Annotated in this window: 92 protein-coding genes and 2 tRNA genes (1 of these 94 cut by a window edge); 54 read left to right on the plus strand and 40 right to left on the minus strand. The window is 51.6% G+C overall.

Annotated features, from left to right (window positions below):
• The 8 genes from LX98_RS08245 to LX98_RS08280 all read right to left on the minus strand — a co-directional run.
• On the minus strand, positions 1-772 hold the 5' portion of the coding sequence (locus LX98_RS08245; RefSeq protein WP_496428446.1) for a DEAD/DEAH box helicase family protein. 869 nt of this gene lie to the left of the window's left edge; 772 of the gene's 1,641 nt are visible here — the first part of the coding sequence; the start codon lies at positions 770-772; its stop codon lies beyond the left edge, outside the window.
• A gap of 363 nt (positions 773-1,135) precedes the next feature.
• A complete protein-coding gene (locus LX98_RS08250; RefSeq protein ID WP_496428447.1) occupies positions 1,136-2,314 on the minus strand; it encodes a hypothetical protein in 1,179 nt (392 codons plus the stop codon).
• 13 nt (positions 2,315-2,327) lie between these two features.
• Positions 2,328-3,137: a phosphoadenosine phosphosulfate reductase domain-containing protein gene (locus tag LX98_RS08255; RefSeq protein ID WP_496428448.1), complete on the minus strand. Its 810-nt coding sequence runs from the start codon at positions 3,135-3,137 to the stop codon at positions 2,328-2,330.
• On the minus strand, positions 3,134-6,598 hold the full coding sequence (locus tag LX98_RS08260; protein WP_496428449.1) for a hypothetical protein: 3,465 nt from the start codon (positions 6,596-6,598) through the stop codon (positions 3,134-3,136). Before LX98_RS08260 ends, LX98_RS08255 begins: the two co-directional genes overlap by 4 nt.
• A complete protein-coding gene (locus LX98_RS08265) occupies positions 6,591-7,562 on the minus strand; it encodes a DUF4007 family protein (RefSeq protein ID WP_496428450.1) in 972 nt (323 codons plus the stop codon). Before LX98_RS08265 ends, LX98_RS08260 begins: the two co-directional genes overlap by 8 nt.
• Before the next feature lie 1,328 nt (positions 7,563-8,890).
• Entirely contained in the window at positions 8,891-9,109 is a 219-nt protein-coding gene (locus LX98_RS08270) for a DUF2283 domain-containing protein (RefSeq protein ID WP_312641648.1), read from the minus strand.
• 764 nt (positions 9,110-9,873) lie between these two features.
• Positions 9,874-10,230, minus strand: a complete 357-nt coding sequence (locus LX98_RS08275) for a HepT-like ribonuclease domain-containing protein (RefSeq protein WP_496428451.1) — start codon at positions 10,228-10,230, stop codon at positions 9,874-9,876.
• Entirely contained in the window at positions 10,227-10,538 is a 312-nt protein-coding gene (locus LX98_RS08280; RefSeq protein WP_312641661.1) for a nucleotidyltransferase family protein, read from the minus strand. The genes LX98_RS08275 and LX98_RS08280 overlap by 4 nt, the downstream gene beginning before the upstream one ends.
• Positions 10,539-11,191: 653 nt before the next feature.
• On the opposite strand from LX98_RS08280, the gene LX98_RS08285 reads away from it, so the two are divergent.
• On the plus strand, positions 11,192-11,467 hold the full coding sequence (locus LX98_RS08285) for a type II toxin-antitoxin system Phd/YefM family antitoxin (protein ID WP_312641660.1): 276 nt from the start codon (positions 11,192-11,194) through the stop codon (positions 11,465-11,467).
• Entirely contained in the window at positions 11,464-11,793 is a 330-nt protein-coding gene (locus tag LX98_RS08290) for a type II toxin-antitoxin system RelE/ParE family toxin (protein WP_496428452.1), read from the plus strand. Before LX98_RS08285 ends, LX98_RS08290 begins: the two co-directional genes overlap by 4 nt.
• A gap of 491 nt (positions 11,794-12,284) precedes the next feature.
• Here LX98_RS08290 and LX98_RS08295 read toward each other — a convergent pair whose 3' ends face one another.
• Positions 12,285-12,527 carry a type II toxin-antitoxin system HicA family toxin gene (locus LX98_RS08295; protein WP_496428453.1) on the minus strand — a complete coding sequence of 81 codons (243 nt, stop codon included), beginning with the start codon at positions 12,525-12,527 and terminating at the stop codon, positions 12,285-12,287.
• Positions 12,524-12,730 (minus strand): 2-oxoisovalerate dehydrogenase, encoded by a 207-nt coding sequence (locus LX98_RS08300; protein ID WP_496428454.1) that lies wholly within the window; start codon positions 12,728-12,730, stop codon positions 12,524-12,526. Before LX98_RS08300 ends, LX98_RS08295 begins: the two co-directional genes overlap by 4 nt.
• Positions 12,731-13,533: 803 nt before the next feature.
• Between LX98_RS08300 and LX98_RS08305 the strand changes: the two genes are divergently transcribed.
• The gene (locus LX98_RS08305) at positions 13,534-14,412 is read left to right on the plus strand and encodes a YfdX family protein (RefSeq protein ID WP_496428455.1); all 879 of its coding nucleotides are present in this window, start codon (positions 13,534-13,536) and stop codon (positions 14,410-14,412) included.
• Between the two features lie 893 nt (positions 14,413-15,305).
• Here the strand turns inward: LX98_RS08305 and pepN are convergent.
• Positions 15,306-17,987 (minus strand): aminopeptidase N, encoded by a 2,682-nt coding sequence (pepN, locus tag LX98_RS08310; RefSeq protein WP_496428456.1) that lies wholly within the window; start codon positions 17,985-17,987, stop codon positions 15,306-15,308.
• A 791-nt stretch (positions 17,988-18,778) separates the two neighbouring features.
• Between pepN and LX98_RS08315 the strand changes: the two genes are divergently transcribed.
• Positions 18,779-19,093 carry a hypothetical protein gene (locus LX98_RS08315; RefSeq protein ID WP_496428457.1) on the plus strand — a complete coding sequence of 105 codons (315 nt, stop codon included), beginning with the start codon at positions 18,779-18,781 and terminating at the stop codon, positions 19,091-19,093.
• Positions 19,094-19,265: 172 nt separating this feature from the next.
• Here LX98_RS08315 and LX98_RS08320 read toward each other — a convergent pair whose 3' ends face one another.
• From LX98_RS08320 to LX98_RS08340, 5 genes are all read right to left on the minus strand, one after another.
• A complete protein-coding gene (locus LX98_RS08320; protein ID WP_496428458.1) occupies positions 19,266-19,601 on the minus strand; it encodes a type II toxin-antitoxin system PemK/MazF family toxin in 336 nt (111 codons plus the stop codon).
• Positions 19,591-19,791 (minus strand): DUF2281 domain-containing protein, encoded by a 201-nt coding sequence (locus LX98_RS08325; protein WP_496428459.1) that lies wholly within the window; start codon positions 19,789-19,791, stop codon positions 19,591-19,593. The genes LX98_RS08320 and LX98_RS08325 overlap by 11 nt, the downstream gene beginning before the upstream one ends.
• Before the next feature lie 652 nt (positions 19,792-20,443).
• Positions 20,444-21,631 carry a trypsin-like peptidase domain-containing protein gene (locus tag LX98_RS08330; protein WP_496428460.1) on the minus strand — a complete coding sequence of 396 codons (1,188 nt, stop codon included), beginning with the start codon at positions 21,629-21,631 and terminating at the stop codon, positions 20,444-20,446.
• A gap of 19 nt (positions 21,632-21,650) precedes the next feature.
• A complete protein-coding gene (locus tag LX98_RS08335) occupies positions 21,651-22,073 on the minus strand; it encodes a secondary thiamine-phosphate synthase enzyme YjbQ (protein ID WP_496428461.1) in 423 nt (140 codons plus the stop codon).
• Positions 22,074-22,081: 8 nt separating this feature from the next.
• Entirely contained in the window at positions 22,082-22,951 is an 870-nt protein-coding gene (locus tag LX98_RS08340; RefSeq protein WP_496428462.1) for a hypothetical protein, read from the minus strand.
• A 297-nt stretch (positions 22,952-23,248) separates the two neighbouring features.
• On the opposite strand from LX98_RS08340, the gene LX98_RS08345 reads away from it, so the two are divergent.
• Positions 23,249-26,608, plus strand: coding sequence for a YhdP family protein (locus LX98_RS08345; RefSeq protein ID WP_496428463.1), 3,360 nt, complete (start codon positions 23,249-23,251; stop codon positions 26,606-26,608).
• A gap of 108 nt (positions 26,609-26,716) precedes the next feature.
• Complete coding sequence (gene mtnA, locus LX98_RS08350) at positions 26,717-27,757, plus strand: S-methyl-5-thioribose-1-phosphate isomerase (RefSeq protein WP_496428464.1); 1,041 nt, start codon at positions 26,717-26,719, stop codon at positions 27,755-27,757.
• A gap of 9 nt (positions 27,758-27,766) precedes the next feature.
• Here mtnA and LX98_RS08355 read toward each other — a convergent pair whose 3' ends face one another.
• The 3 genes from LX98_RS08355 to LX98_RS08365 all read right to left on the minus strand — a co-directional run bounded on the left by LX98_RS08355 (position 27,767) and on the right by LX98_RS08365 (position 32,086).
• Complete coding sequence (locus tag LX98_RS08355; protein ID WP_496428465.1) at positions 27,767-30,148, minus strand: PAS domain S-box protein; 2,382 nt, start codon at positions 30,146-30,148, stop codon at positions 27,767-27,769.
• A gap of 56 nt (positions 30,149-30,204) precedes the next feature.
• Positions 30,205-31,206, minus strand: coding sequence for an HD domain-containing phosphohydrolase (locus LX98_RS08360; protein ID WP_496428466.1), 1,002 nt, complete (start codon positions 31,204-31,206; stop codon positions 30,205-30,207).
• A 226-nt stretch (positions 31,207-31,432) separates the two neighbouring features.
• Entirely contained in the window at positions 31,433-32,086 is a 654-nt protein-coding gene (locus LX98_RS08365) for a YajG family lipoprotein (protein ID WP_496428467.1), read from the minus strand.
• 303 nt (positions 32,087-32,389) lie between these two features.
• On the opposite strand from LX98_RS08365, the gene LX98_RS08370 reads away from it, so the two are divergent.
• The 4 genes from LX98_RS08370 (at position 32,390) to LX98_RS08385 (ending at position 35,712) form a co-directional block, all read left to right on the plus strand.
• Positions 32,390-32,767: a hypothetical protein gene (locus LX98_RS08370; protein WP_442433425.1), complete on the plus strand. Its 378-nt coding sequence runs from the start codon at positions 32,390-32,392 to the stop codon at positions 32,765-32,767.
• A gap of 116 nt (positions 32,768-32,883) precedes the next feature.
• Positions 32,884-34,158 carry an FAD-dependent monooxygenase gene (locus LX98_RS08375; protein ID WP_496428468.1) on the plus strand — a complete coding sequence of 425 codons (1,275 nt, stop codon included), beginning with the start codon at positions 32,884-32,886 and terminating at the stop codon, positions 34,156-34,158.
• A 58-nt stretch (positions 34,159-34,216) separates the two neighbouring features.
• Complete coding sequence (locus LX98_RS08380; RefSeq protein ID WP_496428469.1) at positions 34,217-34,981, plus strand: hypothetical protein; 765 nt, start codon at positions 34,217-34,219, stop codon at positions 34,979-34,981.
• Positions 34,978-35,712 carry a TPM domain-containing protein gene (locus LX98_RS08385; protein ID WP_496428470.1) on the plus strand — a complete coding sequence of 245 codons (735 nt, stop codon included), beginning with the start codon at positions 34,978-34,980 and terminating at the stop codon, positions 35,710-35,712. Before LX98_RS08380 ends, LX98_RS08385 begins: the two co-directional genes overlap by 4 nt.
• Positions 35,713-35,860: 148 nt before the next feature.
• Here the strand turns inward: LX98_RS08385 and LX98_RS08390 are convergent, their stop codons facing one another.
• Positions 35,861-36,538 carry a DUF3386 family protein gene (locus LX98_RS08390; protein ID WP_496428471.1) on the minus strand — a complete coding sequence of 226 codons (678 nt, stop codon included), beginning with the start codon at positions 36,536-36,538 and terminating at the stop codon, positions 35,861-35,863.
• Positions 36,539-36,954: 416 nt separating this feature from the next.
• On the opposite strand from LX98_RS08390, the gene LX98_RS08395 reads away from it, so the two are divergent.
• The 4 genes from LX98_RS08395 (at position 36,955) to LX98_RS08410 (ending at position 52,211) form a co-directional block, all read left to right on the plus strand.
• A complete protein-coding gene (locus LX98_RS08395; RefSeq protein WP_496428472.1) occupies positions 36,955-41,811 on the plus strand; it encodes a PASTA domain-containing protein in 4,857 nt (1,618 codons plus the stop codon).
• Between the two features lie 111 nt (positions 41,812-41,922).
• The gene (locus LX98_RS08400; RefSeq protein WP_496428473.1) at positions 41,923-45,732 is read left to right on the plus strand and encodes a PASTA domain-containing protein; all 3,810 of its coding nucleotides are present in this window, start codon (positions 41,923-41,925) and stop codon (positions 45,730-45,732) included.
• Positions 45,733-46,032: 300 nt separating this feature from the next.
• Positions 46,033-49,254 (plus strand): PASTA domain-containing protein, encoded by a 3,222-nt coding sequence (locus tag LX98_RS08405; RefSeq protein WP_496428474.1) that lies wholly within the window; start codon positions 46,033-46,035, stop codon positions 49,252-49,254.
• Between the two features lie 143 nt (positions 49,255-49,397).
• Positions 49,398-52,211: a PASTA domain-containing protein gene (locus LX98_RS08410; protein ID WP_496428475.1), complete on the plus strand. Its 2,814-nt coding sequence runs from the start codon at positions 49,398-49,400 to the stop codon at positions 52,209-52,211.
• 98 nt (positions 52,212-52,309) lie between these two features.
• On the opposite strand, the gene LX98_RS08415 is transcribed toward LX98_RS08410, so the two are convergent.
• On the minus strand, positions 52,310-56,065 hold the full coding sequence (locus LX98_RS08415; protein WP_496428476.1) for an SUMF1/EgtB/PvdO family nonheme iron enzyme: 3,756 nt from the start codon (positions 56,063-56,065) through the stop codon (positions 52,310-52,312).
• A gap of 627 nt (positions 56,066-56,692) precedes the next feature.
• Between LX98_RS08415 and LX98_RS08420 the strand changes: the two genes are divergently transcribed.
• A complete protein-coding gene (locus tag LX98_RS08420; protein WP_496428477.1) occupies positions 56,693-57,967 on the plus strand; it encodes a transporter in 1,275 nt (424 codons plus the stop codon).
• 99 nt (positions 57,968-58,066) lie between these two features.
• On the opposite strand, the gene LX98_RS08425 is transcribed toward LX98_RS08420, so the two are convergent.
• From LX98_RS08425 to LX98_RS08435, 3 genes are all read right to left on the minus strand, one after another.
• Positions 58,067-58,942 (minus strand): SUMF1/EgtB/PvdO family nonheme iron enzyme, encoded by an 876-nt coding sequence (locus tag LX98_RS08425; RefSeq protein ID WP_496428478.1) that lies wholly within the window; start codon positions 58,940-58,942, stop codon positions 58,067-58,069.
• Between the two features lie 676 nt (positions 58,943-59,618).
• A tRNA-Thr gene (locus LX98_RS08430) sits at positions 59,619-59,694 on the minus strand.
• 89 nt (positions 59,695-59,783) lie between these two features.
• The gene (locus tag LX98_RS08435; protein WP_496428479.1) at positions 59,784-60,737 is read right to left on the minus strand and encodes an alcohol dehydrogenase catalytic domain-containing protein; all 954 of its coding nucleotides are present in this window, start codon (positions 60,735-60,737) and stop codon (positions 59,784-59,786) included.
• Positions 60,738-60,974: 237 nt separating this feature from the next.
• Between LX98_RS08435 and LX98_RS08440 the strand changes: the two genes are divergently transcribed.
• From LX98_RS08440 to LX98_RS08485, 10 genes are all read left to right on the plus strand, one after another.
• On the plus strand, positions 60,975-61,331 hold the full coding sequence (locus tag LX98_RS08440; RefSeq protein WP_496428480.1) for a hypothetical protein: 357 nt from the start codon (positions 60,975-60,977) through the stop codon (positions 61,329-61,331).
• 424 nt (positions 61,332-61,755) lie between these two features.
• The gene (locus LX98_RS08445) at positions 61,756-63,288 is read left to right on the plus strand and encodes a Do family serine endopeptidase (RefSeq protein WP_496428481.1); all 1,533 of its coding nucleotides are present in this window, start codon (positions 61,756-61,758) and stop codon (positions 63,286-63,288) included.
• Positions 63,289-63,350: 62 nt separating this feature from the next.
• Positions 63,351-64,307 carry a twin-arginine translocase subunit TatC gene (gene tatC / locus LX98_RS08450; RefSeq protein WP_496428482.1) on the plus strand — a complete coding sequence of 319 codons (957 nt, stop codon included), beginning with the start codon at positions 63,351-63,353 and terminating at the stop codon, positions 64,305-64,307.
• A gap of 25 nt (positions 64,308-64,332) precedes the next feature.
• The gene (locus LX98_RS08455) at positions 64,333-64,812 is read left to right on the plus strand and encodes a molybdenum cofactor synthesis domain-containing protein (protein WP_496428483.1); all 480 of its coding nucleotides are present in this window, start codon (positions 64,333-64,335) and stop codon (positions 64,810-64,812) included.
• A 66-nt stretch (positions 64,813-64,878) separates the two neighbouring features.
• Entirely contained in the window at positions 64,879-65,844 is a 966-nt protein-coding gene (locus tag LX98_RS08460; RefSeq protein WP_312747828.1) for an Mrp/NBP35 family ATP-binding protein, read from the plus strand.
• A gap of 216 nt (positions 65,845-66,060) precedes the next feature.
• On the plus strand, positions 66,061-67,290 hold the full coding sequence (locus LX98_RS08465; RefSeq protein ID WP_496428484.1) for a molybdenum cofactor synthesis domain-containing protein: 1,230 nt from the start codon (positions 66,061-66,063) through the stop codon (positions 67,288-67,290).
• 80 nt (positions 67,291-67,370) lie between these two features.
• Positions 67,371-67,874 (plus strand): molybdopterin-guanine dinucleotide biosynthesis protein B, encoded by a 504-nt coding sequence (gene mobB, locus LX98_RS08470; RefSeq protein WP_496428485.1) that lies wholly within the window; start codon positions 67,371-67,373, stop codon positions 67,872-67,874.
• A gap of 5 nt (positions 67,875-67,879) precedes the next feature.
• Entirely contained in the window at positions 67,880-68,578 is a 699-nt protein-coding gene (locus LX98_RS08475; protein WP_496428486.1) for a NapC/NirT family cytochrome c, read from the plus strand.
• Positions 68,578-69,333, plus strand: coding sequence for an ATP-binding cassette domain-containing protein (locus tag LX98_RS08480; protein WP_496428487.1), 756 nt, complete (start codon positions 68,578-68,580; stop codon positions 69,331-69,333). Before LX98_RS08475 ends, LX98_RS08480 begins: the two co-directional genes overlap by 1 nt.
• Positions 69,330-70,121: an ABC transporter permease gene (locus tag LX98_RS08485; RefSeq protein WP_496428488.1), complete on the plus strand. Its 792-nt coding sequence runs from the start codon at positions 69,330-69,332 to the stop codon at positions 70,119-70,121. The genes LX98_RS08480 and LX98_RS08485 overlap by 4 nt, the downstream gene beginning before the upstream one ends.
• Before the next feature lie 287 nt (positions 70,122-70,408).
• On the opposite strand, the gene LX98_RS08490 is transcribed toward LX98_RS08485, so the two are convergent.
• Positions 70,409-70,876 (minus strand): hypothetical protein, encoded by a 468-nt coding sequence (locus LX98_RS08490; RefSeq protein WP_496428489.1) that lies wholly within the window; start codon positions 70,874-70,876, stop codon positions 70,409-70,411.
• A gap of 351 nt (positions 70,877-71,227) precedes the next feature.
• On the opposite strand from LX98_RS08490, the gene LX98_RS08495 reads away from it, so the two are divergent.
• Together LX98_RS08495 and LX98_RS08500 are read left to right on the plus strand one after the other, a co-directional pair.
• A tRNA-Arg gene (locus tag LX98_RS08495) sits at positions 71,228-71,304 on the plus strand.
• A 1,034-nt stretch (positions 71,305-72,338) separates the two neighbouring features.
• On the plus strand, positions 72,339-72,680 hold the full coding sequence (locus LX98_RS08500; protein ID WP_496428490.1) for an STAS domain-containing protein: 342 nt from the start codon (positions 72,339-72,341) through the stop codon (positions 72,678-72,680).
• 370 nt (positions 72,681-73,050) lie between these two features.
• On the opposite strand, the gene LX98_RS08505 is transcribed toward LX98_RS08500, so the two are convergent.
• The 5 genes from LX98_RS08505 to rsmD form a co-directional block, all read right to left on the minus strand.
• Positions 73,051-73,632: an OmpH family outer membrane protein gene (locus LX98_RS08505; protein WP_496428491.1), complete on the minus strand. Its 582-nt coding sequence runs from the start codon at positions 73,630-73,632 to the stop codon at positions 73,051-73,053.
• A 377-nt stretch (positions 73,633-74,009) separates the two neighbouring features.
• On the minus strand, positions 74,010-74,453 hold the full coding sequence (locus tag LX98_RS08510) for an FmdB family zinc ribbon protein (RefSeq protein ID WP_496428492.1): 444 nt from the start codon (positions 74,451-74,453) through the stop codon (positions 74,010-74,012).
• Between the two features lie 141 nt (positions 74,454-74,594).
• Positions 74,595-75,788: an aminotransferase class I/II-fold pyridoxal phosphate-dependent enzyme gene (locus LX98_RS08515; protein WP_496428493.1), complete on the minus strand. Its 1,194-nt coding sequence runs from the start codon at positions 75,786-75,788 to the stop codon at positions 74,595-74,597.
• Positions 75,785-76,273: a pantetheine-phosphate adenylyltransferase gene (gene coaD, locus LX98_RS08520; protein ID WP_496428494.1), complete on the minus strand. Its 489-nt coding sequence runs from the start codon at positions 76,271-76,273 to the stop codon at positions 75,785-75,787. Before coaD ends, LX98_RS08515 begins: the two co-directional genes overlap by 4 nt.
• Positions 76,270-76,866, minus strand: coding sequence for a 16S rRNA (guanine(966)-N(2))-methyltransferase RsmD (gene rsmD, locus LX98_RS08525; protein ID WP_496428495.1), 597 nt, complete (start codon positions 76,864-76,866; stop codon positions 76,270-76,272). Before rsmD ends, coaD begins: the two co-directional genes overlap by 4 nt.
• Before the next feature lie 138 nt (positions 76,867-77,004).
• Between rsmD and radC the strand changes: the two genes are divergently transcribed.
• From radC to LX98_RS08585, 12 genes are all read left to right on the plus strand, one after another.
• Positions 77,005-77,727: a RadC family protein gene (gene radC, locus LX98_RS08530; RefSeq protein WP_496428496.1), complete on the plus strand. Its 723-nt coding sequence runs from the start codon at positions 77,005-77,007 to the stop codon at positions 77,725-77,727.
• 176 nt (positions 77,728-77,903) lie between these two features.
• Entirely contained in the window at positions 77,904-78,197 is a 294-nt protein-coding gene (gatC, locus tag LX98_RS08535; RefSeq protein ID WP_496428497.1) for an Asp-tRNA(Asn)/Glu-tRNA(Gln) amidotransferase subunit GatC, read from the plus strand.
• A gap of 61 nt (positions 78,198-78,258) precedes the next feature.
• Positions 78,259-78,606 (plus strand): aspartate 1-decarboxylase, encoded by a 348-nt coding sequence (gene panD / locus LX98_RS08540; RefSeq protein ID WP_496428498.1) that lies wholly within the window; start codon positions 78,259-78,261, stop codon positions 78,604-78,606.
• 87 nt (positions 78,607-78,693) lie between these two features.
• Positions 78,694-80,166, plus strand: a complete 1,473-nt coding sequence (gene gatA, locus LX98_RS08545) for an Asp-tRNA(Asn)/Glu-tRNA(Gln) amidotransferase subunit GatA (protein WP_496428499.1) — start codon at positions 78,694-78,696, stop codon at positions 80,164-80,166.
• 14 nt (positions 80,167-80,180) lie between these two features.
• Entirely contained in the window at positions 80,181-80,588 is a 408-nt protein-coding gene (locus LX98_RS08550; RefSeq protein WP_496428500.1) for a DUF948 domain-containing protein, read from the plus strand.
• On the plus strand, positions 80,578-80,892 hold the full coding sequence (locus LX98_RS08555; protein ID WP_312641549.1) for a YtxH domain-containing protein: 315 nt from the start codon (positions 80,578-80,580) through the stop codon (positions 80,890-80,892). The genes LX98_RS08550 and LX98_RS08555 overlap by 11 nt, the downstream gene beginning before the upstream one ends.
• 44 nt (positions 80,893-80,936) lie before the next feature.
• Entirely contained in the window at positions 80,937-82,367 is a 1,431-nt protein-coding gene (gene gatB / locus LX98_RS08560) for an Asp-tRNA(Asn)/Glu-tRNA(Gln) amidotransferase subunit GatB (RefSeq protein WP_496428501.1), read from the plus strand.
• 72 nt (positions 82,368-82,439) lie between these two features.
• Complete coding sequence (eno, locus tag LX98_RS08565) at positions 82,440-83,726, plus strand: phosphopyruvate hydratase (RefSeq protein ID WP_496428502.1); 1,287 nt, start codon at positions 82,440-82,442, stop codon at positions 83,724-83,726.
• Positions 83,727-83,735: 9 nt separating this feature from the next.
• On the plus strand, positions 83,736-84,089 hold the full coding sequence (locus LX98_RS08570; RefSeq protein ID WP_496428503.1) for a septum formation initiator family protein: 354 nt from the start codon (positions 83,736-83,738) through the stop codon (positions 84,087-84,089).
• 88 nt (positions 84,090-84,177) lie between these two features.
• Complete coding sequence (era, locus tag LX98_RS08575) at positions 84,178-85,071, plus strand: GTPase Era (RefSeq protein WP_496428504.1); 894 nt, start codon at positions 84,178-84,180, stop codon at positions 85,069-85,071.
• 63 nt (positions 85,072-85,134) lie between these two features.
• Positions 85,135-85,884 carry a DNA repair protein RecO gene (recO, locus tag LX98_RS08580; RefSeq protein ID WP_496428505.1) on the plus strand — a complete coding sequence of 250 codons (750 nt, stop codon included), beginning with the start codon at positions 85,135-85,137 and terminating at the stop codon, positions 85,882-85,884.
• Positions 85,885-85,910: 26 nt separating this feature from the next.
• Positions 85,911-86,261, plus strand: coding sequence for a gamma-butyrobetaine hydroxylase-like domain-containing protein (locus LX98_RS08585; RefSeq protein ID WP_496428506.1), 351 nt, complete (start codon positions 85,911-85,913; stop codon positions 86,259-86,261).
• A gap of 139 nt (positions 86,262-86,400) precedes the next feature.
• Here the strand turns inward: LX98_RS08585 and LX98_RS08590 are convergent, their stop codons facing one another.
• The 3 genes from LX98_RS08590 to LX98_RS08600 all read right to left on the minus strand — a co-directional run bounded on the left by LX98_RS08590 (position 86,401) and on the right by LX98_RS08600 (position 90,137).
• Positions 86,401-86,928, minus strand: a complete 528-nt coding sequence (locus tag LX98_RS08590) for a hypothetical protein (protein WP_496428507.1) — start codon at positions 86,926-86,928, stop codon at positions 86,401-86,403.
• A 271-nt stretch (positions 86,929-87,199) separates the two neighbouring features.
• Positions 87,200-88,255: a DEAD/DEAH box helicase gene (locus LX98_RS08595; RefSeq protein WP_496428508.1), complete on the minus strand. Its 1,056-nt coding sequence runs from the start codon at positions 88,253-88,255 to the stop codon at positions 87,200-87,202.
• Between the two features lie 22 nt (positions 88,256-88,277).
• Positions 88,278-90,137 (minus strand): DEAD/DEAH box helicase, encoded by a 1,860-nt coding sequence (locus LX98_RS08600; RefSeq protein WP_496428509.1) that lies wholly within the window; start codon positions 90,135-90,137, stop codon positions 88,278-88,280.
• 172 nt (positions 90,138-90,309) lie between these two features.
• Between LX98_RS08600 and LX98_RS08605 the strand changes: the two genes are divergently transcribed.
• The 11 genes from LX98_RS08605 to LX98_RS08655 all read left to right on the plus strand — a co-directional run bounded on the left by LX98_RS08605 (position 90,310) and on the right by LX98_RS08655 (position 102,958).
• Positions 90,310-90,657 (plus strand): STAS domain-containing protein, encoded by a 348-nt coding sequence (locus LX98_RS08605; protein ID WP_496428510.1) that lies wholly within the window; start codon positions 90,310-90,312, stop codon positions 90,655-90,657.
• Between the two features lie 679 nt (positions 90,658-91,336).
• Positions 91,337-92,140: a peptidase associated/transthyretin-like domain-containing protein gene (locus LX98_RS08610; protein WP_496428511.1), complete on the plus strand. Its 804-nt coding sequence runs from the start codon at positions 91,337-91,339 to the stop codon at positions 92,138-92,140.
• A gap of 153 nt (positions 92,141-92,293) precedes the next feature.
• Positions 92,294-93,481: an MFS transporter gene (locus LX98_RS08615; RefSeq protein ID WP_496428512.1), complete on the plus strand. Its 1,188-nt coding sequence runs from the start codon at positions 92,294-92,296 to the stop codon at positions 93,479-93,481.
• Between the two features lie 40 nt (positions 93,482-93,521).
• On the plus strand, positions 93,522-93,653 hold the full coding sequence (locus LX98_RS08620) for a hypothetical protein (protein ID WP_312641523.1): 132 nt from the start codon (positions 93,522-93,524) through the stop codon (positions 93,651-93,653).
• Between the two features lie 15 nt (positions 93,654-93,668).
• Positions 93,669-94,325 carry a riboflavin synthase gene (locus LX98_RS08625; RefSeq protein WP_496428513.1) on the plus strand — a complete coding sequence of 219 codons (657 nt, stop codon included), beginning with the start codon at positions 93,669-93,671 and terminating at the stop codon, positions 94,323-94,325.
• Between the two features lie 248 nt (positions 94,326-94,573).
• A complete protein-coding gene (locus tag LX98_RS08630) occupies positions 94,574-96,472 on the plus strand; it encodes an ATP-binding protein (protein WP_496428514.1) in 1,899 nt (632 codons plus the stop codon).
• A complete protein-coding gene (locus LX98_RS08635) occupies positions 96,469-97,158 on the plus strand; it encodes a LuxR C-terminal-related transcriptional regulator (RefSeq protein WP_496428515.1) in 690 nt (229 codons plus the stop codon). The genes LX98_RS08630 and LX98_RS08635 overlap by 4 nt, the downstream gene beginning before the upstream one ends.
• Before the next feature lie 310 nt (positions 97,159-97,468).
• Positions 97,469-99,139: a SulP family inorganic anion transporter gene (locus LX98_RS08640; protein WP_496428516.1), complete on the plus strand. Its 1,671-nt coding sequence runs from the start codon at positions 97,469-97,471 to the stop codon at positions 99,137-99,139.
• 503 nt (positions 99,140-99,642) lie between these two features.
• Positions 99,643-101,340: a CHASE2 domain-containing protein gene (locus LX98_RS08645; protein WP_496428517.1), complete on the plus strand. Its 1,698-nt coding sequence runs from the start codon at positions 99,643-99,645 to the stop codon at positions 101,338-101,340.
• An 82-nt stretch (positions 101,341-101,422) separates the two neighbouring features.
• On the plus strand, positions 101,423-101,938 hold the full coding sequence (locus tag LX98_RS08650) for an SH3 domain-containing protein (RefSeq protein ID WP_496428518.1): 516 nt from the start codon (positions 101,423-101,425) through the stop codon (positions 101,936-101,938).
• A gap of 3 nt (positions 101,939-101,941) precedes the next feature.
• Positions 101,942-102,958 (plus strand): M48 family metalloprotease, encoded by a 1,017-nt coding sequence (locus LX98_RS08655; protein WP_496428519.1) that lies wholly within the window; start codon positions 101,942-101,944, stop codon positions 102,956-102,958.
• 268 nt (positions 102,959-103,226) lie between these two features.
• Here the strand turns inward: LX98_RS08655 and LX98_RS08660 are convergent, their stop codons facing one another.
• On the minus strand, positions 103,227-104,288 hold the full coding sequence (locus LX98_RS08660) for an iron-containing redox enzyme family protein (protein ID WP_496428520.1): 1,062 nt from the start codon (positions 104,286-104,288) through the stop codon (positions 103,227-103,229).
• Between the two features lie 112 nt (positions 104,289-104,400).
• Between LX98_RS08660 and LX98_RS08665 the strand changes: the two genes are divergently transcribed.
• A complete protein-coding gene (locus tag LX98_RS08665) occupies positions 104,401-105,399 on the plus strand; it encodes an L-histidine N(alpha)-methyltransferase (protein ID WP_496428521.1) in 999 nt (332 codons plus the stop codon).
• Positions 105,400-105,693: 294 nt separating this feature from the next.
• On the opposite strand, the gene LX98_RS08670 is transcribed toward LX98_RS08665, so the two are convergent.
• Positions 105,694-106,257 (minus strand): lipocalin family protein, encoded by a 564-nt coding sequence (locus tag LX98_RS08670; RefSeq protein WP_496428522.1) that lies wholly within the window; start codon positions 106,255-106,257, stop codon positions 105,694-105,696.
• Positions 106,258-107,010: 753 nt separating this feature from the next.
• Here LX98_RS08670 and LX98_RS08675 point away from each other — a divergent pair.
• Complete coding sequence (locus LX98_RS08675) at positions 107,011-108,387, plus strand: metallophosphoesterase (protein ID WP_496428523.1); 1,377 nt, start codon at positions 107,011-107,013, stop codon at positions 108,385-108,387.
• A gap of 46 nt (positions 108,388-108,433) precedes the next feature.
• On the opposite strand, the gene LX98_RS08680 is transcribed toward LX98_RS08675, so the two are convergent.
• On the minus strand, positions 108,434-108,598 hold the full coding sequence (locus tag LX98_RS08680) for an AMP-binding enzyme (RefSeq protein WP_496428524.1): 165 nt from the start codon (positions 108,596-108,598) through the stop codon (positions 108,434-108,436).
• Positions 108,599-109,094: 496 nt separating this feature from the next.
• Between LX98_RS08680 and LX98_RS08685 the strand changes: the two genes are divergently transcribed.
• Positions 109,095-109,547 carry a hypothetical protein gene (locus LX98_RS08685; RefSeq protein ID WP_496428525.1) on the plus strand — a complete coding sequence of 151 codons (453 nt, stop codon included), beginning with the start codon at positions 109,095-109,097 and terminating at the stop codon, positions 109,545-109,547.
• A 53-nt stretch (positions 109,548-109,600) separates the two neighbouring features.
• Here the strand turns inward: LX98_RS08685 and acs are convergent, their stop codons facing one another.
• The 3 genes from acs to LX98_RS08700 all read right to left on the minus strand — a co-directional run bounded on the left by acs (position 109,601) and on the right by LX98_RS08700 (position 114,166).
• A complete protein-coding gene (gene acs / locus LX98_RS08690) occupies positions 109,601-111,487 on the minus strand; it encodes an acetate--CoA ligase (protein WP_496428526.1) in 1,887 nt (628 codons plus the stop codon).
• A gap of 258 nt (positions 111,488-111,745) precedes the next feature.
• The gene (locus LX98_RS08695) at positions 111,746-112,435 is read right to left on the minus strand and encodes an inorganic pyrophosphatase (RefSeq protein ID WP_496428527.1); all 690 of its coding nucleotides are present in this window, start codon (positions 112,433-112,435) and stop codon (positions 111,746-111,748) included.
• Between the two features lie 174 nt (positions 112,436-112,609).
• Entirely contained in the window at positions 112,610-114,166 is a 1,557-nt protein-coding gene (locus tag LX98_RS08700) for a DUF4301 family protein (protein WP_496428528.1), read from the minus strand.
• Positions 114,167-114,341: 175 nt separating this feature from the next.
• Here LX98_RS08700 and LX98_RS08705 point away from each other — a divergent pair, with 175 nt between their 5' ends.
• Positions 114,342-114,779 (plus strand): DUF3015 family protein, encoded by a 438-nt coding sequence (locus LX98_RS08705; RefSeq protein WP_496428529.1) that lies wholly within the window; start codon positions 114,342-114,344, stop codon positions 114,777-114,779.
• Positions 114,780-114,878: 99 nt separating this feature from the next.
• On the opposite strand, the gene LX98_RS08710 is transcribed toward LX98_RS08705, so the two are convergent.
• Positions 114,879-115,049 carry a hypothetical protein gene (locus LX98_RS08710; RefSeq protein WP_496428530.1) on the minus strand — a complete coding sequence of 57 codons (171 nt, stop codon included), beginning with the start codon at positions 115,047-115,049 and terminating at the stop codon, positions 114,879-114,881.
• Positions 115,050-115,343 lie beyond the last annotated feature (294 nt).

Consider the following 115,343-nt stretch of genomic DNA (forward strand, 5'->3'; position numbering starts at 1 on the left):
TCGCGTCGCGCTTCGAGAGGGCATGAAGTTTTCCAAATCCAGCCACAAGAAACCCCGTTCTTGCCTCGGCAATTTCGAGATCATACGGACCCCAGAAACGATATACCGAAGACGGAAGTGAGCCGAGAGATGACCATGCCACTTCAAATTCATCTGCAGCTTGCTCCAGGAGTTCGCCGCTTTGTGCCAGCCAAATGACCAATCGGGTAGGGTTCCGGTTGATGGTATCTGCCACGATGTGCATCGCCGTTCGCGTTTTTCCTGCACCTGTTGGCATATGGATCACAGTTTTATGGGGGTGCTCCCGTAGTGCAGCAAGAGTTTGATCAGCAACCCGCCGTTGATGTGGGAAAAGGCCATATGTTGGAACGATTTCCTTCTCGGGCACATCGGCGGCACCAGGTGCCCGATCCAGAAAAACAACCCCGAAAAAACTTAGAAGTGCAGATTCTGTGCGTCGATCATTCGTCTCAGCGATCAATCGATCATAAAGTGACTTCCCGCGTTTGTCGACACCGAGCTTTTCTGCAAGCTCTTGCGCCTTTTCCAACGGCAATAGACTGATGATTTGGTCACGTAGCTCCTTGCGTCGCAATATTTCAATCGGCTCAGCGGATTGGTTTGCAAGCTCGACCAGATTGTCGCGCGTGACTAGCTCGGGGGCTAATGCTGACAGCACATTGACCGTGGCAAATCCCACGAAGTCCTGCAGCGCCGACTCCGGAGCGGCACTCAAGACCAATCGGATCGAGATTCCTGGTGCCTCAACCATGCCCCTCCTCTCCTCGGCGACTTGTTCCAGTCCAAACACGGCTCTCAGTCCTTTGGATAGTGAAACATGAAGCTGAGGTACGCGTTAGTAAATGCCTAATCGATCTCATTTTTATTGAGTGCCTTCCACACTCGTTACAAAAATAAGTCTACCAACAGCCAGTTGCGCCGGTAAGAATTATTGGCACAGGGTTAGCTGTGGTTCGGTCAAGACACTGGACGACGCGGGTATAAGACCGATGTTTAAATTCAATGGGGGCAATTCCCTGCCGCCGAGCCCAACGCTGAATCGTCTCGTCGTACATATTGTCATTCCTGGGCACAGGCCCATAATGACGCAAGAATTCAATCCATTTTTGGTTCTTTATGCCAATGCTCTATATTGCCCCAACATTTTGATGCCCTCTTGGAGCGTTTTGTACACAACATCAGATGTCTCAGCCAACATTTCTAGGTGCCGAGCGATTTGCTCATCGGTTGACGATTTCTCATCGACAAGAATGACAAACTTGCCGAGTGCCTTTGCAAATCCGACCTCCAACGCTAAAGCGTAACCACCTGGATTGGTTGCTTCCAAATATGCGAAGACACAATCGCTCCGCCTAACAGCCTCTAAGTCCAACGCAGTGTATTCATTTTTTGATTTAAGTCCATGCGAGCTTGGGTCGAAATAATCAAGGGAAGGAACCGCGCGCATAACCCTGTCCTGCCAGCCTGACTGGAATCCCCCCGCTAAGTAAACTGTGGGCCGCTTCCGATCCGCTAAAGGCGTGGCTGACGACAACTTCTCGTTGCTCGATGACTTGCTTGGGGCGTTTGGTGTTTGGAGGTTTAGCTTAGCAATGGCCATTGAAATGGGTAGTTGAAATGCAATTCTCGCAAAGGTGTAATATCTTTCAAAAAACAGCGGGGCCGCAATGAGCATGATAGGAAGCCAGAAGTTGAAGCCAATTACCTCAACCGACGCTCCTAAGGCTTTTGCAAGCAACAGTCCTAGCCACGCGAGGTTGATTGAAATCAGGACAGTTGCGATACCAAGGTTCAGAAGGGACAGGAATGTAAATCTATACACAAGATGACTATCTTCTTGAGCGACGCTAAGCGCTAAATTTCTCCAAGTTCTGTAATTCGAAACCTGATTGGCATCAGCGGCCAAAGATGGAATGCGATTAAACAATGAGCCGCGAAATGCTTTGAAGATGGGGTCTCGCGTGAGCTTGTCCGACAGCTCTTTCTCAGGCATGACGAAGGTAAGCAGCCAATTTTTATTCTTGGTAACCAGCTTGCTGCGCCAAACCTTTTCCAACCTTTTTCGAATGCGGCCACCGAGGCTGCTCACTCCATGACCAAGTATGTATGAAAATCCAAGCAGCAGTATCCACTCGTATTCACTGTTCCTATTCAGAAGGACTTTGGAAAAACTAATAAACGGTTTTCCTGTGACGTAACAAATGCCCACCATCATCGCTAGGCCTGGTACAACCGTCCCAACAATGTCGATGAAGAATCTTTCTAAAGCCTCAACGAAGTCTCCCGCTTTCATTGTTCAGAACTTCCTAGAGTTGACAGATTAGACAGGCTTTAGGTTCATCGTCGTCTTCTTCCATTCCCCCTAAGACTTCGATGAGCCTCTTATTCCCTCGGCTGGCCTTTCTCCGCTCCTCTGCTTCGGCGTAGCGCCGTTTGATCAGGGCAATGTTTTCAGGTTTCCGTAATTCACTCAGCGGCATGCGCTCATTCCAGGTAAAAGACTTGCCAGGGGTGTCTGTGATTTTCTCGTATTTCTGAGCCTCTTCAAATTGCTCAGGATGATTCTCAAGGAGGCGTACCCATTCAATGGGACGCTGAAAAAAGCAGAAATAGCAGCCTGAGTGGGTCCTGCCCCATTTGAGATAGGGGGGCATTCCAATACCACTGTCTTCGAGAATCTTCATCACCCCTGCGTAATCTATGCCATCTTCTTTAAAAGGAAATACGGCCTTAATGTTTGGCTTTGTGCTGATGTAACCCACCCTGTCTTCATCAGCGCGAATGCCAACGTAGCTGACTACAGGTTCCTCACCGACGTACTCTTCAAACGGTTTGAGTTTTAGCAGCTTGGTGCACCATCGCATATTTGGTGACGGAAGGTAGCCTCCGAAAACATCAAGCCAATGGTCGAATCCGGCTTTTGCGTTCAGACGTACTATTTTCTTCCCCAAAAAGGCCTCGACGCAATTCAGGTACTCGTACGTCTCCGTCAACTCCTTGTCAGTATCGCAAAAGACATATTCCATATCTTGGACACGGTCGCGCATGTATAGCGCCAGTGCGGTACTGTCCTTACCGCCGGACATGCAAAGAATGTGTCTGGTCCGTTTGTTCATGCTTTTGCTTTGCTCCCTTTCTCCAAGTTGGTCCAAATGGCCCGTGAGGCTGCTACCAACCCCAGGCGTTTGTCTTTGGTTAAAAGGGCCTCAAACTGTGTTTGTAGACCACGCAATTGCTGCTCTTCGTCTGCGGTGAAATGTACCACCTGCTCGTGCTCGATGCCGTTTGCCTGGGTGACAGCTAATCGTATGCCAATAGCATTCGTGGGAGTTTTGTTACCTGTAAATACGATGCTTTCGACCCGATGAAATCTTGTCGCAAGTTGGACGAGTTCATTGTGGAAGGCCTCTTCTTCCGCGTCGTGCCATTTGGAGGGCGGCTTGAGTGCCAGATAGCTACCGAGCGATTCCAGCCAGTCAGACTCCGGAAGGTTGCAGTCCATTACACGGAGGCAAAATGCACGAAGTTTCGGTTCCTTAACAGTAAGCACGATCTGTTCAGCACGTGCTGCCAGTGTAGTCCGAAACTTCTCAAAGGTCCCAGGCAAATCGAATGCCACACGGAGCTCTTTTCGTAGACGTTCCTGTAATTCAGGAAAGGCGGTTCTTAAATCGTCAAGCGCAGTCTTCAACGTTTTCACAAAAGCCTGAACCGGTTTGCCAAGTGTCGAATCGGGCAGAATCGGCTCGAAGCCGCATGCCTCAGGTAAGTCGGTGAATAGGAGCTTTGCGGGTTCGCGAGCATTCAGAATGCGGTCCCGAACGGCCAGTGCCGGGGTGGGAAGTTTCTTTGTGTTGAGGACGTATGCTGGAAGCTGTGCCGCAAATACGCACAACTTCTTCACGACATCGAGTAATTCAACCTCTCGCTCTTGCGAGCTCTTGACTTCCAACACGATCAACAACTTTTGAAAGAGTTCGGCTCTGACACCTTCAATCTTGCAGTATTGGATGTCAAAGCGCTCAGGCGCTTTGGTGAGGACCAGCATCGCCTCTGCGTTGAGTTCTCGAAGGAATGTGCCATCCTTATAAAAGGCGACATCCTTTTCGTGCGCAATAGCGAACACTGTTAATAGCAGCGGGATGAGCCCGTCGCGGACCCCGTAGGGTGGCATTCTCAGTTCTGCAAACAGCCCGGCAACGTTGACACGCCGGTCCGGTTCTTTCTGCAAGATTTCCCGAATCAATCGCAATGCGGGAAGCAGCCCGCATTTCTCATCAATTTTATGGTGCGGCTCGGCGATACGCCATGTGTCACCATGTTTTTGGTGCAGCCCGGTGTTCTTAAGCACCGAGAGGTACATACTCATCTCCGGTGGCTTCTTGGCGGAATTCATGCCTAACAATTCAATGTTTGCGTTTGTAAACATACGTTCAATGAGCCGCATACGAGCTGCTGCTGCTGCTGAACTGAGGTTGCGACGGTTGACGAGTTCGTTGTGGATGCGGGGAGCAAGTTTGTAGGTTTTGTCAAAGATTTGAGATAACTCGGAAAGAAGGTGGCGGCCATCTCTAATTTTGAGTGGACGCCCTTCTTGAAACCATTCCAGCATCATTTGCCCTGTGAATTGCTTGAAGCCGATGTAACTTTGAATTCGCTTTTCTAGCTGGAACTTGGCTGCGGCTTTTTGGCGGGAAACTTCCTCGCGGGCAAACTTGTCGGCGTTCAATTCAAGCGTGTTCGTGGAAACCCATTCCCATCGCTGTACTTCCTGAACAAGGCTTGCCAGGCTGTGCAGTGGTTGGGAAATGGCTATCAGCCAGTTTGGCCGCTGTTTTAATATAGGCTGCTTTGCGAATTCCAGAGCTGTGGTACGCTCGGTTGGTGTCTCGCACAACGGAACGATAATCAATCCATCTGCGTCATGCGCCTCTTGTTCCCCCAACCCAGTCAATTCCATTACTGAACAGTAACGGACGTCAAAGTGCCGCAGGTTTCCGGTCTCGATGTAATGCCGGCGAGCTACCATAGGGTGGGACTCGAGAAAATCTTTGATAACACTGGAGACCCGTTCCGGGGTATCTATGCCCCGGCGTGCATCGTCGTAGGCTTTTTCGAGGTCAACTGAGGTGTGGGGCCACAAACATAGCCCACGGGCCCGGCCACGATCGTAAAGAACTCGCTTGCCCTTATGTAACTTCTCCAACGTTGAGTGAACTTGCTTCCTAGCTGTTTTATCAATCCCAGTTAGGGCACACACAACCGCTTCTTCAGTGGGTAGGAGATCGCCGTCGTTAATAAGATTGAGTATACCGACGGTTTTCAGGGTTTTTATTTGTATTTCGTCTTCAGTCGCGAAGCTCTCAACTACGGAGTCAATCAGATTCCAGTGGCTACGATAGCTTTGGACAGCTAGACGATGGCCGAAGTTAGTTCGTACATAGTCGTAGAAGTTGTGCAACCGATAGGGCTCACCTTCGTAAAGGTTCTTCTCGGAAAATGCTTGCAATCCAAACGGTTCGTTGGAGAGAAGAAAGCTGAACAACGAACGCTCGTTTTGGCCGAACCGTCGGAAGGTGCGAATGAGAATAGGTAACACCGTTGGGTGCAGGGGATAAAGCTTAATTGCCAGGCTTTGGAGAGATTTAAACGGTGCCGAACCGAACCACCCTAGGGCGACAGTTTGCTCCATTGCTTGGCTTAGCTCTTGAGTTTGAAGCTTAGGAATTTCCTGAGTTCGAACGTTGATTGCAGAGGCAATGACATTGGCGACTTGTTCAATTGGTTGATTGAAGACAATTTCTTCGAAACGCCCTGCAACCTTCTCCCATTCTCGTTGCGAAGACTGATTGAGCTGGTTTGCATAGGCGTTGAACCCTTGATGGAGCAAACTAATGACAAACAATGGTTGCTCACCGCTGCGAGAGGCTGCTTCGGCCAATCGTTGCAAGAGGAATACGTCCTGTCGTTGTGGGTGAAGGGCTGCGAACTCTAAGAATTTCCCAAGCTCATCGAGAATTAATAATAGGCCTTTGCCCTTTGATTCCATGATGATTCGAGCATTAATTTCGAGGATGAGATTAAAGATTTGGTCTTCCGTTGGCTCACAACTTGCCTCAAGGAAATGTTTTACTTTTTGAACGATTTTCGCTTTGGGCCCACGGCCGTAAATTTGGCTGAGCGTAAGGTGTAGCGAGTTAAGTATAGAAATTCCCAATGCCTGGCGAGAACAAGTTACCAACACAGGAACAAAATGTGGGCGCGGTACTCCAAATTGGTGAAAGTCAACGGCCTTGCGAATCTGCGAAGGGAATGCCTTGTCCCGCCCAGCGAACCAGTTTGCGAGCAATAGCGCGAAACTCGATTTTCCGCAACCGTAGTCGCCTGTCATTCGCCAGGCTCGCTGGCCTGAATGTGCCTTCAAGCCATTGGCCACACGTCCCAAACATGATCGGGTGAAATCCGTTACGACGTAACCAGACAAAACCCCTGGATCTTCAAAATCTCTTTCAAGGTGTGCGGACCGCAGGAAACGGCTTTTAACTTGAAATAGATCGCCAATTCTTTTCTTAGACATTAATGGCTTCCCTTGAATAGATCTTCTTAAGCAACCCGATATGATCCCCGTCGCCGGATTTTTGAATTTGCTGCTGGCTTGCTGTTTCCTGATAAACAAACCAACCGTTCGTCTGCCGTGCCAAAGCGTCCACTCGTGTTCGAATGTCTTCTTCGGGAAGCTTGAAGATCTGGCCGGGACTACCGTGCCCATGTGCAACTTCTCGCAGGGCCAGGGTTGCTTCTACTGCATGGTGCTTTTGCCAAAATGCGTTCAAGCAGTAAACGAAAAGTTCGGGCGTGATATCAGGCTTCTCTTCACGACGAAAACTGTAAACTGTTTCGCGTTTGCCTGAAGTGGGGTCAAGTTGACGCTCTCCTACCGTGATAATGAGTTCGAGTTCGACTAGGGGGCAATCGAGATTGTCTTCTTGAACCTTTCCTTTGTGGCCACGGGTTGGAACGTAGGTGTGCAGGAACGCATCGAAGTGCTGCTCTAAAGTGACCAACGAAAGCCGGTCATTCTCCCTTTCTGCTTCCTTTTGTAGCGCCTTGAGAACAGAACTTGGGACGATTTCAGGTTCCTGCCAGCGGTTCAAAAGATAATCCCACGCTAGCAGTGGATTCTCGGTGTCGGTTGACAGATTCCAGTGGATTAACCAAAGCGTTCGAATGTCTTCGAGAAATGGATCGAACCCTTTTTCACCAAGCAACATACTGCCCAGCTGTGTAGGGACATGACCTTCGCCCTTCCCTCTCAGCGTAGTCATGCCTGCTGCTTGCGCCCAAAATCGAATGGAACGGACCATGTTTTTGCCAACGCCCATGGTGACCATAGCTTCTTCTTCGCTCGAGAAAATTTGGGGGTTCTCCTTTAGGCACCGCACCGCTTTGGGTAGCCAAGTATAGCGGCACGGAAACGACTCGTGACCAGAAATACGATAGGTCTTTTCAATTGGTATCGTTGGCTTGTAAATCTTAGGCATCTTGGAAGAATGATGACATCATTACTTGATTGTAATGTATGAATTATTTAGGCAATCCTACCGGACCCTTAGAACAATGTACAGAATTATTGTTGATGAAATTTTGGCGGTGGGGTGTGGTGCGTTTTGAAATTTGTTGGAAGATATTTAGCATAAAAATTGGGGACCGATCTCAAGAAAAAACCCTCCACTTGCGAGGAGCTGCTCTATTAGATCCAAGGGATAATTTTCAGAAGATGGCATAAACCTGTTGGGGGTAGTGCAGGTAATATCCAAAAGATTTGGCATGCTGAAGCAAGGTTGATTTCTGAAAATGTACCTCAGACATTCATTTAAGTACAGAAAAAACTTTCGAATTGAAGGCATTAGATTTGTTTTACAAAAAATTGGGGGAATCTTTTTGGATTCAATTCAGAGAAAAATTTTTTCTCCCAAGATTCTTCGGAGATTCGAAAATGAAATTTAAAAAAATTGTGGGGGTGAAGCTTCCGGATTCCAGCCGCGAAATTTCGAGGGTGAATTTTCGAAATGCTGATAACTGAAATTGGGGAAATTTCCCAGCTAAATATCTATTTTTTGGATTGCTGCAGTAGGAGGGCGCGAGGGGGGCATTGAGATTTCAAGAGCGGGGGGACGGGGTTTCGCCCCCGGACGGCGAGGTCCTTTTGTTTCGGCAAAAGGACCCAAAACCATTGACGCCCCGTCTGGCTTTATTGGAGGGGAGGGACGCCAAAGATACAAAGAGCGGCCCAACTCGCCAGGCTCAAACAAGGGCCGCTAGATGCGAAGAGCGTCTCTTCCTGGGGCCAGCCGGCAGGCGTCGGAACATAGGAGAAGGAATTCTTAGGGAGCGTAATGATAGATGCCGGGGGTCGGCCCGGCGGCCGAGGTCTCCTTCGACCGGGCTCAGGACAGGCTTTTTGTTTCGGCAAAAGGACCAAACAAGGGTCGCGCTCTTCGAGACGCACCTTGCAAGTTTTGACCGTGGCATGGCCCTTCGGGTGTCCTCCGCGGTTCACCGGTCCCGGCGGCGGGCAAACTCGCTGCGCTCAAACACTGCCCGCCTTTTTCCGGAACCGGTTGCACTGCTCGGCCATGCCACCAGGTCAGGGAGGATTAGAGGGGCATGGTGAAGCAGGGCTTAAACAGGGTCCGCTAGCGGTTAAGAGCGTCCCTCCCTGGGGCCAGCCGGCAGGCGTGGAACATAGGGGGAGCGATTTTCAGAGATGCATATGAAAGAAGGGGGAGCGCTGTGATAGAGATATGGCTTGAAGGGCGAAGTGCGGGAAAGTAGATTCCTGCCACATTTGAGGAAGCCCAAGGGGGTGTTATTCGGCTATGGAATGAACAGAAGCTGGCAGTTTGTTTAAGGTTAATTCCTTGAGATGTACCTTGGAACTCGCATTATCAATATCAATGCCTACTAGATTGCCTGCAGCGTCATAATCCAGGACAATTCCCTCCGATACTTCCCGGCTTTCTACGCTGGGGTGTTCGGTCAGATCGATGTAGAGTGAATCTGTGTCTGGGTAATAGTTCAATTTCATGGTCTGAATCCTCGATCAGGAAAGGCATTGTGAATTGTCTTTTTATCGGCAAGTGTGATGACACGTAACATCCGGCCATCAAGTTCAGCTATTGGTCCCCAAAATCGAAAACGATTTCCTTCTTGAGGTTCGCTCTTAGATGGATTTTCTACCACTTGAATGCACCAGTCTTTTTTGAGATATGGACGTTTACGCAATACTTCTTTTTCAAAATATTCTGTGAATGTGTAACTCTCCACGATGCTAACATACTTGGTTTTCCAATGAATGGCTAGTCTGCAGTTGTCTCAGTAAGGGAAAAGGTTTTGAGGGTGGATTTTGGCTGATGAGGCGGGAAAAGCGGGATTCCGGAGGTCCCTTTTATTTATGAGAAAGTGGAGGAGAGTGGCATGGGGGCGAAACGTCCGATACTCTGGAATGTACCCAACCTCTTGCATAAAGTACAGAATTTGGTAGGGGCGGGGTTTCGCCCCCGTACGGCGAGGTCCTTTTGTTTCGGCAAAAGGACCCAAAACCATTGACGCCCCAACTGGCCTCATGGGAGGGGAGGGACGCTAACCCTGAGAAGAGCGGCCCAACTCGCGGAGTTTATCCTGAGCGAAGCCGAAGGGCTCAGACACGGTCCGCAACGGATAAGAGCGTCCCTCCCTGGGGCCAGCCGGCAGGCGTCGGGGCATAGGGGAAGAATTTGTTCGGGAATCCTAAGGGAGAGGGGAGAGTGGAGGAAGGACGGAGGAAAAATGTTTTACTTTTGTGTGGGTTGCTTATGAATTGGGTTCGGTCGGTTTGTCTGGATGGCCGAGAATTTGGTTAGTTTTGCGCTCAAGTTGGGGTAGTTCGCTGGCCACGACATCCCAGACAAGATTGAGGTCGACGCCAAAATAATCGTGAATGAGTCTGTCTCGCATGCCGGCTATTTGTTTCCAAGCGATGGTGTTGTGTGTGGCTTTCAGTGACGCGGACATATGCTTGACCGCTTCGCCGATGATTTCTAAATTGCGTATGACTGCGTCCTGAGTTTTCCGGTCGTTAAAGAACGCCTCACGCCCGGGTGTCGTATACTCTCGAATATTGCCAAGAGCATCCCGGATGTGGAGGAGATACATACGATCATCTTTCATAGGGGAGCGGCTTCGGCAGTAATGCGTTCCTTGAGGTATGGACTGATCCCGCGGTCGGTTACCACATCGACCTTGCAATGAAGAAGTTCTTCCAGATCTTGGGACAGCCCTATCAAATCTAACAGGGTGCGTCCCTCATCCATCTGTACGAGAAAATCGACGTCGCTTCGGCCAGTGGCTTCCCCTCTGAGGACGGAGCCGAATAGACGAATGTTGTGGGCTCCATGCGAGGCCGCTAGAGCGAGAATGTTGTCGCGCTTCGCTTCGATTTGTTCGCGTATGGTTTGCATAATGGGTTGCCCGGTCATGTGCGGAGCCTCCTGACACGATACCGTTTCCCCCTTCTTCGATCAAGACCAGTCAAGCGAAAACGGGCTGGCGCTGGGTCGGCTCGAAGTCGAGGGTAAGGAATTCGGGGTTTCGTCCCCGGACGACGAGGTTTCGCCTGGTGCGTCTCGAAGAGCGCGACCTTTGTGGTGGAGGCAAAAGTGGCCAAACCCATTGACGCCCCGTTCAGCCATATTACAAGAGGCAAACACCGGGTGTAGGAAGGCGGGCCAACTCGCGATGCTCAAACAAGGCCCGCCCATTTGTGCGGATGTTTGCCTCTGAGGCTGCCCGGAAGGCGTCGGACAAAGTAGGAAAGAAATCTTTATGGGATTCCCATAAGGGTGGGAGTCAAACTCGCGGAGTTTATCCTGAGCCAACGGCGAAGGGCTCAAACACGGTCCACCTAACAAATTAAGCCGCAGCCCTGGTGGTCGACCTGCAGGTGGTGATTTGGGAAGAAACAAGGTGAATGCCCGAGGTCAGGAGGAATGCACGGGGTCAAGTTAAAGAAAATGGGTGCCCCCACTTTATTGAACAGTCACCCGGTGTGAACTCATGTGGTATTGGGATAGTTTTTCCCTGTAAGTGCCAGACTGAATATGGTACGATTTAAGGACCGAGGAGGCCTTGTATGAAAATTACGTCAGACATCAAACCGATTACTTATCTCAAAGCGAATGCGGCCGCGTTATTAGATCAAGTAAACCATACCCATCGCCCCGTCGTGATTACACAAAATGGTGAACCCAAGGCCGTCCTTCAGGATCCCCAAAGTTATGAGGATATGAGAAATGCCCTTGGCCTGTTAAAGCTGATTTCACAAGGAGAAGAAGATATTAAGCGGGGCAAGACTCGAACACAAGCTGAGGTATTCAAGAAATTAGCGTCTCGATTGCAGGGACGATGAAACAGGTTTGTGAGGTCATTTGGGCGGAAATTGGGGAAAATGACTTGCAGGCGATTGTTTCTTACATCACAGAGGACAGCGTTCCCCGGGCCTTGCAGATTCTCCGAAAACTTACCAAATCTGCTTCAAGACTCTATCAGGCGCCAATGCGAGGCCGAATTATCCCAGAACTCCATGCCCAAGGGGTGATGCAATATCGTGAACTGATCGTGTCTCCATGGAGAATCATCTATCGAATTTCAGGGCACAAGGTTTTTGTTCTCTCTGTCCTTGACTCACACCAGAATATCGAAGACATCCTGCTCAAGCGGCTCCTTTCTATATGATGGCGCCAGATCAGGCCATTTGCCCATTATTGGGCTCTTTCCCCATTCTTAAGACCAGTTCCCCAAAATAGCAAAGTTCAACTGAGGGATAAGTTGGGGATGGCTGCCGGCTCAAGGTGGAGATGGGAAAGTTTTATAGATGCCGGGGGTCGGCCCGGCAGCCGAGGTCTCCTTCGACCGGGCTCAGGACAGGCTTTTTGTTTCGGCAAAAGTGACCAAACAAGGGTCGCGCTCTTCGAGACGCACCTTGCAAAACGACGCACCCTCTGGCCTGATTGGAGGGGCGCTAACTTTTTGAAGAGCGGACCAACTCGCGGAGTTTATCCTGAGCGAAGCCGAAGGGCTCAGACAAGGTCCGCAACGGATAAGAGCGGCCCTCCCTGTGAGCCAGCCGGCAGGCGTCGGGTATCCAGGAGACACAACATTTAGAAATTTTTATGAAAGAGAGAAAACCGTTGTAATGAGGGAGGAGAGAAGCGAGATTGGGGGTATTATGGAAACAATTTTTGTATGCACTCTTCACGGGTCATTGAGAAATGTTCCCCGATGTCTGCCAAGATTGCTGAAAGAGTTCCCACGCGAAGTGGATTATGGTTGGGGATGGTGATGTGGTGTTCCCCTTTTTGTGTGCTGGTCAACCGAATGTGGCTGCCGGTTTGTCGTGAAACCCGGTAGCCTAAATGCTTCAGCTTTTGAACGAGATCTTCTGCCGATAGGTCGCGCGGCAATTTCATACCGCGATGACTTCTTCTCGTACGTGATGTAGCCGAATTAATTTTGGGACTTTGCCTTCGTCAAAGTGGCATTTGACCGCATCACGAACCTTGGTGTGCAGTTCAGCCATATCGTCCGCTTCGGTGAAGATTGATTCTCCCAAGGCCCGTGCTGTGACTCCTCCTTCGGGTGCATCTTCTACCAAAAATATGATTTCCGACATAAGAACTCCTTTTGAGTAGGGTCATAGGGATTGTGATGTGTTTTTATGCTACCCAACCTTTTAGGGAAAGTACAGGTGGAATAAGGAGATTACTGGCAGAAACTAGGAGGAATTACAAGGCTGAAAGATAGATCTTCGTATACGAATGTCGTGCATGATAAGAAGGTTTGAACGATTCCGGGGTTTCGCCCCCGAACGACGAGGTCTCCTTCGACCGGGCTCAGGACAGGCTTTTTGTTTCGGCAAAAGGACCCAAAACCATTTACGCCCCGTCTGGCCTTATTGGAGGGGAGGGACCCCAAAGATACAAAGAGCGGCCCAACTCGCAGGGCTCACACAAGGTCCGCAACGGATAGGAGCGTCCCTCCTGGGGCCAGCCGGCAGGCGTCGGATCATTCAGGAGATCCAGCATTCAGAAGTTTTCAAGAAAGAGAGAGAACTAGAGTAATGATGGGGGAGCGAATGTTGGGGCCGGTTGCATTGCTCGGCTATGCCAACAGATCAGGGGATTATTTAGGGGAAGGGCAAGGGTTCTTGCTAGTAGTGGGAGGTTAGGCTGTCCAGTAGGGTTGGTTTAAGGGATCGCGGTTCCCCTTGTTGGTTTCGGACACACCGCTCCCGGATTTTATCGCCCATTCTTTTGCACCAGTAGTCATTGTCTCTTCACGATACGGCTTACGATTGGAATATGGAAGGCGTGCCCTTCGCCCTGCTAGGCGTTATCGGCTGCCTAGAGAATCGCTTGTGAAGGCTTTACGGTAGTAGCGGCAGGGGTAATCTTTATCCTCAACGAACGTTTTTTTATGATAAAGAAATCATTTCTTATGGTTGCGTTGGGCTTTCTCATCTGTGGGCCACCCGCCTATGGATATACACCAGGTTCCCAACATCCTGTGGAACCGGCGGCGGGGTCACCCTTGGCACCGAACAGGTCCGCTACGGGTTTGGAAGTCCATAACATGATGGGCCATATTAATATTGCGTATTTGGCACTGGATATCGATCTGCCGGACGACGCCCTCCACCATATCGAACAGGCCGAAGCGCTGGTTGGTCAGCTCACACGTGACCTGCCTTCGATGAAGGTTGACTCCACACTCAAGTATGGAAAGGTGACCTTTACCTCCCGGAACGCGAACAAAAATTATTATGTGCCGGTGTTGGATGACCTCTTTCTTCTGAGCGAGTATGACACCGTGTACCGCCACCTGCAGTCATTTGACATTAAACAGACCTATGCCGGCGTCGTGAAACTTGATTTTTCCGTTGACCTCCGAACCCTGGCGGCGGCCCTCAAGACCGCGAAACAGGACCTTACCAATCAACACTATGAGAAGACTCAAGACGCCTTAGGAGAAATCTTTCGAGGGGCCATTGTGGACGAAAGCGTCAACACTGACCCGCGCCTGATTATCTATGACAACCTAGCCTTGGCCAAAAATTTTATTCAAAACGGACTGTATCCCAGCGCCCGTCTGACTGTCGTTAATGTCAAACATGGATTAGCCCGGTGGGAAAACGATCCGAGGGCCGCACCTCACGCTCAAGGGGTACACACACTCCAACGAGAAATGACCCGCCTGGATACGGCGCTGGAAAACAAAGACCCCACATTGATGCAGGGAGTGGGTCGGCAATTTCTGGCCTGGAGGGAAATCGTGGAGTCGTGGTTTGAATTTTGACGCGGTTGTTTTGCCGTTTTTTGCAGTGGTGCGTCTTTTCCTATTTCAAAGCCTCCGGGGTTTCGTCCCCGGACGACGAGCCACTTTGGTTTCGGTCAAAGTGGCCAAACCCATTGCCGCCCCGTCTGGCCGCATTAGAGGGAAGGGCCGCTAACTTTTTGAAGCGCGGACCAACTCGCGGGGCTCAGACACGGTCCGCTAAATGCTAGGAGCGTCCCTCCCTGGGGCCAGCCGGCAGGCGTCGGAAGTCATACACGAAAGCTTCACGGGCATTGGGGACAGGGTTTCGCCCCCGGACGACGAGGTTTCGCCTGGTGCGTCTCGAAGAGCGCGACCTTTGTTGTGGAGGCAAAAGTGGCCAAAACCATTGACGCCCCGTTCAGCCATATTACAAGAGGCAAACACCGAGTGTAAGAAGGCGGACCAACTCGCGTTGCTCAAACAAGCCCGCCAATTTGTGCGGATGTTTGCCTCTGAGGCTGCCCGGAAGGCGTCGGAAGTAAAACACGAAAGCTTCAGGGGCATTGGGGACGGGGTTTCGTCCCCGGACGACGAGCCACTTTTGTTTCGGCAAAAGTTACCAAACAAGGGTCGCGCTCTTCGAGACGCACCTTGCAAAACGACGCCCCGTCTGGCCTTATTGGAGGGGAGAGACGCTAACTTTTTGAAGAGCGGCCCAACTCGCGGAGTTTATCCTGAGCGAAGCCGAAGGGCTCAGACAAGGGCCGCTAGATGCTAAGAGCGTCCCTCCCTGGGGCCAGCCAGCAGGCGTCGGATCAAAATTTAAGCCTACCGAGGCAAATTCACGGATGGTGGACCAACTTGCAATGGGCTAGGTGACAGTGCGGGTTTGGTCGCTCACCTTTGAGTCTTGTCTGGCCTTAAGGCGGCTTTTATGATTGTGACGGCGTTGGTGTTTGCGCATCCCCTTTTCCAGCCCTGAGCTGGCTATATGTTTCCTTTCCTAAATACCGCTCCAGCTTTTCACTGAGATCGGTTGACAGACTGTCCATGGCGGCTATTCGACGGAGTTGTGCCTCCATGTGGGTTTGTAGATCCTTTCGGTGCTGCCTGAATTTTTCGAATGCCCCGATCATTCTTGAGGCCACTTGGGGGTTTTTGGCATCCAGTTCCATGAGGAAGTCCGCGACAAAGGCATATCCTGATCCGTCTTCCGCATGAAAGCCTTTGGGGTTGGCCTGTGAGAAGGTCCCATATAACGCTCGCATTCTGTTCGGGGTGGGATGTGTGAAGGCTTGATGTTGTGTGAGGGATTTCACGATCGGTAACACATCATCCGCCTGGGATCTTGCGAAGGCTCCGACCCATTTATCCACGACTAACGCATCATGTTCGAATTGATAGTAGAAATGTTGGGCCACGCCATCCCGATAGGGTTGCGCCTCATCCATATTGATGATGATATTCAGCGCGGCATAGCGGTCCGTCATATTGTTGGCCTGGCTATATTGCCTGACGGCCAGCTTGGCCACTTCCGCATCTCCTGAATGCGATAAATACCCGAGCGCGATATTTTGTAGACTGCGGCGACCGGCATCTGCACGATCATACGGCTTGCCGGGATGATACGTGGAGTTGTACATCTCGAGAAATTCATCGTGCAGTTGACGGCCAAGCGTTTCTAAGAAGGCCTTCCGAACCGCGATGATGGCATGCGGATCAATCACCTCTCGCTGCGGCGCGATTTCCTGGTAGACGGGCAGACTTAAGGCCAGGCTCTTGAGTTCCTGGTCCATGTCCGCGCGTTGCAAAATCCGACGAAACGAATCCAGGACATCGTCGCCCACGAGGATGTCTTGTCCATGTTCATAGCGATCCACCTGCGCCATGAGATTCGTGGTCAGGAACCGGTTTCCTGCCTCCCACTGATTGAATCCGTCCCGGTCATGGACCATCAGGTGTCGCAATTGGTCGTCGGTATACGGAGCCTCCAGATTGACCGGGGCGGAAAAATGACGGAACAGCGAAGGGACCGCGTGAGGCGGGACTTGCTCAAAGGTAAAGGTGTGCGTCGCCTGGGTGAGCTCAAGGACACCCTGAGCCACATCCTGCCCATCAGGACCCACCAACCCGAATTTCACCGGAATGTGTCTGGGTTGCCCGTTGGACTGATTGGTAATCGTGGGAATCTGCTGCTCGAGCGTGAGTGTGAATTGTTTGGTCGCCTGATCATGGGACCAATGCGCTGTGATCTTGGGCGTCCCCGCTTGCGTATACCACAGCATGAACTGGGTGAGGTCCCGACCGGACGCCTCTTCCATGCAGCGCACCCAGTCTTCAACGGTGACGGCTTGCCCGTCGAACCGTTCAAAATATGTATCCGACGCTTTGCGAAAATCTTCCTTTCCCAATAAGGCATGCAACATCCTATTGAGCTCAGCCCCCTTACTGTAGACGGTGGCGGTGTAAAAGTTATTGATTGTGACAAACTGATTCGGTCTCGGTGGGTGTGCCATCGGCCCCGCATCTTCGGGGAATTGACTCATGCGCAAGGTTCTGACGTTGGCGATGCGATTGACCGCTTGTGACCCCATGTCCCCGGAAAATTCCTGGTCCCTAAAGACAGTCAACCCTTCTTTCAAACACAGCTGAAACCAGTCCCGGCAGGTTACCCGGTTGCCGGTCCAGTTGTGAAAGTATTCATGCGCCACCACCCCTTCCACGCCTTCATAGTCGGCATCGGTGGCTGTATCGGGATGCGCCAACACATACTTCGTGTTGAAGATATTCAGCGATTTGTTTTCCATGGCCCCCATATTAAAATCGTCCACGGCGACAATATTGAACAAGTCGAGATCATATTCACGACCATACACGTCTTCGTCCCATTTCATGGCTTTTTTCAGCGAGGCCATGGCGTGCCCGAGTTTATCGAGGTCTTTGGCTGCCGCATAAATACACAACATGACCTGACGACCGCTTGCGGTCACGTAGGTGTCATCCAGGCAGGCTAAATCCCCTGCGACCAGGGCAAACAAATAACTGGGCTTGGGGAAGGGATCTTCCCACACCGTATAATGACGCCCATTTTCGAGTTGCCCCTGATCGATGAGGTTGCCGTTAGAAAGCAGGACCGGGGCGGCTATTTGATCCGCAATAATCCTGGTGCTGTAGGTCGCCATATTGTCCGGGCGGTCAGGGAAAAAGGTAATCCGCCGAAACCCTTCCGCTTCGCATTGCGTGCACCAGTTGCCTCCTGATTTATACAGGCCTTCAAGTGCCGTGTTCTGTTCAGGATGAATTCTGACCAGCGTGTCTACCGTAAAGGCATCCTGCGTGGGCTGGAGCGAGAGGGATGTGCGATCCACCACGTAGCCGTCTGCCGGACTGCCCCCCTTCGCGACAGGCAGATTATTCTGCTTGACCTCCAGCAATTCGAGTTCTTCGCCATCGAGAACCAGCGGGTTGTTATGATTCCCGTTTTTTTTCACCTGTAAGACGGCGCGGACCAACGTCTCTCCCTCGCGTAAATCCACAGTCAGGTCCACATGGGTCACCCAGTAATCCGGTTGCTGATAATCTTTTAGGTATGTCACGGAATTTATTTCAGACACGGCATCATCTCCATTGGGTTTTGAACAAAAAAATTACGATAGCTTTCCGCTACCATTCGTCGGGAATGACAGAGGGGAGGAACGAAAAACCCTCATTGACCATTCACGCATTTTCCCGGCCTCATTTAGATTATACCCCCAAGGGTCTCCATCTCGCGCGGACCGACTGAAGCATCACTGCATCCAGAAATTTTGAGGCCATGGGATGGTGGGATGTGTGGCTTTCAGTGACGCGGACATTTGCTTGGCCGCTTCGCCGATGATTCCTCACTCACGATACCGTGTCCCTTTTCTTCAATCAAGGCCAAAACAAGGGACAATGGGCCGTCGCACTCTGCAGTATAACCCCACATCCATCACAATAGTTGATAACGGAAGGAGAGCTTGGGGGGTGAGGCGTAGACGCGTGTGAATAGGCTTTTTGCTGGAAGGTTGGTTTGAGCCGGGGGTCGGCCTGGGAGCGGAGCGTTGGCTTGGTGCGTCTCTCAGAGCTTCCGGGGTTTCGCCCCCGGACGGCGAGGTCCTTTTGTTTCGGCAAAAGGACCCAAAACCATTGACGCCCCGTCTGGCCTCATTGAAGAGGAGGGCCGCTAACTTTTTGAAGAGCGGACCAACTCGCTCCGCTCGGACAAGGTCCGCTAAATGCGCAGAGCGCCCCTCCTGGGGCCAGCCGGCAGGCGTCCCATGAACAGTCCGCCTGTTGAGTTGTGCGTCGGTCCGGGTGGCGGACTTGCAGGTGATAGGAAAAATGGGAAGATGGATGCTCGATTACGAATGTCGTGCATGCATGAATGATAAGAGAGTTTGATGGATGCCGGGTGGCGGTTCGGGAGCGGAGCGCTGGCTTGGTGCGTCTTTCCCTATTTCAGAGCTTCCGGGGTTTCGTCCCCGGACGACGAGCCACTTTGGTTTCGGCAAAAGTGGCCAAACAAGGGTCGCGCTCTTCGAGACGCACCTTGCAAGTTTTGGCCGTGGATGGCCCTTCGGGTGCCCTCCGCAGTTCACCGGCCCCGGCGGCGGGCAAACTCGCTGCGCTCAAACACTGCCCGCCTTTTTCCCGGGACCGGATGCACTGCTCGGCCATGCCACCAGGCCAGGAAAGCTAAAGGGCAAAGCTGAATGACCCCATCGGGCTCATTCATTGGCCGCCAGCTGCGAAGAGCGTCCCTCCTGTGGGCCAGCCGGCAGGCGTCGGTTGAAGAGAAAAGGAGGGTTTGCATAAAAGGAAGGAAGGCTCAGGGTGAAGGATGGAGTGAGAAGAAGTTTGCGGGTAGGGAGTCATTTCGCATAACCGACAATACTGCATAGACTTTTTAGGACCTTTTCCATGCATACCGTTTTGATTTTTCCGATATGCTTGACGATGTTTTGGTCTGAGAGGGTAAATACCTTATCCACTCGTATCCAACTGGGTTTGGGCAGAGTACCATCCACGATATCCATTGCAGTTAATGGGATGGCAGGTTCTTCTTGAGGGACAGTGGTAACGGCCAAGGCAATAAAATCCCCATGGCGATCGGGTGCTGTCAGGACGAGGACCGGACGCTTTTTTGAAGAACTTAAATCAGCATAAGGAAAGGGAATCAGAACAAGGTCGTAGGCGCTACACGTCATTCCAAACCTCATCCTCAGAATTGTCCCAGACATGTTTCATGACCGGAGTCTGGGCGAGCTTGAGTTCCTCAGCTTGTCTGTCTTTGAGCCCATGTTTCAACTCAATGTACCCGATGAAATCTAAGACTTCCTTTGCCAAAGGTTCTGGAAGCTTTTGAATTTCTCGCATGATTTGTTCTGCCGTTGACATGGCGTGCTCCTCATTTGCTCTGTAAGGGATACGTTGTATGACAAATGTACCCAACCCATTGACTAAAGTACAGAATTTTATAAAGCCGGGGTTTCGTCCCCGGACGACGAGGTCCTTTTCTTTCGGGAAAAGGACCCAAAACCATTGACGCCCCGTTCAGCCATATTACAAGAGGCAAACACCGGGTGTAGGAAGGCGGGCCAACTCGCGTTGCTCAAACAAGGCCCGCCCATTTGTGCGGATGGTTGCCTCTGAGGCTGCCCGGAAGGCGTCGGAAAAAGTAGCAAAGGAATAAATGAAGAAAAGTGAAGAGAAGATAGGTCCCGGGGTTTCGGCTCGGGGGCAGACCAGCGCGCGCGGCTCAGACACGGGCCGCAAAATGCGAAGAGCGTCCCTCCTTGGGCCAGCCGGCAGGCGTCGGAAAGATGGTGAGAGTGAAAGGTGATGAATTTTTGTCTCCGAACGACATGGAGGGGTCCAACTCGCAAGGCTCAAACAAGGTCCGCCTCACGAATCTAACCTCAGCCCGGTTAGCCGACCTGAAGGTGCTAGATGGCGAAAACCAAAATAAATGTCGGAGATGCGGGAGACGAGAAGATGGATAGTGGATTAGGGCTGGGTGATTGGACGCAGGATGATCTAGATTGATGGCTTATTGGACGGCTTGGAGTTGGAGGGAGAGGGTTTGTTCTTTGCCGCTGCGGCGAATGCCGAGTTTGATGCGATCTCCGACATTATGCCGGTCTAATAGTCGGGCGAGGTCGTCATAGGTGCGTATCGCTTCTCCATTAATATTCGTAATGACATCACCCAAGCGAATTCGTCCGGTTTTGGTTTCTTCTAAGCCTTGCAGGCCTGCCTTGTCGGCCATACTTCCCGGCAGGACTTTGGCGATCACCAGGCCTTTGATCCCCCAGCGGGCGGCGATGGAATCCGGGATGAGGGAGATGCCCAGACCGGGGCGAATGACTTTTCCATATTGAATGAGCTGGGGGACGACACGTTTGACAATGTCGACCGGCACCGCAAAGCCGATGCCCGCGTAGGCTCCACTGGGACTGACTATCTGGGTGTTGACGCCAATGAGTTCTCCTGCGCTGTTGAGGAGCGGTCCACCGGAATTGCCGGGGTTGATGGCCGCATCGGTTTGGATGGCGTTCTCAATTGTGCGGTCGTTCACCGATTTGATTGAACGACCCAGCGCACTGACGACACCGGTGGTGAGGGTGTGATCCAGCCCGAAGGGATTGCCGATGGCCAACACGCGCTGACCGACGCGAAGGTCCTGGGAGGTGCCGATCTCCAAGGGCATAAGTGACTCGGCCTTGCCGGTGATCTGGAGCACGGCAAGATCATGATCAGGGTCCACGCCAACGATGCGCGCGTCAGTTGTGGATTGATCGTCCAACACCACTTGTATGGAATCCGCGCCATAGATGACGTGGTAATTGGTGACGATATGCCCTTGGCGGTTCCAGATGAATCCGGATCCCGACCCTTGCGGCACTTCGAAGGTATTAAGCGACCAGATATCCCGGCGCACTGCCGTATTGGTGATGTAGACCACTGACTGCGCGGCTTTTTCAAAGACGGCGATGGTATTGAGTTCTTCCGCACCGAGAGGTTTCTGAGCGACGAGGTGCAGATACGAGGGTGAGACGGGAACCGATCGCCCCTGGTTCGGGACGGATTGCTCTCCCATGGTGATATTCGGCAGAAGCCCTGTGGCGACCGCGACGAGAAGGAGAAGCTTCTGCCATTTTCCAAACCGTCTGTGTGGTCGAACGCGGACTTTGGCCCCGTCTGAAGGGAAAGTCTGTGGTGTAGGGTGCAGCAGCATAGGAAGATTGTTTCCGGGCTTATTCTCCCAGGAGCTGGACAACCAGGTTTCGGGTTCGTGGTCTGGTATCAAAATCGATGAGGACGAGTTGTTGCCAGGTGCCAAGGGTTAAGGCGCCATTTACGAACGGAATTGTGAGCGAGGGTCCCTGTAACTGACCGCGAAGATGGGAGTGGCCGTTATCTTCGCCGGCATTCCGCGTATTATGTTCTAACAGCGGATCGGCGGGTATCGTTCGGTCCCAGAAGGTTTTGGTATCGGCACGAATTCCCGGCTCATCTTCGATGATCATGACCGAGGCCGTCGTATGTTGCACAAAGAGCGTCAGCATCCCACCCTGTAGGCCTGATTCCGCGAGCAGGCGGTGAATCGGCTTTGTGAGATTTTCGATGGTCGAATTGCCGGTCATGGAAATGTTGAGGTAGTGGGTGATGACGGCCATGAGTCTCCTCAGCACGAGACGGTTTGTAAAAATTGTTGATCGGCGGCTGATAGAGTGCCCCCTCGGGCCTGCCGTAAAATAGTGGTAAAACGGCCTTCCCTGGTGAGCCGGCAGATGACATCCATAACCTGGTGACTGACGATTCGCTGAGCGGTGAGTTGACGAAGATAGGCGAAGGCGGCGGCAAAACTCTCTTCTGCGCGCGCGTAATAATCTTTTCCTCGCCGGTGATTGCTATAGGCTTCCAGTTGCTCGCAGGCGACGAGGATCTCCGCGAGTTGTTGCGTCCAGGCGGGGGCGCGTTCGAGTTTTTCCGGATAGTAATAGTACAACATGATGCGTTCCATCCAAGGTGACCAGGGGATGTCTATGGTGGCGATTGCGGTTTTTACCGGACGGAGGTAGGCGTGGAGGCGCCGGGCAAAGCCTAATCGCATATCGATGTGATCCTTGACCGTAGGGGTCAGCGGCAGGCCTCGAGCTTGTAAGGCGGCTCCATATTGTGCGATGAAGGCGTGAGATTCACGGCCATAGGGGGTGTGGGGATAGCGGGTCCGCCATTCCCGTGGCCTGGTCGGGATCTTTTGTTTCTTCGCCCACGACCAGATCCGGCCGAACAATAGGGGATCAAGTCCGGCCCGCCCCATATCATGCAGCAGACAGGCGGCTTCAAATTGACGAAGGCGGGAGAGTGGATGGCCTAGGGCTGCGGCGACGGCCACACAGAGGCGTGCCGTGCGCAACGCATGCGCCTTGTCATATCCGGGAATCGTGCGATCGGGCCTGGCGGGATGCGGCTGGTCGTACCATTTCAGCAGCGAGGCCACTTGCGTACGGGTGAGAACGGTGTGGGTGGACTTCAATGGTGGCCGGGACACGACGGCTAGAATGGTACAATCCTCATAAACGAAAAGCGCAAGGATTATGGAGTGTTGAACAGTGGGGCAGGATATCCCAGGCCTGGGGAGGTGTCAAGAAATCGATGGCGTTCTCCACACAGGGGACGTGTGGCCAATGACGGACCGCCCGCAAGGGGCTCTGTCCCTGGCGTATCGGCATCATTCTTACATTTCCCACGGATTTCGGTATGATGCAGGACAAGTTTTCATGGCTCCTATCCCTGACATCACACACACAACGGTTTGGGATTCTGGTGATCCGAAGAGGGTAATCTAGTGCGATGGTCCGGCAAACAGATGTTCTGGTGGGGTGCACTCGGTGCCGTGGTCCTGACCATTGCCCTGATTGTGCTTCCCTTGTTTTTGAATCCGGATTATCTGAAGACTCTGGCGCTGCAACAAATTCAACGGACGTTTGGTTCGCACGTGACCGTGGGGCACACGTCCTTTGCCTTATTTCCCTCTCCGCATTTCTTGGTATTGGATATTGTGGTTCAGGAACAGCCTGAGTCGCATGCGGTGTTTCGGGCGAAATCCATGAGTTTGGACCTGGGAATCGGGCAGTTGCTCATGAAAAAAATTGTGGTGCGTGAATTCCTGGTGGAGTCTCCCGAGATTGAATTGCGACGTGAGGCCGACGGGGAATGGCGTTTTTTGAGCTATGCCAGCAACGACTCTCCCATTGTGTCGGCGACGAAATTTCTCGTGCTGGGAAAGGTTGTGGTGACGGACGGTAAAATCATCGTCATTGATGAGTCGCCGCGTGAAGCTGTTCGGGGATTTGTCATTGAAGATGTGGCCTTTGTCTCTGACACCACCCATGACGGGCCTTCTATGGCGTCATCCTTCGAATTGTCTGGGAAAATCCGGCAGACGCAAGAGCTGGCGCCGTTTCGTATCCAGGGAGAACTCGAAGCCCGTTGGGCGTCCCCGGTGCTTTCCATTGCCAGCGAGCCGGTTGGTTTCGACCAAATCAGATTTTCCGGCAAGGTGAAGGCCGATCATCTGGAGATCAATCAACTGGGAGAATATCTGCCCAATGGCCAATCGCTTATGGCAGTGCCCGGCACACTGTCGGTCAAATCTCAGGTAACCTGGGTTCAAAACGCGAAAACGTCCCGACTCTCTCTCTCTCATATCAACGTATCCAGTTCATTTATTGATCTGGATGGTTCGGCCAATACGGAAATGTTGGAAGACGGACATCAGATGATGGGGTTTTCCATGCGCTCCTCGAATGTTGACCTCGCCATGATTCGACAATATCTGCCCAAGACGTGGATTCCGGATGACCTCCTTCCGGTGTGGGAGAAAGGCGAATGGGGAGGCCGGTTGAACATTGCCGAGGCTCGTGTGACCGGGTCCACACGTGAGGATGTGCAGACGTCGGTCACCGGCACATTTCATTTAACCGATGGATATGTTCGTATTCCCGATTGGCCCACCACCGATCATATACAGGGGACGGTGGTGGTGGAACCGGATCGCATGCAATTGTCCGGGGTGCAGGGCATCTATGATGGTATTCCCGTTGAGGTAACGGAAGGCGTCTTTCTGTTAAAAGAGTCAGGTCCGTGGGGGGATGTGGGCCTTCAAGGGCCTGTGCCCGCGGAGAAGGTTCACCGGGTGGTGACGCAGCTGGGAGCGCCATCCGACTTTGGACCGTTGAATGCCTGGAAGGTCTCGGATGGCAGTGGCCTGCTGCGTCTCCGATTTGCAGGAAATCTGTTGGAATCACCTGGATTGAAATTTCAGTTCGGGGAGTTTAAACCTGAAGGGTTGGTGATTCAGATTCCCGGGCTACCTCAGCCTTTTACGCAAGGGCACGGGACCATTACCTTTTCGCGCGAGAGTACGGTGTTAGAAGGTCTACAAGGATACGTGGGCACCTATCCATTGGCGTTGAATGGGACCATTACCTACAAGGGGGCTTCTCGCTTTGAGCCGCTCACCATCCAGGGCGGGTTTTCCGGCGAAGATCTTTTTCCCGTTTCCCGGGAACGGGCAGCATCACCAGGGATGCAGATCACCGGTCCGCTTCATGCCTCGGCCACTCTCACGGGACCGACCCGTCATCCCAAACTGAAAGGATGGATTGATGGGCGAGAGGCCTTCATGGATGTGCCCTCTCTTTTACAGAAGCAGGCCGGTCAGGATGGACGCCTTGAGTTTGATGGACAGTTTCATCCCGGAAACCGTGTGCATTTTGAACGCGTGGAACTAATCATGCTCCCGCTTCGTCTTCGCGGACAGGGGACCATCCGGTATCGCTCGGGGGTTACATGGGAGGCGCGGGTTGATTCCGGTCCGGTGTATTTAGGCGTGCTGCCGGAAGGTATTCGTGTCTTGGGAGATTTCGTCCAGTCGGGCATTCTCGAGGTGCAATTGAAAGGCAGTGGACGCGGCACCGATTGGACCCGGTGGAATACCAAAGGTTGGGTGGCGTTGACCGAAGGCGTGGTGGCGCTCCGCGGGGTCAGCGATCCCATTTCGAATCTCTTTATTCGCTTGAAAGTGGATGAGGATCAGCTTGATTTGAAACGCATGGAGTTTCGCCTGAAGAATAGTGAAGCCGTCATCACCGGTTTTATGAAAAATTGGAAGACCACACCGATTGCCAGTGTGATGTTTGACTCGCCGCAATTCGATATTGATTTGCTGATTCCTAAAGAGGGACGTTCGGCTATCCGGGATGGAATCGAGTGGCTAGCGGCACATGGTTCCCTGGAGGGTTCGGTGCATATCGAACGTCCGAGCTATAAGACGCTTTCCGGCAAAAAATTATCGGCTGTGCTGAAAATTCATGACAACCTGGTCTCGGTGGATAAAGTTCAATCGATGGTGGCGGAACACGGCACTGTCGGGGGACGGTTCTTTGTCCATCTCCCGGAAGGGCGGCCGGCTGCCATGCGTGCGTCATTTAAGGCGAAGGATTTGCCATTTGAGCATGTCTTGAGTCTGTTTGGCGAGGAGCGTCGGTTGATTACCGGCAGCATGTCGGTACGTGGCATGCTCCAGGGCCATGGCCGGGATGACCGGGGAATCATTCCCACTCTCAACGGGAGTGTCAAAATTTCTCTTGGCGAGGGCTATATCCGCAAAGGGACGATATTTCCACGCATTCTCGCGCTCTTGAATCTACCCCAGGTCCTTCAAGGAAAAGTTGATCTTGAAGAGACCGGATTTCCGTTTACGACCGTGAGCAGCAAGCTGACCGTGGAAGACGGGGTATTTTCCTCGAAAGATCTGTTGATCCAGAGTCCCATCATGAAAGTCTCTGCCGCAGGCATGTATGACTGGAAACGGGACCGGCTTGAAGGGATTTCCGCCGTCAGTCCTTTTGGGGCCTATTCCGATATCTTGAAAGATATCCCTCTCTTTGGACGAATTTTTTCCGGAGATCGGAAAGGTCTCGCCACAGCGTTGTTTTCGATCGACGGGCCATTGGGTGATCCTGAGGTCAAGTATCTGCCCATGGAATCCGTGAAAACCGGGCTGACCGGTTTAGCACAATTGGCGTTTGATATCTTAAAAAATACGTTGACCCTGCCTTATGATTTACTGAATGGCACTCCGGAGGATGCGGGTTCCGCTCCACCGGATGCTGGGCGATCCGGCGGGCCCGGTCCCTTATAATTCTCTCGTCTTTGCCGATGGATGTGGCGGGATAATCATTCAGAGAAGGCGGTAAGGGCCGTGCACCATTTGAGTCGGCTTTAACATCTCGTGTGAAAGGAAATGAGGATGATTCCCACAGTTGAATGGAACAATAATCATGTCGTGATTCTGGATCAACGTGCGCTCCCGGGAGACGTGCGGTTTCTTGATTGTGCGGGCTATGAGGAGGTGGCTGAAGCCATTCGGAATTTAAGTGTCCGCGGCGCGCCCGCTATCGGGGTGACGGCGGCTTTGGGTATCGCCCTAGGCGCCAGGCAATATGCGGAAACTCACTCTGAGGGGTTTTCCGTCCATATGGAGAAGGTTTGCCGCACGCTGGCCGCGACGCGTCCGACCGCCGTGAATTTATTCTGGGCCGTTGACCGGATGACACGCGTGTTGACGGATATCTCCGGATCATCGATTCAAGATATCCAGAAACGATTACAGGAAGAAGCCCTGGCGATTTTGGAAGAAGATCTTCGAGTCAACCGGGCGATTGGCAGCTTTGGCGCCGCGATCATTCGTGATGGAGACCATATTCTCACGCATTGTAATGCCGGAGCCTTAGCGACGGCAGGATATGGGACCGCATTAGGCGTGGTCCGGGCAGCCTGGGAGCAGGGCAAACAGATTCGGGTCTTTGCCGATGAGACGCGCCCGGTCCTTCAGGGTGCACGTCTGACGGCCTGGGAGCTTCAGCAGGATGGTATTCCCGTGACGGTGATTACGGATAATGCGGCCGGGGCCCTGATGCGGCAGGGCCGAATCCACTGTTGCGTCGTGGGGGCTGACCGGATTGCCGCCAATGGCGATGTGGCCAATAAGATCGGCACGTATTCTGTGGCGGTCTTAGCGCATGCCCATGGCATTCCGTTTTATGTGGCCGCCCCTTCATCGACGATTGATATGGAGACGGCGGATGGGAACGGCATTCCCATCGAAGAGCGGAGCCCGTCAGAAGTGACCTGCCTGCATAGTGGCCGGATGATTGCTCCTCAAGGTGTGGAAGTCTGGAATCCGGCGTTTGACGTGACCCCGGCCGACCTGATTGCGGGCATTATTACCGAACGGGGGATTATCCCCCCGCAAGCCTTAGCTCAACATTTTTCGTCCCCATCTTCCTGATGGGATCCGTCAAATGATCTGAGTTAAGACTTTAGAGAGATCGAGAAGATTATACGGCTTGGCAATAAAGCCTGAGAATCCGAATTGGACGGCATGGGCCATGACCGGGTCGTTGGAATACCCGCTGGAGACGATGACCTTCGCATCCGGATCATGGTCTTTGATGAGGCGCAACGTCTCCTTGCCTCCCATTCCTCCGGGTATCGTGAGATCAAGGATGGTGGCCAAATACGGGTGACCGTCCTGAATGGCTTGGGTATAGAGCGCCACGGCTTTCAGTCCATCGTGGGCAAAGTCCACCTCGAATCCGAGATGCTCGAGCATTTTTCCTAAGACATCCTGAATGTCTTCTTCGTCATCCATGACTAAAATTTTTCCCGCGCCCTGCACAAGACTTTCCGGTGTTTCATCGTTTTTTGCGGACAGGGAGGTTGAGGCGGGGAGATAGAGGGTGAAGCATGTACCGTTGCCGAGTGAAGAGGTGACGGCCACGTGCCCTCCATGGCGTTTCATGATGGAATAGGTCGTGGCCAGGCCCAGTCCACTCCCTTTTTGTTTGGTCGTAAAGTAGGGATCAAAGATTTTTTGAAGATGATCGTCAGGGATGCCGATGCCCTGGTCCGCGACGGACACACACACATACTTGCCGGGTTTCAGGGGAAGCACGGTCTGAGGGGTGACCAGACAATTCTTTGCGACGACGCTGATGGTGCCTCCATCGGGCATGGCCTGGTCGCTATTAATCACGAGATTTTGTATCACCTGACTGATTTGGCCTTCATCGACTTCGATCGCCCAGAGGTCATCGGGAAGATGCGTAGTGCACCGGACAGCCGACCCTCGCAGGGCGAATTGCACCGTGTCGGTAATAATGGAGGCCACGGAGGTCGTGCTTTTGACCGGGGCACCGCCTTTCGCAAAGGTGAGCAGCTGCTTAGTGAGATCCCGCGCTCGCAAACAGGCTTTTTCCGCAGCCTCCAGTCGTTCAATGACTTTCTCTCCCTGGGGCGGCGACTGTTTGGCGGTCACCATTTTGGCCAGTCCGATATTGGCAAACACCGACGTGAGAATATTATTGAAATCATGCGCAATGCCCCCGGCCAGTAAGCCAACCGACTCAAGTTTGGTGGCCCGTAGCCGTTCATCTTCCAGGCGTTTCCATTCCGTAATGTCTCGTGTCACGATCACCCCCACGACGGTCCCGATGCTGGTTCGGAAGGGGTGGATGTGGCTTTCAAACCATCGCCATTCGGATTGTGTCGTTTGCAGGCGGCACACCATATCAATTTCCTGAAGTGTCTTGAGATGAGAATGAAACGACTCGGATAACGGCCCCCGTTCTTCGGGATGGACAAAGTCAAAGAAATTGTTCCCCAGTATGTCGGCTGCCTCATAGCCTAAGACTTTTTGACAATTCGGGGTGACGTACTGACATTCACCCGTCGCGGTGGTTTCGATGATTAAATCATAGGCATGTTCGACGATGGCCCGGTAGCGCTGCTCACTATCCCGCAAGGCATCTTCGGCCTTTTTACGTTGAAGTTCACCGGCCGCCCTGGCAGCAAACAGTTGGATGATGGATTGGGCCACATGGATGTTGCGAATCGCCATTGGGCTAAAGACAAGCAGGATCCCGATAATGTGTCCTGTCTGCCCACGGAGGGCCGTTCCCAAATAACTGATGATTGACCATGAGCCGAGCGGGGAGTCCGGAGGAAAGAGTGAGGATTCCAAATTGTCTCCATGGCATCCTTTGACTTTCAGTAGTTGCTCAAAAATCGCGGGAGGAGGGGTCCACGGCATATTTTCCCCGAACGTCCCATTGGACCAAATGGCGACCGTATGGGTCTGCGGCCGGGCCGGGGATTCCAATTCCGCTAATATGGCATAGGGCACATTCAGGGCCTGACAGAGATCTCTTACCAAAAACCGCAAAAACGCCATGCTGCCGGGAGCCGGGTCGCTTTGGGCAATTTTCCGCAAGGCTTCATCAATCCGTTTGCGTTCGGTAATATCTACGACCACCGAAATGGCACCCCATTGAATGCCTTGCGAGTCGAAGAGGGGATAGCAGGACACGAGGAAATCCCCCGGCATCGTCGGGAACTGTGTTTCCACCACCGCAGACAAGGCCCCTGCCAACACCGTTTCCCACGGCGGAGGATTTTTGGGAATGGTCGTTCCATAGTAGGGGGTGCGGTAATGATGTCCGACCAATGGGCCGATTTGCGGTTGGACCTGGTCGCGAATGGCTCGATTGGCCCAGACAATTGTCCCTGAGTTGTCAAGGATCATGACATGATCCGTCAGGGCGTCAAACGCCTGTTCCCATTTCTCGACGGACTGCACAGGGCTGATTTTTTTTGAAGTCTTTTGACGGTTCTTAGTCATGGTGTCTTAATGGTGCCGGCTCATATTGGCGCATGTGTCTCCAGCTTTGGATATCGCTACCAGACAACTTTCGCAAACAAATCAGCCAGATTCGGATCGACGCTTTTCCCCGCTTCCTGACGAATTTTTTCCCGGGCTTCCGGTACGGGCATCGCCGTTCGGGGTCCATAGCCGGTCACAAAATGGTCGAAAATATTGGCCAGGCCGACAATGCGTGCCGATAAGGGAATGTGCTCACCGATCAAGCCATCCGGATACCCGGACCCATCATATTTTTCATGGTGATGGCGGATGATCTGTTCGACGTAGGGGTGAAATGGGAGACCCTTCATCATTTTCCCTCCGATCGTGGGATGGCATTTGAGAAGTTCCTGGTCTTGTTCCGTCGGGGAATGCAACCCGGCAATGAGGTGATCATGAAGACCGATTTTTCCGATGTCATGAAGGTAAGCCCCGAGTTGTATGGCCGTCTGCTCCTCCGGGGTTAACTGGAGATGTTCAATGAGCAGAGCCGCATAAAAATTTACCCGGCTGCCATGTTGGACCAGCTCAGGATGTTTGGCGGCCAGGAGGGTTTTAATATTGGCCAGGGCGGATTCGACATCGATCCCTGAAGCCCAGAGGTTTCCAAATGCCTGAAGCGCTGATTGCAGGGATGAATATCGGCGGCGTCGCTCGAGCGTTTTATTGATGGTGTCGAGCAACTCGGACACATTGAACGGCTTGAGGATATAGGCGGCCACTCCGTGGCGGATGGCTTCAATGGCAGATTGGAGTGTGCCATATCCGGTGATGATGATGATATCGACATCCTTCCCGTCTTTTCGAATCTGGGAAAGGAGGTCGTTTCCCGACAGATCAGGGAGTTTTAAATCGAGGGTGACGAGATCAATGGGATGGGTTTTAAGAATTTGATGCGCGATTTCGGCCCGATCAACCGTAAAGAGATTGAAATAGGGAGAAAGAATAACCTTTAATGCCTCGCGCGGGCCTTCCTCGTCCTCCACAATTAAAATATTCGCCTGAGGGACAGAGGGTTCGGTACCAGTAGTTTCCATCAACGACTCCTTTTCCAAGTGAAGCGACCCATGAAGACAGTAAAAAAAATAAATAGTCCATGAGACCGTGAGCGTTCGCTTCTGAGGATGAAGTCGGAAACCGTTCCTTCTCCGTCGAGGCTTGCATGATGGTTAGTAGCGATTCACCTCCTGGGGACAATGATGGGTCGTTCTCCGTAGCATGTGAAGAGGGCACAACGGGAGATAGGGCAAAAGATCTGTCATCTTATAATAATCTATCTGATTTTATTTGAAACGCCCGATCTTTGACTGTCAGATCTAGAAATAATTGGTTGAACAAGTCTTTGGCGACGTGATTGGTGAGCTCCTCCACATCCTTGGGATCGAATGTGACGACGCTGTCGGTTCCATTCGCACCGAGCACCATCCGGACGGTGCTGCCATCCACCGCATTTTTCGCTTCAAAGGCCACACGTATTTTGACCTCAATATCCGTAAAGCCGAAGCCGGTTTTCGCATTCGCCTCCATGACCAAAATATCGCCTGTCAGGGTGACATCGGCCGGAGCACTTCCTGCGGGGGCTTCAGACGTTGTCGCCCGCGAGGCCTGCCATCCCTCCTGTTGAAGGTATTCCAGAGCAAGGTCCGCCATGCCTTCACCGAGGTTTCCATTCCAGACATTAAAATGCGTCGCACCTCCCCAAAAATGTGTGCGGGAACCCAGACGAGTTTTCTGCGCTCGTTTATCCTGAAACGGTTCAACCACAATGGTCAGATCTTCGTGAGGGTTGGTCGTGGCCTTCATGGTGGACGGGAAGGCATGAGGATTAAAATTCACCGTCTGCCCCGACCCCTGACATCCGACAACTCCCAGGCTGACAATGAACACCATGATAAACCAGTTGGCTTGTGTCTTCACTCGTGGAACCTCCATGTATAGAAAGTGGATATCAGATGATCGTCTGTGCTGTGACGGGAGAGGGATGTTGCTGCCGATACCCTACTGTGTCGAGGCCACACATCCATCCTAATAGTAGACAGCGTAAGAATAATAAAACCGCAGGATTTAATCTAGTCTTGTGTTGATTTTCCGTGAAGAGCCTGTATGAATGATTCCGGCACACAGCCACTTGATGATGATGGCCTGATCTATCTTGACATTGTCGTAAACCGCTTGACACTATCATACCTGGTTTGATTGTTAATCCAAAGGAAATTCTTCATGTGGAAGCATAATTTTTTGTTTCGAGCAGAAGGGGCGGTGCCCCTGGAGCAGACCGAAAACGAGTTGTTTCATGACACGGACCCGGCCCTGGATAGTTCGGGCTTACAGATGGATAAATATATTTCCGTCTGGCTCCAAGGGGATGGCGATGAAACCAAGCCTCTGGTCTATACGACGGTGTATGTTCGAACGGCCACGTTAGATCCCGAGAAAGGGGTTGGATTTCTTCAGCCCCTTCAAGGACGGACCCACCAAATCAAAAGCATGTTGTCATCAGAGCAGAAATTGTATCTTCGGCAATGGTTGTCGAGTACCTATCCCCCAGCCTGGGAAGAGTCTGACGATCACTTTCAGTCCATTTTCTCGGAAACCTGATCTCTGCATTCCCGCCGCGGGATGGTGGTTTCGGAGATCCGAATATGTGAATTTCAGCTTCCCGCTCGCCCGGGTGTCCCGGTAGGTGGCGAATGTTTATTCGTAGGGTATTAGCGATGGATCTACAGACACAGGTTCTGATTATAGGCGCCGGTGGCGGGGGAGCGGTCCTGGGACTTCTCTTAGCCCGGAAAGGGATTGCCAATATCGTTCTGGAACAGGCTGCGGGGCCCCCACAGGGCTTGCGGGGGGAAATACTTCAACCCAATGGGCAGGAAATCCTTCAGCGGCTTGGGTTATTAGAGCAGTTGCCGGTTCATGCCTATAAACCGGTCAGATTCTTTCATTTCCGTCGAAGTGGAGGAACGCGCCTCTGTACCATTGACTATGCGATGTTGCCCCCGCCATTCAATCGGGCTTTAGTGATGTGGCCTCATGTCGTGCATCACACCATTCTCGACGCTCTGAAGCGGGAGAACCCAGAGGGCCTTCGGTATGGGGCATGCTTTCGTTCTCTGGTCCGGAATGGCAAAGGTATCACAGGCGTCAAGGCGGACATTGGGGGCAGCCAGGTTACGATTGGGGCTCAGGTGGTGGTTGGCGCAGACGGACCGTTTTCGGAGGTTCGGGGAGCCCTTGGCATTCCCACCGCGCTTCACCGGTATCTCGACAGTTATCTTGTGGCCATGTTGGAATCACCAACATCCCTGGAGGAAGCGCAGTATTATGTGGGGAAAAAATCTATTCTGGGTATTTTCCCCGCTGCCGGTCAAAAGGTCTATGCCTTTTATATGGTTTCGTCGGATTCCCTGAATCAGGTCAAGGCCGATGGGGTACCGGCCCTTCGGGAAAAATGGAAAACGATTGCGCCGGAACTTGCCCCGGTCTTTGACTCCTTACAGGATTGGAATCAGACAGCCTATATGGGAACCGGAAGAGTCCGGGCGAAAACCTGGGTTCAGGATGGGGCGGTGGTCATGGGTGATGCCGCCCATGGGATGAATCCGCATGCCTCCCAGGGACGGATGCAAGCGATGGTAGACGCGGTCACCCTCGCGGAGGTTCTTGATGATTGCTATCGAACGGGAAATTGGTCGGCATCGAATCTTAAGGCATTTGAAACGCAACGGCGTCCCCAGGTCACCATGCTGCAACGTCTGGCTGATGAAGAGGTCTTTTTCTGGAATACCGGAAATCCTTTCCTGGGAATGTTGAGAGACCGCGTCTTCTCAACGATGGATAAAAATCCGCGTTTGCAATATCAAGTATTGACCGCCACAGCCGGGCTGCGAACCACCTCACCCTTTGGTTGGATGGATCGGTTTCAAGCTGCGGGCTTGTTACCGGATCCCCGGGCCCATCAGATTCCCGATCATGCACGGTCTGCCTAATTAACGTTAGAGTCCATCTTCGTCACTCATCCTTTTTCCAATATTTGGCTCGTATCCTATGCCGATATCAATGTTGCCGTCACTCGAACTTCCCGAAGACCTGCGGGAAACACTCGAACAATTTTTAACACAGCTTCAGAAGGATTGGGGCGCTGATTTAGAAGGCCTTCTTCTGTATGGCAGCGCGGCCCGGGGAGACTTTATTGCCGGCCGATCCAATTTCAATTTTTTGGTGTTGGTCAGGGCATTATCGGTGAGCGGGCTCCAGCGTGCAGGACAATTACATCGCAAATGGGGTAAACACCAAATCGTCGCGCCGCTGATGATGACTCAGGAGGACTTGTCCCAATCACGTGAACTGTTCCCGTTGGAATATTTTCAAATGCAAGAGCATCATGTGCGCTTGGCAGGCAAAGACCCGTTCGGCGCAGGGCACGTTGATCGTCAGCAGTTGGGATGGCAATGTGAGCATGAACTCCTGGCGAATGTGTTTCGGATGCGGCAACGGTTTGTCGAAGGAGAAGGACGAGCCGAAGCGATCCGAGCTTTGCTCATGCTTTCCATTACCTCCGTTCTCCCTTGTGTGCGAGGTATTCTGTGGATCATCGGCCAATCCTCAAAGGGAAAAGACGTCCAGATTCTTGAATGCCTTCCCCATGCCTTGCAGTTTGACCCGACGGTCCTCCTCGAAATACTGCAGATGAAGCGAGGCATGAATAGTCCGGGTTCTCTTGAATGGTCCAAGGTGTATGAGCGGTATCTTCAGACTGTGGAGGGTTTGTGTAAACGGGTTCAGGCCGTTCGTCAGGAAAGCCGCGTATGACTAGGTCTAGCAGAGGGTTTGTCGGTCCGTTCATTCTGGTGTTTGTGCTGGCTTTCTCTGCACACTCAATGGGGATGACTCCCAAGGAACAAAACCTCCCAACCCCGCTGGGGTATGTGAGTGATTATGCCCACCTGCTCGATGAGGAATGGCACAAACAAATTCGATCAGTGTGCAAAGATCTTGAATCCTCTTCCGGTGTTGAAATGCTGGTGGTGACCCTTCCGAGTATCAGCCCTCTTTCCCATGCCCAGGAGTATGCCTCCCGCCTCTATGAAGCCTGGCGGATTGGGACGGCGCAACAGGAGCGTGGCATCCTGTTACTGGTGGCTGTCAAAGAACGCCAAGCGGTGGTGGTCGTCGGGAAGAACCTTTTGTCGGTCGTGACTCCGCAACAGTTGGATGAGATTTCTCTCAAGCATTTGCGTCCGATGTTTCGGTCTGGAGAGTATGGGATCAATATCTATCGGTCTGCCGTATCCCTTTCCACACTGGCTGCGCGGGCTACTATTCAGAAGGACAAACCAAAGCCTCAGCGATCGGCCGCTTTTTGGATGAATATCGCGGTGGTGGTGCTGATGTTTTATGCGCTATGGCGGTTCACCCGACCCGAACGGCGTCATCCGTTTCCCCGCTGGAAAAATGGAGAATATTGGGGAACAGGGCAGGGGGGATTTGGAGGAAACTTTGGGGGATTTGGCGGAGGAACGGGAGGCCAGGGTTTACGTTGAAGGAGCTGGACTGAACCTCGCGATCTCTGCAGAATTTTCACACGTTCTCTAAAAAATCTTTTCACTTCGAAAGCAGGGATGGGAAGACCCATCGCCAAAAAAAATCCACCAACCCCAGGCCAACTTCAGGTTGGCCTGGGGTTGTGCGTTATGACAGCATTTTGTGATTTTCAAACGTGAGGGATCTCACGACGATTTCCCCGTTTTCATAAGAAATAATCCTTCGGGTCGCCGGAAGGTCTGAGTTGCCTATCCTGATATGTGTATCCAAAAAACTGTCGACATTTTTCAGTGACCGGTCTTTGGGAGAAAAATAATAGACCGTATATCGGGTGGTGAGAAAATGTTGATCTTGGGTGACTGCACTATCTTCTACGTTGATGGTAAAAGCCGCCTGTGGCATGTTTCGATTGATTTGGGTAATGCGGTTGTCTTTCACCCGGTACCAGGAACCCATTCCATCTCCATGAATGGTGATCCGTTGACCTAAAGGGTGCTGTTCTTCTCCCCCTAGAGTCAGGGTATGTTTCCCGTCTGATTCCTCGAACGTTCTGGGTCCCCGATGCACGGCAATCATTCCAATCTGGTTTTGGGCCCACGTTTGTAATTCCGTATCATCGATGACCACCGTCACATCCCGCGGCCCTTTTACGGTCACGGCCCCTTTGGTTTCCTTTCCGTTCACATTAATGCGGAGGTCGGCCTGAAAGCCTTTGAAGTCTGGTTGCCATCGGGCGGTTTTGGCAAAGGCGGCTTGTAACAGCTCACGGGCTTTTGGATCATCCTGGACCTCGGTGGTTGGTTTTTCTTCTGTATTCTTTTCCATGTCGTCGGCTCCTTTTCCTGTCATGTCGGGTATGTGATCAGACTGATTGAGTGAACACTGAAGATCATTATAAGGATCTCAGGAGAGGGGGACAACCGTTCAGATGGAGCAAGGTCCAGAGGACTTTTGAAGTCCTCAGTCGCATTGGTTGTATGGGAAATTTTGCCGGATCAACAATTAATTTTTTCACAATCTCTCTGTCAGAATCTCATCTTTGCTAAAGGTTTAACTCTTTCGCCAGGTGTAGATAAAAGCCTAAAAATGGGGAAATAAAGGTACATTGAAATGAGAGGGGTGTTCGGCTAGGCTGCGTCCATAATTTTTTATCTGAGGGGAGAATTCCGGGCAAGGATGTCCGTGTTTTCATCCCTTAACAAAGATGTTTCGCTTGCTTCCACCCCCAAGAGGCATTGCGCATGAACGCCGCAGAGCAACAGCTAAATGATGTCCGGAAACTCAAACAAAGTGAAAGCCATGGTTGGCTGATACATCTTTTTAAGGTCATGATTGTGGTGGGTATGTTGTTACCCACCTTCGCCTTGCCGACAGTCTGGGCTGAAGATGTCCCCGATGTGGTTGGGTTGAGTCAGGCGGCGGCGGAGTCGGCTATTGTGGGGGCGGGCTTGACCGTTGGGTCCATCACGTCTGCCAACCATGCCTCGGTGCCTTCGGGAAGTGTCATCAGTCAAACGCCGGGAGGCGGGGCGAGTGCGGCGGCGGGCAGTGCGGTGAACCTGGTGGTCTCGACGGGCCCGGCGCCGGTCACCGTGCCGAATGTGGTGGGAAACACGCAGGCGGCGGCGGAGTCGGCTATTGTGGGGGCGGGCTTGACCGTTGGGTCCATCACGTCTGCCAACCATGCCTCGGTGCCTTCGGGAAGTGTCATCAGTCAAACGCCGGGAGGCGGGGCGAGTGCGGCGGCGGGCAGTGCGGTGAACCTGGTGGTCTCGACGGGCCCGGCGCCGGTCACCGTGCCGAATGTGGTGGGAAACACGCAGGCGGCGGCGGAGTCGGCTATTGTGGGGGCGGGCTTGACCGTGGGGTCCATCACGTCTGCCAACCATGCCTCGGTGCCTTCGGGAAGTGTCATCAGTCAAACGCCGGGAGGCGGGGCGAGTGCGGCGGCGGGCAGTGCGGTGAACCTGGTGGTCTCGACGGGCCCGGCGCCGGTCACCGTGCCGAATGTGGTGGGAAACACGCAGGCGGCGGCGGAGTCGGCTATTGTGGGGGCGGGCTTGATCGTGGGGTCCATCACGTCTGCCAACCATGCCTCGGTGCCTTCGGGAAGTGTCATCAGTCAAACGCCGGGAGGCGGGGCGAGTGCGGCGGCGGGCAGTGCGGTGAACCTGGTGGTCTCGACGGGCCCGGCGCCGGTCACCGTGCCGAATGTGGTGGGAAACACGCAGGCGGCGGCGGAGTCGGCTATTGTGGGGGCGGGCTTGACCGTGGGGTCCATCACGTCTGCCAACCATGCCTCGGTGCCTTCGGGAAGTGTCATCAGTCAAACGCCGGGAGGCGGGGCGAGTGTGGCGGCGGGCAGTGCGGTGAACCTGGTGGTCTCGACGGGCCCGGCGCCGGTCACCGTGCCGAATGTGGTGGGAAACACGCAGGCGGCGGCGGAGTCGGCTATTGTGGGGGCGGGCTTGATCGTGGGGTCCATCACGTCTGCCAACCATGCCTCGGTGCCTTCGGGAAGTGTCATCAGTCAAACGCCGGGAGGCGGGGCGAGTGTGGCGGCGGGCAGTGCGGTGAACCTGGTGGTATCGACGGGCCCCGCGCCGGTCACGGTACCGAATGTGGTGGGGAATACGCAGACCGCGGCGCAGGCTGCGGTCACCAAAGCGGGGCTGAAGGTCGGGACCATCACGAATAGCAGTCATGCGTCGGTGGCTGCGGGGCGGGTCATCAGTCAAACACCAGGGGCCGGGGCGAGTGTGGCGGCGGGCAGTGCGGTGAACCTGGTGGTATCGACGGGCCCCGCGCCGGTCACGGTACCGAATGTGGTGGGGAATACGCAGGCCGCGGCGCAGGCTGCGGTCACCAAGGCGGGGCTGAAGGTCGGGACCATCACGAATAGCAGTCATGCGTCGGTGGCCTCGGGGCGGGTCATCAGTCAAACACCAGGGGCCGGGGCGAGTGTGGCGGCGGGCAGTGCGGTGAACCTGGTGGTATCGACGGGCCCCGCGCCGGTCACGGTACCGAATGTGGTGGGGAATACGCAGGCCGCGGCGCAGGCTGCGGTCACCAAGGCGGGGCTGAAGGTCGGGACCATCACGAACAGCAGTCATGCGTCGGTGGCCGCGGGGCGGGTCATCAGTCAAACACCAGGGGCCGGGGCGAGTGTGGCGGCGGGCAGTGCGGTGACCCTGGTGGTATCGACGGGCCCGGCGCCGGTCACGGTACCGAATGTGGTGGGGAATACGCAGGCCGCGGCGGAGGCTGCGGTCACCAAGGCGGGGCTGAAGGTCGGGACCATCACGAATAGCAGTCATGCGTCGGTGGCTGCGGGGCGGGTCATCAGTCAAACACCAGGGGCCGGGGCGAGTGTGGCGGCGGGCAGTGCGGTGAACCTGGTGGTATCGACGGGCCCCGCGCCGGTCACGGTACCGAATGTGGTGGGGAATACGCAGGCCGCGGCGCAGGCTGCGGTCACCAAGGCGGGGCTGAAGGTCGGGACCATCACGAATAGCAGTCATGCGTCGGTGGCTGCGGGGCGGGTCATCAGTCAAACACCAGGGGCCGGGGCGAGTGTGGCGGCGGGCAGTGCGGTGAACCTGGTGGTATCGACGGGCCCGGCGCCGGTCACGGTACCGAATGTGGTGGGGAATACGCAGGCCGCGGCGCAGGCTGCGGTCACCAAGGCGGGGCTGAAGGTCGGGACCATCACGAATAGCAGTCATGCGTCGGTGGCCTCGGGGCGGGTCATCAGTCAAACGCCGGAGGCCGGGGCGAGTGTGGCGGCGGGTAATGCGGTGAACCTGGTGGTGTCGACGGGCCCGGCGGTGCCGAATGTCGTAGGCCTAACCCAGGCCGCGGCGCAAACTGCAATTACCAGAGCAGGATTGAGGTTGGGCACAGTGACCTCAACCAACAGTCAGACAGTCTCCAGTGGCAGAGTTATCAGTCAAACTCCCCAGCCAGGAAGCAAGGTGGCGGCAGGCAGTGCGGTGAACCTTGTCGTATCCCTTGGAGCCGCAGTGCCGAATGTGGAGGGCTTGACGCAGGCCGCGGCGCAAACCGCCATCACCAGTGCGGGTTTGACGGTGGGGAACGTAACGACAGTGAATAGTGCGACCGTGGACATTGGTGCGGTTATCAGTCAAACCCCGTCGGCTGGGGACAATGTGGCTCCGGGCAGTGCAGTGGACCTGATCATATCTCTTGGAGCCGCAGTGCCGAATGTGGTGGGCTTGTCGCAGATTAATGCTCAAAAGGCCCTGGCCGCGGCCGGTCTGACAGTGGGGATAGTGACGACAACCATTAGTGCCAGGGTGCCAATTGGCGACGTTATTGGTCAAAAGCCGGGCGCAGGGACCAATGTGGCTCCGGGCAGTTCGGTAGCCTTGGTTATTTCGTCAGGACCACCGGTTTTTCTGATGGGGGTGCAAAATGATCCCAGGACCGGGCCCCTGGTGAATAGCCTCTACCGCCTTCGCACCGATGGGGTCGTAAACAAAATTGGAGATCTGACGCATCGCACGCATGGCTTGGCATTTGTCGGGAACACGTTGTATTCCGTTGAGGAACTGTCTCTTTCTTCACAATCTGGAGCTTCGCCGAATTTGTATCGGCTGAATCCGGAAAGCGGGGCCTCGTTGGCCAGAATCCCTTTGTCGTTATCGACGGGCGAATCGTTAGAAGGCGGGCGAGGGTTGGCCACGGAACCCGGGACAAATCTGCTTTGGGGGTTGCTTGTGGTGACGTCCGAAGTCAACAGTGCCCGGCGGTTAGTCACGATTAATCCGACGACGGGAGTGGCTACCCAAAAGGCCAAACTGTTTGGAAACTTTATGGACCTGGCCTTTGATGCATCCGGGACGCTTTATGCGATCACGGACAACCGAACGGTGCCTGGGGGGGCGAAGGTGTTTCCGGCCAGGATTTATAAGGTGAATAAGTCGACAGGAGCCACGACGGAATTTCTGGATGTCTCGACGGGTGCCGTGGCGGGACAACCGAATTTTCGAGAAAGTGAAACGATTGGGATGGGGTCTTCTTCCGACCTATTGTATCATCTCTCCGGTCAGCATAAGGTAACCCCAGGATTTACCAAGAATATCCTGTTTGAAACGATTCATCGGACCACAAAAGCCAGAACGGCGATGGCCCTAACCGGCCCGGATTTTTTTGTGACGACGGCCTTGACTATGGTGCCACCTACGAGTCCTCCGGCATTAGGAGATCTGGATGCGTCGGGCACGGCTGATCTCATCTGGCGCAACCAGAGTGATGGCAGTACCGCGATCTGGTTGATGAACGGAACGACAATTGCCGCCTCCGGCTTCCCGGGCGGGGTGCCGAAGGTTTGGCAGATCGCGGGCGTAGGCGATGTGAACGGCGATGGCAAGGCGGATGTCATCTGGCGCAATACCAGCGGCACGGTGGCCGTGTGGCTGATGAACGGGGTGACGGTGACGGCCGTGGGCTTTCCGGGAAGCACATCGACGGCGTTCGAGATTGCCGGCGTGGGCGATGTGAACGGTGATGGTAAAGCCGACCTGGTCTGGCGTAACATCACTGATGGCAGTACCGCGATCTGGTTGATGAACGGAACGACAATCGCCGCCTCCGGTTTTCCGGGCGGAGTGCCCCTTGCCTGGCAAATCGAGGGTGTGGGGGATGTCAATGGGGATGGTAGAGCAGATGTCATTTGGCGCAATGGCACCAGTGGGGGAGTAGCTATGTGGCTGATGAACGGGTTGTCGGTGACCGACGTAGGCTTTGTCGGAGTCGCCCCAACCGCTTTTGATATGGCCGGCGTGGGCGATGTGAACGGCGATGGAAAGGCGGACTTGATCTGGCGCAATCAGGGTAATGGCAGTACCGCAATTTGGTTAATGAATGGGACCGTCATTACGACGGCCGGCTTTCCGGGAGGCGTGCCCGTTGCGTGGCAAATTTCTCAAGTCGGCGACGTGAACGGAGATGGTAATGCCGATGTCATCTGGCGCAATGATAAAAGTGCCATAGTGGCGGTCTGGTTGATGAACGGGTTATCAATCTCGACCGTAGGCTTCCCGGGTTCCGCCCCCTCCGATTGGGAAATTCAGTAGCAGGGATATTTCGAGCTGATTGGCTTATAGGCATAGTTTCTCATACTTTAGACAGTTTAGCTTACATTTCATTTCTCTTATGCTCATAATCAGGTATCTTTCGGCCACGTAGTGTCTTCCACGACCGAGTCCTCCGGGGATGTGATGAAGGTTCAGCACCTGAACGGGTTGAATCTAACCCACCAGAAGTTGCCAAGAGGTCACAAGTTGATCTTTCTTTGGCTGCTGGTTCTCGTAAGCCTCGTTTTCCTCAATTTTATCTTTCCAGCAACAGCAAGAGCCATAGAAGTTCCAAATGTTATCGGGAGCCCACAGGCTACAGCAGAATCAGACATTATAGACGTCGGTCTTACTGTGGGAGTTGTGACGGCGGTCATTGATGGTGGTGTGCCCCTTGGCCACGTCGTCAACCAAGATCCGGCAGCTGGGATCAATGTGGTACCGGGCAGTCCGGTGAACCTCGTGATTTCCGGAGTGGCGGTGCCGAATGTGGTGGGATTGGCACAGGCGGCGGCCCAAAACGCTATTACAGATGCGAGTCTTACGGTAGGGACGGTGACGTCAGCGAATAGTGCGACCGTGCCTATTGGAAACGTCATCAGTCAGAATCCGGCGGCGGGGACCAATGTTTTTCAGGATAATGCGGTGGCCTTTGTGGTCTCTCTGGGTATTGCGGTGCCAAATGTCGTGGGGTTGCCCCAAGGCACGGCGCAATCGGCGATTACCAGTGCCAACCTTGCAGTGGGGACGGTGTCGTCTGCGAATAGTACGACCGTGCCTATTGGAAACGTCATCAGTCAGAATCCGACGGCGGGAACCAATGTGGCGGCGGGCAGTACCGTAGCCTTGGTGGTGTCCCTGGGCGCATCGGTGCCGGATGTCGTGGGGATCACGCAGGGCAATGCCCAAACCGCCATTAATAATGCGGGTCTCACGGTGGGGACGGTAACATCAGCGAATAGTGCGACCGTGCCTATCGGGATCGTCATCAGTCAGAACCCCGTGGCAGGGGGCAATGTGGAGCCAGGCAGTGCCGTGGCTTTCGTGGTGTCCCTGGGAACCGCAGTGCCGAATGTGGTGGGCTTGACCCAGTCGGCTGCGCAAACGGCGATTACCAATGCCGGTTTGACGGTAGGAGCCATCACGCCAGCCAGTCATCCATCGGTCCCGACAGGAAATGTCATCAGTCAGAATCCAGGGGCCGGGAGCAATGTAGCGCCAGGCAGTGCGGTGAACCTGGTGGTATCGACGGGGCCGGCGGTGCCGAATGTGGTCGGCTTAACCCAGGCGGCCGCCCAAACGGCGATTACCACGGCCGGCCTGACATTGGGCACGGTGACCTCGGCAAATAGTCAGTCGGTGCCCATTGGGAGAGTCATTAGTCAAACTCCCGCACCAGGCACGAGTGTAACAGCGGGCAGTGCGGTGAACCTTGTCGTTTCCCTGGGCACTGCGGTGCCGAATGTCGTGGGCTTGGCGCAAGCTGCCGCCCAGACGGCAATTACCAATGTCGGATTAACAGTGGGGGCTGTGACGACTGCGGCTAGTGCGACAGTCTCCGCAGGAAAAGTCATCAGTCAGAATCCAGGGGCCGGGACCAATGTGGCGCCAGGTAGTGCCGTCGCGTTGGTGGTGTCGCTGGGGCCGGTGGTGCCGAATGTGGTCGGCTTAACCCAGGCGGCCGCCCAAACGGCGATTACCACGGCCGGTTTGACAGTGGGCACGGTGACTTCGGCAAATAGTCAGTCGGTGCCCATTGGGAGAGTTATCAGTCAAACTCCCGCGTCAGGCACGAGCGTAACGGCGGGCAGTGCAGTGAACCTTGTCGTTTCCCTGGGCGCCGCAGTGCCGAATGTCGTGGGCTTGTCGCAGGCGGCGGCGCAATCCGCGATTACCACGGCGGGCTTGACGGTGGGGACGGTGACGACCGCCACGAGTCCAACCGTGGCGATTGGCGCGGTCATCAGTCAAAATCCAACAGCGGGAAGCAATGTGGCGCCTGGGAGTGCGGTGGCCCTGGTGGTATCGCTAGGGGCTCAGGTACCCGATGTCGTGGGCTTGACGCAGAGTGTTGCTCAAACGGCTTTGATCACGGCGGGCCTGACGGTGGGGACGGTGACGGCAGTTTTTAGCGACACCGTTCCCCTCGGAACCGTGATTAGTCAAAATCCGACGGCGGGGACGAATGTGGATCCGGGCAGTGGGGTGGCTCTAGAGATTTCCTCCGGACCGCCGGCTTTTCTTATGGGTGTGCAAAATGATCCCAAGACCGGGCCGCTGGTGAATAGCCTCTACCGGCTTCGCACCGATGGGGTGGTGACCAAAATCGCAGATCTGACGCATCGCACGCATGGCTTGGCCTTTGTGGGGGCCAATCTGTATTCCGTGGAAGAGCTGACCCTTGCGCAACAGTCTGGGACCCCGCCGAAGATGTATCGGCTCAATCCCGATACCGGGGCTACGCTGGAAACAATCTCCCTCTCATTATCCACGAGTGAATCGTTAGAGGGCGGACGAGGGCTGGCCACTGAACCTGGGACCAATCAGTTGTGGGGGTTGCTGGTCGTGACGTCAGAAGTGAACAATGCCCGCCGGTTAGTGACGATTAATCCGACAACGGGCCTGGCCACACAAAAGGCCAAACTGTTTGGAAACTTTATGGATCTGGCCTTTGATGCCGCCGGGACGCTTTATGCGATCACGGATAACCGACCTGTTTCCGGCGGGGGGGTGGCTCCGGCCCGAATTTATACGGTGAATAAGACGACGGGGGCCACGACGGAATTTCTGGATGTCTCGGCTGGGGCCGTAGCCGGACAGCCGAACTTTCGAGAAAGTGAAACGATTGGGGTGGGGACTACATCTGATCTGCTGTATCATCTTTCCGGGCAGCATAAGGTGACGTCAGGATTTACTAAAAATATTCTGTTTGAAACGATCAATCTGATCAATAAAGCCAGAACGGCAATTTCGATCACGGGCCCGGACTTTTTTGTGACGACGGCCTTGACGTTGGTGCCACCCATGAGTCCAAATCTTCCGGCCTTGGCGGATCTGGATGCGTCCGGTACGACCGACCTGGTTTGGCGGAATACGACTGATGGCAGCACCGCGATCTGGTTGATGAACGGATCAAGAATCGCGGCCTCCGGTTTTCCCGGCGGGGTGCCCCTGGCTTGGCAGATCGCGGGCGTGGGCGATCTGAACGGCGATGGCAAGGCGGATGTCGTTTGGCGGAATGCCACTGGCACGTTGGCCGTGTGGTTAATGAACGGGGTTTCGGTGACATCCGTGGGTTTTCCCGGAAGTACATCAACGGCGTTTGAGATTGCTGGCGTGGGCGATGTGAATGGAGATGGCAAAGCCGACCTGGTTTGGCGCAACCAGACTGATGGCAGCACCGCGATCTGGCTGATGAATGGGACCACCATTGCTTCTTCCGGTTTTCCTGGCGGATTGTCCTTGGCCTGGCAAATTGCGGGAGTGGGCGATGTGAACGGCGATGGCAAAGCCGATATCATCTGGCGCAATACCACCGGGACCGTAGCCGTGTGGCTGATGAACGGGTTAACTATCACGGGGGTCGGCTTTCCCGGTAGTGCATCGACAGCATTTGAGATTGCTGGCGTGGGCGATGTGAATGGGGATGGCAAAGCCGACCTGGTCTGGCGCAACCAGAGTGATGGCAGCACGGCCATCTGGTTAATGAATGGGACCACCATTGCTTCCCCCGGTTTTCCTGGCGGGGTACCCTTAGCGTGGAAAATTTCTCAAGTCGGTGATGTGAATGGGGATGGCAAGGCGGATGTCATTTGGCGCAATGGCCCGAGTGGAACAGTGGCCGTCTGGCTGATGAATGGGTTGTCAATTTCGACCGTGGGTTTCCCCGGTTCGGCTTCCTCAGTCTGGGAGATTCAGTAGATAATAATTCCGGTCGGATGGGGACCGGCAGGCCAACCTGCTAAGGATGGAACGCGTCAACCCTCTCATGTTATAGTGAGTTTTATTTTTTCCGTGTTTCTGATCAGAAATTTTTCACCCATCTGATTTCCAACACGACCAATCCTCCCCCATTGCAGAGATAACGAAGCCCTTTTCTTTCATTTCACCGAAAAAAGCAACGGCAATCCATGGGTCAGGGGCGTAGGTAGCGGGTGTAACCAGGCGAGCCTGGGGCGCCGTGGACTGGGCAGCTGATTCTTGCTGAATGGAGTCAACGATATGAACCTTATGAAAGTTCTGTATCAAAACGAAACGATGTTGAATTTCACCTGTCAGAAATCGCAAAAAGATCATGCCTCGATCCTTTTGCAGTTCGGCTTTCTTGTGTGTCTGCTATTTCTCATCTGTGGTTTACCTGCAACGGCAGGTGCCGTAGAGGTCCCCGATGTGGTCGGAAGCCCACAAGCAACAGCAGAGGCCGCGATTATTAGCTCGGAATTGTCTGTGGGGGTTGTGACGCCCGTCAATAGTGCCACGGTGCCCATCGGCGAAGTGATTAGTCAGGACCCGGCGGCCGGGATCAATGTGGTATCGGGCAGTCCAGTGGACCTCGTGATATCTGGGGTGACGGTGCCAAATGTGGTGGGGTTGGCGCAGGCGGCTGCGGAAACCGCCATTACGGGAGCAAATCTCAGGGTGGGGACAGGGACAACCGCCAATAGTGCCACGGTCCCCATCGGCAATGTTATCAGTCAAACCCCCGCAGCGGGTACCAATGTGTTGCCGGGTAATGCCGTAACTCTAGTGATTTCCCTGGGTACCGCGGTACCGGATCTGGTGGGGTTGACCAAAGCCGCAGCGGAAACCGCCATTACGGCAGCAGGTCTCACGGTGGGGACGGGGACAACCACCAATAGTGCCACGGTGCCGGCAGGAAGGGTCATCAGTCAAACGCCGGCAGCGGGGAGTAATGTACCTCCGGCCAGTGCGGTGGGGCTTGTGGTGTCCCTGGGAGCGAAGGTGCCCGATGTGGTCGGATTGACGCAGTCCGCGGCGGAAGCAGCCATTACCAGTTCGGGTTTGACTGTGGGGAAAGTGACCACGGCGACCAGTACGACGGTGCCGGCCGGCACGGTCATCAGTCAATCGCCGGGGGCCGGGACCAATGTGGCTCCAGCTAGTGCTGTGACGTTGGTAGTGTCCTCGGGGGTGGTGGTACCGAATGTAGTGGGCTTGACGCAAACGGCGGCGCAAACGGAGATTACCTCAGCCAGTCTGACTGTGGGCAGAGTGACCACGGCTAATAGTTCCAGTGTGGCCGTGGGCAAGGTCATAAGTCAGAATCCGGCTGCAGGGGCAAAGGTGGAGGCAGGCAGTGCGGTGGCCCTGGTTGTGTCCCTTGGGGCAAAGGTGCCCGATGTCGTCGGGAGTTCGAAAGGTAGTGCTCAAACAGCTCTGAGCACGGCAGGGCTGAAAGTTGGGACGGTGACATCGGCCAACAGTCAGACGGTGGCTATCGGAAACGTCATCAGTCAAAATCCGACAGCGGGGTCTAATGTGGCCCCAGGCAGTGCGGTCGCGCTAGTAGTATCGGTGGGAACGGCCGTGCCCAATGTGGTCAACAAATCGCAAGCTGCGGCACAAGCTGCCATTGCGGGTGTAGGCTTGACGGTGGGGAACGTGACGTCAGTTTTTAGCGACACGGTGGCTTCGGGAAATGTGATCAGTCAAAACCCCACAGCGGGGACGAATGTTTCACCAGGTAGTGGCGTCGGTTTGGTCATCTCCTCCGGTCCACCGGTTCTGCTCATGGGGGTGCAAAATGATCCCAAGACCGGGCCGCTGGTGAATAGCCTCTATCGCCTTCGTACTGATGGGGTGGTGTCCAAAATTGGAGATCTCACACACCGTACTCATGGCTTGGCTTATGTCGGGTCCAACTTGTATTCCGTAGAAGAGCTGACACTTGCCAAACAAGCGGGGACTCCGCCGAATCTGTATCGGCTCAATCCCAGCACCGGGGCCACGCTGGCCACGATCCGCCTGTCCTTATCGACAGGGGAATCCTTAGAAGGAGGACGGGGTCTGGCCACGGAGCCCGGAACCAACCAGCTGTGGGGGTTACTCGTGGTGACCTCCGAGGTGAATACTCTCCGGCGGTTAGTCACGATCAATCCGACGACCGGCGTCGCCACGCAAAAGGCCAAACTGTTTGGAAACTTCATGGACCTGGCGTTTGATGCGGCCGGGACGCTTTATGCAATAACGGATAACCGACCATCCGGTGGGGCTGTGGCTCCGGCCCGGATTTATACGGTCAATAAAACGACGGGGGCCACGACGGAATTTTTGAATGTCTCGGCCGGTGCCGTAGCGGGGCAACCGAATTTCCGCGAGAGTGAAACCATAGGGGTAGGGTCGTCGCCTGACCTCCTGTATCATCTCTCCGGGCAACATAAGGTGACCTCTGGATTTACCAAGAATATTTTGTTTGAGCAGATCCATCGAACCACGAAGGCCAGAAAAGCCATTGCGCTTTCGGGCCCGGACTTTTTTGTCACGACGGCCTTGACGTTGGTGCCACCCTTGAATACGAATACGGGTACAGGTACTCCGGCTTTGGCCGATCTGGATGCGTCCGGCACGACCGATCTGATCTGGCAAAACACCCAAGATGGCAGCACGGCCATCTGGTTGATGAACGGCACGACAATCGCCGCTACAGGATTCCCGGGCGGGGTGCCCGCAGCCTGGCGGATTGCGGGTGTGGGCGATGTGAATGGAGACGGTAAGGGGGATGTCATCTGGCGCAATGGTACAAGTGGCACCGTAGCCGTGTGGCTGATGAATGGAGTGTCGGTAACGTCCGTGGGTTTTCCCGGAAGCGCGTCGCTGGCGTTTGAGATTTCCGGTGTGGGCGATGTCAACGGCGATGGAAAAGCCGACCTGGTCTGGCGCAACAGGACCGATGGCAGTACCGCCATCTGGCTGATGAACGGCACGAAAATCGCTGCTCCTGGTTTTCCGGGGGGTGTGCCGGTGGGCTGGCAAATCGCGGGTGTGGGCGATGTGAATGGGGATAGTAAGGCGGATGTCATCTGGCGCAACGGGACTAGTGGGACCGTAGCCGTGTGGCTGATGAACGGATTAGGTATCACGGGAGTCGGTTTTCCCGGCAGTGCCTCCACGGCATTTGAGATTGCCGGTGTCGGCGATGTGAATGGGGATGGCAAAGCCGATCTGGTCTGGCGCAATACGACGGACGGCAGTACCGCGATTTGGTTGATGAATGGGACCACCATTGCCGCCCCCGGTTTTCCTGGCGGAGTACCCCTAGCATGGCAGATTTCTCAAGTCGGTGATATCAATGGCGATGGCAAATCGGATGTCATCTGGCGAAATGGGCGGAGCGGGACTGTGGCCGTCTGGCTGATGAATGGGGCGTCGGTTTCAAGCGTGGGGTTCCCTGGCTCTGCTCCCTCCGACTGGGAGATTCAATAGGCATTGGTTACGGCATATCCACTCCTGCCACGAGAAAAGTAGGGGAGCCATTCGGAAGAGGGAGCGCTGGGGCCAGAGTGTGGATTCACACCCTTGTTCTGTCATATGGTTAGTCAATTGTTGCTGAATGGAGCATACACTAAATGGACGCAATGAAGGTTCAGCATCAGCAGATCTTGAACCGCACACACAAGGGAACCCGTCGGGGCCTCAGATTCCAGGTTTTACAGCTAGTCGTCCTAGGAAGCCTGCTCTTCCTTACCTGTGCCTTCCCTGAGACAGCAAGAGCCGTCCAAGTCCCCAATGTCGTGGGTAGCTCACAGACTAAGGCGGAGGCGGATATTATCAAAGCCAATTTGAGGGTGGGAAAAGTGACCTCCGCTAATATTGTCAACGTCCTGCCCGGTACTGTCATCATTCAAGACCCGGCAGCAGGAATTAATGTCGTCCGAAGGACGAAGGTTGATCTGGTGGTGTCTGGAGTGGCAGTCCCCGACGTCGTCGGTCGAAAGCAAGCTGACGCCCAAAAGGATCTGACCAAAGCAGGGTTAATCGTCGGGAAGGTGACGACGGCCAATAGCGCGACTGTGGAGGAAGGCAAGGTTATCAGTCAAAACCCCACGGCAGGAACCAATGTGGCATTTGGGAGTCCGGTGGACCTGGTGGTGTCACTAGGTAGCACAGTCCCGAATGTGGTGGGCATGACCCAGGCGGCCGCTCAATCGGCGATTACCACGGCTGGTTTGACCGTCGGTGCAGTCACGACAGCCATTAGTTCCTCTGTGGCAGCGGGAAAGGTTATTAGTCAAAATCCGGTAGCAGGGAAAAAGGTCGCGGCGGGAAGTGCTGTGGCCCTGGTCGTGTCCCGTGGAACACAAGTCCCGAATGTTGTTGGTCGCACCCAAGCCGACGCTCAAAAAGCCCTGACCTCTGCCGGCTTAACCGTGGGAACCGTGACCATGGCCAATAGCGCCACCGTAGCGGCCGGTCGAGTTATCAGTCAAAACCCTGGGGCCGGCACAACTACGAATTCTGGAAGTGCGGTGGCTTTGGTGGTATCGCTGGGAACGACCGTGCCCAATGTCGTGGGCTTGACGCAGAGCAGCGCTCAAACGGCTTTGATCGCAGCCGGCTTAACGGCGGGAACCGTGACGACCGCCAATAGCGAAACAGTGCCCAGCGGCACCGTTATACATCAAACACCCGTGGCAGGAATAAAGGTGAGTCCGGGAAGTGCGGTGGCCCTGGTCATTTCCTCCGGACCGCCGGTTTTTCTCATGGGCGTACAAAATGATCCCAGAACCGGACCGCTTGTGAATAGCCTCTACCGTATTCGCACTGATGGAGTCGTAACCAAAATTGCGGATCTGAAACACCGCACCCATGGTTTGGCGTTTGTGGGGTCCACGCTCTACTCCGTGGAAGAACTGTCGCTTGCGCAACAGTCCGGAGCCCGGCCAAATCTGTATCGGCTCAATCCCGAGACCGGGGACACTCTGGCCACAATCCCTCTGTCCTTATCGACGGGCGAATCATTAGAGGGGGGACGGGGGTTGGCTACAGAGCCTGGGACCGGTCTGCTCTGGGGCTTGCTTGTCGTGACGTCAGAAGTGAATAGTGCCCGCCGGTTAGTGACCATTAATCCCAGAACGGGCGTGGCTACCCAAAAGGCCAAACTTCTAGGAAACTTCATGGACCTGGCGTTTGATGCGGCCGGGATTCTCTATGCGATTACGGACAATCGACCGGTGCCTGGAGGGGCGACGGTATTTCCAGCACGGATTTATATGGTCAATAAAACGACGGGAGCTACTACGGAATTCCTGAATGTCTCGGCTGGAGCCGTGGCCGGACAACCAAATTTTCGGGAAAGTGAGACAATTGGGGTAGGATCGTCGCCTGACCTCTTGTATCATTTTTCCGGTCAGCATAAGGTGACCTCAGGATTTACCAAGAATATGCTGTTTGAAACCATCCATGTGAACAATAAAACCAGAACTGCGATTGCGCTCACAGGCCCTGACTTTTTTGTGACGACAGCCTTGGCCTTGGTCCCACTCAGGACCGCCCCGGCCTTGGGAGATCTCGATGCCAATGGCAAAGCTGATCTGGTTTGGCGGAACAATTCTAATGGCAACACAGCAATCTGGTTGATGGATGGAACGACGATTGCGGCCTCGGGCTTTCCCGGTGGAGTGCCGATGGCCTGGCAAATCGCGGGGGTGGGCGATGTGAATGGGGATAACAAGGCCGATGTGATTTGGCGCAACGGCACCAGTGGGGCAGTGGCCGTGTGGCTGATGGACGGATTAACGATTGTTTCCACGGGGTTTCCAGGTAGTGCCTCGCTGGCTTTTGAGATCATGGGCGTGGGCGATGTGAATGGCGATGGGAAGGCGGACCTGATTTGGCGCAATACCACTGATGGTAGTACCGCGATCTGGTTGATGAACGGCACCACCATTGCCGCCTCAGGGTTTCCTGGAGGAGTGCCGGAAGCTTGGCAGATCACGGGGGTGGGCGATGTGAATGGGGATAACAAGGCCGATGTTATTTGGCGCAATGACAACAGTGGGGGAGTGGCTGTATGGCTGATGAACGGGTTGTCGGTGACGGCCGTGGGTTTTCCTGGAAGCGCATCCACGGCCTTTAAGGTCACGGGTGTGGGGGATGTGAATGGCGATGGGAAGGCGGACCTGATTTGGCGCAATACCACTGACGGTAGTACCGCAATCTGGTTGATGAACGGCACCACCATTGCCGCCTCAGGGTTTCCGGGTGGGGTCCCGGCTGTCTGGCAAATGTCAGAGGCGCGGGATGTGAATGGTGATGGCAGGGCGGATGTCATTTGGCGTAATAGCCGGAATGGGACGGTAGCGGTGTGGCTGATGAATGGATTGACGATTTCCGCCGTGGGGTTCCCAGGCTCAACCTCCACAGATTGGGAGATTCAGTAGTTCCTGTTTGCCAAGGGGGAGCGCTGTCGGGCTACCTCAGTCCAAAAGGCCATTCAGGTACGGCCTGTTAAGTGAGAGCAGGGGATGGATTGAAGAAATTATTGAGAGGACTTGGCGCATCGCATTCCAATGTAGGGACTTCTCTTTTCAGGATTTTCTCGCGCCCGATAGGTTGATCGGGCAAAAATCGAACTCACACTCCAAGATCCTCCACGATGCACTTTCATGGTTCCGGAGTCCGCCCCGTTGGGATTATGGATGAGGGTCGGTTGGTTCTCGTATGGTGTATACCAATCGAAGACCCACTCGGATACATTTCCAGCCATGTCATGAATTCCAAATGGACTCACTCCATTCGAGAATGTTCCAACTTCTAACGGGCCGGCTTTTCCCCGATCCAAAGCAGTTTGCATCCATTCACCCCATTTCGCCATGGATGAAAAGTTTTTGCCGGCCCAATAACTCGCCGTATTGGTTCGTTGAGGATCCCATGAGTTCCCCCAAGGATAGGCATAACCTTGAGGTCCCCTGGCGGCGTATTCCCATTCCGCCTCGGTAGGAAGGCGTTTGCCAGCCCAGGTGCAGTAGGCCGTTGCGTCATACCAGGTTACTCCGAGGACCGGATGATCCGGATTGTGAAATCGTTCATTCTTCCAGAACGCAGGGGCTGCTCGACCTGTCGATTCAAGAAATGCACGATAGTGGCGATAGCTGACCTCATATTGATCAAGATAATAGGCTTTTAGCCTAATCTGGCGTTGAGGAATCTCTGCTTGAAAGGCATTGAACTGGACTCCTTCAAAGTCTTTCATAAGACTGGAAATTTGATCCTCAGTGCTTCCCATCCTAAATTCACCAGCGGGAATCAAGATCATGGGGACGTCATCTTTTCCTGATAGGTCGGACTCCACCGCACCAGGTAAATCCTGTTGATGGAGCCGTGCTTCAAGAATGGGTTCCGGTTGAGATGCATTCGGTTGATCGCTTGCAGCTGGTTGTGAGCTAGAGTCATTTTGGAACATATTCTTAAAAAATCCGAAAAACCCTGAATTCTCCTTCGAGGATGGTTCAATCGCCGAGGGGGATGGGGGAGAAAGCGTGGATGCGGAAACGGAACCAGGCGTTGGCGAACTTCCAGAAGAAGGCCCAGCCGGATCATTTCCACCATTCGGGACAATAATTTGTGGTTGCGCAAGTTTCGCCTCTAGTTCCTTGCGCTCCCGTTCTGCGGCGGCTCGTCGTCGCTCTTCTTCCAATTCAGCCAGGCGCCGCGCTTCCTCGGCCTGCTGGCGTTGTTGCTCTTCTGCGGCAAGTCTGGCCTTTTCGGCTTTCATGGCGGCCTCTTGCTTCAGGCGAGCAACTTGTTCCCGCTCTTCTTGAAGGGCCGCGAGTCGGGCCTTTTCAGCCTTCATGGCGGCCTCTTGTTTAATGCGAGCCTGTTCCTCGGTCACCCGGCGGGCTTCAGCGAGTTGGGTTTGGCGGGTGAGTTCCTGTTTGGCTAAGGCTTCCTTCCGGCGTTGTTCCTCCGCTTCAATTCTAGCCTGTTCCTCGGCCACCCGGCGGGCTTCAGCGAGTTGGATTTGACGGGTGAGTTCCTGTTTGGCTAAGGCTTCCTTGCGGCGCTGTTCCTCGGCTTCAATTCTGGCCTGTTCTTCGGCCATTCGGCGGGCTTCAGCGAGTTGGATTTGACGGGTGAGTTCCTGTTTGGCCAAGGCTTCCTTGCGGCGCTGTTCCTCGGCTTCAATTCTGGCTTGTTCCTCGGCCATTCGGCGGGCTTCAGCGAGTTGAGTTTGACGCGTCAGTTCCTGTTCCGCCAAGAGTTGTTTCCGTTTTTGCTCCTCTGCCGCGAGTCGGGCCTTTTCGGCTTCCACTCGTCGCCGTTCTTCCTCGGCTACCATTCGCTGGGCTATGGCCAGTTGCGTTTGAAATTCCCGTTCTTGTTGTGCCAAGAGTTGTTTGCGTCGCTCTTCCTCGGCGGCGAGCTTGGCTTGTTGGGCTTTTAAGGCAGCCTGTTGCTGCACTAAGAGGGCTTCCTGTTCCTGACGGGCCTGTTCCGCGGCGACCCGCCGGCGTTCCTCCTCCGCAGCCAGGCGCTGGGCTTCGGCCAGTTGCGCTAGGGCCAGTTGGCGTTGTTTTTCTTCGGCGGCCACCCGGGCTTGTTCGGCTTTTAACGCGGCTTGTTGTTGCGCGAGGAGAGCTTCCTGTTCCTGACGGGCCTGTTCCGCGGCGACCCGCCGGCGTTCCTCCTCCGCAGCCAGGCGCTGGGCTTCGGCCAGTTGCGCTAGGGCCAGTTGGCGTTGTTTTTCTTCGGCGGCCACCCGGGCTTGTTGGGCTTTTAAGGCAGCCAGTTGTTGTGCGAGGAGAGCTTCCTGTTCCTGACGGGCCTGTTCCGCGGCGACCCGCCGGCGCTCATCCTCCGCAGCCAGGCGCTGGGCTTCGGCCAGTTGCGCCAGGCGAGTTTGTTCTTGTTCCGCCAAGATTTGTCTCCGGCGCTCCTCTTCGGCGGCCACCCGGGCTTGTTCGGCTTTTAACGCGGCTTGTTGTTGCGCGAGGAGAGCTTCCTGTTCCTGACGGGCCTGTTCCGCGGCGACCCGCCGGCGTTCCTCCTCCGCAGCCAGGCGCTGGGCTTCGGCCAGTTGCGCTTGAAGATCCCTCTCCCGCTGTCGTTGCTCCTTTAAAGATTGGAGAGCTTGCAATTCAAATTTTTCCCGCTCTGCCTCTAGCGCGGCAGCTTCTTCTTCTACCGTTTTTTGTTTATCAGCCTGATCGCTCTTTCCAGATGGAACGTTGTTGAAGACATCCAAGGGATTTCCAAAACTCTTTAAGAGCCCGACAATGGTCTCGACCGTTCCAGCTGCAGGATTGCCAGCCTTTCCTTGACGATTGGGGGTGTTGGCGACTTGAGGATTTGAGGAAGATTTTCCGGGAATAAAGACAAATTCTCCCTTATCCGCACTCAACCCCCACATTTCCGGTCGTTGCACATGTTTATGGGTGAGAGCAGCCGATTGCACGTGCTCATCGAGAAAGGTGAAGAGTTCGGATGTGGGAATGATTCCATCGCCGTTCAGGTCACCCTTTCCCTTTCCGATGCCTTCCAGAAGATAATAAGTAAACACGCTATGTTTCCACTTCGGTCCGGCTAAGGCCTGTTGCCCGGTTCCTCCTGCGGTAATCAATTGGCGCGCTGGTTCACTGGCAATCATCTTCAGATAATTACTGGTCATGGGGGGAAACGAACGCTGACTGCGACCGGAAATGCCTCCATAACAAATGTCAATGAGAAATAAAACCTGTTGTGCCGTAAGTGATTCGGAAAGTTCACGAAGAAGGTCCACACTGATTGCGGTGTCCTCAAGAAGGCCCGGTTCGGTATCGACGGGCATCATATAGCCTACAGGTTGCTGCTTTCCCTTGCTGGGGGTCTCTCCAATATGTCCCGCAAAAAAGATTAGCACTCGATCATTTTTTTGTACTTGCGTAACAAGGTTGTGGCGCAACTCCTGAAGGATCGCTTTTTTGGTGGCTTGAGTGTTGTAGAGTGATGTGACCGTAAAGCCTTGACGTCCCAGCATGCGTGCCACCGATTTCGCATCATCGACCGCATAGGCCAGGCCGGCGAGGTTCAGATATTTATCAATTCCTATGACGACGGCCCAGGATTTTCCCTGGGACTCGGCTATATATTGGGCAGGAACTTTTCCGTTCACGGTACTACTGGAGGTATCTGCGTGGGCCTGGATTGGGAGGAACAACGCGGTCAAACCGCATAACAAGAAAGAGAGCAGCAAGATGCAGGGAGAGTGAAGGGATCCTTTTCTCTGGATGGGGTGATGTAGAATGCGATCGGACACCGTTCACGTGCTCCTGTGGCCTATGTCAATTTTACTCATGAAAATTCTCGGAAGAAAATAAGCCAGGGCCATTTTCTTGATGCATCAGCATTTTGTCTTTGGCCTTTTTGATTCGTTTCGTTAGATCCTTATGTTCGGCAACGATTGAAAGAACGTGTAATAAGCATGGTGCTGACCCCGGACGGCGTGGGTTTTCGAGTCCAGTTTACTGGGTCTTGCCTCGGAGATGCCATTGTTGGCCTTGCACACGACTTGAATAATAAGAGACGGTCCTTCTTTAAGCCTGTCGGGCATTTTCCTAATTCGGGGGGCTATGCCTGAGTAGGGGATAGGTGCAGGCGATCCCTCTGGGAAATATGGATTGACTTCATGAGAAAGAGTTTATAGGATCGCCTGGTTTTCTACGTCATCAGCATCACGTTTTTTGGATATGGTTCCATCTGATAGCCACTAAAGCTGAAGAAGGGCGTGATTAACACCATTCTTTTGGACCTGTGGTGTTGAGCGTACCATCCCCCAAACCCATAGTTAAAGTCGATAATAGCGCTTGGACCATCGCGCCAAACCTGTTGTGTGGAAATTTTTGGGAAATCTTTTTTGTTTATTCCAATTATATGAGGAAAAATAATGACTTATTGGCTCATGCAGAACTTGGTATGTAGGCGAATTCAGCGGTTGGCCTGTTTCCTTGTGTTGGCAATGCTCGTCATCAGTCAATCTGTCACTCAAGCCAAAGAATTAAAGGATGTGATTCCTGATCTTTATGGGGGAAATGGGTTTCAAACAGATCCGAATTTTGCAGGCAATCGGTCCAATGATTTTGGCAATGCGGTGTTCGATTCATTTAATGAACTCACTAATGGCATTGGGGCTCAAACGGGGCAGTTCGCGGTGAACTCTACCGTGGCGGCGTATCGGTTTGATGTTGAGCGGGGAGTTCCTGTTGAAGTCACCAAAAGCCTCGGTCCACTCTTTGCGGAACGAGCCGACACCCTTGGAAAAGGGCGATTTGATTTCCAGGTCGTCTGGTCAAACGCCAATTACAAAAAATTTAATGGCCAAAAGCTGTCTTCTCTCAGTGAAGATGTCTCTCCCACCGCCGGGCCGGGAACTCCGCCGAATGCCCCAGGTTTAGATGAGCTATTACAAATTGACCTGGATGTCAAAGTGATTACCAATTTTGTGGGATTTTTCGGCACGTATGGCATCACGGATAATTGGGACATCAATCTTCTTGTACCTCTCATCAATAACAAGATCAAGGCAAAAGCGAAGGCGACCATGCTTGATGCAAACGGGGTCCCTTGTACTCAAGGTGGTAATTGCAGTGGGATATACGTGATCAATGGGACGGCCCCCGGTACGGGGGACCCTTCAAGGGACAGTTCTTCTGCGGATAAAACCGGGATCGGAGACGTTCTTCTTCGAACCAAATATAACTTTCTGAAAAATCATGAGATTTTACCTGATTTGGGAGTACGCGGGGGCGTTTCTTTTCCCACGGGAAACGAAGATAACTTCATGGGAGTCGGAGAATTCAGATTTGAGGGATTGGCTGTGGCTTCTAAATATTATTCATCCCCGATCGGCATGATTGGGCCCCATGTGAATACGGGCTTCGTGTTCGTCAACAACAAATCAGAATTGAATCTTTTTACCTATGTAGCAGGGTTTGATATTGCCCCTATTCCGGTCTTTGCTTTCTCTCTCGACCTCCTGGGCCGTCACGAATTGGACGATAAGGATAATAGTGGAAAGGACATCGTCGATTTGGCTCCCGGCCTAAAATGGGCCCCACTTCCCAACACTCTGGTTCAGGCAGCCGTCCAGCTTCCACTCAATAAAAATGAAGGGCTCCGTCCGGATGCGGTCTGGACGTTAGGCGTTGGAGCGACGTTCTAAAGAAATGAATCGTCACACTTTGCTGCTGCTGTCCTTTTGAAGCATGTTTAGGGAAAAAGGAAGAGGACAGAGGGAAAAGGCAAGCGAAAGATGCCTATACTATTGGATATCCTGCGCGAGGCGAAAACCAATCTGGATGCTCCGCGAGTCGGCGCTGTACCCATTACGAAACGAAGAACGCAAAGACATTGGAGGGTTAGTCCAGCCACCACCTCGTCTCACCCGTGTTCCGCAAATCCCGTCATTCGCCTCTAGCCAGGCCGACCCATTTGTCGGGGCATGCTGATAGTCGTCGTGCCAGCAATCCTGGACCCACTCCCATACATTTCCGCTCAGGTCATGAAGGCCAAGGCCGTTGGGTTGTTGGGTTCCAACTGGTTGAGTTCTTCCATTGCTGTTTGTGTTGAACCAGGCATATGTCGAAAGCTGTTCCTGTGTTGAGGTTCCCGCCCAAATTTCGCCTTTTCCCATATTTCTGGCTGCATATTCCCACTCAGACTCTGTGGGAAGTCGATAGCGATAACCGGTTTCCTGTGATAACCAGGTTGCATAGTCCACGGCATCTTTCCATGAGACATTGATCACCGGATGCTTTTCACGTCCCCATCCCTCATCTCCCGGAAGCGGCCGACCCGTCGATATGGCGAACCGGTCATATTCTTCGAAGGTGACCTCAAATCGCCCCAGAGCAAATTTTTTGATACGGACCTCTCGTAGCGGTTGTTCGCTTGACGTACTCTCTTCCCTGGTATCTCCCTGTTGAAAGGTCCCGGCAGGAATTGAAACCATTTCGGGATCCAGATGGATGCTCACTACCGGGGCGACGACTCTCAGGATGGCCATTTTAAAAGCCTTATTCTCCTCTGCCAACCACGTGCCCAACCCACCCAATAGAATAAGAACGACCCCCATGAGCCCTGCTCGTTTTATCCATCGTTTTTGACGCTTTGCAAGCTGATACTGTTTTTTCAGCATGGACACGGTTTCTGCATGTGAAGATTTCGCCGGATTCAGGCTGGGTGGTCGGGCCCTAGTCGAAGGCTTGCCAGGAACCGATTGTCGTCTAAGACTGTCAGGCTTTGTTTGATCAGCCAGGGGTACAGGGGAAGATTTTTCCGCGGGCAGAGTTGTTTGCTTATCGTCGTTCATTGGGTGCGCGATCCAAACATGCACATGCGATAAGAGATGGGTGGCCTGTTGAAAACATTACTCATTATTCTGTGACTGTTCGTCCTGTTAGAGGATATGGCCTTTTTCCCATCTTGACGGAATGAGTCAACTAACATTGGCTTGCGAGACCCACCTATCGTCATGTCAAGTTATTTTAACAGATAACTCCCTGAACAAAAGCAGTTTTTCTTAATGTAAAAATTCAATAAGAATTACACAAGTGCTCGCGGGCGTGAATTTGGACAATCGGTTGAACCCGAAAAATTGTGGACGAAATGAGGCCGCGTATCATGACGTTCAAGGCCCGGAACGTCAGAGATGACTCCTGTGGGATGGGTATGCTTAGAACAAATAGATGCGGGATGAATACGGTTGGGAGGGTTGAAGAGAACGATCGAATATATAAAAACAGTTCGTCATGTCTTTCTTGATAGTTGTATGTTTGCGTTCCTGCCGAAACTGGGCAGTCCCATGTGTTGTATGGAGCTGGCGAGAGGAATTGAACCTCCGACCTGCGGTTTACAAAACCGCTGCTCTACCGATTGAGCTACGCCAGCTCGGCTAATTTAAGCATCATCATACCAAAGGCTGAACCATTCAACCAGCATGGGATACATAAAAAATATTTTTGCCAACTAGCCACGATTCAGGTCATTTGCAGCAGAACTTTTCGTACCCCACTCTGTGCGGCTTTTTCCATGGCCAGAACGCCATCCAGGAGTGCATAGCGGGCATGGATAAGGGGGTCGACCCGGATGTGGTTCGATTCTAAGAGGCGGATGGCCGGGGGGAAAGGGCCGCAACGAGATCCAATTAAGGATATTTCCTGAATGACCAAAGCCGCCATATTTAAAGACAGGTTCCCATGATACGTGGATTTGAGCACAAGTGTCCCTCTGGGTCGAATTAATTGCATGGCCGTGGAAAACCCTTCGGGGCGTCCGGTGGCTTCCACAATGATATCTGCGCCTGGAGAAATATCACCCGGGTGCGAGGTCACCTTGATGCCCATGTGGGTGAGCCAGATGTCATGGTCCGAATGACGGCCCAATAGGGTAACGGCACATCCTGAAAGCCCAAGAATTTGTGCGCACAGTACCCCCAACTTGCCATCTCCGATGACGACCACCCGGTCTGTTGGCTTGATCGAGACTAATTGGGGAATTTCACAGGCTGCGGCTAAGGGTTCGATAAAGACGGCCTGATCATCGGAAATGGAGTCAGGCACGACAAAAAGGTTTTCAACCGGCAGAGTAAGAAAATCTGCAAAGGCCCCATCCCGACCCTGAATGCCTAATGTGGTGCGATGAGGGCAATGCGTGGGATGGCCGTTGGCACAGGTTTCACAAGTGCGACAGGCGGCATTGATTTCTCCGACGACCCGTTTTCCAATCAATTCCTTATCGGGGGCCTCATCGACTATCCCAACAAATTCATGCCCCAAGACCCCTTGAAAGGCCATATACCCTTTGAGTAGCTGAAGATCGGTCGAGCAGATTCCAGCTTGGATGACCTTGATCCTGGCTTCCCCATGGGGACGCGGGGGAAGGGGTAGGTCGGTTTGAAGTTGAAGCTTTTGATGAAGAACAAGTCCCCGCATTTGGCTTCCTTAAAAAATATCTTAGAAAATGGTCTGAGAGAACCATAACAAAAATGCTGGCAATCTTCACCAATTTCTATGAATATTCAGTAAAACAATTTTCACAGTAAAGGTATCTCTATCTCCGGCGTGTTGTGAAAACTCTTCCATCTTGTCAGGAAAGGTTTTGAGACTTTAGTCGATAACGTAAACGTGTATGGACGGTTGGGCGTTGCCCATCGAATTAAAGGAGAAGTCATGATGATTGCCGGTATGGCCTCTGCTCTTTCTGGAATTCAAGCTGGGGGAAGAATGCTCAGCGTTGGCGCGCATAATATTGCCAATGCCCAAACAGAAAGTTTTAAACGAATCCGTGCTCTTCCAGAAGAATCGTCAGGGGGCGGTGGAGTGAGGGTAACTTTGCAAACAGATGAACGCCCCGGTCCCCAATTTCTCTCCAGTGATAATTCGTTCAGTCTTCGCGAAGGATCTAATGTGGATCTCGGCGAAGAAATAATTTCCAATCTGCAAGCGGTGAATCTCATAGAAGCCAATATGGTCAGCATGAGAATTCAGGGGAAAGTTTTGGGCTCCCTCTTGGATATTACCGAGTAATGCCTCCTGCCTGAATGTAGTCATTCTTCATTTGATCCAACTGCTTTACTCCGTCTAATATTTCCTGCAGTATTTTCATGGGCTTTACGCTCGTGAGAATGACGGAGTGTTTAGTCCTTCTCCCTACAAACAGCCGGTTCTGAAGAAGTTTATGTCCTCCAGGAGCGTCTTTTCCTTTTTTAGAACGAATGTCTTGACAAAATGGATGATACTCTGTTCGTCACCCGCCTGTACGGGTGCAGTAAAAAACTAGGGATTTGACTTTGAACGTGGGAAAACAATTATTGTAGAATCAAATGGTTATACGAAGTGAGGCGATTTGTCTTGGGGAATTTCTTGAGAACGCCCAGGGTTGTGAGATAGAAATTTTCCTATTCACTCCGTTTCTATTACATTTTTTGAACAGGAGATCGGGATGATGCACATGTCACGGTTGTTTGCTGGCACTGCCAGGCCGTTTCGAATTGCCCCTCCATGGGGTTTCCTTGTCCTATTTGTAGGATTGGGAATGGTCGGTGGATTTTTGGGAAATGGGTGGTTTGTCCCCGCCCAAACGCAAGCGGCTATACCCGGAGCGTTCATTGAAGGTTTTTCAGAAATTGTTGAAAAAGTGGGTCCCGCGGTTGTCAACGTGGCAGTGACTGGTGGGGGTGGACCATCTAGAGGCTTACCTCCCGGACCTTTTGGAGGGCCTCCCGGTGGAGGACCTCCCGGTGGAGGACCTCCTGGAGGCGGACCTCCCGGTGGTGGTCCCGGCGGACCTCCAGGTATGAGTGCCGGGTCCGGGGTGATTATTGATTCTCGCGGATATATTCTGACGAATAACCACGTCGTGGAAGATGCAAGTGATATTAAGGTGTCTTTTCATGATGGACGAGAAATGTCAGCAACGGTTGTCGGGACTGATCCGAAGACCGACCTAGCAGTCATTAAAGTCAAACTTGAAAATGGCCCGCTTCCTTCAGTGGCCTGGGGAGAATATGAATCCCTTCGAGTTGGAGATGTGGTGTTAGCCCTCGGGAGTCCCTTCGGATTACGCAATACCGTGTCGTTGGGAATTATCAGCGCCCTCGGCCGAGGTAGTGTCGGTATTACGGAATATGAAGACTTCATTCAAACGGATGCCGCGATTAACCCGGGAAATTCCGGTGGAGCCCTGGTGAATATGAAGGGTGAGCTTATCGGAATCAATACGGCAATTTTTTCCAGAACGGGTGGTTCCGAAGGCGTGGGATTTGCGATCGCAGTCAGTATTGCGAAGGATATCGCTGCAAGCCTGATCGAATCGGGGAAGGTGGTTAGAGGATGGATGGGAGTGGCCATTCAGGAATTAACGCCCGCCTTAGCGCAATCATTCCAATTACCTGAAGGTCGACAGGGTGGGGTATTAATCAGTGAAGTACATGAAGATGGCCCTTCCGCAAAGGCCGGACTACAACGGGGTGATGTAATCCTCGAATACGGAGGTGAAGCCGTTAAGGATGTCAATCATCTTCGTAATATTGTCGCCCGAACAAAGGTCGGAAAGAAAAAAGAAATTAAAGTGTTACGCGAGGGCAAAGAGACCTTGCTGACTCTGGAGCTGGGAGAACGGCCATCCGATCAAGCACTGGCAAAGACCGGGCCGGTAGAAGAAGAAGAGAAAGCTCCGGCTATGGCCAAGCTGGATAACGTATTGTCGGGAATGACCGTCGCACCAATTAGTGGGGAAAGCCGGAGTGAATTCAATATTCCTGAACAAATCAAAGGTGTGGTTGTCTCGAAAGTCGAATCAGGCAGCGCCGTTGAGGCTGCGGGTATTCAGGCTGGTGACGTCATTCAAGAAGTGAGTCGCCAAAGTGTGAAAACGATTGACGACTTCAAGCAGATTGCGTCAAAAATTGCCAAAGATGAGTTAGCCGTTTTGTTGGTCAACCGGCGCGGCAATAATCTGTTTATCGCAGTGAATCCTCAATAAGGAAGAGGTACTGAGGGGGGCGACCGTGAGCCCCCCTCGGATTTTTGTGGCGCAGAACTCACATGGCTAAACAAAGCAAAATTGGTTCCTGGTTTGAAGAGAAAGTCTTTAAGCCACTGGAAGACAAAAAAATGCCCGTCATGGAGCATTTGCATGAGTTCCAATGGCGACTCACGCGTGCGGTCATTGTTATGGCCTGTGTTTTTGTCGGGACATTTTTTTATGCGGATACGCTGGTGTCCTGGCTACGGATCCCTCTGCAAAATTATTTCATTTTAGATTCATGGGAATGGATGCCATCGGATTTGCCAAAAATTCCCTTCGTCTTCCTCTCCCCGGCTGAAGCCTTATGGCAAAATGTGAAAGTGGCCGGATTATGTGCAGTTGTTTTGTCGACTCCGCACTGGTTGTGGGAGGTCTGGCAATTTGTTCTTCCTGGATTACATGCCCAGGAACGCCGGTTTGTCGGACCTTTCACCGCCATTAGTACAGTGGCCTTTTATTTGGGATTGACCTTCTGCTTTTTTGTCGTCTTGCCCTTCGCGTTGCATTTTTTGATTTCCTATGGGTTGGCTTCGGGATTTATTGCACAAATTTCTATTGCCAATTATGTAGGTTTTATTCTGTGGTTCATGTTGGTCTTTGGACTGATTTTTGAAGTTCCGCTCGCGTTGACCTTGATGGCGAAATTAGGCTGGGTGGATGCTCCTGTATTACGAAAATACCGGAAATGGGCCTTTCTGGGATCCTTTCTCTTCGCGGCTATACTTACGCCCACGCCTGATCCATTCAATCAATGTATTATGGCCATCCCGATGTATTTCTTTTATGAAGTGGGTATTATCAGCGCCCAAGTCTTTGGCAAGAAAAAAACTCCAGAGAGTGAGGATGCTGGGGCATCCGCTCCGGTCTCTGGCCCGCCGGCAGTTCGGCGTCCTCCGCTAGCCCCACAACCAGTGGGAGCCGGGTCTGGTGGGGATGAGGAATATGTCGACGTTCCGGACTCAGGTCCGCGGTGAAATGAAATCCAGCTGAGGCATTTTGATGATACGGGTGGCTGTGGTATTGATCAGCAGCAAAATACAGTCAGGCCAAAAACCTGATGAGAATCGGAAACCTTTGGAAAGGATCTTGACGAACCACCAATTGACCCTTTTATCCTATGATGTCGTGGCGGATGATCGTCAAGCCATTTCCCACCAATTGGACACAATCTGTGAGACGACCGCGCCTCATATCATTTTGACTCTTGGAGGAACAGGTGTGCGACCAACCGATTGGGCGCCAGAGGCCACCAGGGACGTGATTGAAAAAGAGATTCCCGGCATCGGAGAAGCCATGAGAGCTGAAAGTCTTAAAAAAGTCAGGACTGCCATGCTCTCACGAGGAACGGCTGGAATTAAGGGGACCACACTGATTATGAATTTGCCCGGAAGCATAAACGGCGTGCAGGAAAATTTAAATATCGTTCTACCGCTGTTAGAGCATATGGTGGAGAAAATAGGAAGTATGGCCACGTCATGACCTATGCGTGTGGCCGAATTTATATTATCCAAACAATCATCGTAGTGGATGTATGTGGAGGGATTCATGGCAACTGAACTGAATATGATTCAACCATCCTCGAGTTCGAGTGGGGATGTCTGCACCTATATGTGGGCGTGTGCCATTTGTGATGAAACCGAAACCTGCCAAAAGGACCGCGAAGGACATAGTCGCTGGCTGGTCGGGAAGCGCATGGAGCGCATTGATTACAAAATATTGGTCATGAGCAATAAAGGCGGGGTGGGAAAAAGCACGATGACTACCAATCTTGCCATTAGTTTGGCTCTTAAAGGCTATGAAGTGGGCATATGCGACATGGATATTCATGGCCCCAATATTCCCAAAATGGTGGGAGCCGAAGGCCAAAAACTCAAAATCAGTACAGGCGGCGGAATTATTCCGCATCAAGCCTATAATCTGAAAATCGCCTCCATGTCATTTCTTTTACAAAATTCGGATGATCCCATTATTTGGCGGGATGCGTATAAGTTTGAATTCATCAATCAATTGTTAGGGGGAGTGGAATGGCAAGACCTTAATTTTCTGCTGATTGACCTGCCGCCAGGCACCGGGAATGAATCGGTAACGACGATTGATCTTATTGGTGATGTCACGGGTTGCGTGATTGTGTCCACACCACAGGAAGTGGCCCTGTTAGACTCCCGGAAGTCGGTCACGTTCGCGAGGGATAGTGAGCTTCCCATCATCGGTATTGTGGAAAACATGAGCGGGTTAGATTGTCCCCATTGCCACCAATCCATTGAGTTGTTTAGAAAAGGTGGGGGTGAAGCCTCGGCCGCAGACATGGGCGTCCCATTCCTCGGTCGCGTGCCACTGGATCCGGAAATGGTTCTCCAATGTGATCGTGGCGAGCCCTATGCGCTGTTTCATTCGGATCTTCCCACGGCTGACGCTATCCATGGAATTGCGAACAAAGTCGAGGAATTCTGTAAAAAGAAAGACTCCCTGGTAAAGGTGTCGGCCAGGCCGGCTCCATTCAAAAAGGCCTAACAGGTCGCCGAGAGCGGGTTGCGCTGCGTTCTCCGGTCCATCTGACTATTTGTTTAGAACGGCAGGGGATGGCTGGATATTCAAGGATTGAATGTGTATTGGCGGCCGTAATGAAATGAAAAAACATATGTGTTGTATGCTCGTAGCGAGACTCTGAGTAGAGTGTCGCCGTCTTCAGAGAATCACTTCAACCTTCCGCATGATTAGGCAAGACACATGGATCAGCTTACTTCGTTAACTTCTGCCCAACAAATTGTCCTGGATGCGGCGCATCCCTTGGGCTGTGAAAAAATCGGGCTCCTTGATTCCCTCGGGAGGGTACTGGGAGAAGACATTCTGGCCCCACGATCCAATCCTCCATGGGACAATTCGGCGATGGACGGCTTTGCGGTCCGGTGGGCTGACATTAAACAGGACTATGCCATCACTCGCATTCCCGAATTAAATATTGTGGAAGATGTCGCGGCAGGGGCAGTAGCCACAAAAACCGTCGGTCCAGGGGAAGCGATTCGGATTATGACCGGAGCCCCCATGCCGGCCGGAGCTGATACCGTCGTGCGAGTGGAATACACGGAGCCATCGGGGGCGAAGGTTCGTATCATGAAAACTGAAGCCGGTCAGGGCTCCAACATCAGACCAAAAGGAGAAGATGTTACCGAAGGAGAGTGCATCATTCCGAAAGGGACTCAATTGCGTTCCGGGGAAATCGGAATGTTGGCCATTCTGGCCAAATCTTTTGTCCTCGTGTCGCAACGTCCTCGAGTGGCCATCCTTTCTACAGGGGATGAGTTGGCGGATCTGGATGAATCATTTGATGAGCATAAAATCGTCAATTCCAACAGCTATGGTATTGCTGCTGCGGTTCAGGAGTCGGGCGGAATTCCTGTGCTCTTGGGAATTGCCAAAGACAACCCTGATTCCTTAAAAGACAAAATCCGACAGGGGCTCACCTGTGATATTTTGGTATTATCGGGGGGAGTCTCCATGGGAGATTATGATTTTACCAAGCCGGTGTTTGCCGAACTCGGAGCAGACATGAATTTCTGGAAATTAGCGATTCGCCCCGGACAGCCGGTAGCCTTTGGAAAAATCCAAGGGAAGTTGGCATTTGGCTTGCCGGGGAATCCCGTTTCTTCGATGGTGACCTTTGATCAACTCGTACGACCCGCCATGTTGAAAATGGGCGGACATCGGAAGTGGGAACGGCCGGTTGTAAAGGCCCTTTTTCAAGAAACGTTCTCCAAACATACGGATCGGCGGCATTTCCTTCGCGGCATTCTTCAGCAGGAAAACGGCGTCCTCACGGTTCGAACGACCGGAGGGCAGGGGTCCGGCATACTCACCTCAATGGTGAAGGCCAATGGATTCATTGATGTACCGGAAGAGGTCGAATCTCTGAAGCCGGGCGATTTGGTGAACGTCCAATTATTATCACGGAATTTTTAAAAGACATACGACGTATTTTTCATCAGTCACGCTGTCTATTTGGCATATTTCGACCTCATAGAAGGGAGTACAGGCTTCACATGACACCTCCCATTTTGGGTTTTGTTGGCCGCTCCAACAGTGGCAAAACAACCTTGATTGAACGGCTCATTCCGGAACTGACTCACGCGGGTTATCGTGTGGCCACCATCAAGCATGCCGGGCACGGGTTCGATCTGGACACTGAAGGCAAAGACAGTTGGCGCCACAAACGCGCTGGGGCCAGTACGGTCATTGTCTTATCAAAGGGTAGCCTGGCCATGTTTGCTGATGTTCCGGAAGAACTTCCTGTCGATCAAGTCCGGGACCGATTCATTAATGGGGAAATCGATTTAATTATTGCCGAAGGCTGGAAAAGCCAGGGGTTTCCGAAAGTAATCGTCGTGCGCGAGCAGCTACAGGAAGTGGATGTCTCCTTAGATGGTTTACTGGCGGTGGCTTCTATGAAACGCATTGAATGCTCGGCTCCCTGGTTTGATCGGGATGACGTCCAAGGGCTGGCGCAACTGATCATAAAAAAGTTTCCCCTTCAAAGGGATTCGTAACGTTCATGGGAAAAGGCCTGACCCTCATTGCGGCCACACTCCTGGTGCTGGCCTTAGGAGGGGCCGCGGCTATCCCGCTGACTAATCAGCCGACCTTCTGTGCGAGTTGTCATACCATCAGACCATCCTACGATTCCTGGATACAATCCAGTCATAAAGACGTCACCTGCGTCGATTGCCACGTGCGTCCAGGTGTTTCCGGGTTTATTCAGGATAAAGTCTTCGCCGGAATAGAAGACGTTGCGATCACATTTTTTGGAACCCCGACCGAACCGCATAATCTTGAATCCCATGTGTCTTCTTCTGTGTGCATCAGTTGCCATCGAGCCATCTTGCGGGTGACGGAAGTCTCTGTGCGGGATTTGCCCCCACCGGTCAAAGATGTCGGGCTGATCATGAATCATCGGGAACACATGGAGGCCTTTGCAAAACGGGGAAAAGGGGAGGGGTGTACGACCTGCCACGGGCGGGTCGTGCACGGAGCGCCAATTAAAGCATATCCCATTGTGATTCCGCGGGGGCATGTCAAACTCGATGATCAACCACATGAGCCAGAGCATCCAAAAGACTCGGTGCTTTGGAAGGCGAACATGGCCGATTGTCTTCGTTGTCATGATGGGGAACAACATTACGAGGGTGAAGTGCTGAGTAATCGCTGTGAAACCTGTCACCTGCCCGATAAAATCGGTGGGTTTTTGTTTTAATGCCTGCCTCAGACTCCATGGATTCCCCTGTCGTTGAAGTTCGAAACCTCACCAAGCGGTTTCAGGGCTTTACTGCCGTCGATAATATTTCTTTCGACATCAAAAAAGGCGAAATCCTCGGGCTCCTTGGGCCGAATGGCGCCGGCAAAACCACCACCATTCATATGTTGTTAGGGCTGATCACGCCGACGGTCGGCACCATTCACATGTTCGGACTGAATCTGGCCACACACCGGGAAACCATTCTGAAACAGGTGAATTTTTCCTCCACATACATTTCCATGCCGTTTTCCTTAACGGTAGAGGAAAATCTCAAGGTCATCGCGAGGCTCTATGAACTCAAGCATATCCAGCAGCGCATTGATGATATTGTCAAAAAGTTGGAGATGGAGGACATTCGGCATCGACTGACGAGAAAGCTATCTTCCGGTCAAATGTCGAGGCTCACCCTGGCCAAAGCTATCATGACCGAACCCAAAGTGCTGTTTCTCGATGAACCCACCGCGAGTTTGGATCCTGATATCGTCAATAAAATTAAATCGTTTTTAAAAGAATATCAACGTTCTGAAGGCTTGAGTATTCTCTATACCTCACACAACATGCGGGAGATGGAGGAGATGTCCGATCGCATCATCTTCCTGCAACGGGGCAAAATTGTGGCGGAAGGTACCGCCTCCGAAATCATTCAACGCTACGCTCAACGGGATCTGGAAGAGGTCTTTTTGAAACTGGCTAGAGAACAAAACGGGCCATGAGTCTCGGGCGTATCCTGGCATTATTATCGCGTCATATGTATCTCTACAAGCGAAGCTTTGCCCGGTTGCTGGAGATTTTTTATTGGCCGTTTCTAGATCTCGTGGTGTGGGGATTTATCACGATTTATCTGGAAAAAGTTGGGATGTCGCTGCATGGCGCCCTCTCATTTTTTCTTGGGGCGCTGATCCTCTGGGATGTGTTGTTTCGCGCGCAGCAGGGCATTGCCGTCTCATTTTTAGAAGAAATGTGGGCTCGAAATCTGATGAACCTGTTTGCCAGTCCGTTAACGATCGGAGAATATCTCGTTGCCACCATGACCATGAGTGTGCTGAAGGTCACTGCCGTGGGGGGGTTGATGATGGTTTTCGCCTGGGTCTTTTATTCGTATGACATTCTCCAGATGGGCCTTTCCTTGCTCCCGTTTGTTCTCAATCTGGTAGTATCCGGCTGGATCATTGGCGTGCTCACCACCTCAATCATTATGCGCTTTGGGCAGCAGGCCGAAGTGCTAGCCTGGGGTATGGTCTTCCTTTTTCAACCCATCTCCTGTGTGTTTTACCCGATTGAAGTCCTTCCCCCTGTCCTGCAATCCATTGCCTGGATGGTTCCTCCTGCGCATATCTTTGAAGGGATGCGTGCGGTCCTCACCACAGGAAATGTGCCGGTGACTCATTTGGTTTGGGCCACAGGCCTCAATTTTGGCTTTCTTGTGATCATCGTGGCATGGTTCTACCACACCTTTAATATCTGTAAAGATCGCGGCATGCTGGTTCGAGTTGGGGAATAGGTTCTTCGATGAGACCAGTCGTTGTCATCATTTTCCCCTGTGAAACCTCATGGAATCAAAGTTGAAAGAGGCCTAAATACGTGGTCGTCGTTAGAGCAAATAATTAAAACTTTATAGAAGTGAATTTATACAATTTGACGTAAGAATTTTCTTTCGAGTGAATAGCAAGGTTTAAGGGAAATTTTGGTTTTAAAAAAAGGGGAAGTCGGTTCGATAGTCAGGGGGTTGTGGGGATCAAGCGAAGGGATCTGAACCGAATGGTGAGGTTAACCGGCTCCTCAAGGGTATCAGCGCATGGATTGGGGACCATGAATTCTCGGGTCCATACTCACGCCTTCCTGTATGGGATTTCCATTATTATCGGTAGTCCAATAGGATCTACCCAAACCCTCCGGATCCCGATCGAAGCTCTGCCCCTTGCCGTCTTGGTCTACCATTTCCTCTCCTAACTGGCCTTCCTCCACAAATCGCGTACGAAAGACATTCGGCAAGTGCTGAGTATTGTCCGGTTGACCAGTATTCTCCTGTTCGAATTCCTTAATTATGCTGAGACCTTGTGTGGTAAGTTTCCAAGCCTCAAAGTCACGTCGACATTGTTCCAGATCTAATTCGCACCAGACGAAATGCTTATCATCCAGTGTACTGAGATAGAGATCAATCTGTTCATCAACAGTATTATTGGGCGAATGCTGCGAGGCGCAGCCAACAAGGAGTAAGAAGAAACTCACAACACCAAGGATACAATTATTTCGCATATCCACCTCCGATAGCTCACCCTATCGGTTGGATGCGATTATCCTATATATGCATGAACGATACGTTAAGCAAGTTGTGTGAAGATCGGATAGTTTAGAGGTGAACTGGTTTCGTTTTTCGCCGTTTTTGACAATAGGAACGGATTTACTTGGGCTTCCCTCTGTTTCCTGGACAGGGTTATCAAAAGCTTTGGACTGGCTTTGATTCTGTAGAGCAAATGATAAGTTCATTCAAAAATTGTAGTTTTTTGGTTTTGATTTTTCTGGGCTGAAATGACGGATGCAACAATTGGCACTCCAGGCTGCCGGGTCGTTGACTCAAACTCCCTAACTATGCGATTTTCCTATCATGCGCCCGTAGCTCAGTTGGATAGAGCACCGGCCTTCTAAGCCGGGGGTCGCAGGTTCGATTCCTGCCGGGCGCACCACCTACATCAAAACAATCAAGTCGTTGCAGGACCTCAGCTAACTGATCCAATTGCTGCTTCAAGCTTTCCAATTACCCACCATCTTGTTCAATCCTCGCTCTGGCCATCCATATAGACAGACCAAGGGGATATTTTTTGTCATGGAATAAAGGCGTGCTTAGCTTAGATGGGTATGCCACTTTCCTGAGGACACCCTCATCACCCTCGAGTTGCCATGATGTTAAAAAGATTAATCCTTTCTTGAATTGAACGATCTGCATCTAGAGGCAGAAGTCTGCTGCCCTGATTAGTTCATAATCTCCAAGAAAGCCTCCCTGATCCCCCCTCGGCCACGATCAAGGTCTCCCGTCCTTATCCCCGAATACCTCACTCGGAAGGGTAAATAGAGAAGTATATAAATATGGTCACGTTGTTCACGCCTCGGTTACTCCCTAGAAGGATTCCGGCAGAATGTTTCAAAGATCATTCAAAACCTTCTCATAGAGCTAAACGGGTTGGTCCCCTATGCTGCCATCTCTTTAAGGTGTTATCCGGAAATACGGTCAACAAGCTGAAGGGTTCTCGTTTGGTATCTCCAAATGGCCAGATCATACACAGAAGAGGAGAAGGCGACGACGTTCTTGACCTGTTCGTTATTTAAAAAGCCAGCAGCCCATTCGGGCTGACCACGTTTTCTAATGAAAATTTACTTCTGATTACTTATGGCATGCCTTTGGAGCTCGACCCTTTTTTCTCCCCACTTACCAAAGTGAACACTGGATTCATGGTGTGGCAGGAATGCAGGAATAACTGCCGCAGAGAAAATCTACAGAAGAGAATGTAGTAAAAAAACCTGCCCCCTCAAGGTCTCAGTCTATTTTAGATTACCAAAATCAAAGGGATGTTGTTTAATCGATAGCCATATCTGGAAGGGTTGAGTGCAAAACTTTGTATCACTCAATGTCAGTTGGGGATCTGATTATTGTGTCCTCTTCTGAGATCAGTAAATTTTTACTGTGTGATTGCCGAAAAGGTCAATAAGAGGATAGTCTGAAATGCTGACTGTCAGGGAACATATTCGTCAGGGCACAAAAGTTCTGGAGTTATCCGGTCGTTTTGATTATGACTCTAAGCTTGGGCTCGAAGTGGCCATTCTGGGTGCTCAGGAAATAGGATGCCATCATATTATTCTCAATTTCTCGAACATTACCTGGATTGACTCGATGGGATTGGGGCAGATGTTTCTTTGGTACCATCGGATGAAGCCGGATCGCATTCGATTGAGTATTGTGAGTCCTCAATCCCATGTAAGAAAGTTGCTTGAATATGCAAACCTGCCTCAGGTAATTCCCATCTATCAGACCGAGGAAGAGGCTGTCGGAGGCAGCGAACGTTAACTCCTGTTTCTTCTTTCTGGTATTTTTAAATTTTCTCATCCAGCCTCCTGTATTTCGAAAATAGTAGTTGCCGGGGATTCCTTCGTTCATCCCTCCCATAATTCGAGGGTTTATAGACGAACGGATTGAAAAGTCCACCCCTGGCAACTTCGAGCCTGTCGAAGACAAAAAATTCTGTGGTCCACAGAAAACCATGCCTGAATGAAATGGTTAGACTCAATTCCAATCTGAGGGTTGGAGAATTATTTGTTGACCGTTAAACACCGGGGGGGCTTTGTATCCACACAATTTAAAGTCTAGAGGATACAAAAATCCCCTGTGAGTTTGACCCACAGGGGAGAATATGTAAGATCTTGCTATGAATCGACGGTTATTTAAATCGACGGTCAAATTCCTTCACGACTTCATTTGTGAGATCCAACCCATCTCTATGGTACAGCACAATTTTTAAAGTATTTTCACTGCCTTTATCAATGACCACATCAAAGCCATGGCGTGCGGCGACGGCACTTGTGGCTTCTTCAATTTTCTTCATATATTCCTGAACCAGGTCTTTTTGCTTTTGACCGAGTTCATTCTGGAAATCCTGACCTTGTTTTTGCCAGGCTTGATATTTTTGTGCAAACCGTTCCTGTTTGCGTTTTTGCTCCTCCTCACTCAACTTGGAGTTGGACTCTGCGGCTTTGAGTTCTTCCTGAAGACTCTCCAATTCCTTTTGATCGTTTTTCATCACGGTTTCTCTGGCTTGGGCATGTTCCTTTAAAGCCGCCAAAGCGCGGCTTCCCGCTTTAGACTTTTCAATCACGGTCTGAGGATCAAGGACACCGACGCGGAAGGAATCTTTTCCAGCGGCAAGGGCGTGCTGTTCCAAACCCACACTCAGAATACAGATGCCGGTGATGAATAGGACCCCAACAATTTTTGTCAAACCTTTCACACACATCTTCTTCATGCTTTTCCCTCTAGCGATTAAAGGATGACCCTCCATGCGGCCTGAAATGCCGGAGAGGCTGGAATTACGGGTAAACCTGATGAGAGTACCGACGGTAGGCGAAGCTGTCAAGAGTCACAACTCCTTGTGGATAAACAGTAATGCCGTTGCAAAGGGTTCTGCTATCTCTTGCTGCCGAGAGGGAAAAGATTTTAGCTCCTCATGAGGAGAAGGTCGAATATAGACTTGTTGCGAGGAGCGGATGACTTGGCCAAATGGGTACATATGTTTGGCTGCCCTGAGAAATCAGGGCTGAAATTTGGGCCTGGTTATCGTGAGGACAGGATTTCGTTTATGGTTAGATGTATTGTGGAGGGACCCCGGTTAGTGCATCAGAGTTAGGACTTACTGCTGGATGAAGAAGAAGCCACGGATCCAGTGGAGGCACTGGAATTTGACGATGTTCCGGATCCCGAAGCCGCACCTGATCCCGTAGACCCAGCGGACGGTGTGGATGTGGGGGTCGTTGAACTGGATCCACTATCAGAGCCGGTCGAACCGGTCTTGTTGTCTGTTTTGGATTCGCTTGTGCTGGTGTCAGCGGGTTTCCCTTTGTTCTCTGATTTATTCTCGGGCGCTTTGAGTTTGTCCGAATAGTCCGTGACATACCATCCCGATCCCTTGAACATGATGGCGGGAGCTGAGATCACCTTTGTGACGGGTTCAACTTTGCCACAACCACAGGATAATTGATCGCAGGTTTGAATTGGAGGATCTGACATTTTTTGTTGAATTTCAAATCGCTCACCGCTACCGGTGCATTGATATTCATAAATGGGCACGGGGTACCTCCAGAAAGTAAACGTCAATTAAGGGGATTTGTAACCATCCGTTTATATATAGAATAAGGCTGATTCTGTTCAGGTCAAGGTTTGGTGGTGCCCGAATAAAAAAAAATGAAAGCCTGGTCGGAGAGTCAAAGGCTATTCAAGTTTAGCTACGGCCTCGGTAAGGTGCTGTAATCCCTCTTCAATGACCTCCAAGGTGCCGGTATAGGAAAACCGCAGATGCGTGGGACTGCCAAACGGTTCACCAGGGACGCACGCCACTTGGGCTTCTTTGAGAAAAAAATTGGCAAAAGCCAACGGCGTGGACAAGGATTCTCCCTTGAACCGACGGCCCAGGAGTTGAGCAACGCTCGGAAAAGCATAGAATGCGCCTGCAGGCATAGGACAGTGAATACCAGGGATCCGATTTAACCCTTCGACAATAGCCTTTCGTCGCATATCCAACTCCTTCACCATGTGTTCAATAAACGCATCTGCCCCCCGGATGGCCCCGATTGCTGCTTTTTGGGAAATGGAGCTGGGGTTTGAGGTGCTTTGGCTTTGGATGTCACCCATGGCTTTAATTAGCGTCTCGGGGCCGGCGGCATAGCCAATCCGCCATCCCGTCATGGAATAGGTTTTTGACACCCCATTCACAATGATGGTGTTCTTGGCCATGTCTGTTCCTAGTGATGCGATGCTATGGTGTTGGTGCCCGTCGTAGACCATTTTTTCGTAAATTTCATCAGAAATGATGAGCAAATCATGTTGAAGCGCTATCTGGGCAATACCCTCCAAGGTGTGCCGGTCATACATGCTCCCGGTCGGATTACATGGAGAATTCAGAATGATCGCTTTCGTGCGATCAGTGACTACCGATTCCAGCGCCTTCACGTCAATGGCATAGCCGGACGACTCGGAAGTCCGAAGAAAAACGGGCTTGGCGTCGGCCACGAGGATTTGTTCGGGATAGGAGACCCAATAGGGTGCGGGAATAATCACTTCATCTCCGGCCTCAAACAATGCCAATGCAAGATTAAATAAGGTGTGTTTGGCTCCACACGATACCAGGATTTGCGATTTTGAGTAGGTCAGGCCCTGGTCACGCTGAAATTTTTCAATGATGGCCTCTTTGAGATCATCAATGCCGGTGACGGCCGTATACTTGGTGAAGCCGGAGCGGATGGCTTGATAGGCGGCCTCTTTGGCCTCTTCAGGAGAATCCAGGGAGGGTTCTCCTGCAGTAAAGTCGAAGACCTGCTGCCCTTGCGCCACCAGGGCTTTCACCGTTGCGGAGAGTTGCAACGTGGGGGAGGGGGTAATGCGGGTCGTTCGCGAGGCAAGGTTCATTTGGCATTTCTCCGTAATCGACCCTGGAGCCATTCGGCAACCTCGGGATGAAGGAAATGGTGGAGGGGACCGCCAACCGAGGCGACCTCTTTGACCATGCTGGAGGTGAGATACGAAAATTCCTCACTCGACATCAGAAAGACGGTTTCCAGACTGGAGTCAAGTTTTCGGTTCAGCAGGGCCATTTGAAATTCATGTTCGAAATCTGACACGGCTCTTAGTCCACGAATAATAGCCAAAGCCCCGCGTTTCCTGACGTAGTTCACCAGTAACCCATCAAATGGTTCAACCGTGACACCCTTGAGGTCGCTTGTGGCGATTTTGGCCAATTGGACGCGTTCTTCTAAGTCGAACAAAGGGACTTTTCGAGGGTTGGGGGCCACGGCGACGATCACCTGCTCGACAAGCCTGAGGCTTCGAGCAATGACATCCGTATGGCCTCGGGTAATAGGATCAAATGTTCCTGGATAAATGCCAATGGTCATTGGTCAAAATCTTTTACGGTCAGGGGAACGGGCCGGTAAAACGTCAACGCCGTATCCCCATAGCGGGCGGTTCGAATAAGCGACCATTTCCCAAGGGGTATCGGAGGAGTGGTTTTATGAAAATGTTCATAAATGATTCGGCCAGTCGGGGCCATAATGTCCGCTTCTTCTAAATGATGCAAGATCTGTTGAACATTCGGGAGCCGGTAAGGCGGGTCCATGAATATCATGTCAAACGGACGCCATCCTACCAAAATTGAATTTTGTATGGCGAGTGACACATCTTCAATAAGGACCTGGCTTGGGGAGGCGATTTTGAATTGGGTAAGCATCTGCTGAATTTTCGTTCCGGCCAATGGATTTTGCTCAACAAAGAGTGCCTTCGTGGCTCCCCGGCTTAAGGCTTCCAGTCCCACCGCACCTGTCCCGGCAAAGAGGTCAGCCACGGTGGCATCCTGAATCTGGCCACCCAAAATAGAAAATAACGCTTCTCTTGCTCGCTGGGAGGTCGGACGGGTGGTTCGCCCAGGAAGTGTAGGGATTGTTCGACCTTTAAATTGCCCTGCAACAATCCGGATAGAAGAAGGTTTCATATGCAAGTGGACGATATCATAATTCCGGAAACCTCAACAATCTCAATGACAGAATGGGAGGGATCGTTTTTGACGGGGTGAAAAATAGCTGCGTATAGTTCAACCCATGCTCATCTCGCATTCCCTGGTCTTATGAGTATGAATGACCCACAACTCAAAAAAGGCATTCATTCCTGGCCTGAGAAGGAACGCCCTCGCGAACTCCTTCTGAACAATGGCGCGCAGGGTTTATCAGATGCTCAACTGGTGGCCATCCTTCTACGAATTGGTCGACCTGATTCCTCGGCAGTGGATGTGGCCTTGGACCTCCTCACCCGGCTGAAGGGACTGCGGGGTCTGGCCAATCGAAGCCTGCAGGAACTGTGTGTTGTTCCAGGAATTGGTCCTGCAAAGGCCGCCCAGATTCTCGCAGCCGTTGAGTTGGGAAAGCGGGCATTGGCGGTTCCGTTAACTGCGGGATTACGGATTCATCATAGCCATGATATTTATCAACACTATTATCCTCTGTTACGAGATCTTCGGCATGAGGTCTTTAAAGCACTGTTGTTAGATGCCAAACACGGGCTTATCCGAGATGTCACCATCTCCGAGGGAAGTTTGACGGTGAGTATTGTACATCCACGGGAAGTGTTCAATCTGGCCGTACGAGAATCTGCGGCGGCAGTTATCTTTGTCCACAATCATCCAAGTGGTGACCCTCATCCCAGCGAGGAGGATCATGCCTTAACCCGTCGACTTATGGCAGCAGGGGAAATTTTGGGTATCCGAGTATTGGATCATATTGTTATAGGAGATGGGCGCTATGTGAGTTTTGCGGACGAAGGCTTTCTTCTTTCCTCAACACCCATGGTTGACCATTGATTGCCTCAGCTTCTTTCTCTAGATTTTCTTGATCTCCCATTTTTCCCACCGCTGGTTCAATCCTTTGTTCTGAGTAGCTTTTCATGAGAAATTCATGGTAAATATACGTGGTGGTGTGTGCTTTCCGCTTGCAGTGTCCGCATGTTTTTTAATTCCTGCTTTCATAAGGATCAGATATGGCCTCCATTACTCAAAAAGAAGTCGAACATGTCGCCCAATTAGCCCGCTTAGAGTTAACGGAAGCGGAAAAACCCATGTTTGCGGACCAATTGAATCATATTTTGTCGTATGTGGACCAATTGCAAGGGGTATCAACGGAGGGCGTCCCTCTCACGGCTTCTGTCGCTCATGAGGAACCGGTGTTCCGTGAGGATAGCCCACGCGAATGCTTGTCTGTGGAGAAGGCGCTGGCCAATGCCCCAGAGTCACATAATGGATTTTTTGTCGTCCCGAATATTTTAGGAAAATAGAGCCCACGCGATTCACTGAGAACGCTCGGCTTAAGTATGACAAGGAAAATAGGAATTTAATATGTATCGACAACTGTTACGATGTAAAATTCACCGAGCAACCGTCACCGGTTCCAGTCTGGAGTATGAGGGTAGTTTAACGATTGACGAAGATCTGATGGAGAGGGCGGGTATTATGTCCTATGAAGCGGTGATGGTATCCAATTTGAATAACGGAGAGCGGTTTTCGACTTACGCGCTTCCTGGTACCCGGGGCAAGGGAGAGATCATTTTAAATGGTCCCACAGCCCGGTTGGGAGTGATTGGCGATAAGGTCATTATATTTTGTTATGAATTATTTAATGACGAAGAAGCCAAGCGCCATGTTCCTCAAATTATCCAGGTCGATCATCAAAATAAAGCAAAGTAACGAATTCCCGTGTGAACGGGTTGCTCCGGTTGAAGACCTTTTTCTTTCCATTTCCTTTTTACCCACTCATCCCAGAATCGGGTTTGTATGTCTCTATTTAAACTCACGCTAAAAGAGCTTCAGGGTAAATTTACCGCCGGCGAAGTTAGTGCGGTGGATATCGCCAGGTCTTATTTGTTGCGACTCAATCAAGTAGAGCCCAAAATCAAAGCCTATATTACCTTGACACCGAAAGATACATTGCTTCAGCAGGCCAAAGCGATTGATGATGGGCTGAAAGCCTGGAGAAAAACACAGCCCCTCATGGGCATGCCATTGGGCATTAAAGATAATATTTGTACAGAAGGGATCCGGACGACTTGCGGATCTCGAATGTTGGAAAACTTTGTTCCTCCCTATGACGCCTCAGTGGTGCGCAGTCTTCGAACTCACCAACCTCTGATTCTGGGCAAAACCAATCTTGATGAATTTGCCATGGGTTCGTCCACGGAACATTCAGCGTTCGGGCCGTCCAGGAATCCGTGGAATCAAAAGTATATACCGGGAGGATCCAGTGGAGGATCGGCGGCTGCGGTGGCTGCAGATGAATGTGTGGCGGCATTAGGTTCCGATACCGGAGGGTCAATTCGGCAACCGGCCGCTTGTTGCGGGGTGGTTGGGTTAAAGCCAACCTATGGCCGAGTGTCTCGCTTTGGATTAGTTGCCTTTGCCTCATCTTTAGATCAAATCGGTCCTATTACCAAAACCGTGACCGATGCCGCTATCCTGCTGAATGCCATTGCCGGATTTGACCCGATGGATTCCACGTCCGCTAATCGTGACCTCCCGGATTTCACCAAAGCCGTGAAAAAGAAAGACATCAAAAAACTTATTATCGGGGTGCCGCGGGAATATTTTGCTGAGGGTCTTGATTCTGAAGTCTCCGAGAAGGTTCAAGATGCCATACAGGTGATGCAGGAGCTAGGCGGCACCATTCGAGAAGTGACGTTGCCTTCCACTGAACGGGCCATAGCGACCTATTACCTCATCGCCACGGCAGAGGCCAGCTCTAATTTGGCTCGCTATGATGGGGTCAGGTTTGGGTTTCGTGCCAAGGAATCCCGGGAATTGGCAGAGATGTATCGGAGCACTCGGTCGCAAGGGTTTGGCCCGGAAGTGAAACGGCGTATCATGTTGGGAACTTATGCCCTGAGTGCGGGGTATTACGAGGCGTATTATGGGAAAGCCCAAGCCGTTCGCACATTGATTCAACAGGAATTTGATGCTGTGTTCCAGGAAGTCGATCTGTTGGTGAGTCCGGTCATGCCGACGCCGGCCTTTCAATTAGGAGAGCGATTGGACGATCCTTTGCAAATGTATTTGTCTGACATATATACGATTCCTGCGAGTTTGTCCGGACTCCCAGCGATGTCTATTCCCTGTGGTTTGAGTAAAATGGGACTCCCTATCGGATTACAACTGATGGGGCGTCCGTATGAAGAAGCCATGGTTTTGCGTGCAGCGTATGCCTATGAACAAGCCACGGACTGGCGATTGAAACGACCCGTGATTCGGTCATGAAAGGATAGCGAGGTATGGTGGATTTGGCAGCGATTATCATTGCCGTGGCCTTTGTGGTCTTGGTGGGCTATCTGGTCCCCATGATTCTTCAAGTGAAACGCACCGTTGGGCAATCAGAACGCTTGCTGATTCGCCTGAACCATGAATTGCCGGGATTATTGAAAGACGTCAAGGGGACCAACGAAAACATTTTAGCGTTAACCGATCAAGCCAGGCTTGGCATGGATCGGGCCACCATTTTCTTGAATGCAGTTGGGGATGTGGGGGAAACCGTAAATCAGGTCCATCAGACCGTTCGCGGGAAAGGGGGTGCCCTTGCTGTGGGTCTTTCCAGTTTACTTGCCGGACTCAAAGCAGCCAGTTCGACCATGAGAAAACGTGTACATAAAGAACAAAAAGGAGGGCCATCCTATGGCAACTAATCATTCAGGTGCATCAGCAGGATCGGTTGCATTGGCATTTTTAAGTGGAGCGCTATTGGGAGCCGTGACGGCGATCATGTTAGCTCCTCAGCCGGGAAGAGATTCCCGAGAACGAATCACGGGCTATGCCCGGCGAACGGGTGAAGATTTGCGAGATATTAAGGAGCGGGCCACTGATGCGGTAGAAGATGTCGTTGGTCGTGGTCGTGAACTGGTGGAAGAAATTTCCTGTGCCGTGCGAGAAGCCTTAGATGCGGGTCGGGATGCCATGCGCCGTGAACGTGAAATGAAATCCCTGGATTAAGATTCCAAAAAAGACGAAATCGAGAGGAGTGGCTCTGCTGCGTTATGGCCTATGAACCAGTTATAGGAGTTGAGGTGCATGCCCAACTCCAAACCAAAACGAAATTATTTTGTGGCTGTCCGACCTCTTTCGGTCTTCCTCCGAATACTCAGGTGTGTCCAACCTGTCTAGGGTTGCCTGGAAGTTTACCGGTGCTCAATCGACGTGCGGTGGAAATGGCCGTACGCACAGGACTCGCGCTTCACTGCGAGATCTTGCTGACCAACCAATTCTCCCGAAAAAATTACTTGTACCCTGATCTGCCGAAGGGCTATCAAATTTCGCAATTTGATTTGCCGATCTGCGGACCAGGATGGCTGGATATTTCCGTCAACGGGGAGTCAAAACGCGTGCGCATTCGCCGAGCTCATTTGGAAGAGGATGCCGGGAAAAATGTTCACGATGTCCCGGTGGAAGGCAGTGGTGTCGATTTAAATCGTGCGGGGACCCCGTTATTAGAAATTGTCACCGAACCCGACTTACATTCGTCCGATGAGGTTGATGCCTATTTGAAAACCCTTCACGATCTTTTGGTCTATCTGGATGTCTGCGATGGGAACATGGAACAGGGGAGTTTTCGTTGTGAACCGAATGTGTCGCTTCGTCCACGGGGGCAGGAGGCTCTTGGGACCAAAGTCGAATTGAAAAATATCAATTCCTTCCGTTTTGCCAAAGAGGCCTTAGATTTTGAAATCTCCAGACAGACAGAGGCATTAACGGAAGGCGAAACGATCCGGCAGGAGACCCGGCTGTGGGATGTTCAGAAAGGGAATACGGTTGTCATGCGAAGCAAGGAAGAGGCCCATGACTACCGATATTTTCCAGATCCGGACTTACTTTCCGTTCGGATGGATGCGGAGTGGGTAGAATCGTTGCGTCAGACTATTCCGGAACTTCCGGCTGCCCGTATGAAGCGATTTGTAACGGAATATCATCTCCCTGAGTATGATGCAAAGCTTCTGACCGATTCAAAAAATCTGGCCGACTATTTTGAGTCCTGCGTGAAGCACTTTCCCCATCCGAAAACGGTCAGTAACTGGGTCATGGGCGAATTACTTCGTGAGCTCAATACCGCTAACACCGGTCCCGAATCTTCTCCGGTAAGTCCGGAACAATTGGCTGAACTCTTACAATTGGTAGAAGAGGGGACTATTAGCTTGAAAGTTGCGAGAGATATCTTCCCGGAATTTTATGCCAGTGGGAAAACTCCGGAGCAATTGGTGAATGAGAAAGGTCTGGTCCAGGTTTCCGACGAGGGTGTCCTGAAAAAACTGATAGAGGAAGTGCTGTCCCAGCATTCTGCTCAGGTGGAGCAATATCGTGGCGGGAAGGAAACCGTATTGGGTTTTTTGGTGGGCCAGGTCATGAAGGCGTCACAGGGAAAAGCCAATCCTGGCAAGGTCAATGCGCTATTAAAACAGCATCTTGCATCTTGATCTAAGACTCATCTCAGGGTACAAGATTAAGACAGGTGCCATTATTCACGATTTAAAGGAATGACAGTTTCTATGAGTCTTATTCAGAACATTACCTCACGGATGATTCTGGATTCTCGCGGGAATCCAACCATTGAAGTGGATGTGCATCTTTCCAGTGGCGTGGCTGGTCGTGCCGCTGTTCCGTCTGGAGCCTCCACGGGAACCCGTGAAGCCCTGGAACTGCGGGATGGGGATAAAAAACAATGGATGGGCAAGGGTGTCGCTAAGGCCTTAGCCGGGATTCAGAAGCATATGCTCCCGGCTCTTCGAGGGATGGAAGCCCAAGACCAGGTGAGCGTTGATTCCCGATTGATTAAACTGGATGGAACGAAGGGCAAGACCAGATTAGGGGCCAATGCCACACTTGGCGTCTCGTTAGCCGTGGCGCGGGCTGCGGCACAGGAACTGGGAATTCCCCTCTTTCGATATCTTGGCGGGGTTTCGGCTCGGGAATTGCCGGTGCCTATGATGAATATCATCAATGGGGGTGCGCATGCAGATAATGGGCTTGATCTCCAGGAATTCATGATCATGCCCGTTGGGGCAACGAGTTTCAGCGAAGCCCTCAGGATGGGAGCGGAGATTTTTCATCATCTGAAGGCCATCTTGAAATCCAAAAACATGAGCACGGCGGTCGGGGATGAGGGCGGATTTGCCCCTGCCGTTCGGTCGAATGAAGAAGCTCTGGATTTCATTGTCCAAGCGATTCACCAGGCGGGCTATCGATCAGGAAAAGATGTGGTGTTGGCTCTCGATGCGGCGGCCAGCGAGTTTTTTGAGAAAAAGATGTATCATGTGCGGAATGGGATTAAACCCAAAATGTCTTCAGGAGAGCTGGTTGAGTATTATGCCAAGTTAGTGAAGCAGTATCCGATCGTCTCGATTGAAGACGGGCTTGATGAAAGTGATTGGACTGGATGGAAACAGCTTACGGATCAACTCGGGGATCGTGTCCAGCTTGTTGGTGATGACTTGTTTGTGACCAATGTGGAGTTTTTGGGACGAGGGATCCGTGAAGGCATTGCGAATGCTATCTTGATCAAAGTGAACCAAATTGGCACACTCACGGAAACGATTGAAGCGATGCGGATGGCCCAACGGGCCGGTTATGGAGTGGTGGTGTCTCACCGATCCGGTGAGACGGAGGATACGACCATCGCGGATTTAGCTGTGGCATTAAACGCTGGGCAGATTAAAACAGGGTCCTTGTCTCGTACGGATCGTTTAGCCAAATATAACCAGTTACTTAGGATTGAGGAGACGTTAGGCTCAGCGGCCTTATATCGCGGGAAAGCCGTTCTTCCAGTACAACCATAATTTTCTCGTATGCGTCCCAATAATAAAAAACGGGCGTCCACTGGGCTAGGGGGTGATCTGTTGGATCGCCTTCCAATGGTTGGGGCTTTTTTGATGATGAGTGTGCTCGCGGGGACCATGTTTTTTAATTCTGATGGATTGCCTTTATACTTTCATATGCGAGAAACGCGTCAGCATTTGACGGAACAAATCCAGCAGTTACAAGACATCAATGCCTCCATCGAAGAAGATATCATCCGTATTCAACGGGATCCGCAACGACTGGAAGAACTGGCCCGAAATCGTTTGGGTATGGTTCGACAGGGAGAAGTGGTGTACCAATTTGTGGAGCCGGTCCCTTCCTCGTTTACGGCCAGACCTTAGCGGCAAGACTTCTTGCGCCATACCCCTGTAACCCTTCATACTCATTCATTGCTGCTTTTTCGGTTTTCCCATACTTGAAAGTTTTTCTATGAAGTCAGGCCAATTAGCCATTCTCGGCCGACCCAATGTCGGCAAGTCGACGTTGCTCAATGCATTGGTACGCGAAAAAATCGCCATCGTCTCTGATAAACCACAAACAACTCGAAACCTGATTTTAGGGGTCGGGCATTACCCCGAGGGGCAGCTCATTCTCATTGATACGCCTGGCCTTCATACCCCTCACCATCGCCTGAACACACAGATGGTGGAGTCGGCGTTAGGCACCCTCACTCAATCCGATGTGGTCTATATGATCGTGGACAGTCAGGTGTTGCCGGGTCCTGGGGACCGACAAGTCCTGGAGCAGATCATGTCGTCTCATCAAGAGCGACCATTTAAGGGGGTATTTTTATTATTAAATAAAGCCGATGCTGTCGCCAAATCCAGGCTGCTACCCCTTATTGATCAATACCGCACATGGTTTCCGTGGACGGAAATTATCCCCATTTCTGCCAAAACCGGAGTAAATATCCCGCAATTAGTGGAATTAACCTTTGCGTGTCTGCCCCCGTGTTCGGAATTAATGTATGACGAAGATTTTTTGACCAATCAGCCTATGCGCCATATGGCTGCGGAGCTCATTCGTGAAAAAGTTCTCGCGCAGACGTACGATGAATTACCGTATGCTGTTGGTGTTTTGATCGAGGAATTTCAGGAAGAACCAGGGTTGACAACTATACGGGCCGTTATTCTTGTCGAAAAAACAAGTCAAAAAGGGATTGTGATCGGGAAAAAAGGCATACGCCTCAAAGAGATTGGCCAAAGTGCCCGGTTAGATATGGAGCGACTGTTCGGCATGAAGATTTATCTACGGATGTGGGTAAAAGTGCAGGAAGGCTGGCGCGATAATATTCAAGTGTTGAATGAACTGGGATATGGATGAAAAATTTGTGGTAATTTAATCCGTATTCATGTCTGACCTGTAGACTGTACTTGTAGACTACTCATGCCGCTCTTAAGAACACGCGCGGTCATTATTCGAAGCCAACGGTGGGGTGATGCTGACAGAATCGTCACGCTGTATTCCGCCGATTTGGGAAAAATTCGAGGCGCTGCCCGTGGCGCTCGCCGGATGAAGACACGCTTCGGGGGGGTTCTTGAGCCTTTTGGGATTGTTGATGTCACTCTATTCCAAAAAACCCCTGACGCGTTGGGGCAGATTAGTCAAATAGATCTGGTCAAAAACTTTAAGGCTCTACGAGAAGATTTAAGTGTGATGGCAGCCGCTGCCAAGATGGTGCATATGGTGGAGATGATTACGGCCGATCGTGATCCCAATCCGGAAATGTATTCAGCGCTGATATATGCTCTGGAACACTTGCTTCCTGACAGGGACCTGGCCCTCACCACATTATTATTTCAAATTCATGTGCTGGGCTACACTGGTTTTCGTCCACAAATTGATCGTTGTACTGAATGCGGAAATAATGCCTCCCCTCACATGCCTCAGTGGTTTTCTCCTCGATTAGGGGGGATGGTATGCCACGGTTGTGGTCAACGGGGTGTAGGGCGGTTACTGTCTATATCTAAAGGCAGTTTAGCGTTTATTGAACAAGCTCGACGCCTACCTATGGCCAGTTTGTCCCGATTGAAAGCGATCGGAACGGTCAGAATTGAGGTGGAAGAGGCGATTGAAGCCTATTTTCAGGCAGTCGTCGGAAAAGCTCTTCCAACATTTGAACAATGGGTTTCCTAATGCCCCACTCATAAGGACAATCAGGTATGACTTCTCAAGCATCACTCGAACCGACGGATATGGAATGGCTGGATAACGGGGTCTTAGGCATTACGTGGAGTGATGGGCATAAGGGCGTCTACCCGGTTCGGTATTTGCGACAACATTGCCCCTGTGCGGCCTGTACGGACGAATGGACCGGCGAGTTGCGTCTTAAACCTGACTCTATCCCACTGCTCATATTACTGAAGGATATAGAACCGGTAGGGCGCTATGCTTTCCGATTTAAATGGAGTGACGGGCATGATACGGGACTATATTCCTATACGGCACTGCGCCGCATGTGCCAATGCGAGGTTTGCCAGCCCCATAAACCCAAAAGCAAGCAACTCCTCTAGTTTCTTCTTTTTTTTTGCTCAGGATCCCACGCAGGAAACGCCAGCGATGTGCTGAAATGAGGTCTTAAAGGACGATTTTTTGAAAAACGCCAAACTGGAGGCCTGAAAAATTCAGTGAAAAAATAGGGAGGAAAAGAGTTTAGTCAACCAGGGCTTCCTGGAAAGTAAGAGAGACAGGTCGAACGGTGGTCAGGTGTTCCATCGCCTGATTGGCTTTACTGACGTAGAAGGCATATTGAGGTTCCGGGTAATTTTTCAGGATTTCCTGAAATGTGCGCAGTGCCGTTGGCCAATCTGCTGATAATTGGGCGACTTCTGCGAGATGAATTGAGCAGGAGGCAGCCATGGCTCGTGGATCGACAGCCAGACGGGAACCTCTCGCGGTAGACCATTTTTTCAGAAATGCGGGGACAGGAATTGGAGAGTCGTCCAGTGAGATCGGTTTCGGTGCAGAGGCTAACACGTCAAGATTGGCTTGCATGTGCCGGATATCAGAGCTATCCACACAGTGGTTATAGGCGTCCCAAATCCCAAGGAAAACATTATCCTCCATGGCCAGTTCTCCAGTGGATTTTGGCTGAAGACTCTGACAGCCTAAAATTGTGATCGAAAGTAGACTCACCAGGATATACCTGATATGTGTTGAAACCAGAGATTTGTGGTTCATTTTTTAAATAATTCCTAGAGAATGCTTATTTCATAAAAAAGGCAAATTTAAATAAACTTTATATTGATTACGCAAAATTTATGCTAAAAAATAATCGTCATGAATGTGATTTTTTGCCCGTAAAATTGGAATATTGACAATACATTGAAGGTCTTAGCGTATATTAATTACCACAATATGTTGCTTTTTTGTCACAGGCGTCAGCGCCATTAAAATTAATGTTTTGCATTAGTTAAGGATAGATGAAACGCATTTTGGCTGAATTAAAATATTAATGAAAAGGTTTAATTTCGTACTCAGCAAACAGCTGCTTTGTTTCTGGATGAAAACTAAAACCTTTACCTTGGAGAATATCTTGGTTTTTGAATAGCGGAACGAGTTGTCCGGTAGGATGCAGATACAGCCCTCGAAGCGGAACGGATCGTTTGGCATGGCGGATAAGATGGCAGGGAATCGGCCTGATGGCTTGCAGCCATTCAGCCAGATCTTGAGGGTTCCCGATAGAAGCTGAGAGAAGAAGAAGCCGTGCTTGAGATGGACACAAAATAATGGTTTCTTCCCACACCACCCCCCGTTCTGGATCGGCGAGATATTGGGATTCATCCAGAATGACCAACCCCAGAGTATGCAGCCGCAAATCGATCTCCCCGCTGGCGGCATCATAGAATAAATTTCTCAAAATTTCGGTCGTCATGACCAGGAGCGGGGCCTGGGCGTTGTCACGCCGGTCTCCGGTTAAAATTCCGACTTGATCCGGTCCAAAAAGTTGGGTGAATTCCATAAATTTTGTGTTTGACAACGCTTTTAGTGGAGAGGTGTAAATCACCGTTTGGTTGAGTGCCATGGCCTGTTTGATCGCTTGTATGGCGACATAGGTCTTCCCGCTTCCCGTCGGAGCGCTCACGATGACATCTGAATGCGCCAGATGTTCCACCGCCTCGGTTTGCCAGGGATCCGGAACGAAGGGTTGGGGCTCAGGAACACCTATCCCTTCCAAGATTTGCTTAAGCGTAATCGATGGCTGAAAAGGGCCGAAGGTGGGCCTCCTCTTATTGGGGCGATTTTTTGCCTGAAAGGGCGAAGCGGGAATTGGAGGGCGTGCTGCGGCGCGGGCTTCTTGCGCGGCCAGGCGTTCCTGACGGGTAGTCAGGATCTGCTGCAGTTCGGTTTCGATAGCCAGAATCTGGTCCGGTGGAAAGGCCAGCATTAATTCAACAAGTCGATGTTTCCCGAGACGAAAATGACGATGGATGCGACCTCTCGCCATGTGATGTAAATATTTTACCGGTAAACTTTGGAGTTCACGCTTGAGATCATCATGATGCATGGCGGTATGGTCCCATCTGTGGTTATGGAAGTTCTTGCAGAACTTCCCGGCGCATGGTCACCATCGCGGAGTGGGCGGTATCGGCCAAGCCGGGATGCGTAACCTTGAGTCCATATATTTGAGAGAGAAATTCCAAGGTTCTGGCTAAAAGGCGATACACATCCCCTTCGGCCATGGATGTTGAACGAACCAGTGAAGCCCAAGTGAGTTGGGGATTCCCGATCCAACTTTCCACGAGTGCCGCGACATCTGAGCGCAACAAGGGCGGGGGTTCATACGGGCTCAAGGAATCAGCGACGGCCCGCACCTGTGTCAACATGGAGGCCAGTCCAGACGGGAGGCGCATGTAGGATCCTGGGCGATCATCATCATGGGAAATACTCGCCATCACGCCCGCTAACAATCCTGGAGCAATACCTGAGAAGGCCTCCATACGAATCAGTTCTGTGATGAGTAGGGAATGGTTAATACGAATGAGTCTAGCCCATTCACCGTCAGCCGTGAGTTGCGAGTTGGCGGTGATATATCCGAATTTATGGAGTACGTCGGCTTTTTGTTGAAACCGGTGCCACAATCCATCACGGAGTGCTTGTATCGTTTTGGTCAATTGTTGGGATTTCTGGCGAAGTTTCGACGCCAGGGGGAAGTCTTTCTTGCAAGCCGGGTGGGAGGGACAGGTGGGACAGGGAAATTCCTCCGTTAATATTTCTGCAAGGAGCGGATCGTCTGTTTCCTGGGCTTCCGGCAAAATCGGAACGGTGGGCAGACGCGCAGGCAATTGGGAAAGCTCTTTTTTGAGTTGAGCGAGCACGTGAGGCTGACACCAGGGAATAGTGCGAGAGGGCTGAAACTCAAACAGGCGGTCGTAAACCTGAGTGACCGAATGAGCAGGACACTCACCCAAGGTGCCTTTCGCCCGAATCACAGACAACATTGGGGCAAAGGTTCCACGGCTTCGATACTGACGGAGAATAATCGCCGGACCTTTTGGCAGTCCGATGAGGCGTCCTGGAGTCAGAAATGGCAGGCAGGCCGTCAAGAAGGGCGTGTCGTTGGTTACAATAGGATGTCGGTGCGCTTTGCGGCGGCGGGCCAGATCAAAGCCTTTCCACTGAGTGATCCAATCGGCGCATTCCCGGGGGCCGTAGGGTGTTAATTGATCCTTGATCTGATCCAGATGATCTTGATGGATGCTGGATCGTTGATTCAGCTGAAATTGCGCAAAGCTTTTTGCGAGTAGTCCCTCAATTTGATCCAGGGAATGGGCCTTCAGCAGATTAAGCACCATGGGATAGGACACCACAAATTGGCTGTCGATCGGTTCCGGATAGCCTGTGAGTCCTTTGCCAAGGATGTTTAAGTCAATGTAAGGAGAGGGAGTAATGACCACCACACCCACCAAATCTTTGCCTCGACGTCCACCGCGCCCGGCCAACTGTTGAATTTCGCTGTTGGTCAGATCCGTGAAATCCTGCGATTTGCGTACGCTGGATTGGGTAATGACGACGGTTCGTGCCGGGAAGTCGACCCCCGCGGCCAAGGTCGTAGTGGCAAACACGGCATCCAACAAACCCTGGCGCATGAGTTCTTCAATCGCAATTTTCCAGGAAGGGAGATGCCCCGCGTGATGAGCGGCGACTCCAAATTCCTGCACAACAGGAATTAAGGGGTGATGCTCAACACTCGGGAAGGCTTTGGTGAATTTTTCCAGAAATTCCCGAATAGCCTCCGAACGTTGAGTTGACATCCTGGCGGAACTGTGGGCGAAGGTATCAATTGCCTCATCGCAGGCCCGGCGAGAGGTCAAAAAGACAATCGCCGGAGTCAAGCGATGCCGGCGGAGTATTTCTATGAGATCAACAGGATGAATGGCCGGTGGCATGGATAACGAAATTGTAGCAGGAGTCGGTGGATGAAAACACTAATATGATACAGGTCGAATAAAAGAAAAGGAACCAGGCCTTTGGCGTTATTATGGGGTGGGAAGGATGTGCCGCGAGGAAGAAACGCTCGTTAAGGTCTGGCATATTGGACCGATAAGGTTTCGTAAGATTATGGCCATTGAAGTCATTATACGTGGAATTCGAGGCGCCACCGTCGTAGATTTTCATGGTCGATTAGATATGCATTCCCGATGGCATGTTAAGGCCATTATTAATCAATGTTGCCATACCGAACAGGAGCACCTGATTCTCAACCTCAAAGGCTTAACGTTTGTAGATAGTGCTGGATTAGGTTTTCTGGTGATGTGTTCCTATCAATTTAAGGAACTACGTCGAAGGATAAGTTGGATTCAACCACAAGGATGTGTCGGAGAATTGCTTCAAAATCTCCAAATCCATGAACTCATCTCAGTGTGCCAGTCCGAACAGGACGCCTTATCTGCAGTCTCTCCCTCCTAATTCTGCTTTTTTCGAGTATTCATTAAATGGCGTGGGTATTTGACTCCTTAAAATACTAACACCGACGGTCTCGCAAGAGGCACTCCGTTTCCGGACAGTCAAGGCATTCTCCTTCCTCTTTACTTTACAAAGGTTCCCCCCACTCAACGGAGTGCCTTCTATCAATCGAAGTCGTTCTCTGCATATGCATGATAAGAATCACCCAAAATATACCGAATGACTATCCGCTGTCTTTGGGAAAGAAAGAGAGTGCCTTGCCCTTGCCAGCGTGGCCTATAAAACGGCAAGATAATTTTTTGTGAGGAGTCTTAAAGGGACGGATGAATCAACGGACGCTTCCTTTTAACATCCCCAAAGACACTACTGCGTAGAGTGAGTCGATGGCGAAGGGTATAGTGACAGAAGGGGTGTTGAAATCACTAAAAAGAATACTTTGCAACATATCGTGCCAGATGGCTTTTATTGATGTCCAAATCAGTAGGCAAATTTCACAGGTATCCTTTAACCCCGTAGGACCAAGCCGAAGTGCTGAGGAATTGAAGATGAGGCCCACCGGGAACTGAATATTCACTGTTCCCCGAGTTGTGAGTTATTTTATTTTCCGGTTTAGTCATTTCCCTGGCGGCGGTAGTCCGAATTAACTCTTAAGGACAAATTTTTCAGTGAGGAGATGTGTGTGATGGATGGGTATCGTGTCAAAAGTCAGAAAAGAAAAACTACTCCCCTATCCTTGGTCGTGGTGGCTTTGATGTTGTGGGCTCCGCTGAACGGAGGAACGGTGAGTGCCTATCAGGAAGAGGAAGTTCCCGGTGGAGCCTCAATCACTGGTGTTATGAAATTTGCTGGAACTGTTCCAACGCCCAAAACCTATAAAGTCACCATGGGAAGCCACCCCGAATTCTGTCAGACTATTGCGGACAAAAAAGGTTTCATCAATATCCCGAAAGTCCGTGTGTCTTCCAAACGGCATTTGGCGGATGTGGTTGTTTTTCTTCAAGAGGTTGACCGTGGGAAACCTCTCCCGAAAGAAGAGCCGATTCTGGAGGTGGACCGATGTCAATTCGTGCCACGAGTCATCGGTACCTTGGCCGATCAAAATCTCCGTATGGTCATGCGCGATCCCATTCTTCATCAGATCCGGGGGTGGGAAATGTTGGATAACGGCCGTCTGCCGCTTTTTCATATTTCCAATTTAGGAAAGGGTGGGGAAGCCACTCTTCCACTCAAAGCACGGCGCAGCAGCATTATCAAATGGACATGTGATCAACACAGCTTTATGGAAGGGTGGCTTCTGTTGACTGCGAATCCATATGTGACGGTCTCCGACGACCAGGGGGTTTTTCGATTGACGGATATTCCAGCGGGCACACATACGCTCGGGGCCTGGCACCCGGTACTGGGTTATCAGGAAGCCAAGATAACGCTCATTTCCGGCCGGCAGGAGACCCTCGAGCTGACGTTCGTATCCCCATCAACCCCATAAGGCGTATTGGGAATCGGCGGCTGATCAGGCGGTCGATGAATTTCTTCAGGACCATGCAGTGTAGGTTGTGATTTTTCAACTGTGGATTTCCTTCTCAGAATCTCGCAATGACAGTTTTTTCTCACCGGCTCTCCTATTCGTCTGGTCTCTAGCATGAAAAATTCAAAGACATTTATTAGTCTTTGTCTCGTCGGTTTTTGTAGTTTTGTCAGTTATGACATGGTGCGTCGACCGGCCTTGGCTCTGTTTGTGGAAAGCCTTGGAGCAGGCCCATTTCTTGTCGGCCTCTTAGTGGCTGTCTCAACAGTAACCGGCATCGTACTCAAGCTTCCGATAGGATTGCTCTCCGACCAGATCAATCGAAGACGGTTGATGTTGGGAGGAGTGTTGGCCTTTGCAATTCCGCCTTTTTTTTATCCGCTTACCGCGGATCTCTGGACGTTAGGAATGCTCAGATTGTTTCATGGATTAGCGACCGCAATGTTTACGCCGCTGGCCTTAGCGATGGTAGCAGAGCTCTTTGCGAAACGGCGGGGGGAGGCTTTTGGTTGGTACACCTCGGCAACCCAGGGTGGTGGCCTGCTTGGTCCAATGATTGGGGGGGCTATCGTCTATCAATATGGATTTGCCCCCACGTTTTTTTTAGCCGGATTATTTGGGATGTTCGCTTTGGTCTTCTTCTGGTTGATTCCCCAGACGCCCACCCCCTCACGGGTCCACCAATATTCCGTCCCGGCACTATGGAAGGAGATGCGCGAAGGCCTCCGTCGAGTCTGCCAGATTCCCCCCATTCTCATTACGAGTAGCGTGGAAGCTGCCAAGATGATGGGCAACGGCACACTGATGGCATTTTTGCCGCTGTATGGATTGACCATCGGATTAAACGCCGCCGAAATCGGAGTTTTGTTTGGAGTGCAGGCGTTGACTTCGTTTATTGCCAAACCCGTGATGGGAAGAATTTCTGATCGTGGGGCCAGGCAGCCGCTGATTTTTGGAGGGCTTTGCCTGTGCGGCCTCATGGTCATGTGTATTCCCCAGATCCAAGGATATGTCCTCTTATTAGTGGTCGCCGGAGTGTTTGGATTTGGCGAAGCGGTGGTGACGTCTTCGACCACAGCCCTGGTTGCTGATTATTCAGAAGGAAAAGATCTGGGAGCGGGGATGGGATTACGGGGAACCATTATGGATATCGGACATGCAGGCGGACCACTCCTGGCCGGCCTACTCATCCATGCCTTGGGCTATGGAGGAGGGTTTTTCTGTATTGGGTTCCTCTTACTACTGACGGCGGCATTTTTTGGTGTCACAATGATGGGGATCAAAAAACCAGTTGTGCTATAATGGGTTTTTTCCTGAAGGGAAGGCAAAGGAGTCGAACGCCATGAATGAAGAAATGGGAACCGGAGATCTCATCATCGGGATTGTGGCGGCCATCGGGGTCGTGATCTTAGTGGTGGTCTTTATCGTGGTCGTGAAAAATGTTCTCTTAAAAAAAGACAGCGATATCCAATAACCAAATAGGTGGGACATGTTTAGCGGGATTGTTGAAGAAATCGGTGCGATTCAGGGAATAGATAAAGGTTTAGCGGGTGCAAAATTTTCCATTTTGGCTTCGCTGACTTTAGAAGATCTCAAACTGGGGGATAGTATTAGTGTGGCGGGTGCCTGTTTGACGGCAAGCCACGTGAACGACACGGGTTTTACGGTGGATGTGTCCACCGAAACATTGAACTGCACGACGTTAGGAACCATTACTGTCGGGACTCCGGTCAATTTGGAGCGTGCCATGAAACTCAATGCCCGAATGGGGGGACATCTGGTCACAGGCCATATCGATGGCATTGGTCTGTTGCGTGCTCGGCAGCAGGATGGAAATTCCATTCAACTGACCATTGAAGCTCCAGAGGAAATTATCCGGTATTGTGTGCCGAAAGGCTCAATTACCGTGGACGGAATTAGTTTGACCATCAATGCCGTGTCGGATCGTTCTATTGCCGTAGCCATCATTCCGCATACTGCCAAAGTAACCACCATGGGTCTTAAGCAAATAGGGGACACGGTCAATTTGGAATCCGACTTAATTGGAAAGTATGTTGAACGCTTGTTGCAATCAAGCGGGGCTCTCCCGCCAAAACCCGCCACAGTGATCAATCGAGATTATCTTGAAAAACGAGGGCTGCTCTAGTTTTTTCACATTCCATGTCACAACCTTTTCCAGCAAAACCCAAACATCCTCTATGGCGATTATTTGCCGTCGTCACGCTCTTTGTTATCATCATTCCCGCAACGTTATGGGGTATCGTTCAACTCTACGAAATCATTTGCGCCTGGTGTGGTTGTTGTAGTGCCATCGATCGTCCACGAACCAGGTAGATTCCCACTCAGGCATTTACTGCAATCGTCAATCAATGAGGAGAACGGGTTTTTCTCCTTATGTATTCAAGCAAATTATACAACACCAAAGATTTTTTCTTAACCCTTATCCTGGCTGGTGGGGTTTTCACGTTTGATCTCCTGCTCCCGAGGGGATTTGCGGAAGAAATGTTGTATACAGGGGTGGTGTTCTTTGCGACACAACGTTTGCCACGAAGGATGGTATATGTTGTGGCCATTGGATGCACCGCTCTCACGATCATAGGCTTTGCCCTTACATTCACCTCGGATGGGGCTCCTTCATCATTGAGTTGGCCATTCCGTTTTCCCATCATCAACAGAGCCTTTTGTATCGCCGGTATTTGGGCCATTACCCTGTTGGCGCTCCAACGAAGGCGGGCGATGGAAGCTCTTCAAACGAGTGAGGATCGATTTGGTTTGGTCGCCGAAAGCATCAAGGATTATGGAATTGTGATGCTGGATCCGGAAGGGAAAGTCGCCAGTTGGAATGCCGGTGCGGCACATATTTTCGGCTATTCCACGGGAGAGGTTCTAGGTCGGCCTCATAGCCTGTTATATGCACCCTTGGTTATTGACTCCGGCGAACCAACCAATTTTCTGATTGAGGGTAAAGTTTCGGGGAGTGTCATGAAAGAGGAATGGTTGGTCCGCAAAAACGGGTCGAGGTTTTGGGGGCATGTGGGCCTCACCGTCTTACGTGATGAACATGATCAACTTCATGGGTTTGCCGCAGTGATGGGGGATCTCACCAAGCGAAAGCAGGAAGAAGATGTTATTCGAGCCCTGCTTCGTCTGAGTGAAAAATTGAATTCCACTTTCGTACTGGAAACGCTCCTGGACGAATTGGTGACAGAAGCCATTCAACTGGTTCAGGCCCATGCCGGATTTGCCGGGTTGGCTTCCGGGGAAATGTTAACATGTGAAAAATATATTCAAGGTCGGACAATAAAACTCTGTCATCGTTCCTGGTCTGCGGGGCAGGGATTACCCGGCTGGCTTCTCCTGCATAAGACGGCCTATCTCACGAATCAAGCGCAGGAGGACAGACAGATTGAGCAGGATTTTCGTCAAGCCTTTGATATTCACTCAGCCTTAAGCATTCCAATTCTCGATGCCAAGGATACGCTTTTGGGATGTATTGAAGTCCATAACAAAGAAAAGGCCAGTGGCTTTACACATTTTGATCAGCAAACCATGATTGGGGTTTCGCAGGTGGCCTCTATTGCCATTCAGAATGCCTTGGCCTACCAAAAACTTCAAGAAGCTGAGGCGCTTCATAGCCATCTGTTAGACAAAATCATGACGGCTCAAGAAGACGAGCGGCGTCGAATCAGTCGGGAATTACATGATGAAATTGGCCAATCTCTGACTTCTCTTCTGGTTGGACTTCGGGCGGCTGAGAATGAGGCACGTTCAGATGGAATGGGAGCACGGGTGATTGATCTTCGAAAGATTACGAGTACGACACTGCAGGAGGTTCAGCGACTGGCAAAAGGTCTACGTCCAAGCGTACTGGATGATTTTGGACTAGAGGAAGCCATCGCCCGCTATGGGGCCGAATTTAGTTCGACCTATGGGATAGAGGTGGATGTGGCGCAAAATTGGCAAAGTAAGAACCGACTTGCTCCCGCAGTGGAGACCGCGTTGTATCGCATTGTTCAGGAAGCGTTGACGAATATCGGCAAATATGCCAAGGCCACCACCGTGTCGATACTTCTACAGCAAAATCCGGCACAGATTCGACTTATTGTGGAAGACAATGGTCAGGGATTTGACGCGCAGGCGATTGTTCGGAAGGCTGCGGCAGGTGCGCATCTTGGCCTGCATGGGATGCGGGAGCGAACCCTGTTGCTCAATGGTTCGATTTCCATTGAATCATCTGCCGGAACCGGAACCACCATCTATGTCAACATCCCCTTAAAAGGAGAGGGGGCATGAAAATTCGGATTTTTATCGTCGATGATCACGCAGTCCTCCGATCGGGATTGCGTCTTTTGATTAATGGGCAATCGGATATGGAAGTCGTGGGTGAATCCGGAGGCGCCGCCTCCGCCATTGAGGCCGTTCAAGATCTGTTGCCTCATGTCATCTTAATGGATCTGGCCATGCAGGGTCATATGCATATGGACACAATCGGCGAACTGAAAAAATGCTGTCCTTCCGGAAATATTCTTGTTCTGACCATGCACACCGAAAGCGGCTACGTTCGCGGGTCATTAGCTGCCGGCGCTTCGGGGTATGTCGTCAAGAGTGCGGCCGATACCGAATTATTGACAGCAATCCGTACCGTTGCCCAAGGAAAGACCTTTGTGGATTGGACTGTAGGGGTGGGGCAGGATCTCCCCGGTGCTCCTAAGAAAAGGCTTGCCGACAGGGCCCCTGGATTGCTGGGAGAACTCAGTCCGAGAGAGCGTGAGATTTTCGGTCTGGTCGCACAAGGGTTTACCAATCAGCACATTGCCGACCGATTGGGGATTAGTGTCAAATCGGTTGAAACGTATCGTGCAAGGGTTATGGAAAAACTCGGTCTTCGTAGCCGTGCCGATCTTGTGCAGTTTGCTCTGAGCTGTGGTGTGCTGACGTCCGGAAATTCTCTCTCAACCCCCACCTTTTTCCCCGATTGAGCAATGTTCCAATCAGCCTCGTATGGTTTTGTCAGGTTTTCCCCTCTGCCATTTCATCCGAATTTCCGTTAATTTATCCAGTAAGAGCACAACACTCAATCTCATAACTCTTTTCTACCATTTTCGCCAATATTTCTTTAATCAACAGGCACGGTGAAGGCTAATCTATCGCAAAGACGATGATCATTTTTTTCTCCAATGCATCCCAGACATAAAACACGGCAGTAGGCAGGTCGCCTGATTTGCCAAAAGTCATTTGCCAAAAGTCATAGTGTCGAGGAATTTCATCCATAAAGGAGTAAAAGAGACGATGCCCATGATTCATGGACTGCATTTTAATAATCTTCGAGGAGATATCTACGGTGGGGTGGTAGCGGCTGTGGTCGCACTACCATTAGCCCTTGCTTTTGGAGTGGCCTCAGGGGCCGGTGCAATTGCCGGACTCTATGGCGCCATCCTTGTCGGATTGTTCGCATCCATATTCGGAGGGACCCCTGCGCAATGTTCCGGCCCCACAGGTCCTATGACGGTTGTGATGGCTGGAATTCTGGTTCAATTCTCTGACAATCCAGCCCTCGCATTTACCGTGGTGATCATGGGTGGGGGGTTACAAATTCTTTTCGGATTGCTCGGATTCGGGCATTATATTGCCCTTGTTCCCTATCCGGTGATTTCTGGGTTCATGAGCGGGATTGGATGCATTATTCTTATTTTGCAGATTGGACCGCTTGTTGGATTCGAAGCCAAAGCGGAAGGAATTTATGCCAATCTGTTAGCCATTCCGGAATTTTTATCCAATCCTTTCCCCCAAGCGACAGTTCTGGGGCTCCTGACTATTGCGATCATGTATCTGACACCGGTACGAATGAGTCAATTGATTCCTCCCCAACTTCTGGCCCTATGTGCAGGCACATTGGGGGCCTATTTCTTTTTCCCTCTTGCACCAGTGATTGGAAGTGTTCCGGAAGGATTTCCGTCTTTTATCATCCCCGATATGGAGACCAGTGTGTTTCTCGTAATGATAGAGGGGGCGGTGGTGTTGGCTCTCCTTGGAAGTATTGATAGTCTGCTCACCTCATTGGTGTGTGACAACATGACCCGTACCCAACATGATTCGAATCAAGAATTGATTGGCCAGGGAGTTGGCAATTTGGTGGCCGGTCTTTTTGGTGGCCTTCCGGGAGCGGGCGCGACAATGCGGTCTGTGGCCAATATTCGAAGTGGCGGCCGAACGCCCATATCGGGAATTCTCATGTCCTTGGTGTTATTGGCCACATTGCTGGGGCTGGGGCCGTTAGCGGAACAGATTCCTTTGGCCGTGTTGGCCGGGATTTTATTCAAAGTGGGGCTGGATATCATTGATTGGAGGCTTGTCCGACATCTGGTCAAGGCCCCACGAACCGATGTGCTGATCATGGGGGTGGTGCTGATTATTACGGTTCTTGTGGATCTAATCTCGGCTGTTGGCGTGGGAATCGTCCTGGCGAGTCTTTTATTTGTAAAACGGATGGCCGAACTTGAGTTGGCCAATTTACGGGTCATTAGTGAGCCTACACAGGAGATCCCATTTCATCCTGAAGAAAAAACCATTCTTGAACGCAATAACGGTCGAATTGTCCTGATTCATGTCGATGGCCCGATGAGTTTTGGTTCGGCAAAAACTATGGTGAGACGCCTAGAGTCGCTAAAAGGCTTCAACAACTTTACCCATGTCGTACTCGATTTGTCGGATGTCTCAGCCATTGACGGAACTGCCGCCCTTGCGGTTGAAGATATGCTTCGCATGGTTCAGGCACATCGCCAGAATCTATACTTTGTTGGAATTAAACCGGGAGTCCTTAAAGTTCTGGAAGGCTTAGGGGTGTTGGATCACATTGGACCTGAACAACGGTACGACCTTCGTTTGGATGCCTTGCGTCATGCCGATCAAGAACATAATTTTTCACCCACAGATGAACTCTCCGGTGTGCAACGTGCATGACCAAATATTCTGTCTGTTCCCCATCGTGTTGAAACGCCTTGGCCACGGAAGGGGGGCTTCGGGGTTATCTGATTACCTAGGGAAGGATGCAAAACTAGCAAATAGAATTTTTTGACTCGGGAAATCGATATAGTCCTTATTCATTTTCCTGAAAAGATCAGAGCCCGAGCAGCAACGGGCCCAAAGCCACCGATGAACACCCAGCTCAGTCCGGAAATCGAAGGAAATCGGCATGAAATGGTGCGCGAATCACTTTTAAGAATCCAAAAAGAGAAGTGAATAGGTTGGATAGAAATTCAAAGGACCAATCATTAACTATTCTGCCTTTTATTTCCCCTGTACATTTCCTCAGTTGTTGGCTAACATTTCTACTTGAACGTTTCCAATCTCACCCACCTGATGGCCCCTGCGGGTTTTGTTTTGGTTTTTATTAGCCCACGTCTTTGTTGCCTTCAGATAAAAGCCGTTCAGGCCAGCCCCCAGTTCATGGTTTTATTCAGGAAATGATGAATCTTTCTGTTGAAAAACTCATTCAGGTGGGATATCGCTATGTGACGAAATCGCAAGGTCGGTTTTATCTCTATTTGGCGATTTTTTGTAGCATCCTTGTGGTATTGGATGCCGGCTCGTTCGAACTGATTCGCGGAATGAAACTGAAGACATTTGATGTGATCATGAAAAACCGGGTCCTGTTTCACAAAGCCGACCCCGACATTGTGATTGTGGATATTGACGAGGCCAGTTTGGAGGCCATGGCTCAAGAATATGGCCGGTGGCCCTGGCCCCGTCAGGTCTTTGCAGAATTTCTGGAAATGCTACAGGAGCAAAGGCCCTCTGCCGTGGTATTTGATATTTTATTTAGTGATCCTGATGTGTTTAATAAAGAATCAGATTCCTACTTCAATGACGTCGTCAGTGATTCAGAAAATACATTTTTCCCTATGATGCGGTTGTCCCCAACGAACGATGAACTTAGCAAGGTGACGCCTTCCATGATTCCCGGGATAGAACCCGTTCATGGGGAGTCACAGGAGGAGAAAGGGATTGCCCTGGTTCTGCCCTCCTTCACCGGCATTATTCAGAGTGGAAGAGTGGGGACCAACAATGTCTATCCGGATCGGGATGGCATTGTTCGTCAATACCCCATCTATCGTGATCATTTTGGATGGCGTGTCCCTTCCCTGCCTGCGAAAATCGGGGAGACGCTAGGGTGGAGACTACCGAATGATTCAGATGTGTTTTTAAACTGGCGTGGAAAATTCGGGGCCTTCAAATCGGTTCGCTTTAGTGCCGTCTTTGACGATTTTTTGAGGAGAGATAAACAGCGGGCTTCGGATGAATTCACTGACAAAATTGTGATCATCGGGTCTACAGCCTCGGCCCTGTTCGACACCAAGCCCACTCCCATGGAGAAGATTCATCCCGGTGTGGAAATTTTGGCCACGGCGATTGGGAATATCAAAAACGGAGATTGGATTACCCAGGCCAAAAACCCCTGGCTCTTTACCGCACTGGCCCTTGGGCTCATCTGGATCACAGCCTTGGCGTTTTTGACCGGAGTCAAACGCAAAGCCATTGATATGGTGTTTGCCGGTTCGCAAGTAGGTTTGATGGCGTTTACTTTCGCGAGTTTGAATCTTACCACTTATTATCTTGATTTAACGGCACCCATCACCGCCGGCTTGATCTATTTTTCTCTCGCGCGGGTCTATGCCTATGCCGAAGCCACGATCATGGAAAAATATGTTTGGCTCAATGTGGAAGAGGGGGTGGACGGATGGCAATATACCGTGGTGGTGGTGGTTCAACCGGAGAGTTTGGAGGAAATCCCGGAAGGGAGATTTTTGACCCTGCTGAAGCGTGGCCTGTATGGCAAAAAGGTTGGGTTTACGATAGAAGCCTTCTCCCGAAAACCTGCCGGCATTGAAAAAGCCTTTCAGAATATGTTTCTTATTTATTGGGTCGAAAATCTTGTGAAAACGAAGCCATGGGAGGTGGAAGAATCGGGTGAACAAACGGTTTCCCTGGTTCGAGAAGTGGTTCGCAGCATCTGTGAGAATGATAGAATAGGATGTAAGCTCGGATGGTGCCAAGGTCCGTTAACCTATGGAAATGAAGAATCGAGACTGGAGGCGTGGCAACATTTAGTGATAAAAGCTATGGTCAATCTCAAAGAGCAGCCGGTTGAGATACCATCTTGATCCTTTACCCGAAAGGCCCAAAACCCATTCCGTGTTGCACCCGGAACCGCCGTGTCTGTTTGACGCTAGAAGGAGGACTGTGATGATGAACTGGTTAGCCTTCCTGACAATAGTCATTATTGGAGTTTTTCCCGCAGAGGGAAAAGCTTCGGATCCTGGTGTGGCCGTTAGAGCGTGCCAGCTCATGAGCGAACCATTTAAAGATGCCCGAGAAGTGCTATCGTTAAAGGAAGGCGACCCCGTGGAGATTCTGAGAAGAAAAGGTGGATGGCTGGAGGTGTCCCGTAAAGATAAAACCGGATGGGTTCGAATGCTCTATATTCGACGGGGGGGCTCTGCGGAAAAGGCCTCCGCGGCGACGGAAGCCTCAGGAGTATTGGGTTTGGCCACTGGGAGAGCTGGTAGTGGAAATGTTGTGGCCGCTACGGGAGTTCGCGGATTAGATGAAGAGGAATTAAAGGAGGCCGAATTTAATGAACATGAATTACAGACACTGAAAACTTATCGGACTTCAAAGAAACAAGCACAAGCTTTTGCCAATCAGGCAGGGTTACAAGTACAAAAAGTTCCGTTCCTACAGACGACAGACGGGAATTAACACATGAGCAATCAGCATAATATGAAGAAAAATATACTCTCTCGATTTTTTCGGCCTGTTCCTCTGGTGTTTCTCAATCAACAGGCAAGTGCAAACTTGAAAGGATTCGTTCTGCGTACATTAATTCTGCCACTGGTAATCTTCGGCTTGGCAACCATCACTCATGCATTTGATTTGGGTGATGCACTCAAACAATTAGGGCAGCCGGATGAAACCACCACCGGAAAAACACAAGAAAGTACTCCCCAAAAAAAGACGGGCAAGAAAACTCCTTCGCTGACAGACCTGACCGACCTGGTCAAAGGGACTTCCACAGAAGAGGAAATAGCCATCGGTCAAGAGATTTCCGGACGATTGCTTGGGGCTGCGCCCCTGGTCAAGGATGACCGCTTGCAACGGTATGTCAATCACGTTGGAAAGTGGCTCAGTTTACAGAGTGGAAGAACCGACCTTGATTGGTATTTTGGAGTGATTGATTCCGACGATATCAATGCCTTTGCTGCGCCGGGTGGGTTCATTTTTCTGACCAAAGGTTTGTATCACCAACTTCATTCGGAAGCGGAATTGGCTGGAGTCCTTGGACATGAGATTGGTCATGTTGTCAAACAGCATCATCTAACCATCATTAAACAAAGTCAGGCGATTGATATGGGAAGAGGCTTGTTTTCTCAAAAACTCGGTAAAATGAAAAATGAACAAGCGAAGCAGGCCGTGAATAATCTTATTGGGAGTGGGGCAGAAGTGATGGCTCGCGGATTGGATAAAGATGCCGAATATCAGGCCGACAGGATTGGAGTGGTGTTGGCTACCAGGGCCGGCTATGACTCATATGGCCTGCCCATGGTGTTGCAGGAAATTGGTCATGCTGGTCTCAATGACAGTAGCGTCGCCTTGCTGTTTAAGACCCACCCTCATCCCGATACGAGATTGGCAGAACTCGGAGCCTCCATGGGAGAGAACTTTGATAAATATTCCGACGGCAAAATCGTGAAAGACCGATTTTATACATTAGAAAAATAATCAAATCGAATGGAGTCAACCCTTACTGCGCGTATTAGCTCTGATCAGCCATCTGAGTTGGCCAAGTTATAACTTTTCATGGACAACTCGACGTCAATCAATTTTATGAGCAGAAACGTAAACGGGTGGGATTCTTGAATCCAGCCTCACTTCGGTTTTGCCCTGGGTTACGGGGAGAATGCCTTGTTGATCTTCAGTTAGATCCTCTTAAAATGTGGCATTGTTCCCGTTGGGCAGGGGTAACAGAGGGGACAAGCAGGAGATACGATCAGACCTTCTCTGCTTGTTGAACGGAATTGGCGATTGCCAGACCGGCGCGCCTGCTGAGTGATCGTTGCTGATCATAGCCCATTACGATTTCCCACGCGCTATCTTGATAGCGGGTGATGAGGGGAAGGGCGACTTCGTTCAACATCCATTGACCGTGCCGTAGGTCCTCTTTGATGTGGATATCCCAGTAGCCGATCGCTTTTTCGCTAAGGCCAAGCCGTTCTCCTGCGATTTTATAATGCTGAAATGCTCCAGGGACTGAGATTTCAAAGTAGAGAAGGCTGCCTATATACCGCAAGAAAAATCTCTTGCGTTCAGAAACGGTAAAACTGTGATTGATGTTGGCGAGGACTTCCCATGGAACGATGTCGAAGTAGGTTTCAGGCGTGGGGTCCATACCCAATTCGATCAGCATCGCCGAAAAAAATGAGGTATGCTTTCTTTCTAATTTGGCTCCTCCATACTCCTCAAAGAGGATCTTCGTGAGCATGGATTGGATTTCATTCCCGACGCCGCCAATCACCCGTGACAATTGGCTCGCCTCCACCAGGCCATCTAGAGAGGCGATGGCTAATAATTGACGGTATCCCTCCTTCGACATATCGTTGCGATAGAAGATCCCGGCCTGGGAGAGTTCCGGGGTAAGATCTTCTGCCGCGCGTTCCCGAAGTGCTGCCTCGATGTCCAGTCCCTTTAGGAGAGAGACATCGATATGTTGAGCCTCCCATGCCTGCCACGCCGTTTCAATCTTTCTCCGGACGGAGAGGAGAAATGTAGAATCCTCATTGGTGTAATTCTCAAGGTCGTCATACCAAAACAGTTTCAATCGGTTGATTCGATAGAGAATCTGCTGGAGAAACAGGTGTGCCGTAGAAGATGAAGGCTGGTCCTCGTAGGCTTCCACCATCGCCAGACCTAACACATGCTCGAACAGATTCAGGCACTTGGGTCTGAGGGAGACATACTGATCCAGGTCCTCCTGCTGAATGAAGTGCGTCAACACTTCATGGGCCTGGCAGTATTCGAGCTCCGAAATATTTTGAACGGAAAAAACGCTCATCAGGGAGGATAAAAAAATGAAAAGAATGTATAAAGAATGGGCAAATACATTCTAGCAAGCCTGAGCAGGGGGAGCAAACACCAATCATTCTCACCATGGGAAAAGGAAAACGATGTCATTTCAATTTCACAATCTCCGATCGGGAGCTGCAGCACCGTCGTCTGATGACCTGTTCGCTCAAACTGTGCTGAAAGGACTGTCGAGCAGACCGAAATGTCTGCCATCGTGGCTGATCTTCGATGATCGAGGCAGCCAAATCTTTAACGAAATCACCAAACTAGAAGGCTATCATCCCGCACAATGTGAATATGAGATTTTCCAAAATCAGAAACAGGCGATCACTGATCTCCTCGGGAACCAGGCGTTTAGGGTCATTGAATTGGGGGCCGGCGATGGAGGGAAAACTCAAATTCTTCTTCAGCATTGCTTACAGAACCGGCTGACATTCGAGTATGTGCCGATTGATATTTCCGAGGGCGCGATCAAGACACTCTTGGCTTCTCTCGAGTCGCAATTTGGAGGGGGGGCTATGTCGGTCACAGGACTGGCCGCCGATTATTTTGATGGACTCCGTGCGATTGGTGAGCAATCGAGGGTCCGAAACTTTGTGCTCTTCTTGGGTTCGACCATTGGAAATTTTGAGTTATCGGCGGCCGAGCAGTTTATTGGAAAGCTGCGGGAAAGTTTGAATGAAGGGGACTATCTCATGATCGGGTTCGATCTCATGAAACATCCGAAGACCCTGTATGCAGCCTACAATGATTCAACAGGAGTCTTCGAACGATTCAACTTGCATCTCCTTGATGTTCTCAATCAGAAACTAGGGGCCAATTTTGTGAAAGAACGGTATGTCCAGCAGGGACAATATAATCCACAGTCCCATGCGGTCGAAAGTTTTGTTTACAGTACCCTTGAGCAAGTTGTCTTCGTCGAGGCGTTGGATAAGAAGTTTCACTTTGAGGCATGGGAACCGATGCAAACCGAGCACTCCTATAAGTACACTCAATCAGAAATTGAAATGTTGGCTGAAAAGAATGGGTGCCGGATCGTGACGCATCTGTTTGATACCAACAACCACTTTGTGAACTCGATCTGGGAAGTGAAGAAATAGGTCGGACAGTTTAACCTCATTGACGAGAGGGCGGTCGGTGGGATGTCATGTCGTGGGGCTCTGTGAGATTATTGCGTTCTTTGCGGATGAAGACAACCTAGCCCCTTGTCATGAAGTGCGACGCCAAGTATTTCTATGGGCGCTACTTCGATTCAAAGCAAAGATTGAGAGAAGGAGATATACGGTGAAGTTCGCTCAATAGATAACGGACGGGTTCAGGGATCGGTTTTCGAGGAAAAGTGAAACGGGATTCCACTGTGGCGGGCGATGCGATGCAAGAGGATAGATATGACATTAATCTGTGGGAGCAGGAGAACGAATTAGGTCTTCTGTAGGGAATCCAAGTCGCTGACTAAAGGAGACCGCATCCTGATAGCGTGCCTCATCGAGCGTTAGGGTCCTGGCAAGGATCCACAAATAGTCACGATCGGGCGTGCCGACCACAGCAAGCTGGTAGTCGGGATCGACGTGGAGAATCCAATAATTTCCCGGATGTGATGACGAAAAAAACGCCATTAGTTTGGCTGCCCATTGATCGAAAACCACATGTAATTTTGCTGGATCATCTTGATCGACGACAGTGGCCACGCCCTCTATACTCACTGTTTCACCGGTGGTCGTCAGACAGGCGTTTCGCACACCAATTTCTCCTGATTCACGTAGCCGATATTCCGCTGTAGATCTTACGCAATTTCGTTGAGCCCACATGGGCAGTCGTGCAATTTCATACCACATTCCGCTATATCGGGAGAGATCAATAGATGAAGCTGTCGGTAGCTCTCCGGCCTTTTCGATGGTGGAACAGGCAAAGACCATCAGGCAGACAATCCCGGCAATGAATGGGTTTAGATTGAACATACGGAACCTCGGTTGGGCATAAAGAAATAGGATAAGAACCGTTTGTTTATCCTCCATCGTATCACGTACTTCCACTTGGTGCACCTTTAGACGGCTCGTTATTCCCAATCCATTGAGGCGATACTGTCACGCCGTGGTAAAGAATTTTGGAATCGGATGAGTGTGATTTAATGTCGGATTCCAGATATGGGGAAAATTTATATGGCTACGTCTCCGAAACCTCGAAGGTTACGTGATCACTGTGGGGAGGATGAATCATCAGAAACACTGCTCGGCACTGACTCCTTTATATCTAAGAAAGCCTAAGAGAATCTAACCTCGTGGGTACGCTCATGGAGTGAATTTCATGGCGCCTTCATGAGTTCATCATGTAGATCACGTGTTGGGCTGATTGAAAGGAGTTCCACCAGATCCATTTTCGAATAGTCGGATACATTATCCAGGAGGTTTGAAGCAAGTAGATGAAATTACGAAGTAGGGTTGTGTCGTGGGAATATTTTGAGCAATCATGAAGCTGGTCTCCAAGGGAAACTTCTAAAATAGGATGGCCGTTTATGTACATGATTCAGAAATACCTTTTCAATTTCATCCAAAGATTGCTCAATCTTTGATTTGGTCGGAAACAATATTTTCGGCGCTGAGTTGCCTAGGCTCATTACGCATATCTTCGAAATGACGTACATCTTGAAATGAACTCCATTGAGAGGTACCTTAGGGCCTAGGAGTCTACCCTTTTGTTTCGGGAGGTAAAGGATGTGGTGGCGTCGTAATCCAGTCCTGCCAAAGCTTCAATTCCTGGTACTCGTGACTTGCGCGTGGCTGGGCTGGGCCGGGTTCGAATCTGCTTCCGCCCATACTGACTCACAAGTCCGAAATGTGTGGGTGCAGGTTGTGCCGCCTCACCGCGGACTCGTGCGCGCCATTACCGAAGGTGAACATTGCCCCTTGGCCTATTTCGATGGCCGCCCTGCGCCGATGAAAGTGCGTGCGCAACCGAATTCGGATTTTGATGTTCTGGTCTGTGAACTCCTCGTGCCGCATGAGACCGACCGAATCGAAGTTGCCGGTCGTGAACTCCGCCCGGTTTCTCGGAATCCACAGCGAATCGCGGTAGTCGGAGACACCGGCTGTCGCATGAAGGCGGGGAGTGCGTTCGATGACGGTTTCCAGAACTGTGGTGACCCGGACGATTGGGAGTTTGCCAAGGTTGCACAGCGTGTAGCGGAATGGCAGCCGGATCTGATTATCCAATTGGGAGATTACATCTACCGGGAGCAAAAGTGCCCCGATGATTGCGGAAATTGCCAGGGCAGTCCATACAACAGTCCGGGTATGCGTATGGCGACCTGGAATGTGGAGTTCTTCGATCCGGGAATACCGATGCTCGAGGCGGCCCCCATCGTCTTCGTAAGGGGTGACCACGAGACATGTGAGCGCGCCGGACTGGGATACGTTCGTTTTCTCGACCCTTTTGAGTTCGCAGCCTGCAGTGACTTCAGTGATCCCTACGCCTTGGAATTCAAAAAGCTGCAGTTGGTCGTCATGGATACCATACAGGCTGATGACACTTCGCTCTCGCCGAACGTGGTGGTCAATCGCTATGCGCAAGATTTCGAACGGACAGCGAAACTCGCAAGGGGTCCCACCTGGCTTCTCAGTCACCGCCCCATCTGGGCATTCCGGCCGGCTCACAGGATCGTCTCCGAGCCAAAGACCGATGCGTGCGGCAATCAGATGAATCCACCCGTAGCTGTGGAAGATATCAACGTGACTGCTCAGGACGCATTAACTACCTCAAGCCTGGCGGGCCGCTTGCCGCCGGCGGTAGACCTCGTCCTCACCGGCCATATTCACGTGGGTGAGGTGTTGAGCTTCACCGGCCGTCGACCACCTCAGATGGTAGTAGGCATTAGTGGCACGAAATTGCTTCCAGCTGTTATCGAGGGACTTGAGGGAAGGGTAATTGACGGCGAGACTGTGACGCACGCCATGATGGTCTCAGTCCACGGATTTTTTGGTTTCGTGCCTCGTCAACGAGGTGCCTGGAGTGTGAACGTATTCGACGCTGGCGGAGCGAGTGTCACAAAATGCAGAATCGATGACAAGAATGCCCGGTGTCGGTTGCGGTAAGCGTTGCTCGACAGTGACACGGTGTTGTGGGAAGAGAATAGAGAACTCACTCCTCCAATGCGGAGATGTCTCCGGGGTCCTGGCTGAGTTCATTGGCATTTAGAACGCGGGGTATGATTTTGCCGGAACGGGTTTTGGGGAGCGACGGGACAATTTCAATTTCCCGGGGGACGGCAATCTTGCCTAATTCCCCTAAAACATGATCCTGCAAATTTTTGATGAGATCGGGGGGTTCCTGCTGCCCTTGCTTAAGGATAACAAAGGATTAGATTTGTTTGCGGGCGGTCGGGTGTGGTTTACCGATAACCGCGGTTTCCACACTGCCTCATGGCTAACTAGCGCGCTTTCGACTTCTGCGGTACCGATCCGGTTCCCGGCGACTTTCACCACATCATCCGCCCGGCCCATAAACCACAAGTAGCCGTCTTCATCCTTATAATAGACGTCGCCGTCGGTGTATACGCCGGGGATGGTAAATCAATACAACAAGAGAGAACCATTTTTAAAAATCCTAAATCTTTTCGGGTTTCTCTATGGTTAATTTTTTCAATCGGGTATAATTTCTCTTATGAAAATGAATCGGCGGCATGTGGTCCTAAAACAGTTATCCGATCATGATGATGATTTCGTTCAGGCATTGCCCGCGGAACGATTTCTCATGATCTGGGATTTGACGTCGGAAATTTGGAGCCTGGTGGATCCGGAGCATGTTCAACGAAGACTACAAAGAAATGTTGTCTCTCTTACTCGCCAACAGGGTTAAGTTCCTGGTGGTTGGGGCTTATGCTTTGGGGGTTCATGGATATCCCCGAGCGACGGGAGACGTCGATATCTGGGTTGAATGTTCGAATGAGAATTCAAAGCGAATCTACGATTCTTTGATAGCATTCGGGGCACCCATTTCCCCCTTAACTCCTCAAACCTTTATGGAACCTGGTATTGTTTTTCAGATTGGAGTCGCCCCCAGGCGAATTGACTTTCTCACCAGTATTGACGGAGTTGACTTTGTTGAAGCCTATAAAGACAAAGAACAGGTCAAGTTAGAAGGCCTCATGATTCCCTTTTTATCCAAAGGTCACCTTATCCAAAATAAGGAGGCCACCGGGCGAGAAAAAGATAAACTTGATGTCCGTCAGCTCAAAGAGCGTTTAGGTCAATAGCAGCCCTGATTCTATCCCACCAAGCGGACTTCTTTTTCCCCATACATTTTTCCCTATTCTTCAAGAGTTGAGATGTCTCCGGGATCCTGGCCGAGCTCCTTGGCCTTTAGGACGCGGCGCATGATTTTGCCGGAACGGGTTTTGGGAAGCGACGGGACAATTTCAATTTCCCGGGGGACGGCGATCTTGCCTAATTCCCCTAAGACATGGTCCTGCAAGCTTTTGATGAGATCGGGCGTTTCCTGCTGCCCTTGCTTAAGGATGACAAAGGCTTTGATTTGTTCTCCGGCGGTCGGATGCGGTTTGCCGATAACGGCAGCTTCCACCACAGCTTCATGGCTGACTAGGGCGCTTTCGACTTCTGCAGTACCGATCCGGTTCCCGGCGACTTTCACGACATCATCCGCCCGGCCCATAAACCACAGGTAACCGTCTTCATCTTTATGGCAGACGTCGCCGGCGGTGTATACACCGGGGATGGTATTCCAATACAGGAGATAGCGATCCGGCTCGTTATAGATGGTGCGCATCATCGATGGCCAGGGTTTTTTAATGACGGCAAAACCGCCGCCATGCTCCACCGTGTTGCCTTCGCGGTCCATGACATCCGCTTCGATGCCTAAAAACGGACGGGTGGCAGAGCCTGGTTTGAGCGGGACGCAGGGGAGGGGTGTGACCATGATCATGCCGGTTTCCGTCTGCCACCAGGTATCCATGATGGGTTTGGTGCCACCGGTCACCCGATGAAACCATTCCCAGGCTTCCGGATTAATCGGTTCACCCACCGACCCTAAAACCTTGAGGGAGGAGAGGTCGTATTTTTTGGGCCAGTCTTCTCCAAATTTCATGAGCAGCCGAATGGCCGTTGGGGTGGTATAGAAAATCGAGACGCCATAGCGTTCAATGAGATCCCACCAGCGCCCGGGATTAGGATAGTCGGGTTTGCCTTCTGCCGTTAAAATCGTGGCTCCGTTTAAGAGTGGTCCATAGACGATATAACTATGGCCGGTGACCCACCCCGGATCCGCCACACAAAAATAGACATCTTCGTCTTTGAGGTCGAAGACATATTTGGTCGTGATGTACGTGCCCACCATATAGCCCCCATGAACGTGAACGACGCCTTTAGGTTTCCCCGTGGTGCCTGAGGTATAGAGGATGTATAGGGGGGTTTCGGAATCAAGCTGTTCGGCTTCACACTTTGGAGACTGGTCTTTGAGCCAGGCTTCCCAATCCAATTCTTTCGGGGCTTGCAGAGGGGAGGCTGAATGTTCCCGCTGGACCACGATGACTTTTTCCACGGTCGGGCATTTGGCAACGGCTTCATCGACGACCGGCTTGAGGGGGATTTTCCGACTGCGGTCATACCCCACATCCGCGGTGATGACCACCCGTGCTTCACATGCCTCTATGCGTGCCGCTAACGCTGTGGCACTAAAACCTGAATACACCACCGTATGGATCACTCCGATGCGAGCACAGGCCAACATGGCCACAATTTGCTCGGGGATTTTCGGGAGATAAATGGTCACCCGGTCGCCCTTATTAAGGCCCAGGCTTTTCAGGGCATTGGCGCACTTGTTGACCTGCCGGTATAACTCGCAATAAGTCAGGATTCGTTCCTGGCCTTCTTCTCCGACCCAGATGACGGCCGCTTTGTTTTTGCGCCAGGTTTGGACATGGCGATCGAGACAGTTATAGGCAATATTGCAGGTGCCTCCCACGAACCATTTGGCCCAGGGATAATTCCACTCCAGGACCTTATTCCAGGGGGAAAACCAGTGGAGTTCCTTGGCAATGCCGTCCCAGAATTTTTCAGGATTCGCAATGGACTGCTTGTAGGCGCGTTCATATTCTTGAATATGAGCGTTGGCTGTGACGTCTGGTGAGGGAGGAATGACCCGGGTTGATCGTTGCAGTGTTTCAATATTTTCACTCATCAGGTTTGTTCCTCCTTAGTTACGCATTAGGGACACCATCAAGAACCTGTTTTCTTAGCGAGAAAGTCGATAAGCCCATTATGCTGTCCTTGGCTCGTTGCTTCAAGAGGGCAGGGATTAAAGACCGTGAAAAAGAGGTGCCCATTGAATAGGGGTTGGAGACTATGAACAGGAAACCCGTCACTGACCGCAGACTGCTGGGACTTTTATTTCAAATGGCATTGAGATGGATGAGAGAAGTTCAGAGGGGCTGCGTTGTTAATTGAGTGCATGGCGGGGTGTGGCAAGTTGGGCTTGGAGGTGTCCATATTTCGCGGCGTAATCCTGTTGACTGCGGCGAATGACCTCGTGGGCTTCCTCGCGGCCATACACATGTGTAATTTCGCAATTCTTTTTTTGTGAGCCGGGAGCATCTTTGTAAGTCAGGAAGTAATGCATGAGCCGTTCCACAAAGTGAACCGGACAGGCCTTGATATCTGTCCATTGTTCATGGAGCGCATCACCCTTGAGGACAGCCACAATTTTATCATCGGCTTCATCCCCATCGATCATACGCAAGCCGCCAATCGGAATGGCTTGCAGCAAAACATCTCCATGGATAATGCTTTTCTCAGTCAAAACGCAAATATCTAATGGATCCAGGTCACCGACGAGGCCAGGCCGATTAGTACATTCGGCACTGAATGCTGCGACAGATTGCCCGCAGTAAGTTTGAGGAATTAATCCATACAGCGTGGGGCACACATTGGAATAGCGCTGGGGCCGGTCCACTCGTAAATGGCCGGACTTTTTATCCAACTCATATTTAACCGTGTCCGTGGGCACAATTTCGACATAGACCGTGACGGTGAGTGGTGCCTCTTCTCCTATTTCGACACCATGCCACGGATGGGATTTACAGGGGAATCCAAAATTCTGCCAAAGGGAGAAAAATTCTTGTTCGTTCATGAAAAATTTTCCAGGTGTGTGATGAGTGAGCCCGGTTAAGGCGCAATGACCTCCACTAGGTTTCGGTCTGAACCTGCTTCATCTTAACCAGCCACGCGTGCCGGGAATGAGCAGTTAAGTATTGAACATGAACCAAGAAAAACGAAACAGACATTTACCCGGATGGGAGCAGAGTTACGGCTGTTTTGTCTGAGGTTGATGGGCGGGGTGAAGCCAATCAAGGAAGGTTTTGACGGGATTAAAGTTGGCGCGGGGAATTTCCACGAAAATGGTAATCCAATGGGCCATTCCTCCATTCCACAAGCCTGGCCATTCCAAGGCTTTGAGGGGACGACCTTGGTAGGATTTCATGCCGATGAAGCCGGTTCCGGGATCGACGTACTCCAGGAGGTTAAAAGGATTACCTTGAAAATCCCGAACTCCGCAGACCAGATCAACCGGATTAAAATGAGTTCCAGAGGCAAAAAGTTTTTGTTGGGCATCAGAATCGGGATTGACTTGGGATTGCTCGACGATTTGCCTGGACGGGGCGTCCTCGGGATGCGCAACCCAAAATGGCCCTCCGCCCGGATCGCCGGTATTGGGGACCACACCACAGACGCGGATGGGCCGATCTAGATACTGCTTTAATAATGTGGCTTGATCGGGAAGCGCCAATTCTCGATACGATTGGGGAAGTGGCAGAAGGAGTTCTTGCAGGATACAGGCTTCCGCCTGATGGACACTTTTCGCATCTGCGGGGAGCGAGCTGAGTTGTGCTATATGGTGAAACACCTGTTGTTGGAGCTCAACCAGGTAGCCTCCCAATGCTTTTCTCCATGAGACGATGGAATCTTTCAAATGATCGGGGACGACGTTGTCGATATTGGAAATGAAAATGATGTCTCCCTGGTAGTCATTTAAATTTTCCAATAACGCCCCATGCCCTCCCGGTCGAAAAACCAGAGTGCCATCTTCGCCACGAAATGGCTGGTTGGCAGAGTCCAGGGCGACGGTGTCGGTCGACGGTTTTTGGAAGGAGACCGTGCAATCAAGTTTCCATCCCTGTCTTCCCAACGTCTGTTGGATGGTATGCAAATGGGTTTTAATGGCCTGTTCAAATTGAGGAGAAACGGTCAAATGAATTTTTATTGAATTGAGTTGATTAGGATGATATCTGATGGCTTCGTGAATATGTTCTTCGAGTGCGGTTCGGGAACCTTCTGGATAGCGATGGAAGGAGAGGAGGGCCTTGGGCAATTCGGCATAGCCAAGGCCGGGCGTCTTCAGGACCGCTTGAAGAATCGTATTGATATCATGTGTATGCTGATCCGTTGGAGGGGGTTGTCCCTGACCATGGAGATACTGTTCTAAATCAGGAATAAAGGGAAAATCCTGTAAGCGCGTCCAGGCCTGATCGACAGCGTGGGGAAGAGTTGGTGCCTGATTTGAAGAGGATTCGGGTGAGGCCTCCTGGGACAAATATTTGAGGAGGTCATTGAACATACGGGTGGCGGCCCCGGAGGCAGGAATAAATTTACTGACTCGATCCGCCTGACGGGCCATTTCAAATTGTTGTTGGTATTGGGAGAAGTGTTCTGGACGGAGTTGGACAATACCATCGTTCAACCGGCATGGACGAATGATGGTGATCGGAGGGACTCCATGACGCAAACGCTGAAGTTGTGATTCCACCTGGAAGGTGGAAATCCCGCGGCGTATTAACTCAAGGTGATCCTCAGGGGTAAGCATGGCGTTTGTTTTATTCAGTTTAACTGAGTTTGATCAGAGATCACATCAGATAGAAGTTGTCTTTCATGGATGAAAAATGTCAAAGTTTTGATGCACTCGATCCGACAAAAAAACCCAATTGTAAAGTGTCTTGACGTCTCTGTCATGTTCATGAACTCAGGCAAGGAGAACTATCATGATACAAAGCTTGAAAACGTTTCGAGGTTTCGCGGCATTGTGGGTCTTCCTGTTATGCAGTTCCTCCGGTTGTACCATCAAAGCCACACTTGATACGACTTCGGATGGAGTAACTAATTTCCTGTCTTCTACGTCGGGCAAATCCTGGTGGACGGAGGATGGGCTTGTCAAACGTGGCGAACATGCCAGAGCCTTTGTGGTGACCAACCATGACATCCTCCTTCAAGAAATCGCCCAAGGGCACGGGGAATATGTCCAGGCCTTCGGGACGATTTTAGGTGTCCCTTCTCATCACCAGGCTCACTTTCAGGAAATAATTCAGAACGAGTATCCCGTACTGGTCGAGATACCCATTTTGCTTGGAGATGATCAATTAAACAGGTTTATCGGTCATGCCCAGCAGGCCGGAATTGATTCTGCTTCCTCAAATCTATAACCCGGGTTGATTTACCATCCCGGCACGGAGTGTTTCTCATTTGAGACATTCATCATTATCTAAAAAGCACTTAGGCTATTAAAAGGATGGAGGGCATGGTCAAGGCTCTGCCCCTCCTTTTAAAAAGCCCAGGCCAATCTTTACCGCACGTCTGGTAATTTCAGCCCATTTGTCTTCTGGATATTCAGCTAAAGCCTTGGCGGCTTTTCCATCCTGTATGTCGAGTTCTTTTACCCGGATAATGCCATTCTCAATTGTTACATCAGCCACAATTCATCCTCCTTGATTTCCTGCACGTCTCGAATGATGGTGAATGCAATTCGATGTGAGGCAGGGTGAGATGGTAAAAAGTTCAATTTTCTTGACAGGTTGTAGGTCCAATGCTAGCATTTTCTTAGCCCATCTGACAGGAAACTCTGATAAAAATTTTCTAAAAAAAGGTTAGGGTACCCTAATGAATGAACAAGGTCATGATATGCGTCGAATTGTTCTCCGCATCGGAGGGTGTGCTCTTCTCGCTTTCATGCTTGTGGCATGTGGAGGTCCTCCCAAGTGGGTCCAGGA

The organism is Nitrospira marina, from assembly GCF_059568365.1.

Coding starts and splice junctions, on each gene's coding strand:
- LX98_RS08250 (WP_496428447.1), bottom strand. CDS start 2,314: ATGAAAGCGGGAGACTTCGTTGAGGCTTTAGAAAGATTCTTCATCGAC.
- LX98_RS08255 (WP_496428448.1), bottom strand. CDS start 3,137: ATGAACAAACGGACCAGACACATTCTTTGCATGTCCGGCGGTAAGGAC.
- LX98_RS08260 (WP_496428449.1), bottom strand. CDS start 6,598: ATGTCTAAGAAAAGAATTGGCGATCTATTTCAAGTTAAAAGCCGTTTC.
- LX98_RS08265 (WP_496428450.1), bottom strand. CDS start 7,562: ATGCCTAAGATTTACAAGCCAACGATACCAATTGAAAAGACCTATCGT.
- LX98_RS08270 (WP_312641648.1), bottom strand. CDS start 9,109: ATGAAATTGAACTATTACCCAGACACAGATTCACTCTACATCGATCTG.
- LX98_RS08275 (WP_496428451.1), bottom strand. CDS start 10,230: ATGAAAGATGATCGTATGTATCTCCTCCACATCCGGGATGCTCTTGGC.
- LX98_RS08280 (WP_312641661.1), bottom strand. CDS start 10,538: ATGACCGGGCAACCCATTATGCAAACCATACGCGAACAAATCGAAGCG.
- LX98_RS08285 (WP_312641660.1), top strand. CDS start 11,192: ATGAAAATTACGTCAGACATCAAACCGATTACTTATCTCAAAGCGAAT.
- LX98_RS08290 (WP_496428452.1), top strand. CDS start 11,464: ATGAAACAGGTTTGTGAGGTCATTTGGGCGGAAATTGGGGAAAATGAC.
- LX98_RS08295 (WP_496428453.1), bottom strand. CDS start 12,527: ATGAAATTGCCGCGCGACCTATCGGCAGAAGATCTCGTTCAAAAGCTG.
- LX98_RS08300 (WP_496428454.1), bottom strand. CDS start 12,730: ATGTCGGAAATCATATTTTTGGTAGAAGATGCACCCGAAGGAGGAGTC.
- LX98_RS08305 (WP_496428455.1), top strand. CDS start 13,534: ATGATAAAGAAATCATTTCTTATGGTTGCGTTGGGCTTTCTCATCTGT.
- LX98_RS08315 (WP_496428457.1), top strand. CDS start 18,779: ATGATAAGAGAGTTTGATGGATGCCGGGTGGCGGTTCGGGAGCGGAGC.
- LX98_RS08320 (WP_496428458.1), bottom strand. CDS start 19,601: ATGACGTGTAGCGCCTACGACCTTGTTCTGATTCCCTTTCCTTATGCT.
- LX98_RS08325 (WP_496428459.1), bottom strand. CDS start 19,791: ATGTCAACGGCAGAACAAATCATGCGAGAAATTCAAAAGCTTCCAGAA.
- LX98_RS08330 (WP_496428460.1), bottom strand. CDS start 21,631: ATGCTGCTGCACCCTACACCACAGACTTTCCCTTCAGACGGGGCCAAA.
- LX98_RS08335 (WP_496428461.1), bottom strand. CDS start 22,073: ATGGCCGTCATCACCCACTACCTCAACATTTCCATGACCGGCAATTCG.
- mtnA (WP_496428464.1), top strand. CDS start 26,717: ATGATTCCCACAGTTGAATGGAACAATAATCATGTCGTGATTCTGGAT.
- LX98_RS08355 (WP_496428465.1), bottom strand. CDS start 30,148: ATGACTAAGAACCGTCAAAAGACTTCAAAAAAAATCAGCCCTGTGCAG.
- LX98_RS08360 (WP_496428466.1), bottom strand. CDS start 31,206: ATGGAAACTACTGGTACCGAACCCTCTGTCCCTCAGGCGAATATTTTA.
- LX98_RS08370 (WP_442433425.1), top strand. CDS start 32,390: ATGTGGAAGCATAATTTTTTGTTTCGAGCAGAAGGGGCGGTGCCCCTG.
- LX98_RS08375 (WP_496428468.1), top strand. CDS start 32,884: ATGGATCTACAGACACAGGTTCTGATTATAGGCGCCGGTGGCGGGGGA.
- LX98_RS08380 (WP_496428469.1), top strand. CDS start 34,217: ATGCCGATATCAATGTTGCCGTCACTCGAACTTCCCGAAGACCTGCGG.
- LX98_RS08385 (WP_496428470.1), top strand. CDS start 34,978: ATGACTAGGTCTAGCAGAGGGTTTGTCGGTCCGTTCATTCTGGTGTTT.
- LX98_RS08390 (WP_496428471.1), bottom strand. CDS start 36,538: ATGGAAAAGAATACAGAAGAAAAACCAACCACCGAGGTCCAGGATGAT.
- LX98_RS08395 (WP_496428472.1), top strand. CDS start 36,955: ATGAACGCCGCAGAGCAACAGCTAAATGATGTCCGGAAACTCAAACAA.
- LX98_RS08405 (WP_496428474.1), top strand. CDS start 46,033: ATGAACCTTATGAAAGTTCTGTATCAAAACGAAACGATGTTGAATTTC.
- LX98_RS08410 (WP_496428475.1), top strand. CDS start 49,398: ATGGACGCAATGAAGGTTCAGCATCAGCAGATCTTGAACCGCACACAC.
- LX98_RS08420 (WP_496428477.1), top strand. CDS start 56,693: ATGACTTATTGGCTCATGCAGAACTTGGTATGTAGGCGAATTCAGCGG.
- LX98_RS08425 (WP_496428478.1), bottom strand. CDS start 58,942: ATGCTGAAAAAACAGTATCAGCTTGCAAAGCGTCAAAAACGATGGATA.
- LX98_RS08435 (WP_496428479.1), bottom strand. CDS start 60,737: ATGCGGGGACTTGTTCTTCATCAAAAGCTTCAACTTCAAACCGACCTA.
- LX98_RS08440 (WP_496428480.1), top strand. CDS start 60,975: ATGATGATTGCCGGTATGGCCTCTGCTCTTTCTGGAATTCAAGCTGGG.
- LX98_RS08445 (WP_496428481.1), top strand. CDS start 61,756: ATGTCACGGTTGTTTGCTGGCACTGCCAGGCCGTTTCGAATTGCCCCT.
- tatC (WP_496428482.1), top strand. CDS start 63,351: ATGGCTAAACAAAGCAAAATTGGTTCCTGGTTTGAAGAGAAAGTCTTT.
- LX98_RS08455 (WP_496428483.1), top strand. CDS start 64,333: ATGATACGGGTGGCTGTGGTATTGATCAGCAGCAAAATACAGTCAGGC.
- LX98_RS08460 (WP_312747828.1), top strand. CDS start 64,879: ATGGCAACTGAACTGAATATGATTCAACCATCCTCGAGTTCGAGTGGG.
- LX98_RS08465 (WP_496428484.1), top strand. CDS start 66,061: ATGGATCAGCTTACTTCGTTAACTTCTGCCCAACAAATTGTCCTGGAT.
- mobB (WP_496428485.1), top strand. CDS start 67,371: ATGACACCTCCCATTTTGGGTTTTGTTGGCCGCTCCAACAGTGGCAAA.
- LX98_RS08475 (WP_496428486.1), top strand. CDS start 67,880: ATGGGAAAAGGCCTGACCCTCATTGCGGCCACACTCCTGGTGCTGGCC.
- LX98_RS08480 (WP_496428487.1), top strand. CDS start 68,578: ATGCCTGCCTCAGACTCCATGGATTCCCCTGTCGTTGAAGTTCGAAAC.
- LX98_RS08485 (WP_496428488.1), top strand. CDS start 69,330: ATGAGTCTCGGGCGTATCCTGGCATTATTATCGCGTCATATGTATCTC.
- LX98_RS08490 (WP_496428489.1), bottom strand. CDS start 70,876: ATGCGAAATAATTGTATCCTTGGTGTTGTGAGTTTCTTCTTACTCCTT.
- LX98_RS08500 (WP_496428490.1), top strand. CDS start 72,339: ATGCTGACTGTCAGGGAACATATTCGTCAGGGCACAAAAGTTCTGGAG.
- LX98_RS08505 (WP_496428491.1), bottom strand. CDS start 73,632: ATGAAGAAGATGTGTGTGAAAGGTTTGACAAAAATTGTTGGGGTCCTA.
- LX98_RS08515 (WP_496428493.1), bottom strand. CDS start 75,788: ATGAACCTTGCCTCGCGAACGACCCGCATTACCCCCTCCCCCACGTTG.
- coaD (WP_496428494.1), bottom strand. CDS start 76,273: ATGACCATTGGCATTTATCCAGGAACATTTGATCCTATTACCCGAGGC.
- rsmD (WP_496428495.1), bottom strand. CDS start 76,866: ATGAAACCTTCTTCTATCCGGATTGTTGCAGGGCAATTTAAAGGTCGA.
- radC (WP_496428496.1), top strand. CDS start 77,005: ATGAATGACCCACAACTCAAAAAAGGCATTCATTCCTGGCCTGAGAAG.
- gatC (WP_496428497.1), top strand. CDS start 77,904: ATGGCCTCCATTACTCAAAAAGAAGTCGAACATGTCGCCCAATTAGCC.
- panD (WP_496428498.1), top strand. CDS start 78,259: ATGTATCGACAACTGTTACGATGTAAAATTCACCGAGCAACCGTCACC.
- gatA (WP_496428499.1), top strand. CDS start 78,694: ATGTCTCTATTTAAACTCACGCTAAAAGAGCTTCAGGGTAAATTTACC.
- LX98_RS08550 (WP_496428500.1), top strand. CDS start 80,181: ATGGTGGATTTGGCAGCGATTATCATTGCCGTGGCCTTTGTGGTCTTG.
- LX98_RS08555 (WP_312641549.1), top strand. CDS start 80,578: ATGGCAACTAATCATTCAGGTGCATCAGCAGGATCGGTTGCATTGGCA.
- gatB (WP_496428501.1), top strand. CDS start 80,937: ATGGCCTATGAACCAGTTATAGGAGTTGAGGTGCATGCCCAACTCCAA.
- eno (WP_496428502.1), top strand. CDS start 82,440: ATGAGTCTTATTCAGAACATTACCTCACGGATGATTCTGGATTCTCGC.
- LX98_RS08570 (WP_496428503.1), top strand. CDS start 83,736: ATGCGTCCCAATAATAAAAAACGGGCGTCCACTGGGCTAGGGGGTGAT.
- era (WP_496428504.1), top strand. CDS start 84,178: ATGAAGTCAGGCCAATTAGCCATTCTCGGCCGACCCAATGTCGGCAAG.
- recO (WP_496428505.1), top strand. CDS start 85,135: ATGCCGCTCTTAAGAACACGCGCGGTCATTATTCGAAGCCAACGGTGG.
- LX98_RS08585 (WP_496428506.1), top strand. CDS start 85,911: ATGACTTCTCAAGCATCACTCGAACCGACGGATATGGAATGGCTGGAT.
- LX98_RS08590 (WP_496428507.1), bottom strand. CDS start 86,928: ATGAACCACAAATCTCTGGTTTCAACACATATCAGGTATATCCTGGTG.
- LX98_RS08595 (WP_496428508.1), bottom strand. CDS start 88,255: ATGCATCATGATGATCTCAAGCGTGAACTCCAAAGTTTACCGGTAAAA.
- LX98_RS08600 (WP_496428509.1), bottom strand. CDS start 90,137: ATGCCACCGGCCATTCATCCTGTTGATCTCATAGAAATACTCCGCCGG.
- LX98_RS08605 (WP_496428510.1), top strand. CDS start 90,310: ATGGCCATTGAAGTCATTATACGTGGAATTCGAGGCGCCACCGTCGTA.
- LX98_RS08610 (WP_496428511.1), top strand. CDS start 91,337: ATGGATGGGTATCGTGTCAAAAGTCAGAAAAGAAAAACTACTCCCCTA.
- LX98_RS08615 (WP_496428512.1), top strand. CDS start 92,294: ATGAAAAATTCAAAGACATTTATTAGTCTTTGTCTCGTCGGTTTTTGT.
- LX98_RS08620 (WP_312641523.1), top strand. CDS start 93,522: ATGAATGAAGAAATGGGAACCGGAGATCTCATCATCGGGATTGTGGCG.
- LX98_RS08625 (WP_496428513.1), top strand. CDS start 93,669: ATGTTTAGCGGGATTGTTGAAGAAATCGGTGCGATTCAGGGAATAGAT.
- LX98_RS08630 (WP_496428514.1), top strand. CDS start 94,574: ATGTATTCAAGCAAATTATACAACACCAAAGATTTTTTCTTAACCCTT.
- LX98_RS08635 (WP_496428515.1), top strand. CDS start 96,469: ATGAAAATTCGGATTTTTATCGTCGATGATCACGCAGTCCTCCGATCG.
- LX98_RS08640 (WP_496428516.1), top strand. CDS start 97,469: ATGCCCATGATTCATGGACTGCATTTTAATAATCTTCGAGGAGATATC.
- LX98_RS08645 (WP_496428517.1), top strand. CDS start 99,643: ATGATGAATCTTTCTGTTGAAAAACTCATTCAGGTGGGATATCGCTAT.
- LX98_RS08650 (WP_496428518.1), top strand. CDS start 101,423: ATGATGAACTGGTTAGCCTTCCTGACAATAGTCATTATTGGAGTTTTT.
- LX98_RS08655 (WP_496428519.1), top strand. CDS start 101,942: ATGAGCAATCAGCATAATATGAAGAAAAATATACTCTCTCGATTTTTT.
- LX98_RS08660 (WP_496428520.1), bottom strand. CDS start 104,288: ATGAGCGTTTTTTCCGTTCAAAATATTTCGGAGCTCGAATACTGCCAG.
- LX98_RS08665 (WP_496428521.1), top strand. CDS start 104,401: ATGTCATTTCAATTTCACAATCTCCGATCGGGAGCTGCAGCACCGTCG.
- LX98_RS08670 (WP_496428522.1), bottom strand. CDS start 106,257: ATGTTCAATCTAAACCCATTCATTGCCGGGATTGTCTGCCTGATGGTC.
- LX98_RS08675 (WP_496428523.1), top strand. CDS start 107,011: ATGTGGTGGCGTCGTAATCCAGTCCTGCCAAAGCTTCAATTCCTGGTA.
- LX98_RS08685 (WP_496428525.1), top strand. CDS start 109,095: ATGTTCAACGAAGACTACAAAGAAATGTTGTCTCTCTTACTCGCCAAC.
- acs (WP_496428526.1), bottom strand. CDS start 111,487: ATGAGTGAAAATATTGAAACACTGCAACGATCAACCCGGGTCATTCCT.
- LX98_RS08695 (WP_496428527.1), bottom strand. CDS start 112,435: ATGAACGAACAAGAATTTTTCTCCCTTTGGCAGAATTTTGGATTCCCC.
- LX98_RS08700 (WP_496428528.1), bottom strand. CDS start 114,166: ATGCTTACCCCTGAGGATCACCTTGAGTTAATACGCCGCGGGATTTCC.
- LX98_RS08705 (WP_496428529.1), top strand. CDS start 114,342: ATGATACAAAGCTTGAAAACGTTTCGAGGTTTCGCGGCATTGTGGGTC.